The following is a 91,961-nucleotide window of genomic DNA, read 5'->3' as shown; positions in this document are numbered from 1 at the left end:
CACAAAGGTAAAACTACAAAACAAAATTACCCACACCAAACGTTATAGAGCCTTAAATATGTGCGATTTACAATCTATCCCCAAAATTTATTCAACAAAGATGGGGTAAAATCACCAAGTGGTAGTTATATTTGCACCCGCAATACAATCCAATGATTATATGGAAAACAATACCATTCTGGACTTACTGAAAGAAGCCGTAGAGAAATACGGCGATCGTTCCTATCTGCACGAAGCAAGAAAAGGCACACAATACGCTTCTTTAACGTATAAGCAGGTACAAGAACAATCTTTGCAGTTCGCAGCAGGGCTTATTGCATTGGGAATTGAGGCAGGTGACCGTATAGCACTTATTTCCGAAGGAAAAAACAACTGGGTGATCGGTGAATTGGGTATTCTCCACGCCGGGGCAGCCAGTGTGCCTTTGTCTGTGAAGCTCCAGACCGAACAGGATCTGAGTTTCCGGATCAATCACTCCGGGTGTGTAGCTGTACTTGCCTCAGATCAGCAGATTGCAAAACTGCGTCCGATGAAGGGACTGTTCTCCACTGTGAGGCATTACATATTACTGGATCCGGAAGATCAGCCCGAAAATGACGAACAGTCGTTCGAATCGGTGACAGAAGCTGGAAAAAGACTCCTCGAAACCAATCCGTCAGTTTTGAAAGAGAGGATGGAGACAGTGAAACCCGATTCTTTGGCAAACATATCCTATACATCAGGCACCACTGCCAATCCGAAAGGAATCATGCTTACCCACGGCAATTATGTATGCAATGCAGGACAAGCTGTGGATATCCTCAACGGGATCCCTCCACATTACTGTACCCTGCTGATATTACCCTGGGATCATTCCTTTGGCCATACAGCCGGGATCTATACCTTCATGAAATGCGGGGCTTCCATTGCTTCCGTGGCAATGGGAAAGACACCCATGGAGGTTTTGCGGAATGTCCCCAAAAGCCTGAAAGCCATTAATCCTCATATACTGATGAGCGTGCCTGCTCTCGCCTCTAATTTCCGGAAGAATATTGAAGCGGGAATAGAGAAAAAAGGAAAACTCACCGCATTATTGTTCAAAAAAGCGCTTAAAACCGCCTATGCCTATAACAAAGAAGGATATAACAAGGGAGGAAGAGGGCGTTTGATGCTTGCTATTTACGACAAACTGATCTTCTCTAAGGTACGGCAATCATTTGCCAGCAATATGGAATTCTTCATTGGTGGCGGAGCGCTCCTCGATATTGAATTACAGCGGTTCTTTTACGCTATCGGCATCCCCATGTATCAGGGCTACGGTTTATCGGAGGCGACACCTATCATTTCGGCGAACAGTCCGCATGCACACAAGCTGGGGTCTTCCGGAAAACCTGTTCCCCGTATGGATATCAAGATTGTGGATGACAACCTCAAGGAAGTGCCTATAGGTGAAAAAGGCGAGATCATCATTCGCGGGGGAAATGTAATGAAAGGATATTGGAAAAATCCCCAGGCAACGGCAGAAACCATTGTGGACGGTTGGCTCAGGACAGGCGATATGGGATATATCGATAAGGACGGCTATCTCTATGTGTTGGGACGCACTAAATCGCTGCTGATAAGTGATGACGGCGAGAAATTCTCTCCCGAAGGGATCGAAGAGTCGATTGTCTCCACATCACCCTTTATCGACCAGTGTGTACTCTACAACAATCAAAGTCCTTATACAACAGCGCTTATTGTGCCAAATGCGGCAGAGTTGCAAAAAGTAAAGGCCGATCCCGAACAAGCCGCGCTTCTGATAGAAAAAGCGATCAACGCGTACAGGAGCGGTGGCAAGCACGATGGACTGTTCCCCCATCGCTGGATACCTTCGGCTTTTGCCGTTATAGAAGAACCCTTCTCCGAAAAGAATGGACTAGTGAACTCCACCATGAAGATCGTGAAGCACAAGGTTTATGAAACGTATGCTTCGAAAATAGCATCGCTTTATACCCCCGAAGGTAAACCGGCTACGTCTGCGGAGAACCTGGAAGCGTTGGAGAAGATATTGTAAATTTCGTAAAGAAAAACGGGATGTTTTAATATGTATATAATAACAATTGGAGCCATCCTTCTAAATTGATGTATACTTTTCGGGATTCCTTTACCCGGAGAGGCTTCAGATTAAATACAAAAGTCCGGGATATCACTGCCAGACAATCTTCGTTGTTCACAAATTCTATTTTAGCATATCGCTGTGGGGGATTGGAATAGGCCTGTTTACCGGAATCTATCAATGTGGCTTCCCATCTTGAACCGTTGCATCCACTTGCCGTAATGGTTACATGCAGTTCATCCCCTGTAATTCGAACTTGGGTCAAAGGAGTATTATTGTCCAATTGACCATAGCGTTCCGCATGGATTATTGTCGGCATATCTACATTCGAAGCATCGGTTTCATTCTTTTCGCAACCTGTGCAAATACAGAACATGGATAAGACCAAGACTGTAATCAAAGAAAATCTGTTCATTTTTATTTACTTTATGAAATGGTTTCTATATCATTTTTAGGCTATCCACTATATAGACGAAACAGGATACCAAAACATTGCATGAAAAGTCTACTATTTCGTTAAGCAAGAGATTATTTACTGTAATTTACACTTACTTAATGGATTTCCGTGCCGCAAGCGGTCGGGGTATCTTAAAGGAATTAAACCCTAAGAGATAGAAAAAGCGGAAGAAACTCAATTCCCCCGCTTTATAATATCTGAAAAAAGTTGATCCCTACTCGCCGATAACCGGTTTATAATAACCTAGATCTTCAATACGTGATTTGGTGACGAAGTTGTAATTTTTCATCACCTCTATCTCTCCGTAATGGATATAGACTTCCGCACTGCGACGGAACATTTCCGGTTCTTTATTGGCATCCTGCAAAAGAAGGTGCCCCATAATTATATGTGCAGCACTTTCCACGAGACGACGTGCATGGAAATCGAGATAATCCTCATCCTTGGGAGAGATAACTGCCTCCACCATTTTTTCATAGGTCTCTGCCATGTTAGCCAAATCACGCTTCAACGCTTCCAGTTCAGGCACGACCGGCATAGCTGCATACTCTTTGATCTGCTGCAGATAGGTTCCAGTCGTGACGTGACGGATTGCAGCCACCACCTGTAACTGGGTAGTACCTTCGTAAATATTGGTGATACGTGCATCACGGTAGAGACGCTCGCACTTGTAATCTTTCATATAACCCGATCCTCCATGTATCTGGATGGAGTCGTAAGCATTCTGGTTAGCATATTCACTACTCATTCCCTTTCCAAGAGGAGTGAAAGCATCTGCCAAACGGGAAAAGTGCTTCATCTCATTCCGTTCCTCAGGAGTCAGTTTCCGTTCCCGGCTGATATCTTCCAGCGTTTTATACATATCCACAAAACGGCAGGTCTCATACAGTAATGCACGCGACGCATCGGTCCTGGCTCGCATATTGGCCAGCATCTCATACACCGGAGGGAACTCAATAATGGCTTTTCCGAACTGACGACGCTCAAGAGCATAGTTGTATGCCTCACGGGTAGCTGCTTCCGATATACCTACCGACTGGGCCATAATTCCAAGACGGGCACCGTTCATCAGCGACATCACATATTTGATCAGTCCCATCCGGCGCGATCCAACCAATTCAGCTTTGGCATTTTTATATACCAATTCGCAGGTGGGTGCCCCCTTGATTCCCATCTTATTTTCGATACGGCGTACATCCACTCCTCCATTTCTCTTGTCATAGACAAACATCGACAAGCCGCGGGCATCTTTGGTACCCTCTTCCGAGCGGGCAAGTACCAAATGGATATCGGCATCGCCGTTGGTGATAAAACGCTTCACACCGTTCAGGTACCACTGATCTTCCTTTTCGTTATAGGTTGCCTTCAACATAACCGCCTGAAGATCCGATCCGGCATCGGGTTCGGTAAGATCCATCGACATGGTCTCCCCTTTTACGATACGGGGCAGGTATTTTTCCCTCTGCTTTTCATCGGCAAATTCATAGATTGTCTCACCGCAGTCCTGCAACATCCAGATATTCTGGAAGCTGGCATCGGCACGGCTGACAATATCGGCGCTCATCATATAGGGCACCATCGGAAAATTGAGACCACCATACTTACGGGCAAGCCCCATCCCCATCAGTTCCGCCTTATTGAGGGCATCCAGGTTTTCCTGTGTAGGTGCAGCATAAGTCACTCGCCCCTCATTTACCGTAGGTCCGCTATGATCTACTTTTTCAGCATTCGGTTCAATGATATCGCCACAGATCTCGCCTACCACTTCCAGCACCTTGTCGTAACTGTCCATCGCGTCCTCAAAATCCATCGGAGCGTAATCATATGTTTCACGATCTGCATAATTTCTCTCTTTCAATTCCACAATTCGTTTCATCAGCGGGTGCTGAAGATAATGACGGAATTGCGGTGTATCTGTATAAAAGTTTGCCATTTCGTTCTTCTGAATATTATTTATTGTTATTGGTTTCGGAAAAGCCGGAATTTACTTTCCCTCCTCTCCACACACTCTCTCTGTCCCCTTATTTTGAATTCTTCTTATAATACTTGATCATCTTCGGAATTACCTTCTCTATTTCACCGGTGATCACATAATCGGCGATTGAGTTGATAGGCGCGTTGGGGTCGTTATTGATAGAAATAATGATAGAACTGTCCTGCATACCGGCGATGTGTTGTATCTGCCCCGATATACCACAAGCAATATAAACCTTGGGGCGGACGGTGATCCCTGTCTGTCCCACTTGGCGTTCATGTTCTGTGAAGCCGGCATCCACTGCGGCACGAGAAGCCCCTACTTCGGCTCCCAGCACGTCGGCCAGTTGATAAAGCAGTTGGAAGTTCTCTTTTGAACCCACTCCATATCCTCCGGAGACGATAATGGGTGAATTCTTGATGTTTACTTTCGATTTCTCGATATGGCGGTCGATAATAGAAACTACAAAATCTTCCTCTTTCACATAGTCAGCCACATTGTGCTCCACGGTCTCACCTTTATAATAAGGGTCGAAAATTTCTTTCTTCATCACCCCTTCACGTACGGTAGCCATCTGCGGGCGGCAATCGGGATTGATGATCCATGCCACGATATTACCTCCAAAGGCAGGGCGTATCTGGTAAAGCAGATTTTTGTAGGTCTTTCCTGCTTTCCGGTCCTCATGGTCACCTATCTCAAGTGAAGTACAGTCGGCTGTAAGACCGCTACCCAGAAGGGATGAAACACGTGGACCCAGATCCCGACCAATAATGGTAGCACCCATAAGACAAATCTGCGGTTGTTCTTTTTTAAAAAGTTCCGTCAGTATAGAAGTATGCGGAAGCGTGGTATATGGCGACAGGCGATCATCTTTGAAAAGATGGAGCACATCCACACCATATGGGAATACCTGCCCTTCTATTTTTTCGAGGTCGGCAACAGATCCGGCAGCAATGGCTTCGAGTTTACAATCCAACTGTCCGGCAAGTGAGCGCCCTTTGGTCAGTAGTTCCTGGCTCACATCGGCTACTACTCCATCCTCGATTTCCAAATATACAAATAAGTTATTCATGTTTAATCTGTTCCTTCATTAAAATTAGACTATTTCTCGCTATGGCAGAATATAAACAGGTTTATCTTCTGCTCATTTAGCTTAACGAAATAGTTGTGTTATCCAATCGTGTGACTATCTATCAGTTCTTTCATCAACTCTTCAATATCGACATCGTCGTCGGTAAGATGCCTGCTCTCTTTAGCCTGAAACACCACATTCTCTATCTTTTTCACTTTTGTAGGAGAGCCGGAGAGACCGCACTGTACCTTGTCGGCTTCCACATCATCCACACTCCATTCGGTCAGGTTCAGATAGGGGCGGCTGCTATAGATATCTATATAGTCGATATTCTCAGCCTGCCGTTCGGTAACGGTTTTGGCATGTTTGTATTTCAATAATAATTTTGCATTACGGGGACGGCAAGCACGGGCTGAACCGTTCACAGTGACAACCACAGGAAGAGGACATTCTACCACTTCCACTCCATTTTCCAAACGGCGCTTGACGGTTATTTTACCATTCCCGATCTTTTCAATATTCTCAGCATAGGTGATTTGCGGAACTCCCAACTTTTCGGCCACCTGCGGGCCAACCTGTGCTGTATCACCGTCAATGGCCTGACGTCCCGAAATAATAATATCGAACTTTCCGATTTTACGGATCGCCATCGACAATGCGTATGAAGTAGCCAGCGTGTCTGCACCGGCAAAAGCCCTGTCGGTTAACAACACTCCATCGTCTGCTCCACGAAACAACCCTTCACGTAAAATTTCGGCAGCACGTCCAGGTCCCATAGTCAGCACCGTAATGGTTGAACCGGGAAACCGGTCCTTGATGTCTAACGCCTGCTCCATCGCATTCAAATCCTCAGGATTAAAGATGGCGGGCAGTGCCGCCCTGTTTACAGTCCCGTCGGCTTTCATCGCATCTTTCCCCACATTCCGTGTATCGGGAACCTGCTTAGCCAACACAATAATGTTAAAAGCCATATTCATTAGATTAGTTTATCTCTTATAGATGTATTAAATGTTTTAAGAACGCAAATATAATAAAATTTGCCATGCCTAGCGCTACATTATCAATTTTCTAAAAAATGAAATGAGGCATTAAACCAAACATGGAGAAACTTATCTCTATAATAGTATAATTCCACTGAATGCCTTAAAGGCAATCACACGACTCAGGAAACATGAATAAGTAATACAAAAGGCTTCAGCAGAAAATATTTATTTTTCTGTAAATATGAATGAAATATGATAACTTTGCAGTAAATTTTAATCGTATGCAAAAGACAACATCCTCTTTGATAATTCTTTTTTTGGCTCTGATGATGAGCAGTTGTGCCGGAATTAAATACCTGACAGTGGAAACGCGTGAGCCGGCACAGGTGAATCTCCCTTCAAATGTACTTTCGATAGCGATTGTCAATAATGTGCTACAACAACCCGATGAAGTAGGACACGACAGCATCCCGATAGGACATACGCAAGCTGAAAGGGTAAAAGCACCGGCCGACAGTGCCGCTATTTTTTACACCGAAGCTCTGGCCCAGTTTCTGGATGAAGAGGATTATTTTCACAGGGTAATACATTATAATGAACCGTTGAGGAAGGACAATGACTTCTTCAGGGAGAGACCGCTCGAACCCGAAACAATGAACAGAATAAGAAAGGAAACAGGTGCTGATGCAATTATCTCTCTCGACAAGCTGATCATTGAAACCAAAAAGAGAGATCATTTCAAGCAACAGGGGTATATCTATGCTGATATGACCGGAAAAATACATTCCATCCTCCGTGTATATATGCCTACCATGGAAGGAAAAATTCCTGCGGTGCAATACACCGACAGCATCCATTGGGAAGGGTTTGACATCCAGGATGGAAAGGCCTATGCCGATATTATGCTCCCCTCCCGTGAGGAAGCGGTAAAACTTTTGTCAGTAAGGGCTGCGGAGAAGATGACTTACGTATTTGCCCCGCATTGGGAGATGCAGGACAGATGGTATTACACGTTGCCCAACTCACTGATGCGTGAAGGAGAAGCCTACGCTAAAGGGTCGCAATGGGAGGAAGCAATTGAAAAATGGGAAGCTTTCTATAATAACAGTTCTAAAAAAACTGACAAAGCCAAAGCCGCAAGTAACATCGCGCTGGCTTATGAGATGTTAGACGATATGGAACAAGCATTGGAATGGGCAACCCTCTCAAATAACCTGTTCATTGAATCTACAGCACCCAACTCTCTGGAGAGAAGGAGATCACTCCTTTACAAAAACGAAATTGAAAGGCGGAACAATAATTCCAACAGATTAAATATGGATGACCTGTAATGAGATTCTATCCATGGATGACCCGAAAAAAGCGATTTGATCTCCTTTTTTCGGGTTTATTTTATCTCAACCTAAAAAAACTCCAAACTTAATTTCCAGTTTTCAAAAAAAGGATTACCTTTGCCATCAAATCTTATAACAGTAATTTTACTCATAACTACTGTTCAATAACATTAGACTTTTTCTTATTAGACTTTTTCTGTGCTCGACATAGTTCTAGTAAACTTAGTTATTTTCAATTTTTATTGTGCTATTTCAAGTGCTTTAGACTATTTCAGCGTTCGGCAAAGCAAATAAATTTACTCTGCTCTCACTTGATAAAATAGTCCTACACTTAACAAAGTCAAAGCAGGTTTTGCTGCTGTATTTATTTATCGAAATAGTTCCTTTCATGGCAAAGTTCAACAGATGCCAAATTAAGATCAGAACATCAATAACAATATTTATTCAAAAACCATAACGAATTTCATACACCTACATGGCTTATAACATTATTGAGCTTAATGAAAAGCTCACAACAGAATTGCGAGTTCTCGCCAAAGAGATGGGAATAAGACGTCCCGATGCATACAAAAAGGAAGAGCTCATTTATAAAATCCTTGATGAACAGGCAATTGCCGAAACAAAAAAATTGAGCGCAGACGGTGGAACCCAACAGGGTTACACACCGAGAAGAGATTCCGACAGCAAAACGAACACCCAAAGAAATAAAACTTCTAACAGGAAAGAGGAACCCAAAGAAAAGGAGACCGATAAAAAAGAAGACAAGACAAAGACCCAAAGCCAATCACAGCCTGTGCAGGCTGTAGAAAAGCCTAAATTAGTGAGGAAAGAGTCCGCTGTTACCGAAGAGAAAGTTCCGGCAACACAAAAAGTGTCCCTGAGCAGTCAGCCGGAAACTAAGCCGGCAACTACCAAAACAGTTCCGGAAAAAAGTATTGAAACAACCGGAACAAAAATCGAAACCCCGGAGAAAAAAGCTGAAGAAACGGCTACACCAAAGGCACCCGGAAAACCGATACAGCTGGTTTTTCGTTCCTCAAAACATCGTATTGAGGAAAAGAGCACACCTGCTCCTGTCACATTACCACCGGTAGTGGCAGAGGAGGCACCGGAAGAAAAAACAGACACACCCGTGAAAGAGGCTCCTGTCCCCGGTGGTAAACTATCCATGATGGATCTCATATCGCCTTCGCCTTTGCAACCTAAACAGGCGGCTGCACAACAGAATAAACAACCTCAGGCACATCAGGGCCAGGTACAACCTCAAGTTCAGGTACAGGCTCCGCAACCCAAGGAAAAAGATCCCGCTTATGATTTTGACGGCATACTGAATGCATCCGGCGTATTGGAGATCATGCCTGACGGTTATGGCTTCCTGCGCTCCTCCGATTACAACTATATGTCCTCGCCCGATGACATTTATGTATCACAATCACAAATCCGGCTCTTCGGACTGAAGACAGGTGATGTGGTGGAAGGCCCTATCCGTCCGCCCAAAGAAGGAGAAAAATTTTTCCCATTGGTAAAAGTGGACAATATCAACGGACGCAATCCTGATGATGTACGCGACCGTGTACCTTTCGATCACCTGAAACCTCTTTTCCCTAACGAAAAATTCAACCTCACCAAAGGACATAACGACAATCTTTCCTGTCGTGTGGTTGACCTCTTCTCTCCTATCGGAAAAGGACAGCGCGGTCTGATCGTAGCACAACCCAAAACAGGGAAGACAATGCTGTTGAAGGATATTGCCAACGCTATTGCCGACAATCATCCGGAAGTATATATGATCATACTGCTGATTGACGAACGCCCTGAAGAGGTGACTGACATGGAAAGGAGCGTAAATGCAGAAGTAATCGCTTCTACTTTCGATGAACCGGCAGACCGTCACGTGAAGATTGCCGAAATTGTACTGAACAAGGCCCGCAGGCTGGTGGAATGCGGACACGATGTAGTGATACTGCTCGACTCCATTACCCGCTTGGCTCGTGCATATAATACGGTACAACCTGCTTCGGGAAAGGTGCTTTCGGGAGGTGTGGACGCCAATGCGTTGCATAAACCAAAACGGTTCTTTGGTGCAGCCCGTAACATCGAACATGGCGGTTCACTTACCATTATCGCAACAGCGCTCACCGAAACCGGCTCCAAAATGGACGACGTGATCTTCGAAGAGTTCAAGGGTACCGGCAACATGGAATTGCAACTCGACCGCAAACTCTCCAACAAACGGATATTCCCCTCTGTGGATATTATTGCATCGAGCACGCGTCGTGACGACCTGCTCCTGTCGCAGGAAACGCTTAGCCGCATGTGGGTACTCCGCAACTTCCTTTCGGATATGAATTCGGTGGAAGCGATGGAATTCCTGTTGACCCGTCTGAGACGTACTTCAAGCAATGAAGAATTCCTTATTTCAATGAATGATTGATCTTCCGGGAAAATAGCTTTCTCCTAAAGGAAAAGCAGACAACAAAAAAACGCAGCGGACTTCATGGTTCGCTGCGTTTTTTGTTGCTCCTATCTAAAAGCCCGGCTTGAGTTTGGATATTTTAGCTTTCCTCTTGTTAAACCGGTACAACCGGGGAGCCCTGTAAGGTACATTCTTTTGAACTTCATCCAACTGTTCGAGGCCATCGATCTGTAACATTTTCTTTTGAAAATTACGCACATCGGATTTTGTTTCAAGTATAAGGTCGTATAAATTACGGAGTTGAGTCATTGTAAACTTATGCGGTAGTAATTCGAAAAGCATATAAGGCTGGAGCATCACCTGATGGCGTATATGCTTCAACGCTTCCTCCGCAATCTGATTATGGTCAAAAGCAAGCTTCATGTTGCTAAGCGATTTGATATCATACCATCTCGCAGTAGTATTTTCGGATTCAAAAATAATTTTCCGGCTGATCTTGATCAATGCAAGGTAGCCTACAGTTACAATACGTCCGATTTTAGTATTGGTCGTTTTCTCCAACCAATTCTTATCCCGGGGGTTACTGGTTCTTTTGGGATCGCCAAAACTATGAAACTGATGCAGGAAAATATTTTTCAGACCCGTAAGTTCATTCAGAACACGCGTTGCCGCGGTATCCAGATCTTCATCCTGATATATAATGCTTCCCGGCAATTTTTTATCACTATAATTTCCATCCCCTTCCCTGATCGTACGTTCAATTAAGAGTATTTTTAATTTTTCCCCATCAAAACCGAATACTACACAGTCAATAGAGACATGAGGATTATATGCTATTGGCTGGGATGTCTCCTGTGACACTTTATTGTCTATCATAAATTATTGTACTCAATAGAAAATTGTGCTCCAAAATAAAATCTCAAATATATGAACTATTTTATTAATTTTTCTTCTTATTGTAGTTATTATTCAAAAAAAATGAATAAGTTTGCAGATCAATATACGTACTTTATACAATAAGGATATTGGTCTGTATCATCGAATTAATCAGTGGGTAATCATGCCTTACTTACTCCGTATACACAAATAAAAGTGAGTGGAATAACAGAAACAATTACAGATTATGTATGTATTAGGATATGACATAGGCAGCTCTTCGGTAAAAGCTGCTTTGGTGGAAATTGAGACCGGAAAAACAATAGCTTCCGACTTCTACCCAAAGAAGGAGATGACAATGTATGCTGTACAGCCGGGATGGGCCGAACAGGATCCCGGGATGTGGTGGGCAAACTTAAAACTGGCCAACGCTTCGATACTCCGGCAATCGCAAGTAGACCCGCAAGATATCAAAGCCATCGGTATCTCATGGCAAATGCACGGACTGGTAATGGTGGATAAAAACAGGGAAATATTACGCCCCTCGATTATTTGGTGCGACAGTCGTGCGGTATCTTTTGGCGAGAGGGCCTTTCATGCAATAGGCGAAGAGAAGGTGTTGTCCCGGCTATTGAACTCACCCGGCAATTTCACGGCTGCCAAACTGGCATGGGTAAAGGAGAATGAACCTGGGATATATGACCGTATCGACAAAATTATGCTTCCCGGCGATTATATCGCCATGAAATTAACGGACGAGATATCGGTTACCATGGAAGGACTGTCGGAAGGGATCTTCTGGGATTTCAAAGAGAACAGGATATCACAGGAAATCATGGATTATTTCGGATTTAAGAAAGAGTTAATCCCTGAAATAACACCGGTATTCGGTATACAAGGAGAGTTATCAGGCTCCACAGCAAGAGAACTCGGTCTCTACCCCGGAACACCGGTCAGTTACCGTGCAGGGGATCAACCCAACAACGCGGCATCCCTGAATGTGTTCAATCCGGGAGAGATTGCATCTACCGCCGGCACATCGGGGGTGGTATACGGGGTATTGGATGAAGTGAAATATGATCCCCTCTCAAGGGTGAATATCTTTGCACATGTCAATCATAAACCGGAATTGACAAGATTGGGTGTTTTACTCTGCATCAACGGTACAGGCATCCTCAATTCGTGGATAAAGAAAAATATAGTGCCGGAAGAATTAAGCTATAACGGGATGAATGCACTTGCGGCACACTCGCCCATCGGTGCAAGAGGCATTTCAGTGATTCCTTTTGGAAATGGGGCGGAGCGGGTACTGCAAAACCGAAATAGAGACAGCTCGTTCCATGGCATCAATTTCAATATTCATTCCCTTTCCGATCTGCTACGCGGAGTACAGGAAGGAATTGTCTTCTCCTTTCAATATGGCATGGAAATCATGGAGGAGATCGGGATGGATATCCGGGTTATTCGTGCGGGAAACGCCAATATGTTCCTCAGCCCGCTATTCAGGGAGACACTGGCTTCAATCAGCGGGGCCGTTATCGAACTTTTCGATACCGACGGAGCTGCAGGTGCGGCAAAAGCCGCCGGTGTCGGTGCCGGAATTTATGCATCACCTGCTGAGGCTTTTTCCTCTTTGAAGAAGATTATGACTGTGGAACCGGACAATAGGAACAAAGCACAATATCAGGAAGCATATCAACGATGGAAATCCCTGATATAATGAAAAAGATGCAACTACTTTTTTAATAAATATTTTATGAAACGAGCATGAGTGTCATTCTGCCCAAGAACATGATTAAATTGTCTTGTATCTTGAGTCTTGATTCTTGGCTCTAAAAATTTAAATTATGGAAACTGAAAGAACAACAGGGGAATTTTTCCCGGGTATAGGGAAGATCAAATTCGAGGGAAAGGAAAGTCGTAATCCGTTGGCATTCCGGTATTATAATGCCGAAAAAGTGGTTTACGGACGCAAGATGAAAGATTGGTTCAAATTTTCAATGGCTTATTGGCATACCCTCTGTGCTGAGGGTGGCGATCCGTTCGGACCGGGAACAAAAACATTTCCCTGGGCACAAGGCAGTTCAGCTCTGGATATTGCCAAACAGCGATTAGACGCCGGTTTTGAATTTATGCAGAAAATAGGTATCGAGTATTACTGTTTCCACGATGTGGATCTGATTGCCGAAGGCGATTCGATTGAAGAATATGAAGCTAATCTCAAGGCGATCGTTGCTTATGCCAAGCAAAAACAGGCTGAAACCGGTATAAAACTGTTATGGGGAACTGCCAATGTCTTTGGTCACAAGCGCTATATGAACGGGGCAGCCACCAACCCCAACTTCGACAGTGTGGCATATGCCGCTACGCAAATCAAAAATGCACTGGATGCCACGATCGAACTTGGTGGAGAGAACTATGTATTCTGGGGCGGACGCGAAGGATATATGAGTTTACTCAATACCGATATGAAACGGGAAAAAGAGCATCTGGCCATGATGTTGACCAAAGCACGTGATTATGCCAGGGCAAAAGGTTTTAAGGGTACTTTCTTTATCGAGCCCAAACCAATGGAACCGACAAAACATCAGTATGATTATGATGCTGAAACAGTGATCGGGTTCCTGCGCGCCCATAACCTGGATAAAGATTTTAAACTGAATATTGAAGTGAACCATGCCACCCTGGCCGGCCATACATTTGAACATGACCTGCAATGTGCGGCAGATGCCGGCATGCTTGGATCCATCGACGCCAACAGGGGGGATTATCAGAACGGATGGGATACCGACCAGTTTCCTATTGATGTATACGAGCTGACACAAGCCATGCTCGTCATCCTGGAAAGTGGAGGTTTGCAAGGTGGCGGAACAAATTTCGACGCCAAAACCCGCCGGAATTCCACTGACCTGGAGGATATTTTCATCGCTCATATTGCCGGTATGGATGCTTTCGCGCATGCGTTGGAGGCTGCTGCTGCAATCCTTGAAGAATCGCCCTATTCCAAAATGCGGAAAGAGAGATACGCCTCTTTCGACAATGGCAAAGGAAAAGAATTCGAGGAGGGAAAACTCTCCCTGGAAGAACTGCGTGAATATGCACTATCGTTAGGCAGAGAACCTGAACAAATCAGTGGTAAGCAGGAGTTATACGAAGCTATTTTAAATATGTATATCTAAAACAGGATATGCAATGACAAGAGTTTGTATTGTTCAATTTCCCATCATATGATAAAACAGTATAATAAACCTTACCTGTTCGGTATCACATTGGTCGCTACCCTGGGAGGATTGCTTTTCGGATACGATACAGCGGTAATTTCAGGAGCTGAGAAATCTATTGAAGCCTATCTTATCAGGCCGTTGGGGTTGAATTCCCTGATACACGGAGCCACGGTCTCAAGCGCATTGATCGGTTGTATAATAGGAGGAGTACTGTCAGGATTCTTTTCAAATCGTCTGGGACGTAAGAAAACACTATTATTTGCTTCAGTATTGTTCTTTCTTTCTGCCCTGGGATCGGGCTATCCGGAAACGCTATTCTTTACCAGGGGAGAGCCTTCAATAGGATTACTGCTGGTGTTCAACTTATATCGTATCATCGGTGGTATTGGGGTAGGACTTGCCTCTGCGGTGTCACCCATGTATATCAGCGAGATAGCCCCTGCAGATATTCGTGGCCGGCTGGTCTCATTCAACCAGTTTGCCATTATCCTTGGAATGTTGGTGGTCTACTTTGTAAATTGGGCTATTGCCAACGGACAGAGTATAGAATGGATAAATGCTATAGGATGGAGGTATATGTTTGCATCGGAAGCTATTCCTGCTGCATTGTTCGGAATTTTATTACTTCTGGTTCCCGAAACACCGAGATTCCTGGTGCTGTCAGACCGGAATGAACAAGCGATGTCGGTTTTGAACAAAATTTATAGCGACAAGCTGAAAACGCAAACGATTTTCTCGGAGATTAAGCAGTCTGTAGGACAGACTACTGAACGTGCAAAGCTATTCTCATATGGAAAGATAGTGATAATCATAGGTATTCTATTATCGGTCTTCCAGCAATTTGTAGGAATAAATGTGGCTCTTTATTACGCTCCCCGCATTTTTGAAAGTATGGGTGCGGCTAAAGATGCTTCGATGTTACAAACTATTGTAATGGGTTTTGTAAATGTTGTCTTTACGGTTGTGGCAATTCTAACAGTTGATAAATGGGGCCGAAAACCACTTCTCATTACAGGATCGATAGGGATGGCCGTAGGTATGTTTGCCATATCGGCACTGGCATTTAACAACATTATAGGGATCGGTACATTGATATTTATTATTATATACACTGCTTCTTTCATGATGTCGTGGGGGCCGATTTGCTGGGTGCTCATATCAGAGATCTTCCCCAACAGGATTCGTGGCCAGGCTGTGGCAGTAGCAGTTGCTTTCCAATGGTTTGCCAACTATCTGATTTCATCCACTTACCCAGCGATGATGGAATTCAGCAGTGGAATGACTTACGGTTTTTACGGATTGATGGCTGTCATTTCAGCATTGTTTGTCTGGAAGATGGTACCTGAAACGAAAGGCAAATCACTTGAAGAGATGGAGAAATTGTGGAAAAAACGTTGAAGATAAAATATCCGGTGATAAGATAATATTTATTCTCCTATCACCGGATAAATTTTGACATACTTGTCTTTGCGGTAATCCGGTAACAGATCCATTTCAGAAGTTCCAAAGCATATACACTATAAATTCCTTATCCAGATATTCCGGAAAGATACTGCCGTTCCATGATCCTGAAGCATCAGGGGAAGTCTTCCATGGGCACTGTACTCCGGCAATCCGATATAAGGAGTATGTCCTTTCAGTATATAATTGTTTTGTATAAGGATACCGTTCAATACCACTGTTATCATTGCAGGAGACTCCAGCTCGCCACCAGTACCAAATCGGGGTGCTTTCCAGTAAATATCATACACCTGCCATTCCCCGTTTTTTGTATATGCATTGGCCAGTGGGGCTGCCTGTTTATATATACTGCCCACCATCCCGTTCACATAAGTATCGTTATTATCACCATCCAGTACCTGAACTTCATACCGGCTCATTAGAAAGACACCGCTATTCCCGCGGTTTTGACCGTTATGGTTTTCCGGATCCGGAGACCTGAACTCTATATGTAACTGACAATCGCCAAAATGTTCCTTGGTCATAATTGCTCCCGTGCCTGGCCTGACTGATAAGACCCCATTCTCTACATTCCACCGCGGTTTTTCACCCTTTTCATTCACCCATTCAGAAAGATCACCCCCATCGAAGAGTATAATGGCATCAGAAGGTGCGGTACCGGCTGTTTTACCCGGGATGACTTTCTCTGGTACGGGATAATACCATTCGGTCTGTGCAGGTGTCCACTGCGTAAATGCACTGAGAGAATAAATGACACAAATAGTTAAAAAAATACTCTTTTTCATCATGTTATCTTTTACTTTCTATTAATATATTTTTGGTCTATACAGACTATTCCGTATGGAATAACAGGTTACCACCTCTTGTCACAACCAGATATCATCAGGATAGATCACCTTTTCCAGAAAAAGGGCATGTCCCGGTGCAGAGTCACCTGCCACATCTCGGTTTCCGGCTTCAATAATACGTCGAAACCCCTGTTCATCAAGTCGTCCCCTACCCGCTTGTAACAATGTTCCTACAATAGCACGCACCATATTCCTAAGAAAACGGTCGGCTCGGATGGTAAATTCGTACAACTCTTCTTTTTTCTCCCACCGGGCATATTCAATACGGCAATTGTTGGTCTTCACATCGGTATGCAGCTTACTGAAACTGGTGAAGTCTTTATATTCTTTCAATACTTCACAGAGGGTATTCATCGCCTCAATATCGGGTTGAAAAAACACCCGGTAAGAGTATTCATAGAGAAACGGATCTTTCACCGTCGTCACATAATATTTATAAGTACGCGAAACCGCACTGAAGCGTGCATGCACATCCGGGTGCACCTGTCGTATAGTGGAAAGGGAAATATCTTTGGGTAGAAAATTATTGAGTTTGTACACCAGATCATCGGGAGAAAAAGTGTTCCCTTCCCAGTCGAAATGGGCAATCATCTCACGGGCATGCACGCCTGCATCAGTCCTGCCGGCACCTACCACCATCACGTCCTTCCTTAAAATCACAGAGAGTGCATCCTGAAGCGCCTGCTGCACACTCATTCCGTTAGGCTGGATCTGCCAGCCCACATAATTTTTTCCGTTATAGGAAAGTGTGATAAAAAAACGGGACATCCGAAGTTTATAAATTAAGAAACAATTAATTTAGTACGCGGGTGTATAGGGTTCTTCTACCGGCATATGCGGTGCTAGCAGGATCAACCCTCCTACAGCGGCTGCTCCTGCCACAATCCAACCGGCAGCAACGGCATTCCGGTTGACAATCTCTATATAAAATATGTCACCCCGTTGTTGAATATCACGGGATAAGAGGTCATTTTTACTACCTGTTTTTATTATCTCCGAAATAAAAAACACATCTTCAAAAACAGTCTGACTTTTATCCCTGTCATTGACAATGGTTAAATAGCTTCGAAATTTTAAAGGTGTGTCTTCTTCAGTAAAATTGATAAAACGAACAGATGACAGACCTATGTCCCGCTTCTGATAAAGATATGCGGGAATATCCAGATTCAAAACGCGCGACAACGCCATAGGTGAATGAACAACTTTAGAATGAGGAGGAACAAACAAATCACTCTGGGGTAACACAACCCGCCCGGAAATACTTCCCGAAGAAGCACTGTAATTGGTATTTGAGAAATGATAGGTCGTGGTACTTACATCGCCGTGAAAGCGTGCGGTATTATCTCTCAGCTGCACAGCATAGTCCTCAGCAATAATCACCGAACGCGACCAATCTACAAAAACCGGATCATCCGACTCATTATGGATTTCATACACTACTTTCCCGCCCAAATCCTTGAATGAATAGTTCACAGATAAATCGTTACGAGAAGTACGAAATGAACCATCCTGGTTCCGCCGTAACTCTTTTTCATACGACTGAACGGTGGAATAATAATAGGTCGTACAACCGGACGTGAATAATCCCAAGCCTACAATTAAAAATAAAACGGTATTCTTTAAGATCATGAGGAAGATATCTTAATGTGCCAACAGCACGTTTAACTATTCATCTCACGAAGCCTGATTTTAGTAAGCACCTGTTTGGTATTGAGCGGGAAATCACCATCCATCATCCAGGCATAATAACTCGGTTCATTTTTAAGGACTTCTGACACCGGCCTCCCTTTATGTTTCCCAAAATTGAAAACTTCTACCCCTTTCTCATCATAGACAAACCGTCCGGCAAAATCCACATTATTATTGAAACTCGAATACTCTTTTGATAGCACCTCGATATCATTCTCCAGATCAGGATAACGGTCGAGTTGAGATTTCAACACTTCATAAGTAGCGATGGTATCCGCTTCGGCAGAATGTGCATTCTCCAGTTTTTTATTGCAATAAAAGGCATATGCCGCTTCGAGTGTACGCTGTTCCTTTTTATGGAAGATGATCTGCACATCCACAAATTTACGTTTACTCATATCAAAATCCACACCGGCTCGGAGGAACTCTTCCGCCAGCATCGGCACATCAAACCGGCTCGAGTTGAAGCCGGCCAGGTCACACCCTTCCAGTTGGTCGGCCAGTGACCGCGCCACCTGTTTAAAGGTAGGGCAATCTTTCACGTCATCATCAGTGATACCGTGAATCGCTGTAGCCTGGGGAGGAATAGGTATCTCGGGATTGATACGCCGCGATCTTACTTCCTCCTTTCCGTTAGGATGGACTTTTAAAAATGATATCTCTACAATACGGTCGCGAGTGATGTTGATCCCGGTCGTCTCCAAATCGAAGAAGACCAACGGATTCCTAAGATTTAACTTCATCTGGTTATTGTTAGTCATTCAACATCATCGGCATCAGCAACGTCAGCATATCTTCGTTTTCCTCCTTATCTACAGGAAGGATCAATCCCGCACGTGACGGGTCAGAAAGCTCTATCCGCACATCAGAAGAGGGTATATTGTCAAGTATATCAATCAGGAAAGAGGCTTTAAAGCCAATATTCATCACATTCCCTTCGTAAGTGCAAGGAATAGTTTCTTCTGCTGTAGTCAGGAAATCGATATCCTGGGCAGTCACCACTATCTTATCTTCTGAAAGTTGGAATTTAACCAGGTTGCTGGCCGGATTGGAGAATACAGCCACACGTTTGAGTGCGTTCAACAGTGTCAGGCGGTCCAGCACAAAAGTGTTGGGATTATTCTGCGGAATTACTGAATTATAATTGGGATAGCGCCCTTCCACAAACCGGCATACCATCTTGTAAGACGACATGGCAATGTATGCGTTATTTTCATCGAACTTAATCTCTACCGCACCTGACTCTTTCGGTAAGAGCGATTTGAGCAGGGTTGCCGGTTTTTTAGGCAGGATAAATGATGAACGCCCTTCTCCTTTGGTCTCGGTAGTAGTCACACGTACCAGTTTGTGTCCGTCAGAAGCCACGAAAGTAAGATCGTCGGTAGTAATATCAAAATAGATACCGTTCATCACCGGACGCAATTCATCGTCTGCGGTAGCAAAGACAGTCCGGTTGATACCCGAGAAAAGTGTATCGGCCTCCACCGTCAATGTCATAAATGAATCTTTGAGCGGCTTTGGTTCCGGGTATTCATCTCCTTTCAGACCAACAAAATTGTACTTCCCATTATGATAATAGAGAAATATTTCCAACGTTTCGTCATTGATATCGAATGTAAGCGGCTGGTCAGGCAATTCACGCAGCGGATCGAGCAGGTTCCGGGCATTGATGGCCAGGCTTCCTTCACCTTCCGCGCTATTCACCTCCACCGTTGTTTCCAGCCGAGTCTCATTATCAGCTGCGGTTAGTGATAGTGTGCTGCCCTTTAAATCGAGCAAAAAGCAGTCGAGAATAGGCAATGTGTTTTTGGAATTGATAACTCTGCTTATGGCCTGCAAGTGACTCAATAGTGCGGCGCTTGATACTACAAACTTCATACGATAATATTTATTTTTTTATTTATCTTTATCTTCAGCAAATATATAAAATTATCCCGGTGCTTCGATCCTTTTTCCGATAAATTTTCAATGCCTGTTTAAAATTCACATCAACTTCTCGGATGATGTTCTATGATTTCCTGTCGCAGAAAATTGCGGTCGATATGCGTATAAATCTCGGTAGTGGTAATTTTCTCATGTCCCAGCATCTCCTGGATCACCCTTATATTGGCACCCCTTTCGAGCAGATGAGTTGCAAACGAATGACGAAAAACGTGCGGGCTGATTTTCTTTTGCAAACCTACTTCTTCGGCATAACGCTTGATATAATAAAACACCGTGACACGGGAGATCGCTTTGCCACGCGAGCTGACAAAGAGAATGTCTTCATTTCCCTTCCGGATGGGAATTTGATTACGGTAATAAAGCCAATCCTGAATCTTCCGTATCGCCACATCGGAAATAGGTACCAGCCGTTGTTTGCTTCCCTTCCCTTCCACACGTATAAATCCCTCCTTGAAAAAGAGATTCGAGAAACGGAGATTGGTCAATTCGGAAATGCGAAGTCCACAACTGTATAATGTTTCAATAATAGCGTAGTTGCGGGTGCCTTCAGCCGTCGAGACATCAATGACAGCCAGTAGAGAATCGATCTCCTCCACCGATAAAACAACCGGAAGTTTCAGTCCGATCTTGGGAGCCTCCACCAATTCAGCTGGGTCATCCGGACGAATTTTGTCCAGCATCAGAAACCGAAAAAAAGATTTCAGGCCTGATATAATACGGGCAATGGAACGTGGTGAAATATCCTTATCATGCAATTCCGAGAGAAACTCTTCGAGATGGACGGTCTGAACAGATTTCATATCAATCCCTTTGTTTTCCATGAAATCAAGCAATTTCTGCAGATCGGTCATATAGGCGTCAATGCTATTCGCCGATAATCCCCTCTCTAACAGAAGATAACGTTTGTATTTTTCAACCTTTGGATCCCGATCCATCTCAATTTTCATCGAACTCTTTTCTGAGGGTTTCTACCTCTTCAAGATATTCCTGGATTTTATCCAGCACAAAAGCCTTCTCTTTATCCGGTAAAGTCTCTCCTTTTTCCAGTTTTTCCATAAGTCCTATTAACGACTTATTTCCCATTGACCGGAATAACGGTAATATCTTGTGAGTAATTGCCTGAACCATTTTTTCCTCTTTTTTCTGAAAAGCCTCCTGCAACTGGATACGGCACTCTGCCAGTTCATTGATAAACGATTGTAAAATGGCTACAGAAGCCCGTTTGTCATCACTCACAAATTCTATTAACGCTCTGGCTCCCTTCTCATCGAAAGATTGATTTTCTTCCTCAACGAAAGCTTTCTGGCCTGGACTTTCACCTCGCACATGGTGCCAGATTATACTGTATAATCTATCAGAAGTGAACGGTTTAATAAGGAAACCGGTAAATCCTGCGGCCTTCATCTTTTCTCCCGACATATCCGATCTGGCTGACAAGCCTATCACGGGCATATTCTTTATTCGCTCACTTCCTAACCGGCGAATTTTTTCAACCAGTGTCAGGCCGTCGGTACCCGGCATCTGAATATCCATGAACAGGATATCGAATGACATCGACTCAAGGAGCGGCAACACTCTATCAGGATTCATCTCTGTCACACTCGTGACCTTCTTTCTGGAAAGCATTTCAGCAGTCATTGTCAACTGAACGGGGTCGTCATCCACAAGAAGTACGGAGATGCCTTCAAGGTCCTGTGGTACAGTTTCAGAGTTATCCCTGCCCTTACTCTTTGGTTCATTCTCATTTGCATCTTTCAGGGGGATTTCCACAATGAATTCAGAGCCTTCCCCTTTCCGGGAATTGAGACGGATGGTTCCCTTTAATGCCTCTATAAATCCCTTGGTAATGGCCAGTCCCAGACCACTTCCTTCCTCCCCGAGAGGATTATCCAGTTGCCTGAATTCCTGGAAAACGATCTGTTGGTCGGCTTCATCAATTCCCTCCCCGGTATCGTTGACTGAAAACACGAGGCGTTTCGATGAATCTTCGTCTTCTAGCCAAGCGTTTACATGGACACTTCCTTCCGATGTATATTTTACTGCATTGGAGATAATATTGTTCATGATCTGTCGTATCATATAGAGATCCCCATAAACAGCCAAATGTTTCGGCAGTTCATTCTTAACACTGTATTCCAGTCCTTTTCTTGCAGCCAGCGGCTTAAATCCTGAAGTCGTATTCCCAACAAGATCGTACAGGTTAAAGTTCGACTCCTTTAATTGCCAGCTACCCTCCTCTAATTTATGATAATCGAGTAATGCTGAGGCAAGCTCCAGGATATGCTCTCCTGAATTCTTCATATTGTTCAGGTAAGTCTCGTTTTTCGGATTGCCATGGTAATCCATTAATTCAATAAATCCAAGTATTGAACTCATGGGAGCCTTGATGTCATGCGATATGGTAAGCATCAGTTTCTCGCGCGAATCCAGCAAATCGGAAATACGCTTATTGGATGCCTCCAATTGTCTCCTGTAACGTTGACTCTTATTGATATCTATCAGGAAGAGTATGGCAAAAACAAAGGCTATGAGCAATGCCACACAAAAAGCGATAAACATGGTATGTTGCGAATTTGCAAGCATCTCCTCTTTTTCCTTCAGGAGTCTCAACGACTTCTCCAACTCTTCATGTTCAATCCCTTTCAACAGTTCGTCTATCTGCAAAGTAAGCATCCGGTTGGTCTCGGTCATCGTTTCCTGGCGCTTGAGGTAAGCTAACTGGAATTGCCTTTGCCGTTCCAAATCGAGCCTCTCCGAATAACGGACTTTGTTGATAATGGTATCTACGATCAGTTTAAGGTCATTGTCCGATACTATCGACTTTTTTTCTATCACAACGGTTGAGTCGGAACGGGCCACGAATACATCACGTACCCGATCAAGAAAACCTCTCCTGGAGCCGACGACTACACTCGTATCATTCTGATTGACATCAGCGTTATTCAGGTTTTTGCTCTCCAAATAATCGGATATTTCCTTGTTCAGCTTCAGAGGCACATAACTGCTCTCGGTCTGCGCCACTACCCTTGGAGCACGACGGATAGAATCGAGCAATGCGGCAACGTCCTGCAGATTTTCCCTTTTCTTGTCGACCAGCAGTTGAATGGTATCCAATTTCTCTATCCGCGAGGAATCGACAGCAACCTCTTTCAATTCAACCAGATTGGCTTTGATTTTCGGCGCTATGGAATCGTACTTAAGAAAATATTGTTCTGCATTTTCCGCATTAATAAGATTCTGCTCACTCTCAATCTCATAAAGCATGGACAATGTGTTTCCCACAATCAATAATTCTGACATGTCCTCACTGCTTATCCTTTTGTTTGAGTAGTCAACCAAATTATGATAAAGAGCAACAAGCCCAAGTGCCATCACTACCACTACAAGCAAGTATCCTATAATGACTGTAAATTTAATCTTCAATGAGCCTTGTTTTTTATTTTCAGGTAATGATCGCATATCATTTTCAATTGTTTGGAAGAACGTTGTAAAGCTTTATTTTATTGTAGAGTGTTTTCCTGTCGATATTCAAAATAGACGCTGCCATTGTTTTATTACCCTTGGCCAGTTCCAATGCTTCTATAATCTTTTCTTTTTCATAATATTCCTTGCGAAGCCCCTGGATCGGATTTAATAATAGCGTACGGTTTTCGTTCTTTGTTTTGTCCCCAAATAACTCCGGAACAATGGAAGCAGGAATGATTTCATCCTCTGTAAGCAAAGCAGCTTTTATGATGCAGTTCTTCAATTCCTGTATATTTCCCGGCCAGGCATATCCGGTGAGGCGCACCAATACGGCAGGATCAATGGCTTCTATCTTTTTATCAAGTGTGGTATTGGCAAATTGAAGAAAATGATTGGCAAGGAAGCTAATTGCCTCTTTCTTACCTTTCAGGGTAGGTAATATAATACAATCCTGTATTATCAGGTTGTAAAGTTTGGGTATAAGACGTCTTTGCAATTCATCCTTGCTTATTTCGGTACTCATGATCACTTGCGTAAAATCATCGTCCTTTTTTTGTCTGGTAAGGATGTCCAACAACTCATTCTGCTGGTTAATATCGAGATAAGCAGTTTGCCGTATATATAATAATCCACCTTTTGCTTCCTGGAATTTCTGCATAAGTGGCGACCTATCATCACTTCCGTTGGACGATGTACGATAGGAGTTTGCACTATCGGCCGACTTATCATTATCAAGAATTACAAATGGCTTCGATAAATGGATTCCCTTTTCGTAGATATATTTCACTACTGAGAGTTTTCCTGTTCCCGGATCCCCAATAATCAACCGATGTTGGTTATTTTCCGCAGTATGTTCGAGCTCCTTGTAAAGTTTGCTGTATTCTTCACTAGGGAATTTGATAAAATCATCTGAGAACCGGGTCTGTCTCAATACCCGTTCCTGAAGGGTAAAGGCTTCATCTATTTTCTTAAAGAGTTGCTCCGGTTCAATGGGCTTGGAGATATAATCTACTGCGCCCGATTTCATCGACTCGACCGCCGACTCAATGTCTGCATAGCCGGTCATCATGATTACAAGGATATCCGAATCATATTTCTTAACCCAGGAAAGAAAATCGAAACCGTCTGCATCCGGCATCCTTATATCACACAGAATTAAATCAAACGGTTGTTCCTTGACCTTCTGCTTTGCCTCTTTTACACTGGAGGCCGTTTCCACACCGAAGTCTTTTTTTACCAGCCAGGATTTCAGCATCAGACAGACAGTCAGATTGTCGTCAATAACAAGTATATTCCTGTTTATATTATCCATAATAGAATATTGGTTACAACATTCCGGAAGCCTATAGTTTATTTTTCTCTTTTTCCAACTCTCGGGGTATCATCACAGAGGCATAGAGTAAAAATATTGCTCCGACGATCATTGCCAATACCCACTCATTACGTTCCCTGAACATCAGATAGGTCGCTACAATCATCGATATGCATGAAAACAGCTGAAAATTAAACAACCTCTTACCACGTATACTTTTTCCCGGATACGGGTTTGTAAAAGTGATGGCAGAGAAAACTGCCACGGACAAAGCCATTATCCAAGGTGCCACAGCAGGTATGAAAAGATACAATACCGCTGATAATAAAATCAAGATACCGGAAATCCGAAATAGAACATCTTTTACGCGATGCATTGTATATGTGCTAATTATTTGTAAAATATCAACCAGAACCCGATTATGGTCTTACAAATATATTACTTTTTTTTCATTATTTCACCTTAATTCCTTCTCACTTCTTTTCTTTAATGATAAAAATCTCTTCATTTTCCTTTTTCATGAGATAATTTTCTCGTGCAAATTTCTCAAGATCTTCTTTATTGGATTGAAGTTCATTCAGCTTTTCCGTATCTATCTCTGTCTGCTGCCGGTAAAATTCGATCTGGGATTCAAGGTCTTTTATTTGAGCCTCATATTTCATTCTTTTGGTAACACTACTGTCACTGAAGAAAAAGAGCATCGCGATCAGCATAAGAAGAATGATAATCTGATAGACAGTAAGTCCCAGAACTCTTCCTGATCCGAATTTCTTTGTATATTTATTCATTGTTGCACAACTTTTAAGCACTACAAAAATAGCTTCTTTTTTCCAATTGTGCGAACCATTGCAGGGAAATAAATATAAAATATCCATTCTACCTTTTGGGGAAATTGAACAAAATAAAGTACCTTTACGCTCAAGTTAAGAAATTAAAAAAAGGTATGAAACGCGCAAAAGAATTGTTCATACACCATAACATGATTATTGCGAGTTCCATATGATACCTTTAAATTATTCGTGTTAAGCTAAATGGGCAGAGTCAAGCTTGCTTGAGCTATGCCATAGCAGGCGAATATCTAACTTTAGTGAAATTAATAGTTTTAATCATATGAAAAAAGTTATTGCCGCAATTGCGTTGTTATTCGTAACCCTTGCATCCTTTCCCTGTACAAATTTACTGGTAGGGAAGAAAGCTTCCACAGACGGATCTACACTGATCTCCTATGCTGCTGATTCCTATGCACTGTATGGAGAACTGTATCACTGGCCCGCAAGACAATATAGTCCGGGAGAAATGCTCAAAGTATATGAGTGGGATACAGGAAAGTATCTGGGCGAAATACCTCAGGCATTACAGACCTACAATGTGATTGGTAATATGAACGAACACCAGTTGGCCATTGCCGAAACAACTTTCGGCGGACGAAGCGAACTATCCGATTCTACAGGCATTATGGATTACGGAAGCCTTATTTATATTACGCTACAGCGTGCCAAAAACGCCCGGGAAGCCATTAGCGTGATGACCGGACTGGTAAAGGAACATGGCTATTACAGTTCAGGCGAATCGTTTTCAATAGCAGACCCTGAAGAGGTGTGGGTTATGGAGATGATCGGTAAAGGCCCCGGCAATAAAGGGGCTGTCTGGGTGGCTGTGCGTATCCCTGACGATTGTGTATCAGCTCATGCCAACCAGGCACGTATCCAACAATTCCCTTTAAACGATCCCGACAATTGTATCTACTCTCCGGATGTGATCTCGTTCGCCCGTGAGAAAGGATATTTTGAAGGTAACGATACCGATTTCAGTTTTGCCAAAGCATATGCTCCTCTTGATTTCGGTGCACTCCGCTACTGTGAAGCGCGGGTATGGTCGTTTTTCAACAAAGTGAACAAGGATATGGCCCAGTACGTCACCTATGCACAGGGAAAAACTACAGATCCCATGCCGCTTTATATCAAACCCGACAGAAAGTTGAGCGCACAGGATATTCAGGAGATGATGCGCGACCACTATGAAGGAACCGAACTCGATTGGCGCTTCGATGTAGGTGCAGGTCCCTTCAACTCGCCTTACCGTTGGAGCCCGCTCTCTTTTGAGGTTGATTCCGTGGAATATTGTAACGAACGCCCTATCGCTACACAGCAAACAGCCTTTTCATTCGTGGCACAGATGCGTTCCTGGCTGCCTGATGAAATAGGTGGGATCCTCTGGTTTGGTATCGATGATGCGGCACAAACGGTGTACTATCCGTTCTATTGCGGCCACACCGAAACACCTCACGAAATGACTGCCGGAAATGGCGACCTGCTCACTTTTTCATGGACATCCGCTTTCTGGATTCACAATTGGGTCTCCAATATGGTGTACACCCGTTACAGCGATATGAGCGTAGACATGAAAAAAGTGCAATCAAAACTCGAAAACCAATTCCGAACCGCACAACCCGAAGTGGAACAGGAAGCGGCACGGCTCCGTGAACAATCTCCCTCACAAGCTGTTCAGTATCTTACACAATACACTAACAGCCTTGTAAAAGAAGGGGTAGCAGAATGGAAAAAACTGGGTGAATATCTTATGGTGAAATATGTAGACGGTGTAATCAAAAGAGAGGAGAACGGACAATTTAAGCGCAACCCATACGGGGAACCGGCTTCTCCTTTACGCCCGGGATATTCGAACGAATATTACAGAAAGATAGTCGACCAGACTGGCGAAAAATACAAAGTACATCCTATTGAATAAACAAAAAATAAGACTGTTTTAACATGGAAGAAGAAACATTATTAGCCCAGGTCACCGATAAGGCTATATCCTGGATTAAAGGAAATTACGATGCTGAGACGAAAGAAGAGGTACAACAAATGCTCGACAGCGACGATAAAACAAAACTGATCGATGCATTCTATAAAGATCTTGAATTCGGCACCGGCGGTCTGCGCGGCATCATGGGTGCCGGCAGTAACCGAATGAACATCTATACGGTAGGTTCTGCCACACAAGGGCTTTCAAATTACCTCAAAAAAGAATTTGCCGACCTGGATGAGATCAAGGTAGTGATCGGGCATGACTGCCGTAATAACAGCCGTAAATTTGCTGAAATCTCGGCTGATATCTTCAGTGCAAACGGTATCAAAGTATATCTTTTTGAGAATCTGCGTCCTACCCCTGAAGTATCTTTCGCTATCAGAAGGCTGGGATGCCAGAGCGGAATTATGATCACCGCTTCACACAATCCCAAAGAATACAACGGTTATAAAGCTTATTGGAACGATGGTGCGCAGGTACTTGCCCCGCACGATAAAAATATCATCGCCGAGGTGAACCGTATTAAATCGGTAGATGATATCCGTTTTGAGGGAAACAAAGACCTGATCGAGATTATTGGAAAGGATATGGACAAAGCGTTTATCGAAGAGGTAAAAAAACTGGTGCTCTCTCCGGAGGCCATTACCCGCCATAACGACCTGAAGATTGTCTATACTCCGATTCATGGAGCCGGAAGCACGCTCGTGCCTGATGCTTTGAGAGCTGTAGGCTTCACCAATATCATCTCCGTACCTGAACAGGATGTGATAAGCGGAGATTTCCCGACTGTGGTATCCCCCAACCCGGAAGAATCGGCAGCACTCGATCTGGCTATCAAAAAGGCCACTGAAACCGGTGCCGATCTGGTGATGGCGACCGATCCCGACGCAGACCGTATCGGTACGGCTATCCGCGACAATAAAGGGAATTTCATCTTAGTCAACGGTAACCAGACGATGCTGATCTGCCTCTATTACCTGATGACCCGTCGCGATGAACTGCAACTACTTACGGGTAAGGAATATGTAGTAAAGACAATTGTCACCACCGAACTGGTAAAAGAAATTGCCGATAAGAGAGGAATTGAGCTCTTCGACTGCTATACCGGTTTCAAATGGATCGCAGAGATCATCCGCCAGAACGAGGGAATAAAAAAATATATCGGAGGAGGAGAAGAGAGTTACGGCTTTCTGGCCGGCGACTTCGTACGCGACAAAGACTCTGTATCGGCCTGCACCCTGTTCGCAGAGATAGCAGCCTGGGCACGTGACAACGGGAAGAGTATGTACGAATTATTGCAGGATATCTATCTGGAATACGGCTATTCCAAAGAAGTAGGTATCTCCCTCGTACGCAAAGGCAAGGAAGGTGCCGATGAGATAGAAGCTATGATGAAGAATTTCCGGGTGAACCCCCTGACTTCTTTGGGCGGCTCTCCGGTTACCCTCGTGAAGGATTTTGCAAAACTGGAGGCTGTGGATCATCTTCACAGCGAACATATCTCCCTTGAAATGCCAACCACCTCCAACGTGCTGCAATTCTTCACGGAAGAAGGTACAAAACTCTCTATCCGTCCTTCAGGCACAGAGCCAAAGATCAAATTCTATATTGAAGTGAAGGGTGGACCGGCAAAAACGAGAGAGGCTCTGGAAGAAGCGGAAGAGGCAGCAAACAGGAAGATCAGTGCTATTCGCGAGGAATTGGGGATATAATTGATGTGATGATTTACAGATTTGATGATGTGATGATTAGAAATTCAATTAGCACATTATTTTAGTCTTGGTTCTTGATTCTAAAAGTCTTTTAAATATGAAACGAAAACTAACAATAGCTTTGGTGGCGCATGACCACCGCAAAGCCGATATGGTGGAATGGGTGGTTTTTAATGCCGACTTTTTGTCGAAGCATCACCTCGTTTGCACCGGCACCACCGGAACACTGGTACGTGATGCTTTGTACGAAAAAGGAGTCTATCCTGAATTCACCATCATGAATTCAGGGCCGATGGGCGGCGATGCAGAGATTGCCGCTATGGTGGTTCGTAAGGAGATAGATCTGGCCGTTTTTCTGATAGACGACCTCAATCCGCAACCTCACGAAGCAGATATCATGATGTTGCTTCGCCAGTGCCGGGTGCATAATGTACCCATAGCCTGTAACCGGTACAGCGCCGACCTCATGATCACCAGTAATCTATGGGATGATGATGACTATACTCCATCCCCACCCCGGTATGAGAAATTTGACAGGGAATCGTTGAATCTCTGAAACAACGATTAACTAAAGATTTGATCCCTCATCAGCCGACAATAGCCAATGAGGGATTTTTTAATAGATGGTTATCCTTCATAATGCGGACAAAAGCAAAACTAAAAGTCACAGCCTACCACAAGGAATTGGAAAACAACCTGTGAACTTTTAAATATAGCGCAACAAATAACTAAAGATGAGTAAGAATTGTATCACAAAATCCGCGATAATTCAAATTATCGCGGATTTACGCGATACTCCATATTATTGTTTAAGTATGCAATAATTTAAAATATTGCGCTAATATGCAATATTATATTTAACTTTGTGATTCAATTATAACAACCATAACATGATAGCAGTTATAAAAGGGGATATCATCGCATCAAGGAAGCTGACAGATCAGGAGAAATGGCTGTCACCATTAAAGAACCTGTTGTCCACATGGGGAAAGACTCCCGAGCAATGGGAGTTGGTGTGGGGTGATTTTTTTCAGATAGAGATTGATCACCCGGAAGAAGCACTCCAAAAAGCCTTTATCATAAAGACGCTGATAAAAAAAACAGAACCACTGGATGAGCAAAAAAAGATCAGTCCCATAGATGTGAGAATAAGCATAGGGATAGGAGAAAAGACCTATACGGGTGTAAAAATATCAGAAAGTAACGGATCAGCATTCATCTACGCCGGTGAAAAATTTGATGCCCTTAGAAAGGAAAAGATCACTATGGGGATAAAAAGCCCCTGGTCGCCTTTTGATGAGGAAATCAATTTATATCTGAAATTAGCCGGCACTTTTATGAATAAATGGACTATATCTTCGGCAGAGTTGATGCACGCAGTACTTCAAAACAATACATATACACAGCAAGAGATTGGGAAATTGTTGGGAATAAAACAAAGCGGCGTCAGTGGAAGATGGAATCGGGCCAATGTAGAAGAAGCATTGGATGTGGAAAAGATGTATCGAAAAAAGATTAAAACTCTACTATCATGATATTGCTCATCAAACTCATATTGGCTCACTTTATCGGGGATTTTTTATTGCAACCCAAATCGTGGGTTAAAGAGAAAGAGACTAAAAAACTCAAATATCCTCAATTCTATCTGCATATTTTACTGCACGGCATATTATACCTATTGATACTTTGGGATTGGAACTATTGGCTTTTGGCATTGGTACTGATGTTTGCACACGGGATAATTGATATAGTAAAACTATATGCCCAAAAAGAAGACAACAAACCCAAGTGGTTTTTGATAGACCAGGGGCTGCATATCATCACCATCGTCGTATTATGGTATATTTGGAGCGGATTAAGTTTCAATTTTCATGAATGGTTCGATAATGTAAATGTATGGATTTACATCACAGCGATACTTTTTTTAACGGTAGTAAGCAGTATAATCATACAGGTTCTCATGTCCAACTGGTCAAAATCGTTGAACGACAATAACGATGCATCCCTGGCCAGTGCAGGCAAGTATATCGGTATATTAGAGCGATTATTTATCTTTACATTTATATTAACCGGTAATTGGGGAGCTATCGGATTTTTACTGGCTGCAAAATCGGTTTTCCGTTTTGGGGATTTAAGGGAATCAAAAGACAGAAAATTAACAGAATATATTTTAATCGGGACCTTACTCAGTTTTGGTATAGCCGTAGCTACAGCAATGCTTGTACTGGAATTACAATGAGATTATATCAATAACTCTTCCTCGCAGAGGCTAACGGACATTTATATAAAAGGGATGAAACATTCAATCCCTTTTTTTGTTTTAATAAAAGATGATTGTAACAGGGCACCGATATGAAGACTCATACGACAAATTATTTCAATACATTGATTGAAGTGGCGGAAGATACAAAAGTAAACTGTGGAACAATACCGCCTGCAAAAGATAAAAAGACCGTCGCACAAATGCAATACGAACTGCTGGATGGTAATCCATACAACTACAGTTCCGATGATGTACTGTTTCTGGTATATGCAGAAAGGAATAATATCCCCCAAGATGAATATCCCCGGGCAAGGGAACAGTTCTTCTCGAAAGGACAACCCTGCATGCGCACTTCACCATTGACAAAAAATTACGGCTTTGGGATTCATAGTAACAGTGAAGGGAAAATTGCCTTCTATGGCATGGAGACGGAAGAGTATAAACAGCTTTTAGCTGACTCATCCGTAAAAAAGATAAAAGCGATGAAACGGGGATGATAACGAACAAACAAATTTTATAAAAGTATGAATAAACTAATTGCAATAGTATCACTAATGGTCATAGTACAATTAAGTCCGGCCCAGTCTTTGAAAACGGTCTCCTATATGGACGGGACACAGGAATTGAATGGGTTAGTCACTGCCAATGCAGGGCGACAATTACCCGGCGTATTAATCCTGCCAGCATGGAAAGGTGTTGACAATGAAGCCAGAACGGCTGCTTTAGAATTGGAAAAAGAGGGTTACATTGCCTTTATTGCTGATATTTACGGCAAAGGGAATATCCCGGAGGACAATGCATCCGCCGCAAAATTATCCGGGTCCTACAAAAGCGACTATAAAGCGTATCAGCACCGGATCGCTTTGGCGTTAGAGCAACTGGAAGAGCAAGGTGCTTTGCCTGACAAGATAGCAGTCATCGGTTATTGTTTCGGTGGGACAGGAGCCCTGGAAGCGGCACGTGCAGGATTTGACGTACAGGGAGTAGTCTCTATACACGGAGGATTGGGTAAAGACAAAAGCAGACCGAATACACCCATAAAAACAAAAGTATTGGTGGAACATCCGGCAGAAGACAAGAGTGTATCCCAGGAAGATTATGACAGTCTGGTGAAGGAACTGCGGGATGGCAATGCCGACTGGCAGATCATTATATACGCTAATAGCGGACACACCTTCACCAATCCCGAGTCGCACGAATACAACGAAGTTATGGCCCAAAGAGCCTGGAAACATACATTGATGTTTCTCGAAGAGATATTAAAATAACAAACATTTTTGCGAATTTCTAAACACAAAATAAAAGTATCCTGACAAAAAACGAATTGGCGGGGTATATCTCTATATCCCGTTGAAAACGGAAAAGTAAAATTATGAGCAAAGTAAAGATCAACAATACAGATTTGAAGATAACCCGCATCAATCTGGGTGGAAATGTATTCGGATGGACACTGGATGAAACCAGGTCCTTTGAAATTCTGGACAAATTCATTGAAAAGGGTGGAAATTTCATCGATACCGCTGATACTTATCCCTGGTGGGTAAACGGCACAGGGGGATTATCGGAAACCATTATCGGAAAATGGATAAAATCAAGAGGGAATCGGCAGGATTTGGTCGTAGCTACCAAAGTCGGTTCTGAAACCAATGAGCACACTTCTGATATCAGCAGGAAGCATATCCTGCAATCTGTAGATGAGTCATTGCAACGGCTTCAGACCGATCATATCGATCTCTATTATACCCACTTCGATGATGAAAAGACGCCTGTCGAAGAAACATTGTCTGCTTACGACGAAATCATAAAGGCCGGAAAAGTTCGCTACATAGCCGCGTCCAATGTTTCACCCGAAAGATTGACAGCTTCTTTTGAAGCGGCGGAAAAAAACAACTTTCCCAAATATGTCGCTCTTCAACCGCATTACAATCTAATAGAAAGAGCAAAATATGAGAATGACTATTTACCTCTGGTGGAAAAATATAATTTAAGCGTATTCCCTTACTGGTCTTTGGCAGCGGGTTTCCTTACGGGAAAATACCGCTCCGAAGCCGATTTCAAAAAGAGTGTAAGAGGGGCGGGAGCAAAAAAATACCTGAATGAGAAAGGTTTTGCCGTTTTAGATACTTTGGATAAAGTTTCTGCCAAACACGGCACATCACAGGCGGCAGTCGCGTTGGCATGGCTCCTGGCACAACCGCATATAGGTGCGCCCATTGCAAGCGCGACAAACCAAAACCAACTGGAAACTCTATTTGTGGCAACCAAACTGGATCTGGATAAAGAAGACCTGGATTTACTTGATAAAGCGAGTAAATAAAACAGCTCAGTATTTCGCCTTATTACAAAGAGCTGAAAGAATAATCTGCAAATAAGATACGCACATATAATATTGGAAAAGAGGGATATATCAACATGATTTAACCCTCTTTTTGCTTGAATAATCTATTTGAAACAAACCCAAATATTCAATTCCCACAGTCTGAAAGATCTTTCTGAGACTATAAAGATCAATTTTCAGGATGGAATTTATCGGGAACGACTCTTAGCATCTCTACAAAACAGTCTGATAATTGTTCGGGTAGAAGTAGGGTAACTACATCATCCAGCTTCAAACCATATTTGTGTGAGAATTCTCTTATTTGCCGCTTTCGGAATATTTCCTTCAAGGCGGTACGTACCGATAAATCAGGATATCTTAATATGAAGCAAAGGAAATCAAAATATTTCTCTTTCATTTCAATATTTATCCTTGGGGATTGTTTTTTACTTATCTTCACCAGTGCCGACTGAACTGTTGGAGGCGGCATAAAACTAGCCGGAGGAACAGTATAGATTAATTCTAAATCATAAAACGTATGGTAAAACAGCACGTAGGGATTGAAAACTCTTCTCCGGAAGAGCTTTTGAGCCGCCTCTAACTGTATTACCAGACTCCCTTTTTCAAAAAATTCCGTATTATTATACATCAACGATCTAAGTATGTAAGAGGTAATACCATAAGGTATATTAGAAACTGCCTTGAATTGTTTCTGAGGTATCCGGAATTTCCTGAAATCTGAATTAACGACAGTAATATTTTTGTTGAAAGCAAATCTCGTTCTTAATTCAGCAACGAGACCAGGATCACTTTCAATAGCTATTACATTTCCTGAATATCTGACCAGATGGCCTGTAAGGAATCCCCGGCCTGCACCAATATCCAGGACCAGATCATTTTTTTGTATTTCAGCTAAGCGGATGGAATCTTCTATTAATTGTGTATCTATTATAAAGTGTTGTCCTGTAAATCTTACAGGAACTCTATTTTTGTTCATTGTACATTTCTTTTGGATGAATACTGCACTGAAGAGAGATCACAGAAAAGTGACAGACAGTATTATCCTGCAGAAATAACAAGACTGCATTGCCTTAGCTCAAAAAAGAAAACAATGCAAAACAAATAGTATTCTTCTTTTAAAAAAGGAGAAAACAAATAAAATAATCAAAGGACCGTCTATCACTTAGATAGCAGTCCACGGTCTGCTGAAATACATAATGTGTATATTTATTGTTACAAAAGTACACGATTTTTCTTTAAAAACTGATACCTTTGATGGTAGATAACGACTTTACTACATGAAATTGATAAAACGAATAATGATAATCCTTGTAAGCATTGTATTGCTGTTGAGCATTACGATATTTTTCTATATCCGGCAACCGAAGTTCGGCAGAGCTCCAAGCGGGGAACGACTCGAGCAACTACAACAATCCCCGAATTACAAAGATGGACAATTCCGGAATATCCGTCATACACCCAATTTCAGCGGAGATCAATCGCCTGCAAAAATCTTTTTCAATTTCCTTTTTAAGAAAGTTCCACGTACAAGACCCGTTGACGAGATCCCGTCTCTGAAGACAGATTTGAAAAATCTGCCCATCCATGAAAATGTGCTGGTATGGTTCGGCCATTCCTCTTATTTTATCCAACTCAACGGAAAGCGGTTTCTGGTCGATCCGGTTTTTAGTGGCAACGCTTCGCCGGTACCTAATTCCAATAAATCATTCAATGGGACAGATGTATATTCGGCCGATGATATGCCTGAAATTGATTATCTGCTTATCACTCATGATCATTACGATCACCTTGATTATCCGACAATAATGAAATTGAAACCAAAGATCGGGCACATTGTCTGCGGTCTGGGTGTAGGAGCACATTTAGAGTACTGGAAATTCGACCCTGGAAAAATTACCGAGAAAGATTGGAACGAAAGTATGTTTATTTCCAATAATATCACCCTGTATACTGCACCGGCACGCCATTTTTCAGGCAGGAGTTTTTCAAGGAACAACACTCTTTGGCTGGCATTTATTCTACAAACCAAAGAGTTAAAATTATATCTCGGGGGCGACGGTGGATATGACACCCATTTTGCTGAAATCGGAGAAAAATTCGGTGGATTTGATCTGGCGATTCTGGAGAACGGCCAGTATAATCAGGCGTGGCGAGCCATCCATCTACTGCCCGAGGAGGGATTACAGGCAGCAAAAGACCTAAAAGCAAAACGCTTGTTTCCCGTCCATTCTTCTAAATTCAAATTAGCTCACCATCCCTGGGATGAGCCGTTAAAAACCATAACCGAAATGAATGAGCAAGGAGATCAGATACCACTGGTAACTCCCAGGATCGGCGAAGTTGTCTATCTGAACGACACTACACAGGTTTTCAGTAAATGGTGGGAGGGGATTAATTGAAATCTGAATAATATTAACTACTTTTGTCGCCGAAGACAATCAGCTCCATTTGATGCCAAACCCATCAGTTGAAATGTTGCCTTCTTTTCAAGTTGATCATCGATGCAGAAATGGAAAGAAACGAAACAAGTCAATACACTTTTACCATTATTGTCCCGATTTACAATGAAGCAGAGAACATCAATCGGTTAGAAGAAAAACTACAAAACTTCTTACCTCAGTCGCTATATCCTGCTTGTGTACTGTTTGTCAACGACGGTTCGACCGACGGCAGCCGGGAAAAAATACATAGTATCTGCGAACGGAACCCCCATTTTTTCTATCTTGACATGAAAAAGAATGGTGGACTGAGTGCTGCTTTAAAAGCCGGATTCGATTACTGTTTTTCGGAATTCGTGGGCTATATGGATGCCGACATGCAGACTGATGCCGATGATTTCAACCTGCTACTCCCTCATCTGGCCGAATATGAATTGGTAACAGGTATACGTGCTAACCGCAAAGACTCGTTCTTCAAGAACCTGCAATCAAAAATAGCCAACGGATACCGGCGGATGATGACCGGTGACGGCGTATCTGATACCGGCTGTCCTCTAAAAGTGTTGCATACCGGGTACGCCAAACGTGTACCAATGTTCAACGGAATGCACCGGTTCCTTCCGGCACTCATTCTGTTGCAAAACGGCAGGATACAACAAATCCCGGTACGTCACTATCCCCGTATAGCAGGAAAATCGAAATATCATCTGTGGAACCGGCTTACCGGCCCTTTTATCGACTGTTTTGCTTACCGGTGGATGAAAAAACGCTATATCAATTACCAGATCAGTGGAACCAATTTAGATTGATCTATGCAGGGAACAACCATCTGGATTTACGGAATTGGCTTTTTAGCCCAGATCTTCTTCTCGGCACGAATACTTTACCAGTGGATTGTAACCGAGAAAGCAAAGAAAATAATCTCGCCCCCTATATTCTGGATCCTGAGCATTTTCGGTTCCTACCTGCTTTTTATTTACGGGGTACTCAGAAACGATTTTGCCATTATATTCGGGCAATTCATTGCATATTATATCTATCTCTGGAACCTCAATATGCAGGGAATCTGGAAACAAATACATGTCGGACTGAAAGCCATTCTCCTATTAACACCGGTGATAGCGGTTGCATTACTGATGCGCGACATGAATGCTTTTACCACCCTCTTTTTCCGGCAGAAGGATATACCTGTCTGGTTACTGATCTTCGGTTCAGCCGGTCAGGTGCTCTTTACATTCCGTTTCATCTATCAATGGATCTATTCTGCCCATCTTCATCGGTCGGTACTGCCAATCGGTTTCTGGATTATCAGCCTACTGGGATCAGGTATCATCGTCGCTTACGGGATCATTCGCCACGACCCCGTCCTCATACTGGGACAATCGGTAGGTTTTGTGGCTTATGTACGTAACATCATGATTGGCTTACAGGCTAAAACAAATGTGCCAATATGAATAATCCCGACAAGTCGGGATGTGTAGTGCCAAGGTGAATAATGATGTTAGAAGAAAAGAAGTCGGAAGTGTAGTTAAAGTGTCCTCGGCAATATGTGCTTCGCACGATAATTGGTAATTGGTAATTAGTAATTAGTAATTGGAAATTAGTAACTCGGATGAAAACTAAGTATCTCTATCTCTTTTGGTTTATAGCGCTGCTCCCGGTTATGGTTTTACGGGACTATACCCCCAACAATGAGTTACGTTACCTGAGCATTATTGATGAAGCTTTGCGTAACGGCAACTTTTTTACTTTCACGCTGGATGGTGAGATCTATGCAGATAAGCCACCTCTCAGCTTCTGGCTGATGATGGCAGGGAAAACATTGCTCGGCAGCCACCAAATGTGGTTTCTGTCGCTCTTATCGTTTTTGCCCGCATTGGTAGTGTTGATGGTGATGGAGAAATGGATGAGAAAAGAAAAATCTTTTGCCTACCAACCCGATGGTTTGCTGATGCTGATGACCGGCGGTTTCTTTCTGGCGCTCACCATTACTATTCGGATGGATATGCTGATGGTGATGTTTATCACCCTTTCACTCTACACTTTTTTTAAGATATACCAGGGGGAAGGAAAAAAACGGGATGCTTACCTGTTTCCGCTCTATGTCTTTCTGGCTCTTTTCTCAAAAGGCCCCGTCGGCATATTGGTTCCGTTGCTCTCCACCCTGATATTTCTTCTCTGCCGGGGTAAAATCCGTACATGGCAACAATATTGGAGTTGGAAAAGCTGGCTGGTTCTACTGCTGGGATGTGGTATCTGGTTTACCGGTGTTTATATGGAAGGAGGAGATGCCTATCTCAATAACCTGTTAGTACATCAAACAGTGGGAAGAGGAGTGAATGCTTTTCACCATAAATCTCCGTTCTATTACTATGCTATTGCTATCTGGTACTTGCTGGCCCCCTGGATGTTTTTATGCGTGGGACTAATCATTGCCGGAGTGGTTCGCAAAAAAATCCAAACCGAGACCGAAAAGTTTTTTCTTACTATTATCCTGACGACTTTCGTCATGCTATCCCTGATCAGTTCCAAGTTGGCAGTCTACCTGCTTCCCGCTATACCGTTTCTGATCTATCTCCCGGCCATGCTACTCGATAAATTCGATGAGAAAAACATCTGGTTACGGCTTTCGGTAGCAGTGCCTGCCGTCGTTTTCGCAGTAGTGCTGCCGGCTGTTTTTTATATAAAGGGAGTCGACGAAATCTCTTATATCGCCGTACCGCTGGTGTATGCGGCGGCAACTGTCATCTCCCTCGGCGGACTCACGGTTTTATATCTGCTTTTCCGGAAAAAAGCGCTCCGTAAATCTATCCGCGTGATGACTTTCACCCTTTTATTGACTATCTTTATCGCCGGATTAGCCTTGCCTCAGTTGAATCCTTATATGGGATGGAACACATTATGCAACGAAGCGATTCGTATTGCGGAAGAGAAAGGCACTTCCGAATATTATGTGTATAAGATTTCACGGCCCGGAAGTATGGATGTTTTTCTTGGAAAAGAAGCCATAGTTGCTTCCGAAGAAGATATACTGAACAATACATTATCCGGCCAACTGCTACTGTTACCCGAGAAAGCAGTATTGAATAACAGTCAGATTCAATCTGTTATATCAGGCAAAGAGCAACACAAAACCGGCCCTTACCTCATTATTGTTTTATAATCTGATGAAGATGAAGATATTGGTTACCGGCACCGCCGGATTTATTGGTTTTCACGTCGTACGCGAATTAGTCCGGCAGGGATATGATGTGGCCGGTCTCGACAACATCAACGCTTATTATGATATACAACTAAAATATGCCCGTCTGGCCGAAACAGGCATACCACAGGAGAAAATAAAAGAGGGCGAATGGGTACAGAGCGATAAATACCCGACCTACCGTTTTATCCGGCTTGACCTGACTGATGCCAAAGGACTTCTCACTCTCTTTCGTGAAGAACAATTCACACATGTCCTCCATTTTGCTGCACAGGCCGGGGTCAGGTACTCCCTTAAAAATCCTCTTTCATACATCAATTCCAATATAGTGGGTTTTACCCACCTGCTGGAGGCATGCCGTTCCTATCCTGTCCGGCATTTCCTTTATGCCAGTTCCAGCAGCGTCTACGGAGACGACACTCCCTCTCCTTACAAGGAATCGGCCCAAACCGATCATCCCGTAAGTCTTTATGCGGCTACTAAAAAAGCAAACGAGTTGTTGGCCTATTCCTACAGCAAACTTTATGGAATAGCTGCAACCGGTATCCGTTTTTTTACGGTCTATGGCCCCTGGGGACGTCCCGACATGGCTCCATGGTTGTTTATATCGGCCATTACGGCAGGAAGGCCTATCAAGGTTTTCAACAACGGGGAAATGCAGCGTGATTTCACCTATATCGACGACATTGTGGAAGGAGTACTCAAAATTATGCCTGCTCCTCCGCAAGCCGAGGTTCCCAATGTAGTATATAACATGGGCTGTGCTTCGCCCGTACAACTGATGGATTTCATCCGTATTATCGAAAAAACCACCGGAAAGAAAGCTGTCAAGGAGATGGCAGATATGCAACCCGGAGATGTAGTATCTACTTATGCCGATACATCATTACTCGAACAGAAGTTTGGATACAAACCCCGTACATCGGTTGAGACCGGTATCAGGAATTTCTACGACTGGTTTAAGGAGTATCGTCACGGGTAAATATCTGTTCAAGGAATACAATCCCGGAGAAAACAAGCTGTACAAGAAATATTTCTCCAAAGTGACAGGTCTTTGGCCCTGCCCGATTTTCGGATAGTGCCAATTTTCAGTTTTTTGTCCCAAATAATTTTATCAAACCGAAAAAATATGCTATTTTTGTAAGCCTGTTAAAAAGATGGTTTTTAGGGACGTTCTTCATCAGGTTGAACAGGCTGAAGAAAGGTATAACAGCCGGTATGAGGCCAAAAGAGATAACAATAACAACGATTAATAAGAACTCTTTTAACAAATAAAATTCAATAAAGTTATGATTAAAGTAGGTATTAACGGATTTGGCCGCATCGGACGCTTGGTATTCCGTGCTGCACAAAACAGAAATGATATCCAGATCGTGGGTATCAACGACTTGCTCGATGTTGACTACATCGCTTATATGTTAAAATATGACACGATCCATGGTCAGTTCACCGGATCGATCGATGTGAAAGACGGTAATCTGGTAGTAAACGGAAACACCATCCGTGTATCTGCTGAAAGAAACCCGGCCGACCTGAAATGGGATGCCGTAGGTGCAGAATATGTAGTTGAATCTACCGGTTTGTTCCTTTCTAAGGATAAAGCCCAGGGCCACATTGACGCTGGTGCAAAATATGTAGTGATGTCTGCTCCTTCTAAAGATGATACCCGTATGTATGTTGTCGGAGTAAACGAAAATACCTACACCAAAGGCGAACAATTCGTTTCTAACGCTTCTTGTACTACCAACTGTCTTGCACCCGTAACAAAGGTGTTGAATGACAAATTCGGCGTACTTGAAGGATTGATGACTACCGTACACTCCACCACTGCGACACAGAAGACTGTGGACGGTCCTTCTGCAAAAGACTGGAGAGGTGGACGCGCCGCATCTGCCAACATCATCCCTTCTTCTACAGGAGCTGCCAAAGCAGTAGGTAAAGTAATTCCCGAACTGAACGGTAAATTAACCGGTATGTCAATGCGCGTTCCCACTCTGAACGTTTCTGTAGTCGACCTGACTGTACGTCTGGCAAAAGAAACCACTTACGCAGAGATCTGCGCTGCTATGAAAGAAGCTTCTGAAGGCGAACTGAAAGGTATTCTCGGATATACCAACGAAGATGTGGTATCGAGCGACTTCATCGGTGATGCACGCACTTCTATCTTCGATGAAAAAGCAGGTATCCAGTTAAGCCCGACTTTCGTAAAGGTAATCAGCTGGTATGACAACGAATGGGGTTATTCCAACAAAGTACTCGACCTGGTTGCCCACATGGCAAAAGTAAACGGATAATACACCGTTATAACAATTATAGAAAACGCCTCCAAACGGGGGCGTTTTTTTGTGGTTGTTTTGCTCTTCCCGGCACCCCATGCTTCAAGGCACAAAAAAAGCCGGACAGCAACTGTTCGACTCTTTTTGTTCAATTACATTGGACTATCTCTCGCCATGACATAGCCCAAGCAAGCTTGACCCTGTCCATTTAGCTTAACGAAATAGTTCAAATATTCCGGTGTTATATTTTATTCCGGATGAATTGATTCTGTAGGACATACTTCGGCACAAGAACCGCAGTCAGTACATACATCCGGGTCAATCACATAAATATCGCCTTCCGATATAGCCTCAACAGGGCACTCGTCGATGCATGTTCCACAGGCAATGCAACTATCGTCAATTACGTAAGCCATAATAATAGTAAAAAATTAGTTATTGTAATTAGTTTATATTGATGCAAAGATAATCAGTTTTTTTCTAATACAAAAGAGGTGTAAAATATTGCCCGTTATTTAGAATCTGTATAAATTTCCCGTATCATCTTATTCCTTATATTTTGATAAAATAGCCGTTATAACCTATTCGAAACACAATAACCGACGAAGAATAACGTTTAAGATAACATATGATCAAAAAGGCAACATACTTTCTTCTATTGATCCTGATTTCAGGAAATCTCCATGGTCAACAGCGTAAGTTGCAGCATCGTCCTTATGCCGATCAGCGGCTGTTTCATCTGGGATTTACACTCGGATTACATACGCAGGATCTGATACTCACCCAATCGGGATTTATCAATGAAAACGGAGAGGTTTGGTTTTCTGAAATCCCTGCTTATTCGCCAGGATTTGCGATCGGCATCATCGGGGATATGTACGTCAACAGGTTTATGAATCTCCGGGTGACACCCTCGCTTTATCTGGGCGATAAAAAATTTGTATTCAGGGAACAATCATCAGGGGAAGAATTCGCTACACATATCCGTAACAACTATATCACCCTGCCGTTACATCTGAAAATCTCTGCCGACAGGATCAATAATTTCCGTACGTATGCCCTGGTGGGAGGGTATGGCAGTCTGGAACTGGCTTCTATTAAAAACCGTGCTGTACTGTTAAAACCATATGATGCAGGAATTGAGTTTGGTGTAGGATGTGATTTTTATCTGCCGCTTTTTAAACTGGCTCCGGAGTTGAAATTCAGTTTCGGCCTTGTGGACATACTGGAAAAGGAAAGGAATGACCTGAAAGATGATGATCTCCGGAAATATGCCAATTCACTGTCGAAAGCTGTTCAACGAATGATCACACTCAGTTTTCACTTCGAGTAATATTATTTTCGAGGGCGGCTCGATATAAAAATTTCTCTAATTACGGCTGGCTGTATAGTCTATTTTTCCTTTTTCGAAAAGGGATGCATAACTCCTTTTCCCCCTGAAATAGAAATCGATTAAGATGCTCTTCCGGTATTGTGTAGGGATAAGTTCCATAGTTGCTTTTCGCAGGTTCTCTCTCCGTACAGGCTTATAGTACGGCCTCATCTTCAGGAAATCTCTATAAGCATCGATCACCGCCTGTGCACTTTGGATGTTTCCTCTTAGCAAAAGACGCAAACCAGCCAGGATATCGAAGAAAATTCGTATGGTAAAGGTGGAATAGTATATTCGTTGCGGTATATTTTTATAGAGCATCAGCAGGTTATTGCGGAAATTCAGATACATCTTTTTCGGATTATCCTGGTTCAGTGATGCCCCGCCTACATGATACACTACAGATGCAGGTACACACATCACCCTCCTGCCCCGCGCATTCAACCGCCAGCAGAGGTCTATTTCTTCCATATGCGCAAAGAAACGTCCATCTAAACCTCCGGCTTCCGTGTACTCTTTCCTCCTGATACAAAGGCATGCTCCCGTCGCCCAAAAGACCGGCATCTCGTCATCATACTGCCCCCTGTCTTCTTCCACCACATGCAGTATTCTTCCTCTGCAAAAGGGATAACCATAACGATCGATAAATCCTCCTGATGCTCCGGCATATTCAAACCGGTTTTTATCTTTGTAAGCACGTATTTTCGGCTGTACCGCCGCCACTTCGGGATGAGCATCCATATAGGATATCAGAGGCTGCACCCAATCCGGCGTAGTTTCTACATCAGAATTAAGCAATACTACATATTCCGAATCTACTTGCTGCAACGCCTTATTATACCCCTCGGCAAATCCCCAATTCTTATCCAGCACAATCACCGGCAGGTCTGGATAATGTGTCCGGAGAAATTCCAGCGAATCGTCACTTGAATTGTTATCAGCCACAATCACATTGCACTCTTCGCTCAATGAATGTTGCAGCACTGAAGGAAGAAAACGCTCCAGCAATTTTCTCCCGTTCCAGTTCAATATGACGACAGAAGTTTTCACTAATTAAAATTACCAATGACTAATTACCAATTACAGTAAAACTAAAAACTAAAAGTGAATCTCACCTGGGTACCCCACCTTCCCACTTTTCCACCTTTCCACCTTAATCAGGTTTCTTAAATTTCCAGCGGTCATGCGACCATAAATAATAGGCCGGCTCCCTCATGGTTGTCTCCTCCAGCTTCCTCATGTACCGCTCCATAATACTGTTTTCAGTCTCTTCACTTGCGTCAGGCGTAATCACAAAAAATTTACCTGTATAATGTCCTCTTTTCACTTTTTCTATGTCCAAGTAAACAATAGAGTTTCCCAGACGCCGGGCTATTTTTTCCATGCCGGTTTGCACAGGAGTCTGCTGATTCATAAAAGTAGTCCAGTATTTATCTTGACGTGGTGATGGCCTCTGGTCATTAAGGAAACCGATTACCATTATTTTTCCCTGATTCTGAGTGCGGATCATCTGCCGGATGACACTTTGCATCTCGATGGGTGCGGCATGGAAGTGGCTTCTCGTCTTTAGAAAAAGATAGTTAAATGCATTGGAATGGAGTTTTTTATAGACAAATCCCAATACGATATCTGAAGCCAAATGCAACCCCACAGAAGTAACCCATTCCCAGTTACCATAATGGCCAAGAGCCACTATACAGGATTTTCCATTAGAAGTCAGCCGGTCAATTATCTCCGGATTTTCAAACTTCATCCGTTTCCGCACGTCCTTATCGCTAATATGAAGCGTTTTAATGGTTTCTACAAAGTAATCACACAGGTGACGATAGAATTTTCTCTCAATCTTCCCGATGCCCTTTACTGACTTCTCAGGAAAAGCATTCTTCAAATTTTTCCTTACAATTTTTCTCCTGTACCTTACCACGTAATAGGCTAACAGGTAGAGGATATCGGAGAGAATATAGAGCACTCTAAACGGTAACAATGCATGCAGATATGCTACTGTATATAACAGTGAACCTCCGACCCCCTTTTTACTTCCTTCGTCATCCATTAAAAATCGCTTTCATTGCCATTTCTTCCTCGTCATACGCACCCACTTCCACTTCTGTAACCCTGTTCACAAGCGATGCATCGTAATCGGCATACAATTTTACATAATTTTCGGTAAATCCATGCATTTTCTTACCCCGTTTTGTATGTTCAAACAATACCTTTTTCCGGCTTCCCTGCTGCGACAGGTAAAAATCCTTCAAGCGTTCGTCAGAAAGATCCAACAAGGTCTTGCTACGCATATGTTTTGTTTTCGGATCTACTGCATAGTCGATATTTAGCGCTGCCGTACCGGGACGTTCGGAATAGGTAAACACATGCAGTTGCGAGAAATCGATGGAGCGGATAAATGCTTCCCCCTCTACAAAATAATCATCGGTCTCGCCCCTTACACCCACAATCACATCCACTCCGATAAAAGCGTGAGGAAGGATCTGTTTGATCTTTTCCACCTTGTGGCGGAACAATGCAGTATCATACCGCCGTTTCATCAGGCTCAGTACAGCATCACTACCCGATTGCAGCGGCATATGGAAGTGGGGAGCAAAACGATGTGATCCGGCCACAAAATCTATAATCTCATCCGACAATAAATTCGGCTCAATAGACGAGATGCGGTAACGCTCCACACCTTCCACCTTATCGAGTTCTTTGAGAAGATCCAGGAAGGATTCTTTGGTGGTATGTCCAAAATCGCCGATATTTACCCCTGTCAGGACAATCTCTTTACCCCCTTCCTGCACAACCTGTTCAGCCTGCCTTACCAGATCGGCAATCGACCCGTTACGGCTTCTGCCTCTCGCAAAAGGAATAGTACAAAAGGAACAGAAATAGTCACATCCGTCCTGTACCTTTAAAAAATAACGGGTACGATCGTCCGCAGAAACGGAAGGGACGAACGAGCGGATGCGGTGTGTCTTTGATGTGACAACCTCTCCTTTCTCTTTTTTCTTCAGATCATCGAGATATTTTACTACATCGAGCTTTTGCTCTGCACCCAATACTAAGTCGACACCTTCAATGCCGGCCACCTCTTCGGGTTTCAACTGGGCGTAACACCCCGTAACAACCACAAATGCCGAAGGGTTCTCCTGAATCACCTTCCTGATAGCCTGACGTCCTTTCTTATCGGCCAACTCAGTGACGGAACAGGTGTTGATCACACAAATGTCGGCTTCCTGCCCCTTCCGGGCACGACGCACACCGGAATTTAATAACTGCCTCCCTATAGCAGATGTCTCAGCAAAATTTAATTTGCAGCCCAGGGTATAATAGGCGGCTGTTTTATTTTGAAAAATAGTTCTGTCAATCATATCTGATTTGTCATATTCATATCGTTTCTCCTCGAAAACAGACCCATGGGAGAAACAATTCGCACGACAATAAATTAACTGTGAATAAATGAAGGGACAAAATTACAATTTTACTCCTAATTTACAGCCCTTTTTTCTTTGATAATACATTTTTAGCTATTACTTTTGCTCATATTTAGCAATAATGTGCAATCATGATTGAACAAAACTTCATCAAAATATACGAAGAGAGTTTCAAAAAGAACTGGGATCTGCCTGCACTGACTGATTATAAAGGCGGCAATTCATATACCTATGGTCAACTAGCCCATGAAATAGCCAAACTTCACCTTCTGTTTTCGGAATTACAGATTGAAAAGGGTGACAAGATCTCGCTGGTCGGTAAAAACCACTCCTCCTGGTCTATTGTTTTTATGGCTACCATCACTTACGGCGCAGTGATTGTCCCTATTTTACATGAATTCAATCCGGAGAGCATAGAATATATTATCGATCATTCCGATTCAAAACTGGTTTTTGTCAGTGAGGCTATCTGGAAATCCATCAACAAGGATAATCTGAAGATGCCGGTATTTGAATTATCCTCTTTATACTCTCTTCTGAAAAGTAATGATGAAAGTACAAGCGAAAAGGCAGCCAAACTCGAAGAACTATTTTATCGCACCTATGCGGGCGGTTTCTCGCGCGACGATATCCGGTATGCAGACGTAAGCAATGAAGAAGTAGCTTGCCTTAATTACACATCAGGAACAACCGGATTCAGTAAAGGGGTGATGATTACGGCAAATAATTTTGCAGGGAACGTCACTTACGCCGGAAAATTAAATCTGCTTTTTGCCGGTGACCGCAATCTGGCATTTTTACCGATGGCGCATGTATATGGTTGTGCATTCGACTTTCTCTATGCACTTTCTGCGGGTGTCCACACCACATTGCTGGGCATCTCCCCTACTCCCCAGAACCTTATTGTTGCACTGAACGAGGTGAAGCCACACCTTATCATCACGGTACCTCTTGTCTTTGAAAAGATATATAAGAAGCGGATCCTGCCGGTAATAGAAAAACCGGCTGTCAAAATGCTTTTGAAAGTACCCGGGATCAATAAACTCATACTTAATAAAATAAAGAGTTCGCTGACAAAGACATTGGGAGGAAACTTCAGGGAGGTAATCATCGGTGGTGCAGCACTCAATGCTGAAGTAGAAGCTTTCTTCTACAAGATAAAATTCCCTTTCACTGTTGGTTATGGCATGACGGAATGCGCCCCGCTTATTTCTTACGATCACCATTACGATTTTGTACCTACATCCTGCGGTTCGGTATTGGACAAGATCATGGAAGCACGTATCGATTCGCCTGATCCTGAAAATATTCCGGGTGAAATCCAGGTTAGGGGTGAAAATGTGATGAAAGGCTATTACAAAAATCCCGAAGCGACAGCAGCAGCTTTTACAGCCGACGGCTGGCTTAAAACCGGCGACCAGGGTATCATGAAGGGAAGGCGCCTGTTCATTAAAGGAAGGATAAAAAGCATGCTCCTTTCGGCAAACGGACAGAATATTTATCCCGAAGAGATTGAATCGCAGTTGAATAACCTCCCGTATATTGCTGAAAGCTTAGTGATAATGCGTGACACAAAGCTTATCGCGATGGTCTGGCCCGATATTCCCGCCATGAAGGAGGACAATATACCGGAAGAAAAGCTTAAAGAGATCATGGATGAGAATAAGGGAATACTCAATCAATCGGTCGCTCAATACGAGAGGATCGCCGCTATAGAAATAATGGAAAAGGAGTTTGAGAAAACACCCAAGAAAACCATTAAACGCTTCCTCTACGAGTGATATACGGTCCGGAATCCGGCTTCTCTTTTTCAGATCATCAAGATTGACAAATACTTAATATTATTTAACTATAATTTTTTAGTAAAACATGTTCTATAACATGTTTTTGATGTAATTTTGCTTCGTTTTTGATAAAGCATTAATATTTATCGTTTAAAACTACTAAAAAATGAAAAAAGTAATTTTATTAGTTGCTACTATTGCAACTTTGGGTTTCATTTCTTGCAACAATGCTCAAAAAAATGCTGAAAAGGCAACGCAAGACAGTATCGCTGAAGCAGCCAGATTAGACAGCATTGCCAAAGTTCAGGCTGACAGTATCCGGGCAGCTATCGAAGCTGCTGAAGCAGCAGCCGCCGATACTCTGGAACAAGTGATTGAAGAAGCTACTCCTGGTGTGAACTAATCAGAGAGTAAAGTTGACATTGAAGTGCGGCCACCCCAAAAGGGTGGCTTTTTGTTTGATATTCTACCAAAAATAGTAACTTTGTTTATCTATTCCCTGTAATATGGGAACAGACCCAAAGGATAACCAAACAGACTTATCTTTAAAATAGAATTTTATCAACAGCAAATGAGAAAGATCTTTTTTACCACTTTGTTGGTGTCTCTCGCATCACTCTCAGGGTGTAACCAGAGAGCCAACACCTATTTCGAGAAGAGACTGGCTTTCCCTGATTTGCTCACTTCCGACCAGAAAGTCAAACTCTCGGCATATGTTGTTCCCACACAAAACCAGTATGAATGGCAGCGGATGGAGTTAGCCGCCTTCATTCATTTTGGGATGAACACCTTTACCGGGAAAGAACGGGGAGATGGCACAGAGGACCCGGCACTATTCAATCCCACTGATTTCGACGCCGACCAGTGGGTCAGCACATTACAGAAAGCAGGTTTTAAAATGGTCATTCTCACGGTAAAGCATCACGACGGTTTTTGCCTTTGGCCTACCAGAACTACCAGTCACTCGGTAGCGTCCTCACCCTGGAGAAATGGTTTTGGGGATGTAGTAAAAGAGGTGAAGGAAGCATGTGACCGTCACAACATGAGATTCGGTGTTTACCTATCACCGTGGGATAGAAATGCCGAAAGTTATGGCGACTCACCACGGTACAACGCTATGTTCGCACAACAGTTGGGAGAACTGCTTACAAACTACGGGGAGATCCACGAAGTATGGTTCGACGGTACTCACGGTGACGAACATGACAGTAAAGTGCAAAGATACGACTGGACACATTTCTATCAGGTGGTCGACAGTCTTCAACCCAAGGCTGTAAAAGCAATTATGGGTAACGATGTGCGTTGGGTTGGCAATGAAGAGGGATTGGGCAGAGAGACTGAATGGAGCGTCACTCCTCTGCAGCCGGATATCAATGATGCCATCATTAATGAAAATATACGGTTGGGTATCTCTCCTACTGCGGAAGATTTGGGTAGCAGCCGGCTTATCGCCGAAGCAAAAACAGTTTATTGGTATCCTTCCGAAGTAGATGTATCCATTCGGCCGGGTTGGTTCTATCATCCGGAAGAGGATCAGGCGGTAAAAACATTGCCCCAGTTGGTGGATATCTATTTCCAGTCGGTCGGGATGAACTCGGTACTCCTGTTGAATATTCCACCGGATAAACGAGGCAGATTACATGAGACAGATACCGAGCGACTCAAGCAATTCGGCAACTATATCACTCAGACTTTTGAAAACGAAAAACTCACAAATGGAAATATAGAATGGAAAGCCCGCACGGGAGCAAGTCGGGAATACAATGTGATACCGGGTGAAACAATCAATACGGTGATGCTGCAGGAAGATATCCGTAAGGGCCAGCGTGTTGAAGAATTTGTTGTGGAAGGGTGGATAAACGACGAATGGGTGGAATTGGTAAAGGGCACTACCATCGGCTATAAACGATTGCTCAGGTTCGATGATGTCTCTGTTCCTAAATTACGGGTAACCATTTCAGAGACACGTGATATCGCCAACATTTTCAAGGTGGGTGCTTATCATGCTCCGCATTTAAGCGAGGGAACCGATACTTATCATTCTGCAAAATAAAAATCAAATTAAAATATTTATAATAATAATGATCATGCGAAATTTTATATGGATATTTTTCCTTTCTGTTTCTTTAGTGGCAGAGGGACAAAATATAGGAGACCTGTTCAAATCAATGCCGTCGGAACTCCTTCCGGGAGTATCGGAAGGCAATAAGACCATGCTGTTGGTCGATTCAGGCAAAACAACCGTTCCTTACGCACTGGGTGAAATAAAAAAACTGGAGCAAAGCAGCGATTATCTGAAGATAAAAACATCAGATGCAGGTACCACCCAATTAAAAATGCTACCGGTTGCGAAGGATTCTTCGATTGTATGTATAATCAAGACCGTTTGTGCAGAAGCATGTGATAGTCATATCTCTTTCTATACAACGGAATGGAAAAAAATAGAGAACAATAGTTTCCTACCGGAACTCACCAAAGAAATTTTCTTCGATTCTTCCAAAAAAGAGATGAAAAATTATAAATATGCAGTATCTTTGCACCACATTTACCTGATCTCGGCAGAGTTCAATGAAAGCGGTAGTGATTTAATGCTGACATTCAACTACAAAGCACTTTTGACAGACGGCCAGATCGCAGAGATAAAGCCTTTTCTGAAAAGTGACACCGTTACATTTAAATGGGAAAACGCTGTATTCAGGCAATAATAAGGCAATCCTGCACCCGTAGTTCAATGGATAGAATATCGGATTCCGGTTCCGACGATGTGGGTTCGATTCCCGCCGGGTGTACCCAGCGGGACAAGTCAAAAAAAGAGAGACTTGTCCCGCTTTTTTGTTCCTGTAACTTATTGTTAGATTGATAGATAAGAGCAATCGCAGAATTTAGTCTCGGGGTTCGATGTTTTATTCCGTCAAACTCCAAAAAATCAGGGAACATCGAACCCAATATAATCCTTTTTTCTTCTATATCCCCGTTCTCATACCGTCTATCAATGTTTGCGACTTTTTTTAAGGCACTCGCTACCAAATCCTTAATCTCCGTCCCTACTGTTGCCAAGTCGTTTAATCTTCGTTCTAGAACCTCTATTTTCCCTTTGGTTAATTTCTTTACTTCCTTAAAATCATCATCTGCCATTTCTCCATCGGCATTCTTTAAAAGTGCATTTTGATAGCGTTTGTTCAATGCATCAATTTCACCTATTATATTTGCCCTTTCTACGTTTTGTGTTTTGGTTTTGTTGTTGAAGTCTTTTATGAATGCTTCGATAAAAACGTCAACCATACCAGGCTTTGGCGACATATACCGTAGTTGTTTTATAAAAGCCTCATTAACTGTTTCGGCTTTGAACCTTACTCCACATGATGTACTACAATGATAATAATTGTAGTAAACTCCCAACTTACCCCTTGAGGAACTCCCTGTCAGCATCCTATTACATTTAGGACATTTGAGAAAACCTCTAAGCGGGAGATCATCGTTAGACACTATCTTGGGTTTTATCTTCTTTTTTCTTCCATCGAGAACATCCTGAACTTCCCAAAATAGTTTCTCACTAATTAATGGTTCATGCTGTCCCTTTACAAAATATCCTTTTTCTTCCTTATAGGGAGGAACAAAGATCTTGCCACAATACAATGGGTTTCGTATAGCTCTCCAAAAACTATTTCTGCTAAATCGACCTATGCCATTGGCTTTTTTCTTTGCCTGCTTCCATATCTGTTCCGTATTGAAATTACTTGTAGCGATTTGTTCAAATGCCCATTTCAATATGGGGGCTTCAATTTCATGCAGAGCAATATATTTCTTTTTGTCCTCTGTCATCTTGTTTACATATCCCAACGGAGCAGTAGCCATATATCGCCCCTCTTTTCTTGCCCTGCGCATTCCGTGAAAAACATTCAATGCCCGTCTGTCATTTTCAACTTCCGGCGCAGCAAGATAGAATGCAAGCATGATTTTATTTTCGGGAATAGTCAGGTCTAAGGGCTGTTCTATTGCTTCGGGAGCAACACCTAATATCCGTAACTGGTTAATCATTTGATAGGCGTCACCTGCATTCCTACTGAACCTGTCCCATTTTGTAAAAAGCAACAAACTCCCGACCTTGCTATTTTTTGATTTACGTAGTTTGGATAAATATTTCTGCCATTCGGGGCGTTTGAAAGATTTAGCCGAATGGTCTTCTACATAGATATCCCTTATTGGAATGCCTTTGAGTTCACAATATTTTCTTAAACGGTCTTCTTGGTCACGGGTTGAATATCCCTTGTCTGCCTGTTCATCGGTCGATACACGTATATATAAATCAGCTTTTCTCATTACAACATTTCTCTTTTGATACAACTAAAGGTTTCCCCTTAGATATTGATTTACTGCAATACTGGCAATTTTCTTGACAAATGCCAAGATTGTTTTCGCTCCCTCTATATCGACCTCCGTTCCTTTCTTTTTTAAGATTTGAACTACTCTTTCAGGAGTTAAATCGTTCGTTTTATCATCTTCCATATTCAACTCTTTTTGCTTGTTACAAATGGGGAAAACTCCGCATCGACAAACTTAAAGAGTTGATAAACTGTGTGTTTTAGAGTGGCTTTTCAGCATAATTGTTTGGCTTTGTTTGCCAGTTTAGAACCATTTTACCAATGCCATCCTCATAGCTTCCACGATTGATTTTATGCAAACAGCCTGTATGTTTTATGTCCGCTTCTTTGGAGCAAAGGTATGAACGTGTTCTTAACACCGACAAAAGGTCAAGCAAGTTTGATAAAAAAATCTCCACCGTTGGTAGTATTTTTTTTCAAAACCTTGTGTCGCCTAAACACTAACCTATTATGCTCCCGAAACGAAACATAACATACTCCGGCTCTTTACACGAATAAAAAAAATGTCAGGCATGAGGATTAAAAGCATTGGAAAAATGGTATTGAAACAAAACAACACCTCCTCTCATTGCCGAATAAATCACAAGAAATCAATCAACAATTAAACAGTAAAGAAATGGCACATCAAATCAACACATTGGAAGCGAGTATATATGTCGGCACATACGGAAAATATAATGCAGGTTCACTTTTTGGCAAGTGGTTAAACCTCTCCAACTATTCAGACAAGGACGAATTTTACACCGCTTGCAGGGAGCTGCACAAAGACGAGAGAGATCCCGAGTTTATGTTTCAGGACTTCGAGAATATCCCTGAAGATTTAATTTCCGAAAGTTGGATAAGCGATAAAATATTTGACGTTTTGGAGGCTTTGGATGATATGGAAGAAAGCCAGCAGGAGCCATTTATGATATGGTGTAATAATCGTAGTCACAGTTTTTCGGATGAAGATATATATGACCTGATAAGAGGCTTTGAAAACGAATATGTGGGCGAATATGAGGACGAAGAAGATTACGCTTATAATTATGTCGAACAATGCTACGATTTGCCGGAGTTCGTTTTATCCTACTTTGACTATGAGAAGTTTGCCCATGACTTATTTATGGGCGACTACTGGTTTGAAGATGGTTATGTATTCTGCAATTCATAAACACTATTTTGGGCTAAACATTACGGGAGCGGTACGCCGTTCCCGTAGCTTTACCCGAAAAATCGGACGGGCAAAAAGACAGACCCTCCCGATGGTCGGGACAGTTTTTTTGCTGGAAAAAGCGGTACAACCTCTTTGAAAAACACATTCATCCCTATGTCTGTATTTTTCAAACAGGTTGCCAATAGTTTTATAGGATATTCAATATCCTAATTTATTGTTTCCGGATTTAGGTTACTTTCTTTCGTGAGTTGAAACGGGAAAAGAAAGTAACAAAGAAACCTAAGATTGCGACTGATTTTTAAAATATTCCGTTACTATCCCGCTGATCCCCACGCTGAAATATTTCCGGTTTCCATTCAATACGTCAATGGCTGTTAACATTTCATCGGGATCGGCATATTTCAATATATATCCCGATACACCTATTTTCAGCATATCCGTTACGCTTTCTTCATCATCTTCCGTACTGGAGATTAAAACTTTTAAATCGGGATGCTTTTCAAGTAGAAGTTTAGCCGTAGAAAAGTCTTCCTCTATGATACAGACATCCGGTAACCGGTCATTATCACTGATTTTTTGCAAGGCATCCTCTCCATTATCTGTTTGGAACAATACTGTATAACCCGTATTTTCGAGTTGTTTTACAGACATATCCCTAAACTCTTTAAAGCTATCTATGATTGCTACCCTTACTTTGTTCGTGTTGTCTTTTCCTGTGTCCATAATATTCGTTTTAAAACAGCTAAGCCCGCAAAAAAAGGCGCAGGCAACCCAACTTACCGATACTGAGGCACTGGTATGCCTGACAACGAATAAGCGAGCACCCACGCCTATGGCGCGAGTATTCTTACTTATCGTCCCGTTGTCTTAAAAATTACCAGTTTTCAGTACCGAGACTTAAAGCAAAAACACTTTAAGTATATTATTTTTCAATAGCAAAGATAACGGATTTTCTTACGCAACATTATTTTGGCACTCAATTTTATTAAGCATAGTTGGAACTTGATATAAAAAAACGGTACAGACCGCTTAAATCTGTACCGTACCATAATATCGTTTTGTTATTATTGTGGGCTTTGTATCTCCGTGTCAGGCAATACTTTTTCGCTTGCTTTTTTCTCCCTTGAATAACTCCAAAGGAATAGCAGACCGAATATAATCAATGCAAGGGCTACCAATTTGCCGATACGTTCAACAATCCGGATAAACACCGACTTTTCATAGGAAGAAAAGCCCTCCGCTCCGGTAGGGCTTCGCCTGTAAAACTTCCGACGGTTAATCCAGTAACGCAGCCCCAATCCCAAGACCAAAGCAATTATGCCTATAACCAATGTTCCATCCATAACTACAAGTATTATATTCCGCTCTTAAAGATACAAAAAAATGTTCCGATCACACGAAAACACGAAATATGAATAAGTTAAAATGAAAAAATCCCACCACACGGGCAGGATTTTTCCGTCTTTAATCACGGCTGTTAAACTGAAAGTTCAATTGCTTTTCGTTACCGAAGTTGTCCGATATCCAAATATCAAACGATTGTGATACGGTGGATTGCGAGGTGTAATACAGCCTGAACTGCGTCTGTGGCAAGAGATACAGGTCATTGGGCATGTATGGCGGTTCGTCGTAATACCGCAATGTACCCTGCCCGTCAAACTGGAAATACCTTATAAAGTATTCCGCATCCTGGAAATTGTCCGACTGTTCAATGGTAAACCTTATTTCAACGGTTTGCCCATTGGCGACCTCTTTGGGTACGGGCATCACCTGTACCTCAAAAGGGTAATTTTGCTGTATTTCAAGTTCATTCTTTTCGCAGGAGGTCAGCACCACCGAGCAAATCAACGTTGCCATTAGCATAATAAATACCAGGGAATTTAGCCTATATTTTCTGATTAATACTGTCATAGCAAATCAAGTTAAAAGTTAAACCTTAGTCCGATCCCTGCCGATGGACGGAACTGTTTCAAATCCGTACCCCATAGCACTTTGGTACGGCCTTGCAGGAGCAATACAAAGCGGTCGGACAGGTATGTTTCCAACGAAAGCCGACCGCCTGTACCGTAAACAAAATTGTCACTATCGAGGATTGTCGAGCCGTCAGGCAACACCGTTTCGCTCCGGTTAATGGTCTCGTAACCAGCCACGGCTGTAAGCCCCGCATTCAGTGCGATATTCTTTCTTATATCGCCCAATAGCTGGAGACTGTAGCCCACCTCACCCGTATAGGTTTCGAGCGGTATCCGCACATCCCTGTAAGCGGAAAGCTGATGGGTATATTCCGCACCGTATATCCAATAATTGCCGCTCTTTCCGTTCACGGTCAATGTCAAATTCAGGTAGTAATTTTCGTTTATCTCTTTGGATAACATTCCTGCATTTATTTCCACACCCTTTTGTTTGGGGAGCATACGCTGTGCATGTACTACCGTAATGCATAGCATGGCAAGTACCACGGTAAAAATGTATTTTATCATATTCTTTTCTGTTTGAATTAATTAATTTTCAGGTGCATATCGTTTATCAACCTGGCGTGTACGAGGTCGGTGTTTTCCACCTGCAATACCTGCTGCCTGCCACCGTTTTTTTCAAAAACCTCAATCACCAGCACCTTGTCGTCCGTAATGGTAAACTGGTCGAGCAGGAAGACGTTTTGATCGGTAGTATTGCCCTTGATTTCACCGGGCGGTTTGTACATCCGCAACGGGATCATTGGCTTTTCCTGTACCACGGTACGTTTGGCTACTTTTTTATCCACCACTTTAAAATTCACAAAGTCAATATTAAACGGTACATTACTTCTATTGCGCAGTTCAGTATGGAAATAGAATTTTCCGTTATGGACGTAGATGCCTTGCAGCAGGAATTGTATGCCATAACTTTTCGAGCCGATATGCTTTACAATCCTTTTGTTCTCCTTATAAATCGTCTCCATGAGCAATCCGGCCAGCGACGGCGAATTGCCTCCCAATTCCTCAAACAGCACGTCATTGACATTTTCCCTGTGCGTTGCTTTTTGCATGGTGAGCAGATCGTAATTCAGCGTTGAGGGACGGGGATGGTAACGGACATTGAAATTATAAAACCGGCCATCGTCCGTAATAACCGAAAAATTGGTTTCCTCTTTAAAATCCCTTACGCTTGCTTTTATACGAAGTACGTTTTCCGCATCTTCGGCTTTACCCGCGATAAGGTATTCACTACCCAAGTCCACGTAGCGTATTGCGGACGGAAAGATCAGGTGTGAAGTCTTGTTATACGTCACCACCATTTCGTAAGGTTCGACCTTACCCATGCTCAATTTTGTCGTATTGGATGCAACCTGTTGTGCATCCGCACCGGTAATAAAGGCCATTAAACAGAGCGTTGCCAATAGGTTTTTAAATATTGCTTTCATTTTCATTCTGATTTTTTAGTGTTGGACATTTAATTTTTTGAAACGAGAAAAAGTTGATGACCGGTTTTGACGGTTACTTTGGGTGTCCTTACTTTTTTGGAGAAGTACCCCGATACGCCCTGCACCACCCCACGGGAAAGGTCAGAGGCTACTTGTTGCCCCGCCGAACGGGTCATCATAAAGGATGTTCCGGAGGTCTGGCTCATATTGGATGCGATTTCGGTTAACGCATTCATTTCGGGGGAATAGGGTACGTATAATCCTTGCTGTCCGTCCACATCATACACGGTTATATCGACCGGGATAATGTTACCCTCAAATTCAATGGATGTTACCTTTAGTTGCAACCTGCCTCCCTGAAACTTGGCGTTTGCCGTTAATACTGTTCCTGCCGGAATGGAACGGATCGGGGTTTGTGCCGTTTCCAATAATCGTACCCGCACACCGCTTTCATCGGTTACAACCTGTGTTTCCTGCACTACCGCCCTGATGCTGTTTTTTGGCTGTATGACCTGTTGCGAAACACCTGCCGTATAAAAGCCACGGTTTCGGGGTTCAGTCAAATTTGCAAAAAAAGCACTGTCGGCAGGTTCACGGTACAATGCGGACACCGTATTTTTCCTTTCAGGAGTGAATGAAACGAAGTGTTCCTTTTCCGAGGCACTCCTTGCCGTAGCAGCCGTATCTGCATTATTGGGATGTGCCATATTTGACGGCAGGTAACGTGATGCCATTTCGTATGACTTTTCCATCAAAGCCAGTTGGTCTTCCAAAGTTGTTGCCGGTGGTACTTCCTTTTCAGCCAACTGTTCTTTCAATTCGTCAATCTGCCTGCGAAGTTCTTCTGTTTCATCATCGTAGTTGTCATAGAACGAGTTCAACGTGCCCTGTACATCCCGATAACTTTCCACGGCAGGATTGTTGTTCCGGCGTGTTGCACGCCTGAAAGCATTACTGTTTTCGTAGTCGTAACCCGGCAGTTCATCTTCCATATCGGAATTACTATCCCCACTCCAGTAGTCGGATAACGACAGAAGCGCATTGCGGTTTTCCTCCATTCTTTGTTCAAATATTTCCTGTTCATAAGCCTTCTGCTTGTCGGATTGAAGCCCTGCATCGGTAGCCTGTGGCACGACATCGTTCAAACCGATATCCTCTACCTTATTCTTATTGGAGGATGGTTTGAAGATTAAATACATACAGCCGACAAATACCACACCCATAAGTGCAAAAATGATGGGTTTTGTCAGCTTGTCGGATTTGTCCGGCGCACCGTCTTGGGGTGCATCCGTTCCGATATTTTGGTTTTTGTCTTCTACCAAAATAGTCACTTTCTTATTTTCATTGTCTTCCATATTTTTTATTTTCTAAAGTTGTTGTAATACTGTCCTGCGGGGAAACCGGGGGTTTGTCCTGCCTGATGACCGGATTTTCGATATGCTCTATCCTGATGGTGTTACCGGGCTTTGCCACATCGTAGCACACATTAACCAGTACGATAATGGATAATAGGGCATACACCGAAAAGAGTAGCAGGGTACAGCGGTGCTGTTTTTTTACAGGCATCGCCCGCCATTGCCCGTTGAGCTTATCAAACCAATTATTGACAGATGTCCTTAAATTCTTCATACCTTGACTGTTTCCCGTTCTTAGCGCCTGAAACGCCTGTTGGGGCAAACTGTCTTTTGCTTGGGAGCATCATTCACCATAGCGATTGCCTCCCTTGCTTTGGGTACGGTCATCACGGACAGGTTTGCCAATTCCGATTTTTTCAGTAGTTGCCCGTAATTGTCTTTCCTTGAAATTTCCATTTTTTCGAGAGAAAATTTTCCGTTCTTGTGGCTCACATACATATTACATACCACATACGGGTCGTCCTCACCCGACCATTGCAGGTAGCTTGTCAACAACAGTTCCGGCTTGGGTGTCCCCTCCGAGCCATTCCGACAGTTTTCGAGATATTTGCTTATGCTCTCTTTCAACTTTCCGGCATATGCACCCTCCGTGTGAAAATAGCCATCATATCCTTTCTCCGTAAGGATTTTGGCAAACGTGTTCAAATCTGATTTTACTTCCATAATTTTTATTTTTAGCGATTGATAACTTCCATGTCCCTGTTTTCCAATACGGAAAACCTTTCAATATTGAAACCCTGCGGGTTGTTGTCCGAGCGGACGGAGTTCACGAGATAGCAGGAGGTCACAAGGTTTCGCCTTGTAACGTTGCTCGACCGGATGATAAATTGCCTGGCATACGTCCTGACGGAATAGGGATAGGTGTCGAAGTTACAGACCACGCTGTCCACTTCGATACGCTGTTGCACATTGCCCGCAATGATACGGTTGTAATATCCCTTTTCCGAAAGGTCTTTGTAATAATCAAAAGCCGATTTATCGGCAAGATTGAAAGCCCTTTTCATATTGCTTTCGATAGCATTCTTATCCGGTGCGAGCGTAAAGAACAGTTCATGGAAACGCCGGACGTGTTCCCTTGCCTCGACGGGTCTGTTGATGCTTGCATCCTGTGACAATGCCAACATCAATGATTTGCCATTATCCAACACATAAATCTTTTCCCGTTGCAACTCCGCAAACCGGTAGGATTGCCAAACGGCATATCCTGCCACGCAAATACAGATCACCGCAAATACGATGGCGTACAGGCGTATTTGCCTAAAGCTGTTTTCTATATTCCTTAGTGTTTTAAATTCCATCTTTACCAATATTTTTTATTTGTTCATTAACCTGCCACCGATGTTGCCCGCAACTGCCCCCGCTCCCGCTCCGGCGATGTTTCCGGTTTTCGATGCAGTCTGGTTGACGTTGCGCATATAGTTTCCTGCACCTCCGGCCTGGATGACCCAGCCCGCCACCGTTGGAATGGTGAAGTAACCCAGTATTCCGATTATCATAAAGACGATATACACCGTGTTGGACGTGTCGGGTATAAATGTTGGATCGTTAAGCTTGTCGATATCCCGTTCAAGTATCAGGGATTGTATCTTGGCAAGCATGGCGCTGAATATATCGGCGATAGGCAACCACAAGTACACACTAATGTATCGGGTCAGCCATTGCGTAAGTGTGGATTGAAAACCATCCCATACACTTATCGCAAAGGCTATCGGCCCGAGGATACTCAACACGATCAGGAAGAACGTCCGTATAGTATCTATGACCAGTGCCGCTGCTTGGAATAGTATTTCCAGCAATTCACGAAACCAGTTACGGATGCCTTTCTTCAAATCGTACATTTCACGTTCCATACGCATCCCCGCATTCGCCATAAGGTCGGGTAGCGACCATCCCAATTCATCCAATCTCTTGTCAAATTCCTCGTCGCTTACGAGGTAGGCTGTTTCAGGGTTGCGGAGCATCGCCTCCCTTTCCAGCAGGTCTTTTTGTCCCTGCAACTTGTTCAGGTCGAGCACCTGATTTTCGAGCATGGCGTTTGTACCTTTCACCACCGGACTTGCCACCGCATTGATACTTCCCAATACGATGGTCGGGAAGAACATAATGCAAATCCCCACGCCGAACGGTCGGAGCAGAGGAAAAATGTCTATCTGCTCCGCACGGCTCAACGCCTGCCATACTTTCAATGCCACGTAGAACAATGCACCCAGTCCGGCGATGCCCTTTGCCACTGCCGCCATATTAGCGGATAGCGGGAGCATGTCATCATACAGCGAGCGCAGGATTTCATGAAGATTATTCCATTCCATAGCTTACCAGTATTTTTGTTCGGGAGTACCGTACAATTCCAGCACCCGTTGGGTGTCATTCTGCTTTTTAGCCCTCAAAATGCTCACGGAGATATTCTTGTTGGTATAGTACCGGACAAGGCTGTGGTAGTCCTTGACCTCCTTGTAAACCCTGTCGATGACATCCATACGTTCCTTGTCGGTCATGGAAAGTGAGGATGCGGTGACAATCTGTTTCAACTCTTTCAACAGTTCGGTGCTCTCGTTCAGTAATGAGGAATATCCGTAGGCGATTGCCGTCAGTTCCTGCGAGCTGAAATTGGGGTCGTTCATCATCTTTCCAAAATTTTGCACATACATTTCGGACACATCACCCACGAGCAAAACCGTCTGTTGCACCTTACGGGCATCTTTCACAAGGTTGTTTACCGCTTTCAACTTGTCGTAATACTCTTTGCCCTGCTCGTACACTTTCCTTACCTCATTGAAATTTTTTACCACGTTTGAAACGGTGGATGAAGTCTGCACAATTTCATTGGCAGAATTAAGGATGCCCGATGCGAGGTTTGACGGGTCAACAACAACCCATTGTGCTTTTGCGGACGGTGCAACGGCAAGCATTATTGCCGTACACACCAGTAACATTACTTTTTTCATTGTTCCTGTTTTTTTAAATGATTAATAACTGTTTTCGTTTTCACGTCTTTCCCGGGCAATGCGCTTGATAGCCTGTTCCACATTGCCGTCCAGTTCGGATGCCAGTTGCATGACTTCCATCTTTTCGGTTTCTTCGGTAGTGTAGGCAAGGTATTCTTCGAGCGACACCTCCGTGGCATACACTGCAGAGTGCGTTCCACCTAGCCCGATCCACACTTCCTTGTAAAGCCTGCTTGGGTCATTGTTTAAATTGATGGAAAGGATCTGGGATTTTTCCTTTTCCGTCAGTCCGAGCATCGTCTGGATGTCGTCAAACTTGTTCATGTACTTGCGTTGATCCAGGAGGATTTTACAGTCGCTGTTGTTGATGATACTCTCTTTGACAATCGGTGATTGGATGATGTCGTCCACTTCCTGCGTTACCACGATAGCCTCACCAAAATATTTACGGACAGTCTTAAAGAGGTATTTGATATACTCTGCCATACCCTCTTTTGCGATGGCTTTCCACGCTTCCTCAATCAGTATCAGTTTACGCACACCTTTAAGCCTGCGCATCTTGTTGATGAATACCTCCATAAGTATGATGGTTACCACGGGAAAGAGGATTTTATGGTCTTTTATCGCATCAATTTCAAAGACTATGAAGCGTTTGGAAAGCAGGTCGGGTTGCTTATCGGAGTTCAGCAGGTAGTCGTACTCTCCTCCCCTGTAATAAGGTTCGAGTACATTCAGAAAATTAGCAAGGTCAAAATCTTTTTCCCTTACCTTTTTGTCCTCCAATACATTGCGGTAATCGCCCTGCACATACTCATAAAAGCCATTGAAAGACGGGTAGCCATCGTTTTGCCTGATGCGCTCGATGTAACCGCTCACGGCGTTGGATAACGCCACTTCTTCCGAACGGCTCGGCGGTTCGTCGTCACGTTTCCAAAGTGTAAGGATGAGCGTTTTGATACTTTCCCTTTTCTCAATATCAAACACACCGTCCTCGGTGAAAAAGGGGTTAAAGGCGATGGGGTTATCTTCGCTGTAGGTAAAGTAAACACCATCCTCACCTTTGGTCTTGCCTTTAATCAATTCACACAACCCCTGATAGCTGTTTCCGGTATCCACGATCAACACATGCGCACCCTGTTCAAAATATTGCCTCACCATGTGATTGGTGAAAAATGATTTTCCCGAACCTGATGGCCCCAAAACAAATTTGTTGCGGTTCGTGATGATACCTTTTTTCATCGGCAGGTCGGAAATATCCAGATGGATGGGTTTTCCCGTGATCCTGTCTGCCATCTTGATACCGAACGGCGATGGCGAACTTTGGTAGTTGGTTTCCTGGGTGAAGAAACACAATGCAGGTTCGATGAACGTATAAAAACTTTCCTCGGCAGGAAAGTCACCCGCATTCCCTGGCATTGCAGACCAGTACAACGTGGCAACATCCGTGGTGTTGTGGCGTGGCTTGCATTCCATTAAGGCCAACGCACTACCGGTATCGTTCTTTATCTGTTTGAGTTCATTCAGGTCATCCGACCATGCCATCACATTGAAATGTGCACGGATAGAGTAAAGCCCGAAACTGTGGGCTTCGTTCAGATACCTTTCGAGCCATTCTTTGTTAATCTGGTTGGCACGGCTGTATCTTCCCATCGAGTGCATATTCCTTGCGGTTTTCTCAAACTTGCGCAGGTTCTCATTGCTGTTATCCAAAAACAAATATTGGTTGTAGATGTGGTTACAGCTTAGGAGCAGCCCCACCGGAGAGGCAAAGGACAACAGGCAATCGCTTCTGTCCGTGGACAGTTTTTCATACCTCGTACTCGCCGATACCGTATTGGGCAAATCATCCGTGTCCGAAAGCGTGTGCAGGCACAGCCTGTTGTTACCGATACGCACATCCTCACTTCCCAAAACGATATCCTGCATGGGTGTTCCAGTTTCCCTTGACAGGGTGAGGTACTGTTCGAGCAATCCCTGTTTGTCCCGTGTACCGATGATGTCATCATCGGTCAAACGTTCCAGTCTGACAAAACCACTATCGTTTACTATACGCTCAAATTGTGCCACCGCTTCCATGAACCTGCGGACGGTTTCTTTATCCCTTATCTCTTTTGGGATGAGGACACCTTTGCAAAGTGAACTGAAGTTACTTTGCATCCGCATCCGCTCTTTGGTCGTCCTGGTCAGGAACAGGTAACAGTAATGGTTTAAAAAAGGACGTTCGTTAAAATGCTGTTGATAGGACTTGGCAAGAAAACTCAAACCGTCCTGTGCAATATCCGGCGCATAGTTCTCCTTTATGTACCAATCCTGTTTGTGGACGATGGAGTAGTCCGGCAAGGTCTTGATAGCCTTGTGCCATGCCGAATGGATGGCATCGTACTCCACAGATGCTACCGTGAACAATTCCGGCAGGTGTACACGAAAGCAAGCCGTGATGTCCGCATCCTTTGAAACGATGCAGTTGTGTTCCACCGCCAGTAATGGGAACTTGCTTTCCAACGTTGTGGTTTTTGCTGTATTTCTCATAGGGCAGTGGGTTTACGGTTATACTTCAAATAGCGGTGTACCGCTTTGCGGCAGATGATGTATTTCGGGTGCTTTTTCTTTGCCCCTGCTTTCATCAATCCGTGTTCTCCATATTTACGGTTCATTGCAAATGCCTGCCATACGACAAGCGATCCGCCGACTGCCCCGATAAACAGGCACACAAACGAATTTGCCCCTGCCATATACATAATCATAACGAGGATAAGCACAGCGAGCAAACCTCCGGCGAACATGAAAAGGTACTGTGCTTTCAATCCTTTGAACTCGACCGTCCTGCCGATACCTTTATTGATATTGTAATTGCCCATAATCTAATTGCTTTTTTAATTCATAATTTGCGGTAAGCACTTCAATCTTTCTTTTCCTCGGCTTTCCCCTGTTGATATCCACAATTACCTCCCGATGAAGTTTGATATTGTACCAATTGTGCTTTTTCGTAAACTCTGCCAGTTCAGTACTTGGATAACTGCTCAAAAGGAACTTTCCTTTTACTTCGGAAAGGCATTTGAGAAGTGCCAAAAAATCTTCACGGGAATATCCGTCGTAATGTCCGCAGTCTGTATTGATATAGGGAGGGTCGCAGTAATGAAATGCCTGTTCGTAATCGCGCGAGTTGATAATCCGTAGTGCATCGGTATTTTCAATTTGCACATTCTGCAATCGAATGGCGTATTCTTCTGTAAATGATTGCCGTTTGTTGAATAATTTCAAAGTACTTGTAGATCCTGTTTTATCATATCCCCAACTACCATTTATCTTTGAACTGAACGACTGGTTGCACAGCACCCAAACTGCCCAGGCTCTTTGAAGGTTGGAGAACAGGTGCGGATTGTTATAAATAGCTTGTGCGTCATTGTGTAGTGAACGGCTATGCAAACTGATCCTTATCAGCTTTTCCAATTCCACAAAATTGTTCTTGCAGACCTCATAGAAATTGATAAGTTCCCGGTTGTAGTCATTTACCACCTCGACTTTCGAGGGTGGCTTTGCCCAAAATATAGCTCCGCCACCTACAAAGGGTTCAACATAGGTTTGATGCCTTGGAATAAGTGGCAGTATGATATGTACCAGACCTTGTTTCCCCCCATAGTAGGTTAATGGCGTTTTCATTCTTTCGTTTCTCGACATAACTTGTTCGTTTTTTTACAGGAAAAATGAACGAAGAATGGTTGCCGCTACGATCAGGAAGATGCAAGCCCCGAACCAGCTGGCAGCCACTTTACTGGTATCGGGATCACCCGATGAGAATTTTTGATACACCTTTACACCCCCGATCAAACCTGTCACCGCACCCACCGCATAGATCAGTTTGGTCGCCGGGTCAAAGTAACTTGTAACCATCTGTGTGGCTTCATTGATACCGGCAGAGCCGCTTCCCTGTGCGAACACTCCGAATGCCGACAGGAGCACAACGCCGGTCAGCAACGCTTTTTTACTAAGTCTTTCCATGTTAAACTGAATTTATTTTGTTACTACTTCCCCGCCTGTTGCGGGCTTCGGAACAAAAGTCTAATGGAAATCGAAGCATTATTTGATAGTTGTCGCCAGTGGAATTTTTTGGCAGGGTATGGTATTGTGTTAAGTAAAAGGCATAAAAAAACGCCAAACTTTCCGAAGCCTGACGTTTCCTTAACCGGCGGTATATTTTTCAATTATTTTAGTGGACTACTTTTCAATTATTATTTACAATTCGGGTTAACCCCTTACATTCTTCGTCCTTTGCTTTTTCGTGGTTTGGGTATTTCCACCTTATTTTTACTTTGCTCCTGACGGATTTTAACCGCCCAATCAATGTAGGCTTTTGCGTCGTCCATATTGTGGGGTAAGGATTTTCTGTTTCCTGATAGTTTGCTGTCATCAAGTCCTACAATATACCCGTAGTTCGGGAACTCGTCTGAACGGAAAACAATAATAAGATTGTTTATGTCCTTTTCGACAACATTTTTTTTATGACTTACTATAGTATATCCTTTGTATTCCTCGAATATATAATCTGTATCGTTTTTTGAATTTATCATACCTGTTCTGTTTTGTGGTGATTAATAATATATGGTATATCACATTCCATACTTTAAAAAAACAAAGGGAAGCCGTCCATTCAGACGAACTCCCCGATGTCGAAATTTTCCAAATCATTTTTCCGCAAAACGGGAGAACTGAAATCCGTTCCGGTGGAGAGGCTCTTATCCAGCAACTTTGCAATTTTCCGGGAAGCCCCCTCCATTGAGTTTTCGAGCAGACTGAACAATTCAGTTCCTTGTAAACGCTGAACTATATCCACCGCTTTTTGTTGCAGGGCTGGCTCAAGCACTTCTTGCTCCAACAATGCCCCCACGGTAGTCAGTTCTTCAAAGGTAACCCCTGTGGCAAACTCATTGTCCCTGTCCTGAAACCCATCATCATCCCATTCGTCTTCCCCATTTTCAAAATCGGATTTAATTCCGGAATCTTCATCCGGCTCTCCCTGATCTTGCGGATTTTTCCAATCATTATTTTCCCCGTAGGTTTCTGTTGCAAAATTATCAGCCATCTTTCGACTTTCTTCTGTTTGGCTTTTAGTGGCACTCATAAGCACCCCATTTCTCTCTGCGGATTTGGGACGCCCCATAATATCCGGCAGGTCGGGTCTTTCGTTTTCCTGTTTTTCCTCCCTGCGGACGACCCTATGGATAACCACCTTGTCTTTCAGTAAAAGTATGATGACGATAATAAGGCATATTACAATCACTGTTTCCATAACTATATGATTGGTTCTTGCTTGTCAACGGAAATTATCTTTATTTCATCGCTGAAATTCTCAAAGTGGTGTTTCAACACATTATGCAGATAATCGGAAAGTGTGATTTTTCCGTCTCCGAGTATGAAGACGATACGGGATATTCTCTTGTGGAAATCGGGGCTTATGTATATCGATTTCCCCTGCCTTGCGACTAATCCGGTCGGTTTTAAGAATGTTGATTTGTATTGCTCAACCTGCAATACCTGTTCCCGTTGTAATCTTATTTTTATTTTCATTCTGTTTATCATAATCAATTACTTTAAAAAATGGGTTTAAACTTCTCGTTAAAATCATCGGTAATAGCTTTCTCGAACTGCTCGAAATGATGTTCGAGAATATTATCCAGATAAGCGTACAGGGGTATCTTGTCCTCACCGATAACCTGTACGATACGTGAAAGCCGTTCGTGGTATTCCTGCCGTATGTATATACTCTTATCGCCCCGGCGGGTCATCGTATGGCTATTCAGAAAACGTTCGCCATAGCTTGTGCCGAATACCTTCTTTTGTCGGGTGCGCTCTTTGGTTACCGGTTTATCCATTATCCTTTCCTTTTCAGGCTCTGCTGTCGGCTCTTGGGGTGTTGCCGCCTGTTCAGGCTTTGTTGTTTCACCTGCCATGATAGACATTAGGTACGCTTCGTCAATCGGGGCATTTTGCTTTTTCCTGTTTCCGTTCTCCATAGGATCACAATTTGACGGTTCTTAAAAATTCACTGATAAACAAGTCCAATCCGCAGGATTTCATCAATCTTGTATCGGGAGGCAATAACGTGGAGCGGAAGATGGTTTTTGCCGTCACCTCACTTTCCTTGCGGAAGCGTTTGCTGTCGGCAATGCGGGTTTCCATCGCTTGCAGTCCAACCTCTTTGATGACATTGCCGTAGGTTTCATACAGGTGCGATTTCTCCCTGCCATCAACTTGGTTCCAGAACAGCCGTATCGTTTCGATGGAGGTCTTTCCCTGTTTCATGAGGACGTTCGTTAATACATCGGTAAAACTCAATGTGCTTTCCATCACCACACGGTCTGCCGTGATGGGAGAAAAGATATGGTGTATCCCTGCCAGTGTATTCAGAAGTCCCGGAGTATTCACAGTCCCCGGCAAATCGAAGAAAACCATATCTACCGGAACAGCCGAAGATTGCAAATATGCTTCTGCATCCTTTAATGTATTGTCAGCCCTGCTTTGCAGTACCGGATAGGCTTTTTTGTTGATGGTGGAGAATTGGCGGTGCGCCAACTTTTTCAACACCTCGTTTTGCATGACCGTTTTCAAATCCCGTTCCCGCATCTGGCAAAGGCTGTACTGCGGGTAATCACAATCGAAGACCGCCACATTATACCCCATCCGGTAATGGAGTATGCTCGCAATGATTGTTGTAAAGGTGCTTTTTCCCACGCCACCCTTTTGGCTTGAAAAAGCAATGAACCGTGTTTTGTTTTTTGTTTCCATTTCCATTCTATTTTTAAAGTTTCACATCCTATGTACTGCCTGCCGTCTGTCTTACGTGGAGGATTGCCGCCATCCCTGCATGCTGTCCGGCAATCCTGATATAATTCCGGCTATCATCCGTGCTATCTGTCGTTCCGGCATTCCGGCTTTCACGCAAGCAATCCCGATGGCTTGCCTGCCTGTTGTCCTGCACGATTGGATGGTAACGGGACAGTTCCCATGCCGTCCTGCCGTCAGGTATTCCTGCCTGCCCTATGGAACGCCGTCAGGTGTGCTGGCTTTCCTGCAATCCGGCATTCTCTCTTTCTGAAATGCCGTCGGGATTGAATGCCAGCAAACAGGCTTGCATGACTGCCACCACAAAGAAGCGGGATATTCCACTCCATTTATTTAATGTGGCAGTCAAGGGCATTTCTTGGAAATGTTTGGTTGAGCGGAACATGGCAATGCTTTGGAAAAGCTATCCTTACTTTGTAATAGTTTAAAAACATGGGGTGAATGGGAAAACCCAATCCGACCCGCAGGGCGGATTTTCTGTTCACCGGAACAGAGCAAGTTGTGTTTTTAGGCACTCGAAACGAGTTTCGTGCCTAAAAACCACTTGCCCTTGCAGGGGGCTGGGAAACACCCTCCGAAGTCGGGGTTTCGTTGAACATTAAAATGGATCTTGTGATGGATAGGAAAGAGAGAAAGAACAAAGGTGGACGCAAGCCTAAAGCAAACCCAAGCATCCACCGTTACGTATTCCGTCTTACGGACGAGGAAAATGCCAAATTCCTTTCGCTTTTTGAAGCATCGGGAGCGGATAACAAAGCACGGTTTGTTACTTCCGTGCTCTTTGAAAAACCGATTAAAAGCGTAAAAGTGGATATGGCTGTCATGGATTATTACACACGGTTAACTACTTTCTTCGGCCAGTTCAGGGCAATCGGGGTCAATTATAACCAGGTTGTAAAGATATTGTACCGCAATTTTTCAGAAAAGAAAGCATCAGCTTACCTATTTAAATTGGAAAAACAAACGGCTGAACTGGCAAATTTATGCCGTGAAATTATGGAACTCACAAAGGAGTTTGAAGCCAGACACCTGAATAAAAGCGATGAAATATGATAGCGAAAATAGGTCGTGGGGCAAACATGATGGGAGCACTTTCCTACAATCAACATAAAGTTGACAAGGAAAACGGACAGGTTTTAGACACCCAAAGGATCATGGAAACACCGGACGGACGTTATACGGTGGCACAATTATACCGCTCTTTCGAGCCTTACTTCATGGCAAACAAGAGAACGGAAAAGCCTGTCCTCCATATATCGCTCAACCCTGATCCTGCGGACAGGGTCAGCGATGCGCAGTTTATAAAAATGGCACGGGAGTACATGGAACACATGGGTTACGGCGAACAACCCTATATCGTTTTTAAACATACCGACATCGGCCGTACACATATACATATTGTATCCACCTGCGTTGACCGCTACGGGAAAAAGATACCCGACAAGTATGAGAAATTGCGATCAATGGAGGTTTGCCGGGCATTGGAACAAGAATATAATCTGATACCCGCAATAGAAAAACAGCAAACAGGAAACAAACAGGTATTCCGTCCCGTGGACTACAAAACCGGAGACGTTAAGAGCCAAGTCGCATCGGTAGTGCGACACCTGCCGAAATATTACGGGTACGCAAGCCTCGGGGCATACAACGCCTTACTGTCACTTTTCAATATCACGGCAGAAGAAGTCAAGGGAGAATTACACGGACAACCTAAAAACGGTCTTGTATATTTTGCCTTGAACGAACAGGGTAAAAAAGCGGGCAATCCGTTCAAGGCATCCCTTTTCGGCAAACAGGCAGGACTGGACGGACTGCAAAACCATTTTGTGCAGGTTAAGGAAAAAATGAAAACCGATCCCGCAAGAACTGTCCTCAAAAACACCATTGACGTGGCGATGCATACCACCACCAATGAAGCCGATTTTAAAAAGCAACTATTGGAACAGGGCATCAATACCGTGGTACGGCGCAATAATGAGGGGCGTATCTATGGCATGACTTTTATAGACCACGAAAGCCGTACCGTCTGGAACGGATCAGCTTTGGGCAAAAACCTGTCGGCAAATATCTTTAATGATTTGTGGAATAGACAGGCAGTTGAACAACATCAAGTAGCTGAAAAGACAAATGCACAAAACACGCCACCCACCGCAGGCAACAGCACCACGGCAGGAAAAGAGGAAACCCATGCACTTTTTGATTTCCTAAATAGAGAACAGCCTGCCGATGATTTCGGATTGATAGAGGGTATTGGCGGCTTATTGCCGGAAGTACAGGGCGAAGACTACGAGGAACTGGCATTTGCCAACCGCATGAAGAAAAAGAAGAAATACAGAAAGCGGGGAAGACAACAATAATTTTGTTAACTATCAACGACCAGGATTAGCATCTTGGTCTTTGTGGTTTTAAGCCAATGTCAAACAAAGCCACCAAAAGCCATTCACCGCCCCTTTGGATAAATGGTTTTAAATAGCCTCTAAATTTCCTGCATCACTAAAATTTTTTGTTATGCAAGGAGAAGACGATTTGAGAGGATTAGCCAAAATCATGGCTTTTATGCGTGCTGTAAGTATTCTTCTGGTACTGATGCACTTTTACTGGTTCTGTTACGGTTTTTTTGCCGAACGTGGATGGACACCGGAGATTATCGGCAAGATACTTGCCAATTTCAACCGCACGGCAGGACTTTTTGAACATACGCTTTACACTAAAATTTTCGCACTGCTCTTATTGGCATTAAGTTGTTTGGGTACTAAAGGCGTAAAGGATGAAAAGATAACATGGGGAAAGATTTACATAGCCTTAACCATCGGCTTTGTGCTGTTCTTTCTGAACACATCATTGTTAAAGTTACCGGCAGGGATTGCCACATCGCTTTATATACTTACAACAAGTATGGGATATATAGTCCTGCTCATGGCAGGAGTATGGATGAGCCGACTGCTCCGGAATAACCTGATGGAGGATGCTTTCAATAACGAGAACGAGAGCTTCCAACAGGAAACCCGTCTAATAGAAAATGAACACTCCGTCAACCTGCCCACCAAATTTTATTATAAAGGCAAATGGAATGATGGCTATATTAACGTAGTAAATCCCTATCGTGCAACAGCCTGTTGCGGACTGCCGGGAGCAGGGAAATCGTGGGCAGTCATTAATAATTACATCAAGCAACACATCGAAAAAGGCTTTGCGATGTATATATATGATTTCAAGTTCGATGACCTTTCAACCATTGCCTATAATCATCTGCTCAAACATGCTAATAAATATAAGGTAAAACCCAAATTTTACGTCATCAACTTTGATGATCCACATAGAAGCCACCGGTGTAACCCGATCAATCCCGCCTTTATGACGGATATATCCGATGCTTACGAAGCCGCTTATACCATCATGCTGAACTTGAACAGGACGTGGATAAGCAAGCAGGGGGATTTTTTTGTGGAAAGTCCAATCGTGCTGCTCACCGCAATCATCTGGTATCTGAAAATCTATAAAAATGGGATGTATTGTACCTTTCCGCACACGATAGAACTACTGAATAAAAAGTATGAAGACCTATTTACCATCCTTACCTCATATCCTGAATTGGAAAACTACCTGTCAGCTTTTATGGATGCATGGCAAGGGGGAGCCGCAGAACAGTTGCAGGGGCAGATCGCATCGGCAAAAATTCCTCTATCGAGGGTGATTTCACCCCAATTGTACTGGACAATGTCGGGTGATGATTTTTCGTTAGACATCAACAACCCTGAAGAACCCAAAGTTTTGTGTGTAGGCAACAATCCCGACAGGCAAAATATTTATTCCGCCGCTTTGGGTTTGTACAACTCCCGGATTGTAAAACTTATCAATAAAAAATATCAGTTAAAATGCTCTGTTATTGTCGATGAACTTTCATCCATATTCTGGATGGGACTTTCCAATCTGATCGCAACTGCGAGATCCAATTTGATTTCCGTATGCCTGGGTTTCCAGGATTTTAGTCAATTAAGTAGAGATTATGGGGATAAAGAAGCACGAGTTGTACAGAATATTGTTGGAAATATTTTCAGCGGGCAAGTAGTGGGTGAAACGGCGAAAAATTTAAGTGAGCGTTTTGGTAAGGTATTGCAAAAACGGCAAAGTATAAGTATTAACCGCAATGATAAATCCACATCCATATCCACCCAAATGGATAGCCTGATACCTGCATCCAAAATATCCACACTTTCTCAGGGGCACTTTGTCGGAGCTGTAACGGATAATTTCGATGAGCGTATCGAGCAGAAAATATTTCACGCTGAAATCGTGGTGGACAATGATAAGGTAATTTCCGAAATGAAAGCCTACAAAAAAATACCGCAGATACGATCCTTTACCGATGAATACGGAAACGACAATATGAAACAAGTAATTGAAGCCAATTACAGGCAGATTAAAGTGGATGTTGTACAGATTGTAGAAAGCGAACTGGAACGAATAAAGAATGATCCTAATTTACAGCATTTGATACAGCAACGACAATAGTTAGGTGAATATGAAAAGAGGTTGTTTTAAAAACAGCTCTTAATTTAATGACCTATATTTAAGTAGGTATTTTGAAAGCCATTGTAGAGTAGTGTCCCTTTTTGATATGTTGGAAACATTCTTTAAAGAGAATTTTTAGTGAATCTATAGACTATAGAGAAAATAATTATAATGAGGTAGTCTGAAAAGGACTGCCTCATTTTTATGGAAAACTATCTGGCTTAATATTAATAAGCAAACCGGGATGATTTTTTCTCAATTTCATTTATCGAAAAGCATAAAAAATTTAAGTATAAACCATGTAATTAAGGGATATTGTGCTAAATGTAATAAAATTGCTACTAAGTTGCAAAATATTTATTATATCTTTGCAGCACAAAAATTATAGTGAAACGAGTAATTTCCATATCATTCATTGTTATATCAACACTTCTTTTGTTGGTTTATACAATCATACCTCACCATCACCACGAGATATCTCCATGTTTTGTGATAGAGTTTTGTGAGGAAGATAATACTATTAATGATGAACACACATATCATCATATTCCTGATGGAAATACCGAATCTTGTACAGCAGACTTTGAATATATCGTACGACCATTTAGCGATACAATAAAATCAAATGTTTCGTATTTCGAAGATTACGGTCACACCTTTTTATTTCCTATTCATTTTCTTATCGCAGATTTTCTGCATCACGAAATAGAAGACTCCTTTTCCAAAACAGAATATGGAGAATATGGAGAATACATAAATTTCTATAAATCCGCAGAAGCTAACCAATTTCATGGTTTGCGTGCTCCGCCTTATTTTCTCTCTTAACCTTACTACTCTTTTTAGGTAAGTGATTTATACGTTGAATACAGATTATTCAACCATATCACTCATACCACTATCAATGGATTTGTAAAATCCGCACTTTTCCTTTTACAAAATATTCTCTATTTACAATAGATTAGAGGTTTATTATATTACGAATATAATAGATCGTATTTATCCATTTCAATAAAAACAAAAATGAAGTATTATATATTAGGTTTATTTTTAGTAGCGGCTACGCTCTTATTCGCCTGCAATTCAAACAATAAAAATCAGAAATCAAATCCAAAAGATACTCACGAACACGTGGAGGGCGATGGACATGACCATTCGGAAGACGATGGGCACGTTCATTCACCCGGTGACGGGCATAATCATTCGGAAGACGACGGACACAACCATTCGGAGGGAGATGGACATGACCATTCAAAAGACGACGGACATAATCATGGTACAGAAACGGCTGAACATACAGATGAGATACTGTTTACCAAAGAACAGGCAAAATCGGTAGGATTAACTACTGAAACCGTATCGCCCGGAACATTTTTACACGTAATAAAAACAAGTGGACAAGTACAGGCTACCCAAGGAGATGAAGCCACTATTGTCGCCACTTCAAACGGAATTGTTTCATTTATAAATTCGTCAATATCCGACGGTACAGCTATCAGTTCCGGCCAGGCTATCGTCACAATCTCTGCAAGGAATCTTCTGGATGGCGATCCCACAGCAAAGGCAAAGATCGCCTTTGAGACTGCGCAGGCAGAATTTAAACGCGCCGAAGGGCTTATTAAGGATAATATTATTTCGACAAAAGAATATGAACAGGTAAAACTTCGTTATGAAACGGCAAAAACCGTGTATGAAGCACAAGCAGCCAATACGACCGCAGGTGGAGTAAGAGTTACGTCGCCTATCAGTGGCTATCTTAAAAACAGGCTGGTCAGCCAGGGAGAATATGTATCTGTCGGACAGCCTATCGCTACTGTTTCGCAGAATAAACGGGTGCAATTGAAAGCGGAAGTCTCCGAGAACTATTTCAATAGCCTCAGGAACATAAGCAGCGCCAATTTTAGAATGGCCTACGACAAGACGGTTTACAAACTGTCGGATATGAACGGCCGCCTGTTGTCATTCGGCAGAGCGGCGGACAGGCAATCGTTTTATATTCCTGTTACTTTCGAGTTCGATAACGTAGGAGATATTATCCCTGGCTCGTTTGCAGAAGTTTATTTGCTGTCATCTCCACAGGAGAATATAATTTCTGTTCCCGTATCAGCATTGACTGAGGAGCAAGGATTATACTTTGTTTATTTACAATTAGACGAAGAAGGCTATAAGAAACAGGAAGTAATAATCGGCCAGAATAACGGAGAACGGGTTGAAATCCTTGCAGGTTTGTCTTCGGGAGATAAAGTTGTTACCAAAGGTGTATATCAGGTGAAATTGGCAGCTATTTCGTCCATTATGCCGGATGGACACACACACTAACCTTTAAAATCTTATGTTATGCTGAATAAAATAATAAGATTTTCACTTAATAACCGGATGGTTGTTCTGGTCGCTTCCGTATTGTTAATGCTGGCGGGAACATATACCGCCACAAATATGGAGGTGGATGTGTTTCCTGATTTGAATGCTCCAACTGTGGTTGTAATGACGGAAGCGACAGGAATGGCTCCCGAAGAGGTAGAGCGGCTGGTGACTTTTCCTATTGAGACTGCCGTGAATGGTGCTACTGATGTACGCCGTGTCCGTTCGTCTTCAACAACAGGTTTTTCAGTTGTATGGGTCGAGTTTGATTGGGGAACGGATATTTACATAGCACGTCAAATCGTATCAGAAAAGCTGGCGGTTGTCAGGGACGCTCTTCCATCCAATGTCGGAAATCCGACATTAGGGCCGCAATCGTCCATCTTAGGAGAAGTGGTCATTATTGGTTTGACTTCTGACTCAACCTCATTACAAGATTTGCGTACACTCGCCGACTGGACAATACGCCCACGACTATTATCAACAGGAGGTGTTGCGCAAGTTACCGTGATTGGTGGCGAAATCAAAGAGTATCAGATATTGCTGAATCCGGAAAAAATGAAACACTATGGTGTAGGATTGGACGAAGTAATCAGTGTAGTACAAAATATGAATCAGAATGCTTCCGGAGGTGTGCTGTACGAATACGGCAACGAGTATATCATCCGTGGTATTCTTTCTACAAATCAGGTAGCCGCACTGGGCAAATCCGTTGTAAAAAGTGTGAACGATGCCCCTATTTTACTTGAAAATATAGCTGATGTCAAAATTGGCGACAAGGCGCCCAAATTAGGGATTGCTTCTGAAAAAGGAAAACCGGCTGTTCTTATGACAATAACTAAGCAACCGGCAACCAGTACGCTTGAACTGACAGACAAGATAGACCAGTCGCTGGTGGAACTTCAACAATCGCTCCCTGCCGATGTGAAAATATCAACCGATATTTTCCGTCAGGAACGTTTCATAAATAATTCAATCAACAACATTCAAAAAGCTCTACTTGAAGGGGGAATTTTTGTCGTGATTATCTTATTCATCTTCTTAATGAATGTAAGGACGACTGTTATTTCGCTTGTGGCTATTCCTCTTTCACTGGTATCGGCTATTTTGGCCTTGAAGTTTATGGGATTAACTATTAACACCATGAGTTTGGGTGGGATGGCGATTGCCATCGGTTCGTTAGCCGATGATGCGATTGTAGATGTGGAGAATATTTTTAAACGACTGCGGGAAAACCGGCAAAAGCCGAAAGAAGAGCAAAGAAGTGTAATATCGGTTGTATATGATGCATCGAAAGAGGTACGTATGCCCATTCTCTATTCTACTTTTATCATCATTGCCAGTTTTGTTCCATTATTCTTCCTTTCAGGTATGGAAGGACGTATGCTGGCTCCACTTGGAATTGCATTCATCGTGGCTCTCTTTGCATCCACGGTTGTTGCACTGACATTAACACCTGTATTATGCAGCTATTTGCTGGGGAAATCCAGAAAAGGAGGTGATACACCAGAAAAAGAAGCCTACGTTGCAAAAAAACTGAAAGGAATTTACGAGCGTGCATTAAAATGGTCTCTCAATCATAGAAAATGGGCACTTGGAGGAACCGGCGTTGTTGTGTTATTGGCTATTATCTTCTTCTTTACACTTGGACGCAGCTTTCTTCCGCCATTTAACGAAGGTTCGTTCACTGTCAGCATCAGCACTATGCCCGGCATATCATTGGAAGAATCGGGGAAGATGGGTAGAATAGCAGAAGAACTATTACTCTCTGTGCCGGAAATACAAACAGTAGGGCGTAAGACAGGACGTGCTGAATTAGACGAACATGCGTTAGGCGTTAACGTTTCTGAAATAGAAGCACCTTTCATTCTCGACAAGCGTTCTAAGGATGAAGTGCTGGAAGAAGTAAGGGAGAAACTGAAATTGCTGCCGGGCGTAAATATCGAAATAGGGCAACCTATATCTCATCGAATAGATGCTATGCTGTCAGGTACAAGAGCAAATATTGCTATTAAACTGTTTGGGACGGATCTGAATAAAATGTACAGCCTGGGTAATCAGATCAAAGCAGCTATTGAAGATGTCGAAGGAATTGCCGACCTGAATGTGGAACAACAAATTGAACGTCCACAGTTGAAAATAGAACCCAAACGGGAATTGTTAGCGAAATATGGAATTTCATTACCTGAATTTGCAGAAATCGTTAATGTACTTTTGGCAGGAGAAGTCGTCTCACAAGTTTACGAAGGCAACAAATCATTCGACCTCACATTGAAAGTGAACAATGAAAGTCGTTCAACCGCCGATAAAATCAGGAAGTTGATAGTGGATGTCAACGGTAGAAAAATACCGTTAGAGAATATTGCCGAAATTACCTCTTCCACCGGCCCCAATACGATTAACCGTGAGAATGTGGCACGTAAACTGGTTATTTCTGCGAACGTGGCAGGACGAGATTTGCGTGGAGTTGTAACCGACATACAGGAAAAAGTCAATGATGGAATTGAATTGCCCGAAGGTTATCATATCGAGTATGGAGGACAATTCGAGAGCGAGCAGGCAGCATCCCGTATGTTGCTTATTACATCCATATTCTCTATTATGGTCATATTTCTTTTACTCTTTGCTCAATTCAAGAGTGTGAGGCAATCAGCGGTTATATTACTGAACCTTCCGTTAGCATTGATAGGGGGCGTATTTGTCATATTTTTCACTAATGGGGTAATCAGTATTCCCGCCATTATCGGTTTTATCTCGCTCTTAGGTATTGCTACTCGCAACGGAATGTTACTTATCACGCGTTATAACGATTTACAGGATGAAGGCTATTCAAAATTCGAGAGTGTAATGCACGGCTCGTTAGACCGGTTAAACCCTATACTGATGACTGCGTTAACAACAGCTTTAGCCCTGATACCGCTTGTTTTTGGCGGAGATTTGCCGGGTAACGAGATACAAAGTCCTATGGCTAAAGTTATAATGGGCGGATTGCTGACTTCTACCTTTTTGAATGGGTTCATTATTCCTATAATGTACCTGATAACCGAAAGGAAAGTAGTTCAAGCAGAGATTATAAAAGATGATGAGAATGAAGATGGAGAAAATAACAAATAAAATTCAAATGAAGGCAATCATAACAAACCTATTGGTATTGTGTATGGGCATTACCTTGAATGCACAGACAAATATCAATTCCGTATTGGCTTCGATAGAAGAAAACAATACGACTTTGAAGTCGCTTCGTGAAAGCGCAGAAGCGCAAAAATTAGGAAATAAAACAGGTATATACCTTGAAAATCCGAAGGCCGGGTTCAATTACCTGCGGGGAAATCCCTCGGATATTGGCAATCGCACCGATTTCAACATAATGCAAACATTTGATATACCAACTATTACCGGCATAAAAAACAGGGTAGCCGGAGAAAAGAATAATCTGGTTGAATGGCAATACAGGGCAGACCGGATGAATATTCTTCTGGAAGCAAAGCAGTATTGTATCGAGTTGATATATTACAATGCACTGAAAAAAGAATTGGATTTGCGTCTGCAACATGCCGAAACAATTGCGGCAGGCTATCAGGAACGTCTGGATAAGGGAGATGTCAGTATTTTGGAGTACAACAAGGTAAGATTGAACCTGTCAAGCGTCCAAGGTGAGATATCGAGAGTAGATGTTGAGCGTAATGCACTTATTGAGCACCTGAAACGATTGAACGGAGGAAACGATATCTCTCTGGATGATTACCTGTTTCCTGAGATTGAATTTCCGCTAAGTTTCGAGGGATGGTATGTAGGGGCTGAACAGAAAAACCCTGTTTTAGCCTATGTAAAACAGGAAATAGAAGTAAGCAAGAAGCAGGTATCGTTAAGCAAGGCAATGGGGTTACCCACTTTTTCCGCAGGATATATGAGCGAAAAAGTGGTAGGACAACGCTATCAGGGAGTTTCGGTCGGAGTTTCCATTCCGTTGTGGGAGAATAAAAACCGTGTGAAACAGGCACAAGCGGCCGTAAGGGCGGCAGAGTCGAGAGAAACCGATAGCAAACGTCAGTTTTACGGGCAACTCCAAATACTCTACAATCGCACTTTGGGATTAAAAGCCACGGCTGATACCTATCGCTATTCCTTGGAGACGGCCAACAGTTCAGAACTATTGAAAAAAGCCCTGGATGCGGGAGAAATATCCCTGTTGGATTATATCGTTGAAATCGGTTTGTATTATAACACCGTCAATCAGGCGTTAGAGGCCGAAAGGGATTACCAAATGGCATTTGCAGAATTATCGGCAGTAGAACTGTAAAACAGAATGCCATGAAAAGGCAAATAAACAAAAAGAAAAAAAAGAAAAAGATAAGCCCGAAAACAAGAAAATGGATTTTTGGAATAAGTATTACCGTTGGAGTAATTTCGGGCTTATTGTTCTGGTTCTTTTTTACAAGATGTCATGACGACAAGTGTTTCTATCATTATTGTCCATTGATGGAAGTAATAGCGTGCACTTTTTTCTTTGGAATGATGCCTTTCGCATTTCTCCCTGAAGATCATTCTGGCAAAAAAGTTATAAATAAAAAACAAAAGAAGAAATTATGAGTAATAGCAGTGAGTTAATCAAAGGAAACGAAGAAAATATCTCACAGAAAAGGGCTTCTTTTAGAGCCGGTATTTCATTCGTATTGTTAATAACGGGTTACATTCTTGTTGCAGATGCACCAAAAGAAGATGCAGGCTATGCATGGCAAACAATATCAGGAATATAAACAAAAAACTAAAAGAGTATTGTAATGAAACACAAACATCAATACGATGCACAAGGCAGACAGCTTTGTTGCACACCACAGGAAGAAAAAATTTACACGGATGCAAACGCTAAAAAGTTATTGGAACAAAAGCATCCCAAAACAGCACACAATCACGACCACAGTGATGATGATGACGGACACGACCATTCTCATTCGGGCGGTAACGATAGTATTTTCAAAATGTTTCTACCTGCCATTATCTCCCTTGTACTATTGCTCGCAGGTATCGCAATGGATAATTGGTTTCTGCAAACATGGTTTACGGATTGGGTAAGGGTTGTTTGGTATGTGGTTGCCTATATTCCAGTCGGATTACCTGTACTCAAAGAAGCCGTAGAAAGCATAGGTAAAGGCGAAATCTTTTCGGAGTTCTTTCTTATGGGGATTGCCACTATCGGAGCATTTACCATTGGAGAGTACCCGGAGGGTGTCGCCGTAATGTTGTTCTACGCCGTTGGAGAAGTGTTCCAGACATTGGCTGTTTCCAGAGCCAAAGCCAATATCAAATCATTGCTCGACCAAAGACCCGATGAAGTAACGGTTTTACGAAACAATGAACCACAAACCGTAAAGGCAGAAACAGTGGACATCGGCGAAATCATACAACTGAAGCCGGGAGAAAAATTAGGTTTGGACGGAGAATTGTTATCCGAAACATCGTCATTCAATACGGCAACTTTAACAGGCGAAAGCAAACCCGATACAAAGAACAAAGGCGAAACGGTTTTGGCTGGAATGATAAACCTGAACACCGTATCGCAGGTAAAGGTTACGACCGCATACACTGACAGTAAATTGAGTAAGATTTTGGAATTGGTACAAAACGCCACTTCGCAGAAAGCACCAACGGAGTTGTTTATCCGCAAGTTTGCCAAAATCTATACACCTATTGTAGTGGTTTTAGCCGTAGCCATTTGTTTAGTACCCTACGTTTTCGTGGACGATTATCAGTTTAAAGATTGGTTGTATAGGGCTTTGGTATTTCTGGTTATTTCTTGTCCGTGTGCTTTGGTTATTTCTATTCCGTTAGGTTATTTCGGTGGAATTGGAGCTGCTTCAAGAAATGGAATACTGTTCAAAGGAAGCAACTTTTTAGATGCCCTTTCCAATATCCAAAACGTAGTTATGGATAAGACTGGAACGATGACAGAGGGTGTTTTTAAGGTTCAGGAAGTTGTTTTTGCCCCTGAATTTAATGAAACCGAAATCCTGCAAATGGTCAATGTATTGGAAAGCCACAGTACACACCCCGTAGCAACCGCTATTCACGAATACGTTGGAAAGCCAAGTAATGAAGTTAAATTGGAAAATATGCAGGAAATTGCAGGACACGGACTGAAGTCAACCATCAATGGTAAGGATTTATTGGTTGGCAATTTCAAACTGATGAATAAGTTCGGGATACAATATGATTTAGACCCGGACACTATTGTTTATACTACGATTGCGGTTGCTTACGATAATAAATTTGTTGGTTACATCACGATTGCCGACAGCATAAAGGAAGACTCGCAGGAAACCATCAATCTACTGCACAGACTAAATGTTAAAGCTACAATGCTTAGTGGCGATAAAAGTACCGTTGTAAAGTATGTTGCGGAGCAGTTGGGCATAGACAATGCTTTTGGCGATTTACTACCGGAAGATAAAGTAAACAAGGTAAAGGAAATCAAAACCAAAAATGAAACAGTTGCTTTTGTTGGGGATGGTGTAAACGATGCCCCTGTTGTGGCATTAAGCGACGTAGGTATTGCAATGGGCGGTTTAGGGAGTGATGCCACGATTGAAACGGCAGATGTGGTAATACAAGATGATAAGCCCAGCAAAATACCTATGGCAATCAACATCGGTAAACAGACAAAGAAAATAGTTTGGCAAAATATCACACTGGCATTTGCGGTAAAAGGGATTGTATTGGTATTGGGTGCAGGCGGTCTTGCCACAATGTGGGAAGCCGTTTTTGCTGATGTAGGCGTGGCGTTATTGGCAATACTAAATGCAGTAAGGATACAACGGATGAAATTTTAGAATTAGGTCATTATGTCCTGTTAGTAATGGGTAAAATAGGCTATGGGTAAGAAAGGTAAAAGTTATACAAAAGTGCCTCCCTACAAAAAATACGGAGCTTCCAAACCTTCAAATGTCAATTTGTCGAAGAAGAAACCTTCATTCTTTTTAATAGCTTTTGGGATATTCTTAACCCTATGCCTATCACCGTCACCGTCATCGTCGTCATCGCAATCATCCAAGGTAGAAATTGTTAGTCCGGTGACGAGCAAAAAAGAGTTATGTCAAACAAAAATCAAATAAAATTAACGGTTCTGTTTACGGGAACAAATCACAGTTCCCCAAGAGAAGTCCGAAAATGTAAATTCCTTTTTAAATATGACAGTATTTGGGCTTCTCTGTTAATAGTAAAATAATGACGAATGGATAAATTTTATAAGGAGACGTTACATAAACTGGAAACAGCAATCAACGAATTAGAGATAGAATCCGATTGCTCTTTACAACGAATAGAGGCTGTTATACACTTAATTGTGAAGTGCCTCTCTGAAGTAAAGGAATACGTTTCGGAACGAGGGTTCAAAAACATTGATGAAGAAATCCGTTTTTTCAAATATCAGAAACCAGCCATTCTTTCCAAACTCATTTACTACAATGCCATTTATAGAATCGAGACTAAGAAACCTTACGGAACAGAACCCATACGGAAGTACCTCAATAGGGAATTGAAAAAACTCAAACGGTACTTTGACAATAACCTCGACTTCTATAAATACTATCGTACCAACAATTCCTATTTGGACGAGAAACTGTTTGTCAGGAAGTGTTACGATATTAAGTTATGCTTGGATACCTATTACTTTCAGTCTGACCATAACTTTTCCACCTCACATGATTACAAGGCTGCAAAAATTATTGCCAACGATTTGATACAGGTCTATATAGAAGACCAGTTATACGACAAAGACCTGAAAGACAAATCAACAGCACCAAAGAAGCTAAACTGGACAGGTAGCAAAGTAGCGTTAATAGAACTCATTTATGCATTACATAATCAAGGTGTATTTAACGATGGCAACGCCGATATAAGGTTAATCGCCAAGTATTTTGAAAATACGTTTGATGTCAATCTGGGTAATTTTTACCAAACCTATTTGGAATTGAGAAACCGAAAAATAAACCCAACAAAATTCCTTGATACACTTCGGGAAGGGCTTATAAGGAAAATGAACGAGCAGGATGAAAAGTGAAAAAACTGAAAAACTCTTACCCCACCCACCCAATAGCGGTATATTTTAATAATTCCCATTCGCAGGCGAATAGAAAACATTAAAATATCCGGCACACGAAAAAGTTGATCCATTCCGTTCCGTTAAACCACCCGCAAGCTGGGCGGAACACTTCACTTCATTGGATCAACACTTTCGTTTTTGTGCCTCATTGTCTGACCCCCATTTATAGGAGGACTAATATTGTTTGGGCTTACCTGCTATGTACCATTATGATAATACTAATCATTTCCTTTTTGGTTTCCTGTTTTCAAATTCAAAGGTTGTTTCGCCTTTATCATCCATGATAATATAGGCATTGAATTTTCTACCCGATTTGCTTTTCATACCTTTGACAAGGTTGGTTTTTCCGTTTCTTACAAGATTTTCTATATCGGAAAGGCTTAACTGCACTCCACATACATTACGGAATTGAATCCAACCACAAGCCTCGTCGGGGCATTTCACAACCTTGTTCCAAACCAAAAGTCGGTGGCTTTTGCATTTGGGACAGGCCAATTCGGGTTGATTTTCTTTGACGATATTCATATCCAGAAGTTCCCGTGTAACGGATATGGCATAGGCTTCCATATCTTTGAGAAAAACCGTGGCATCCGCTTCGTTGTTTTCGATTTTCTGCAATACCATTTCCCATTCAGCAGTCATGCCAACATCGGAAATCCGTTTGTCCTTTACAGCCCCATAAACCTGCAATCCCTTATCGGTAGGGACAAGTGATTTCTTTTCACGCCGAATGTAATCCCTTTTGAAAAGCGTTTCTATAATGGATGCTCTTGTGGCAGGCATACCAATGCCGATGTCTTTCAGGGTTTTCCGTCCGTCCTCGTTATCAACTTCCTTTCCGGCGTTTTCCATTGCGGACAATAAACTTGCTTCGGTGTAAAGACCAGGCGGCTTGGTTTTCTTTTCCAGCACGGATACCTCTTTTATTTTCAGTTCATCGCCGACCTCCAATTCCGGCAATTCCTGAACAGGCTCGCTGTCATCATCCGTAAAATTCTTTCTGATACCACGCCAACCCGCTTCGAGAATCTTACATCCTTTCAATGTGAAATCATAATGAGAAGCCTGTAACCCGATGTCGGTTATCTCTTTTGAACAGGCAGGCGAAAGGGCTTCCAATAAGCGGTGCGCAATCATGTCATATATGACGTTTTCATTTGTGGACAATCCGGACGGGATCTTTTCGGTAATCAACAGACCGTGGTGGTCTGTTACCTTTACATCGTTCACAATACGCTTATTGAAACGAATCCATTTCACTTTTTCAACAGCCTCCTTACAGGAAATCCTTGTCTCCAATGCTCTTACCAGTACAGGTATTTCAGCCCACATATCTTCGGGGATATATTTGCTACCGGTACGGGGATAGGTGATAAATTTCTTTTCGTACAGGCTTTGGGCAATATTCAATGTTTCCTCGGCAGTATAGAATGCCCTTTTGTTGGCTTCTTTCTGCAATCCCGTGAGGTCGAACAGCAGAGGCGGTTGCTCCGAAACCGTTTTATTTGCAACTGCCGTAACGGTAGCTATTCCCGCACGTTGTACCGATTTCAGTGTATCGTCAGCGAGTTTTTTGTCATCCCATTTGGTCTTGGAAAGGCTTTTGAAGTCCACAAAATCTTTGCGGTGTTCCAATTGTACCTGGAAGTACTTTTTGACGGTGAAATCCTTGTTTTCCACATATCGCTTGCAGATAAGGGCAAGCGTAGGCGTTTGTACACGTCCCAGCGAGTACACGCCACGACCTGCCGAAATACTCAATGCCTGCGAGGCATTGATCCCCACGAGCCAGTCGGCTCTGCTCCGCCCTTGTCCGGCACGGTAAAGCCCGTCAAAATCGCTTCCGGCTTTCAGGTTGTCAAGACCCTGCTTGATCGCTTTTTCCGTCAGTGAACTTATCCATAAACGTTCAAAAGGTTTCCGGCAGTTCAGGTATTCATAGATGTACCTAAAGATAAGTTCACCCTCTCGACCGGCATCGGTGGCCACGATAATACTATCGCAGCGACCGATGACCTGTTCAATAATTTTCAACTGTTTCAATGCACCGCTATCGGGGACATGGCTTTTATCCTTTTTAATCTTCCGTACCGTAAGTAAAAAAGGATCGGGTAAAATGGGCAGGGCTTCCCTTTGGAAGCCCTGTACCCCGTAATCTTCGGGCATTGCCAATGTGACAAGATGCCCCAATGCCCACGTAACCTCATAACCGTTCCCTGTCAGGTAACCATCCTGCTTTTCGGTTGCTCCCAACAGGCTGGCTATTTCCCTCGCTACACTCGGTTTTTCCGCAATAATTGCTTTCATAACGTTTTCTCGATTTTAGTGATTTAAACTCTCACCCCTTTGGATTTAGCTCGACCGTTAGGAGCATTCTGCCGTTGCTGTTGCGCACTGTTTCTCGGTCTCTGTTGCTCCGGCTTCAAAGGTTCTTTGATGTGTTTGGTCGCCTCGTTGGTTTTCCCGTTTGAATTGACGGCTACCTGTGTCCTGTGTGCTTCGGCGGGCTGCACTTTTTCTTTCAATGTATTGGGATTTTTAAAGCTGAAATCATAACCTCCCGTTTCTTTGTCCAACGTAACATATCCTTTATACGGTTGTCCTTTTCCATCTTTGAAATCCGAAACATAAAGTGTCTTGCCTGCCATAAGTTCTTTATGTTCTTCATCGGAGAATTCTTTGCCACGGAAGACTTTTGGGTTATTCTCCTGTCTTTGCCTGGGTGCCCTATCCCCGAAAAGAAACTCCGGCCGCCTCTTATCTGCGTTGTATTGGACATACGCATTTTTATTTTCAGTGTTTTTAAATTCCAGACCCTCTAAAAGAACTGGTTTTCCATCCCTTAAATCCAGTTTCTGTTCTTCATTTAACTTTACACCTTTGATAATATCGGGTACTTTTATCCAGTTCTGCCGGAATGCGATAACCTCATTGGTCAGGTGGTCGATACTGATAATGGACGGTATCTTTTCTCCTGTCCTGCGGTTGGTCAAGTCCACCACACGCCCCATGTTTCCACTTTTGAGCAGGTTTTCCTTGTCCTCTTTGGTAAAAGTATGACCGAAGAACTCGTCTTTGAGGTTAGGTGCATGGCGTACGCCGTACATGACAAAGACGGTCTTTCCGTTTGCCCCCTGTTGAAGGCCCAACCTTGCTTCCGAACGGAGAATGGCGGTATCCAAGTTGACACTTATAGGCATCACGAAATTGGTTTTGTAACCTTTTAATAAAGGTTCCATGGCATCCATTTTTTCGAGCGTTTCGCGTTTCACCCCAAGTTGTTCCAACGTTTTCCAGTCGATGTCCTCTGCCTTGTACCGGTATTCCTTTGTTTCCTTTGTTTCCGATGTTTCAGGTGTTTGTGGTGCCTGTGGTGTTTGTGGTGTCTGTGGTGTCTGGGTTGTCTGGGTTGTCCCCGGCGGTTGAGAGGCAGCCTGCGATGTTGCTTGCGAAGTGTCCTGTGTAATTGCCATATCCTTTTTGTTCTCCTGCTGTTCCTTTGGTTTATCAACTACTTGTTGTTGCCCCTCTGGTTCCTGAACTTGCTGTTGTTGCCCCTTTGGTTCTTCGACCCGGTGCTTTGCCAGGATCGCCTCGCCCTCCGTAGTAGGAGTATTGACTTGCTTCTGTATTGCTTTGGCGGTAGCGACCGCCTCCGAAGCAGGAACTTTGAAAAAAGAAAAATGGGTCGGGTCTTTCAGTTGTCTCCAGAAGTTGGAGAAAAAATTGGTGAACAGATCTCCCGCCCTGTCAACCCGCATGAATTGGCTTTGATTTTTCTTGGCCGGATTAACGGTTTTCAGATTACCGTTTTCGTCAATGCCCGTGACGGCTTGGATTTTCTTTTTCTCCTTGTCCATGACCAGCAGCACATCCGAAAGTTGTTCGGGATATTGCTGTGGATTTTCATTTGTTGTTTCGCTCATAACTGTTGATTATTAAAATTAGTGTTACCCGAAAATAGGCGAAGCAGATACGGCTATGCCGTATCTGTCCTTAAGCGGTAGTGTTTGTCACTTGTTTCCTTTGGTTCGCCGTAAGGGTGAGTTGAAACTATCCCTGATGAACTGGTGTACATCCGATAGCTTGTAGTACAACTTCCCGCTGATGGTGTAATACGGTAGCTTACCGGTCGAGCGGTATCGTTGCAGGGAGCGGTGGCTGATTTTCAGCATTTGGAGCACATCCTGATTATCCAGTAACTGTTCACCGTCAATACTGTGTCGTTGTTTTTGGATGTTGAGGACGTATTCTTTCAAAATGTCGAAGCGCTCCATGATACGTTCCATCCATGCGATAAATTCCATTCTGTCGATGTTCATAGCAATCTTTTTTTAATGATTTGTACACCGCAAAATTGGAGTTATTGGCGCAGGCTGTCTTCCGATACGTGTCTATCAAAAAGGCACTTTTTTCATTTTTATCTCAATCAGGTTAAAGCATTGTTTTTATGCGTTTTCTGTAGTTATTGGTTAACAGGTCGGCATGCAATCCAATCAATTTGCCGATACATATACATCGGCAGACGGGTAAAAAAAGCGCAAGCCCGGTTGATGCGTTAATGCAGCAACAGGTATCGACAAACATACATGTGGAAAAAGTACAACCCCGGCCAATACTGTACTTACGGCTTATGCCGGAAAGAGAGGTGAGAATTATAGATTATTTTCCCTTGTCGAAAGGCTTAATTTTTGATTTTGTGAGAGATAAAATCGTTTCCAAAAAAGAATAAAAAGGCCGCAAAGGTAAGGCGGACATCCGCTGTACCCCACCAAAAGACTACGGCATAATGGCAGGGTAACATAAGGAATCTTTACCGTGTTTACAGTGTTACCCTGCCACCCTGAAGGGACTTATTCCGTTTCCTTTTGGTTCCGCAGATGTCCGCCTTGATGGAAAAGCTTTCTTTTTTTTCTGTTTTTTTCTTTTGTTCTTTTGAAAACAATTTTAGTAGGTAGAAGCGCACCTGTTAATGAGCCGTTTGTGTATTCATCGTTACAGGTTTCCCCAATCAATTTACCGGTACACGTTTGCCGGCAAAGGGGCAAAAAAGTGCAGCACCGATTGATACAGACCAACAAACATGCCTCCTCAAAAAACAGTGTAAAAAAAGTGCAGCATCAATAGAAAAACTTCGAGGTCACGATGCACTCATTGCGGCAAAAATCTTTTACCCGCAACCCACTGGATTGGTAGCGGGCATAAACCTCTTCAAATTGCTTCTGGTTCCACATAGGTTTTTTGCCGACAAAAGTAGGACAATCTAAACTGGAATGAAACACGGGATAGACCGAATGCTTACAATATATACTGCACTTTTGTCAAAAAGCGGCATAAGAATTACAGGGTATCATCCCTGTCCATATACTCCTCCAAACTGAATTTCAGTTGATCCAAAAATGATGTCCGTGAACCTGCACGGGTCTTCATCCGGTGGAAACTGTTATGGATGTCGTTCAGTGAAACACGAAAAAGGACCTGGAATATCGAGCTGATTTTACGGATACCTATTTTCCCGTGGGAAATAGCTTCACTCGCATAGAGCGCATAGATCAGTTCGATAAGGGCATTTTTTGATTGCGTCCAGTAGAAGTTTTTGGTTTCCTCACTTTGCAACAGCACATCGGGATTTTGTTCAGGATTTAGTTTTGACGTCAGGTAATTATAGGTTAGTTCGTTGGCTATGATCTTTGCCACCTTGTAGTCAAAGTAGGTAGAAAATTTCGGATCGATCTCAAACACGTAGCTGTTCAATCCATCATAATAATTAATGTTTCCCAGCGTAAAATACTCCCCGTCACGGTCAGTCCTGCCCGAACGATAGTACCGGTAGAAAGTTGAATAACATATATGCACCCTATATTCCTGTGTCAATGCTTTGAGTTGTAAAGCATAATAACTTTGGTTAAGATCACCGCTATCCACGGGGCAAGCCGTCTCAATCCGGTACACTTTATTATAGTGAATAAGTTTACCGAGGATGTTCGGCTTGATCACCTTAAAAAAATAGATTTCCTCATCTATGCCGGAGAACCCCTCCCTCATTACATCATCTTTAACGGTACGTAATAATTCTTGGAGGTAAATAGTCATTTTACACGCTTCGTCAATAAAACTCGATGTTTCGGCTGACAGTTTTCTTTCCAGTTTTTGGATTTCAGCCATGATGTTGTTCAGTTTCATAGCTAATACTTTTTAATTGTGTGAAAACTATTCTAAGCACAAATATTAATATTAACTACGAATTAATTCCATGATATATACCGAAGTCATGGAAGATTTTTATGAAAAATACCCCCCTTCTATTGACTTTGAACGATGGTCAGATTGCAAAATCAAATTTTTCTTATGAAAGACACTATCGAAAGAAATAAACTGCTTTATTAGATCAAACTGAATTGTAGAAAGATTAGAGTACTGTTATATATGGCTTTACATTTGAAATCTTTTAGTACATTTGTGGTTTATAGAGAAGTGTACATTTGAGAATATTCACATATCAAGAAATTTTAAAAAATAAGCGGAATTAATGGCAAATAAATCTCACCTGAAATTTTTAAACGAGCAGCAATTGTCTGAAATTAAAAATTTTAAATATAATTACGGTTTTGAGAAGGATAAAGATGATAGAGATAACTCCCCTAAAAATTATGTTAGGTTAGCAACCTCGTTTAAATCAGATTTAGAAAAATTGGATAATGACTTAGAAGCAAAATACAATGCGAAAGACCGCACTTTGGAGATACCTTATGATATAGATTATGTACAAATCACTTTTCAAGACCAATTTGTAATAAACAAGTATTTTCAAGATTATTACAACGATTTTGGTTTAGAGGCAACTGCCTTTTATGATTTCGCTAAAAGAGGACTATTTGCTGTTTTTGACCGTGATAAGTTTCAAACATTTATTACCAATGTACATAACTTTATTGATTGTGAATTAGATAGAAACCAAAACGCAAAGTATTCCAACTATATTAAGTATATATCCAGTTTCAAACTGTTAAGAGCAAGAGACATTTTAAAATTTACATTGGAAAACATTGGTGATATTATATATCTATCCTTAATGAACTTGCCCTTGGACGATACTATTAAACAGCAAATTGTCCGATCATTGATAGTTTATTTTGAAACGAATGGAATTGCTTATAAACATGACACTGAAAATGACAGAATAGAATTACAAAAACCAACACCCGAGCAAATTCAAAAAATCGTCCAAAACTTTGACATAATCGAGAGTGCTACCTGCTCTGCATTTACGACCGTTCGACCAAGTGAGTTTAATACAGTAGAACGTCAATTTGGCTTTACAATTCAAAATGCAGATGAAGATTTACCGATTGTTGGTATTATTGATACAGGCATTAGCAATCAAACAGCATTAGCTCCTTTAATAATTAATGATGCTACATTCACTCTTGCAGGCAATCCACTTATTGACCAGGCAGGGCGTAGAAGTGGATTATATTATTTAGGACACGGAACGGCTGTAGCAGGTTTAGTAGCACTGGGTAAAGAAAATCATAGAAACAATTTTAATGGCAATGTTTTAGCCGATGCAAAATTACTCTCGATAAAAATCAGTGAAAATGGCAACGGTTATATTTCAGAAGTAGATTTATTGAAAATGCTATATGATGTTAAGGCTAAATATCCTGACATAAGGTTATTTACATTGACTACTTGTTATAGCCGCTATATGAACAAGAATGAGGCTTTCTCCGACTATACGTACTCTTTGGACAAATTTGCCTATGAAACAAATAGTCTCATCTTTATTTGTACAGGAAATAATGAGAATTGCATCAACGAAAATACAGGTTATGATTTATCCTATTTTCATGGAGACCACACCAATTTATCAACACCAGCTGATAGTCTAAATAATCTTACTGTTGGAGCAGCAGCCGATAATTTAAAAGATGGTATCTTTTTAGGTATTGCCGACGGCAAGGAATTTCCAGCACTATACACGAGAAAGGGACATATTGATTTATCTGCAATCTACAGTGATGCCAAGAAAACAAATAAAAACTATCACTACTGACCGGATAAAATTTCAGAAAAAAATGGGGCTACCGCCTCAAGG

Annotated in this window: 85 protein-coding genes, 1 tRNA gene and 1 pseudogene; 40 read left to right on the top strand and 47 right to left on the bottom strand. The window is 42.7% G+C overall.

Annotation, left to right across the window (positions count from 1 at the left end):
• The first annotated feature begins 160 nt into the window (after nt 1-160).
• Entirely contained in the window at nt 161-2,035 is a 1,875-nt protein-coding gene (locus U2P89_RS09135) for an AMP-dependent synthetase/ligase (protein WP_322191215.1), read from the top strand.
• 25 nt (nt 2,036-2,060) lie between these two features.
• Here U2P89_RS09135 and U2P89_RS09130 read toward each other — a convergent pair whose 3' ends face one another.
• The 4 genes from U2P89_RS09130 to U2P89_RS09115 form a co-directional block, all read right to left on the bottom strand.
• The gene (locus U2P89_RS09130; protein WP_322191214.1) at nt 2,061-2,492 is read right to left on the bottom strand and encodes a hypothetical protein; all 432 of its coding nucleotides are present in this window, start codon (nt 2,490-2,492) and stop codon (nt 2,061-2,063) included.
• A gap of 256 nt (nt 2,493-2,748) precedes the next feature.
• Nucleotides 2,749-4,467 (bottom strand): acyl-CoA dehydrogenase family protein, encoded by a 1,719-nt coding sequence (locus U2P89_RS09125; RefSeq protein ID WP_076930396.1) that lies wholly within the window; start codon nt 4,465-4,467, stop codon nt 2,749-2,751.
• A gap of 88 nt (nt 4,468-4,555) precedes the next feature.
• The gene (locus U2P89_RS09120) at nt 4,556-5,581 is read right to left on the bottom strand and encodes an electron transfer flavoprotein subunit alpha/FixB family protein (RefSeq protein ID WP_076930394.1); all 1,026 of its coding nucleotides are present in this window, start codon (nt 5,579-5,581) and stop codon (nt 4,556-4,558) included.
• Nucleotides 5,582-5,679: 98 nt separating this feature from the next.
• Nucleotides 5,680-6,552 carry an electron transfer flavoprotein subunit beta/FixA family protein gene (locus U2P89_RS09115; protein WP_076932126.1) on the bottom strand — a complete coding sequence of 291 codons (873 nt, stop codon included), beginning with the start codon at nt 6,550-6,552 and terminating at the stop codon, nt 5,680-5,682.
• A gap of 293 nt (nt 6,553-6,845) precedes the next feature.
• Between U2P89_RS09115 and U2P89_RS09110 the strand changes: the two genes are divergently transcribed.
• Nucleotides 6,846-7,895, top strand: a complete 1,050-nt coding sequence (locus tag U2P89_RS09110) for a DUF6340 family protein (protein WP_139233443.1) — start codon at nt 6,846-6,848, stop codon at nt 7,893-7,895.
• A 478-nt stretch (nt 7,896-8,373) separates the two neighbouring features.
• Nucleotides 8,374-10,332, top strand: coding sequence for a transcription termination factor Rho (gene rho, locus U2P89_RS09105; RefSeq protein ID WP_091906433.1), 1,959 nt, complete (start codon nt 8,374-8,376; stop codon nt 10,330-10,332).
• 93 nt (nt 10,333-10,425) lie between these two features.
• On the opposite strand, the gene U2P89_RS09100 is transcribed toward rho, so the two are convergent.
• Nucleotides 10,426-11,190: an NUDIX hydrolase gene (locus U2P89_RS09100; protein ID WP_091906435.1), complete on the bottom strand. Its 765-nt coding sequence runs from the start codon at nt 11,188-11,190 to the stop codon at nt 10,426-10,428.
• 247 nt (nt 11,191-11,437) lie between these two features.
• Here U2P89_RS09100 and U2P89_RS09095 point away from each other — a divergent pair, with 247 nt between their 5' ends.
• The 3 genes from U2P89_RS09095 (at nt 11,438) to xylE (ending at nt 15,812) form a co-directional block, all read left to right on the top strand.
• Complete coding sequence (locus U2P89_RS09095; protein WP_091906436.1) at nt 11,438-12,910, top strand: xylulokinase; 1,473 nt, start codon at nt 11,438-11,440, stop codon at nt 12,908-12,910.
• Between the two features lie 127 nt (nt 12,911-13,037).
• The gene (gene xylA, locus U2P89_RS09090; protein WP_091906438.1) at nt 13,038-14,369 is read left to right on the top strand and encodes a xylose isomerase; all 1,332 of its coding nucleotides are present in this window, start codon (nt 13,038-13,040) and stop codon (nt 14,367-14,369) included.
• A gap of 48 nt (nt 14,370-14,417) precedes the next feature.
• Entirely contained in the window at nt 14,418-15,812 is a 1,395-nt protein-coding gene (gene xylE / locus U2P89_RS09085; RefSeq protein ID WP_076930383.1) for a D-xylose transporter XylE, read from the top strand.
• A gap of 119 nt (nt 15,813-15,931) precedes the next feature.
• On the opposite strand, the gene U2P89_RS09080 is transcribed toward xylE, so the two are convergent.
• The 10 genes from U2P89_RS09080 to U2P89_RS09035 all read right to left on the bottom strand — a co-directional run bounded on the left by U2P89_RS09080 (nt 15,932) and on the right by U2P89_RS09035 (nt 25,921).
• A complete protein-coding gene (locus tag U2P89_RS09080; protein WP_091906561.1) occupies nt 15,932-16,660 on the bottom strand; it encodes a 3-keto-disaccharide hydrolase in 729 nt (242 codons plus the stop codon).
• 81 nt (nt 16,661-16,741) lie between these two features.
• The gene (gene truA / locus U2P89_RS09075) at nt 16,742-17,491 is read right to left on the bottom strand and encodes a tRNA pseudouridine(38-40) synthase TruA (protein ID WP_091906440.1); all 750 of its coding nucleotides are present in this window, start codon (nt 17,489-17,491) and stop codon (nt 16,742-16,744) included.
• A gap of 30 nt (nt 17,492-17,521) precedes the next feature.
• Complete coding sequence (locus tag U2P89_RS09070) at nt 17,522-18,352, bottom strand: hypothetical protein (RefSeq protein ID WP_322191213.1); 831 nt, start codon at nt 18,350-18,352, stop codon at nt 17,522-17,524.
• 32 nt (nt 18,353-18,384) lie between these two features.
• Entirely contained in the window at nt 18,385-19,155 is a 771-nt protein-coding gene (locus U2P89_RS09065; RefSeq protein WP_076932124.1) for a 3'-5' exonuclease, read from the bottom strand.
• Between the two features lie 10 nt (nt 19,156-19,165).
• Complete coding sequence (gene dnaN / locus U2P89_RS09060; protein WP_091906442.1) at nt 19,166-20,290, bottom strand: DNA polymerase III subunit beta; 1,125 nt, start codon at nt 20,288-20,290, stop codon at nt 19,166-19,168.
• Between the two features lie 110 nt (nt 20,291-20,400).
• On the bottom strand, nt 20,401-21,303 hold the full coding sequence (gene xerD, locus U2P89_RS09055; protein ID WP_313380427.1) for a site-specific tyrosine recombinase XerD: 903 nt from the start codon (nt 21,301-21,303) through the stop codon (nt 20,401-20,403).
• Nucleotides 21,293-23,779 (bottom strand): hybrid sensor histidine kinase/response regulator, encoded by a 2,487-nt coding sequence (locus tag U2P89_RS09050; protein ID WP_175456732.1) that lies wholly within the window; start codon nt 23,777-23,779, stop codon nt 21,293-21,295. Before U2P89_RS09050 ends, xerD begins: the two co-directional genes overlap by 11 nt.
• Nucleotides 23,780-23,822: 43 nt before the next feature.
• The gene (locus U2P89_RS09045) at nt 23,823-25,133 is read right to left on the bottom strand and encodes a sigma-54-dependent transcriptional regulator (RefSeq protein WP_091906446.1); all 1,311 of its coding nucleotides are present in this window, start codon (nt 25,131-25,133) and stop codon (nt 23,823-23,825) included.
• 31 nt (nt 25,134-25,164) lie between these two features.
• Nucleotides 25,165-25,425: a hypothetical protein gene (locus tag U2P89_RS09040; RefSeq protein ID WP_313380430.1), complete on the bottom strand. Its 261-nt coding sequence runs from the start codon at nt 25,423-25,425 to the stop codon at nt 25,165-25,167.
• A 181-nt stretch (nt 25,426-25,606) separates the two neighbouring features.
• The gene (locus U2P89_RS09035; protein ID WP_026327490.1) at nt 25,607-25,921 is read right to left on the bottom strand and encodes an FtsB family cell division protein; all 315 of its coding nucleotides are present in this window, start codon (nt 25,919-25,921) and stop codon (nt 25,607-25,609) included.
• Nucleotides 25,922-26,243: 322 nt separating this feature from the next.
• On the opposite strand from U2P89_RS09035, the gene U2P89_RS09030 reads away from it, so the two are divergent.
• The 8 genes from U2P89_RS09030 (at nt 26,244) to U2P89_RS08995 (ending at nt 34,236) form a co-directional block, all read left to right on the top strand.
• Nucleotides 26,244-27,881 carry a C69 family dipeptidase gene (locus tag U2P89_RS09030; RefSeq protein ID WP_019540457.1) on the top strand — a complete coding sequence of 546 codons (1,638 nt, stop codon included), beginning with the start codon at nt 26,244-26,246 and terminating at the stop codon, nt 27,879-27,881.
• A gap of 23 nt (nt 27,882-27,904) precedes the next feature.
• The gene (locus tag U2P89_RS09025) at nt 27,905-29,656 is read left to right on the top strand and encodes a phospho-sugar mutase (protein WP_092025360.1); all 1,752 of its coding nucleotides are present in this window, start codon (nt 27,905-27,907) and stop codon (nt 29,654-29,656) included.
• A gap of 97 nt (nt 29,657-29,753) precedes the next feature.
• Entirely contained in the window at nt 29,754-30,212 is a 459-nt protein-coding gene (locus tag U2P89_RS09020; RefSeq protein WP_092025363.1) for a methylglyoxal synthase, read from the top strand.
• Between the two features lie 334 nt (nt 30,213-30,546).
• Nucleotides 30,547-31,191, top strand: a complete 645-nt coding sequence (locus U2P89_RS09015) for a hypothetical protein (protein WP_076930362.1) — start codon at nt 30,547-30,549, stop codon at nt 31,189-31,191.
• The gene (locus tag U2P89_RS09010) at nt 31,188-31,895 is read left to right on the top strand and encodes a DUF3307 domain-containing protein (protein ID WP_076930360.1); all 708 of its coding nucleotides are present in this window, start codon (nt 31,188-31,190) and stop codon (nt 31,893-31,895) included. Before U2P89_RS09015 ends, U2P89_RS09010 begins: the two co-directional genes overlap by 4 nt.
• Nucleotides 31,896-32,008: 113 nt before the next feature.
• Complete coding sequence (locus tag U2P89_RS09005; protein ID WP_091906455.1) at nt 32,009-32,416, top strand: DUF6157 family protein; 408 nt, start codon at nt 32,009-32,011, stop codon at nt 32,414-32,416.
• Nucleotides 32,417-32,443: 27 nt separating this feature from the next.
• Entirely contained in the window at nt 32,444-33,187 is a 744-nt protein-coding gene (locus tag U2P89_RS09000) for a dienelactone hydrolase family protein (protein ID WP_322191212.1), read from the top strand.
• Between the two features lie 104 nt (nt 33,188-33,291).
• Complete coding sequence (locus U2P89_RS08995; protein ID WP_322191211.1) at nt 33,292-34,236, top strand: aldo/keto reductase; 945 nt, start codon at nt 33,292-33,294, stop codon at nt 34,234-34,236.
• Nucleotides 34,237-34,426: 190 nt separating this feature from the next.
• Here the strand turns inward: U2P89_RS08995 and erm are convergent, their stop codons facing one another.
• Entirely contained in the window at nt 34,427-35,233 is an 807-nt protein-coding gene (erm, locus tag U2P89_RS08990) for a 23S ribosomal RNA methyltransferase Erm (RefSeq protein ID WP_313380438.1), read from the bottom strand.
• Between the two features lie 322 nt (nt 35,234-35,555).
• Between erm and U2P89_RS08985 the strand changes: the two genes are divergently transcribed.
• The 6 genes from U2P89_RS08985 to gap all read left to right on the top strand — a co-directional run bounded on the left by U2P89_RS08985 (nt 35,556) and on the right by gap (nt 42,191).
• Entirely contained in the window at nt 35,556-36,656 is a 1,101-nt protein-coding gene (locus U2P89_RS08985; RefSeq protein ID WP_322191210.1) for an MBL fold metallo-hydrolase, read from the top strand.
• Between the two features lie 110 nt (nt 36,657-36,766).
• Nucleotides 36,767-37,504, top strand: coding sequence for a glycosyltransferase (locus U2P89_RS08980; protein ID WP_322191209.1), 738 nt, complete (start codon nt 36,767-36,769; stop codon nt 37,502-37,504).
• A gap of 3 nt (nt 37,505-37,507) precedes the next feature.
• On the top strand, nt 37,508-38,149 hold the full coding sequence (locus U2P89_RS08975) for a lipid-A-disaccharide synthase N-terminal domain-containing protein (protein ID WP_313380441.1): 642 nt from the start codon (nt 37,508-37,510) through the stop codon (nt 38,147-38,149).
• Between the two features lie 158 nt (nt 38,150-38,307).
• A complete protein-coding gene (locus U2P89_RS08970; protein WP_322191208.1) occupies nt 38,308-39,858 on the top strand; it encodes a dolichyl-phosphate-mannose--protein mannosyltransferase in 1,551 nt (516 codons plus the stop codon).
• A gap of 10 nt (nt 39,859-39,868) precedes the next feature.
• The gene (locus tag U2P89_RS08965; protein ID WP_322191216.1) at nt 39,869-40,879 is read left to right on the top strand and encodes an NAD-dependent epimerase/dehydratase family protein; all 1,011 of its coding nucleotides are present in this window, start codon (nt 39,869-39,871) and stop codon (nt 40,877-40,879) included.
• A gap of 307 nt (nt 40,880-41,186) precedes the next feature.
• Nucleotides 41,187-42,191 carry a type I glyceraldehyde-3-phosphate dehydrogenase gene (gene gap / locus U2P89_RS08960; protein WP_092025378.1) on the top strand — a complete coding sequence of 335 codons (1,005 nt, stop codon included), beginning with the start codon at nt 41,187-41,189 and terminating at the stop codon, nt 42,189-42,191.
• Between the two features lie 230 nt (nt 42,192-42,421).
• On the opposite strand, the gene U2P89_RS08955 is transcribed toward gap, so the two are convergent.
• Nucleotides 42,422-42,589, bottom strand: a complete 168-nt coding sequence (locus tag U2P89_RS08955) for a DUF362 domain-containing protein (protein WP_076930343.1) — start codon at nt 42,587-42,589, stop codon at nt 42,422-42,424.
• Between the two features lie 212 nt (nt 42,590-42,801).
• Here U2P89_RS08955 and U2P89_RS08950 point away from each other — a divergent pair, with 212 nt between their 5' ends.
• A complete protein-coding gene (locus U2P89_RS08950; protein ID WP_091906464.1) occupies nt 42,802-43,506 on the top strand; it encodes a porin family protein in 705 nt (234 codons plus the stop codon).
• Nucleotides 43,507-43,542: 36 nt separating this feature from the next.
• On the opposite strand, the gene U2P89_RS08945 is transcribed toward U2P89_RS08950, so the two are convergent.
• From U2P89_RS08945 to mtaB, 3 genes are all read right to left on the bottom strand, one after another.
• Nucleotides 43,543-44,595, bottom strand: coding sequence for a glycosyltransferase family 2 protein (locus tag U2P89_RS08945; RefSeq protein ID WP_091906466.1), 1,053 nt, complete (start codon nt 44,593-44,595; stop codon nt 43,543-43,545).
• Nucleotides 44,596-44,698: 103 nt separating this feature from the next.
• Nucleotides 44,699-45,598: a lysophospholipid acyltransferase family protein gene (locus U2P89_RS08940; protein WP_091906468.1), complete on the bottom strand. Its 900-nt coding sequence runs from the start codon at nt 45,596-45,598 to the stop codon at nt 44,699-44,701.
• Entirely contained in the window at nt 45,591-46,910 is a 1,320-nt protein-coding gene (gene mtaB / locus U2P89_RS08935; protein ID WP_091906470.1) for a tRNA (N(6)-L-threonylcarbamoyladenosine(37)-C(2))-methylthiotransferase MtaB, read from the bottom strand. The genes U2P89_RS08940 and mtaB overlap by 8 nt, the downstream gene beginning before the upstream one ends.
• A 194-nt stretch (nt 46,911-47,104) precedes the next feature.
• Between mtaB and U2P89_RS08930 the strand changes: the two genes are divergently transcribed.
• The 5 genes from U2P89_RS08930 (at nt 47,105) to U2P89_RS08910 (ending at nt 51,546) form a co-directional block, all read left to right on the top strand.
• A complete protein-coding gene (locus U2P89_RS08930) occupies nt 47,105-48,754 on the top strand; it encodes an AMP-binding protein (RefSeq protein WP_322191207.1) in 1,650 nt (549 codons plus the stop codon).
• 169 nt (nt 48,755-48,923) lie between these two features.
• Nucleotides 48,924-49,160 carry a hypothetical protein gene (locus U2P89_RS08925; protein WP_019540435.1) on the top strand — a complete coding sequence of 79 codons (237 nt, stop codon included), beginning with the start codon at nt 48,924-48,926 and terminating at the stop codon, nt 49,158-49,160.
• 168 nt (nt 49,161-49,328) lie between these two features.
• Nucleotides 49,329-50,810 carry an alpha-L-fucosidase gene (locus tag U2P89_RS08920; protein WP_091906475.1) on the top strand — a complete coding sequence of 494 codons (1,482 nt, stop codon included), beginning with the start codon at nt 49,329-49,331 and terminating at the stop codon, nt 50,808-50,810.
• A 34-nt stretch (nt 50,811-50,844) separates the two neighbouring features.
• Nucleotides 50,845-51,462, top strand: coding sequence for a DUF3256 family protein (locus tag U2P89_RS08915; RefSeq protein WP_175456733.1), 618 nt, complete (start codon nt 50,845-50,847; stop codon nt 51,460-51,462).
• Between the two features lie 12 nt (nt 51,463-51,474).
• Nucleotides 51,475-51,546 (top strand) — tRNA-Arg (locus U2P89_RS08910).
• Nucleotides 51,547-52,072: 526 nt separating this feature from the next.
• On the opposite strand, the pseudogene U2P89_RS15250 reads toward U2P89_RS08910, so the two are convergent.
• Together U2P89_RS15250 and U2P89_RS08900 are read right to left on the bottom strand one after the other, a co-directional pair.
• Nucleotides 52,073-53,077 (bottom strand): annotated as a pseudogene (locus U2P89_RS15250) (recombinase family protein); the annotation flags it as partial.
• A gap of 24 nt (nt 53,078-53,101) precedes the next feature.
• Complete coding sequence (locus U2P89_RS08900) at nt 53,102-53,263, bottom strand: hypothetical protein (RefSeq protein WP_175456734.1); 162 nt, start codon at nt 53,261-53,263, stop codon at nt 53,102-53,104.
• Nucleotides 53,264-53,755: 492 nt separating this feature from the next.
• On the opposite strand from U2P89_RS08900, the gene U2P89_RS08895 reads away from it, so the two are divergent.
• Nucleotides 53,756-54,292 (top strand): antirestriction protein ArdA, encoded by a 537-nt coding sequence (locus U2P89_RS08895; RefSeq protein ID WP_091906566.1) that lies wholly within the window; start codon nt 53,756-53,758, stop codon nt 54,290-54,292.
• A 282-nt stretch (nt 54,293-54,574) separates the two neighbouring features.
• Here the strand turns inward: U2P89_RS08895 and U2P89_RS08890 are convergent, their stop codons facing one another.
• The 20 genes from U2P89_RS08890 to U2P89_RS08795 all read right to left on the bottom strand — a co-directional run bounded on the left by U2P89_RS08890 (nt 54,575) and on the right by U2P89_RS08795 (nt 68,838).
• A complete protein-coding gene (locus U2P89_RS08890) occupies nt 54,575-55,018 on the bottom strand; it encodes a response regulator (protein ID WP_091906480.1) in 444 nt (147 codons plus the stop codon).
• A gap of 341 nt (nt 55,019-55,359) precedes the next feature.
• Nucleotides 55,360-55,638 carry a molybdenum ABC transporter permease gene (locus U2P89_RS08885; protein ID WP_091906482.1) on the bottom strand — a complete coding sequence of 93 codons (279 nt, stop codon included), beginning with the start codon at nt 55,636-55,638 and terminating at the stop codon, nt 55,360-55,362.
• Between the two features lie 121 nt (nt 55,639-55,759).
• Complete coding sequence (locus U2P89_RS08880; RefSeq protein ID WP_322191206.1) at nt 55,760-56,152, bottom strand: DUF3872 domain-containing protein; 393 nt, start codon at nt 56,150-56,152, stop codon at nt 55,760-55,762.
• A gap of 65 nt (nt 56,153-56,217) precedes the next feature.
• Nucleotides 56,218-56,775, bottom strand: a complete 558-nt coding sequence (locus tag U2P89_RS08875) for a conjugal transfer protein TraO (protein WP_091906486.1) — start codon at nt 56,773-56,775, stop codon at nt 56,218-56,220.
• A gap of 17 nt (nt 56,776-56,792) precedes the next feature.
• Nucleotides 56,793-57,695 carry a conjugative transposon protein TraN gene (gene traN / locus U2P89_RS08870; protein WP_091906568.1) on the bottom strand — a complete coding sequence of 301 codons (903 nt, stop codon included), beginning with the start codon at nt 57,693-57,695 and terminating at the stop codon, nt 56,793-56,795.
• Between the two features lie 29 nt (nt 57,696-57,724).
• Nucleotides 57,725-59,050: a conjugative transposon protein TraM gene (gene traM / locus U2P89_RS08865; RefSeq protein WP_091906488.1), complete on the bottom strand. Its 1,326-nt coding sequence runs from the start codon at nt 59,048-59,050 to the stop codon at nt 57,725-57,727.
• The gene (locus U2P89_RS08860; RefSeq protein ID WP_091906490.1) at nt 59,037-59,324 is read right to left on the bottom strand and encodes a nitrogen regulatory IIA protein; all 288 of its coding nucleotides are present in this window, start codon (nt 59,322-59,324) and stop codon (nt 59,037-59,039) included. The genes traM and U2P89_RS08860 overlap by 14 nt, the downstream gene beginning before the upstream one ends.
• Nucleotides 59,325-59,344: 20 nt before the next feature.
• Nucleotides 59,345-59,773 (bottom strand): hypothetical protein, encoded by a 429-nt coding sequence (locus U2P89_RS08855; RefSeq protein WP_091906491.1) that lies wholly within the window; start codon nt 59,771-59,773, stop codon nt 59,345-59,347.
• An 11-nt stretch (nt 59,774-59,784) separates the two neighbouring features.
• Nucleotides 59,785-60,408: a conjugative transposon protein TraK gene (gene traK / locus U2P89_RS08850; RefSeq protein ID WP_091906493.1), complete on the bottom strand. Its 624-nt coding sequence runs from the start codon at nt 60,406-60,408 to the stop codon at nt 59,785-59,787.
• A gap of 15 nt (nt 60,409-60,423) precedes the next feature.
• Nucleotides 60,424-61,419, bottom strand: coding sequence for a conjugative transposon protein TraJ (gene traJ, locus U2P89_RS08845; protein ID WP_091906495.1), 996 nt, complete (start codon nt 61,417-61,419; stop codon nt 60,424-60,426).
• A gap of 3 nt (nt 61,420-61,422) precedes the next feature.
• Entirely contained in the window at nt 61,423-62,055 is a 633-nt protein-coding gene (locus U2P89_RS08840) for a DUF4141 domain-containing protein (RefSeq protein WP_091906497.1), read from the bottom strand.
• Between the two features lie 21 nt (nt 62,056-62,076).
• Nucleotides 62,077-64,584: a TraG family conjugative transposon ATPase gene (locus U2P89_RS08835; RefSeq protein WP_091906499.1), complete on the bottom strand. Its 2,508-nt coding sequence runs from the start codon at nt 64,582-64,584 to the stop codon at nt 62,077-62,079.
• Nucleotides 64,581-64,913, bottom strand: a complete 333-nt coding sequence (locus tag U2P89_RS08830) for a DUF4133 domain-containing protein (protein WP_091906501.1) — start codon at nt 64,911-64,913, stop codon at nt 64,581-64,583. The genes U2P89_RS08835 and U2P89_RS08830 overlap by 4 nt, the downstream gene beginning before the upstream one ends.
• Nucleotides 64,891-65,733: a DNA adenine methylase gene (locus tag U2P89_RS08825; RefSeq protein ID WP_322191205.1), complete on the bottom strand. Its 843-nt coding sequence runs from the start codon at nt 65,731-65,733 to the stop codon at nt 64,891-64,893. The genes U2P89_RS08830 and U2P89_RS08825 overlap by 23 nt, the downstream gene beginning before the upstream one ends.
• A gap of 15 nt (nt 65,734-65,748) precedes the next feature.
• Nucleotides 65,749-66,054: a DUF4134 domain-containing protein gene (locus U2P89_RS08820; protein ID WP_091906503.1), complete on the bottom strand. Its 306-nt coding sequence runs from the start codon at nt 66,052-66,054 to the stop codon at nt 65,749-65,751.
• A 254-nt stretch (nt 66,055-66,308) separates the two neighbouring features.
• A complete protein-coding gene (locus U2P89_RS08815) occupies nt 66,309-66,623 on the bottom strand; it encodes a hypothetical protein (RefSeq protein ID WP_091906505.1) in 315 nt (104 codons plus the stop codon).
• 80 nt (nt 66,624-66,703) lie between these two features.
• Entirely contained in the window at nt 66,704-67,342 is a 639-nt protein-coding gene (locus U2P89_RS08810; RefSeq protein WP_091906507.1) for a conjugal transfer protein TraD, read from the bottom strand.
• A 2-nt stretch (nt 67,343-67,344) separates the two neighbouring features.
• Nucleotides 67,345-67,620 (bottom strand): DUF3408 domain-containing protein, encoded by a 276-nt coding sequence (locus U2P89_RS08805; RefSeq protein ID WP_091906509.1) that lies wholly within the window; start codon nt 67,618-67,620, stop codon nt 67,345-67,347.
• A 23-nt stretch (nt 67,621-67,643) separates the two neighbouring features.
• On the bottom strand, nt 67,644-68,066 hold the full coding sequence (locus U2P89_RS08800) for a DUF3408 domain-containing protein (protein ID WP_091906511.1): 423 nt from the start codon (nt 68,064-68,066) through the stop codon (nt 67,644-67,646).
• 4 nt (nt 68,067-68,070) lie between these two features.
• On the bottom strand, nt 68,071-68,838 hold the full coding sequence (locus U2P89_RS08795; RefSeq protein ID WP_091906571.1) for a ParA family protein: 768 nt from the start codon (nt 68,836-68,838) through the stop codon (nt 68,071-68,073).
• Here U2P89_RS08795 and U2P89_RS08790 point away from each other — a divergent pair.
• The gene (locus tag U2P89_RS08790) at nt 68,810-69,148 is read left to right on the top strand and encodes a hypothetical protein (protein ID WP_139298034.1); all 339 of its coding nucleotides are present in this window, start codon (nt 68,810-68,812) and stop codon (nt 69,146-69,148) included. The genes U2P89_RS08795 and U2P89_RS08790 overlap by 29 nt on opposite strands.
• Here the strand turns inward: U2P89_RS08790 and U2P89_RS08785 are convergent.
• A complete protein-coding gene (locus U2P89_RS08785) occupies nt 69,104-69,250 on the bottom strand; it encodes a hypothetical protein (protein ID WP_322191204.1) in 147 nt (48 codons plus the stop codon). The two genes, U2P89_RS08790 and U2P89_RS08785, sit on opposite strands and share 45 nt — an antisense overlap.
• A 260-nt stretch (nt 69,251-69,510) precedes the next feature.
• Here U2P89_RS08785 and mobA point away from each other — a divergent pair, with 260 nt between their 5' ends.
• The 11 genes from mobA to U2P89_RS08730 all read left to right on the top strand — a co-directional run bounded on the left by mobA (nt 69,511) and on the right by U2P89_RS08730 (nt 83,821).
• A complete protein-coding gene (gene mobA, locus U2P89_RS08780; RefSeq protein ID WP_091906573.1) occupies nt 69,511-69,948 on the top strand; it encodes a conjugal transfer protein MobA in 438 nt (145 codons plus the stop codon).
• Nucleotides 69,945-71,252 carry a conjugal transfer protein MobB gene (gene mobB / locus U2P89_RS08775; RefSeq protein WP_091906513.1) on the top strand — a complete coding sequence of 436 codons (1,308 nt, stop codon included), beginning with the start codon at nt 69,945-69,947 and terminating at the stop codon, nt 71,250-71,252. Before mobA ends, mobB begins: the two co-directional genes overlap by 4 nt.
• Before the next feature lie 151 nt (nt 71,253-71,403).
• Nucleotides 71,404-73,407 (top strand): conjugal transfer protein MobC, encoded by a 2,004-nt coding sequence (gene mobC / locus U2P89_RS08770; protein ID WP_091906515.1) that lies wholly within the window; start codon nt 71,404-71,406, stop codon nt 73,405-73,407.
• 387 nt (nt 73,408-73,794) lie between these two features.
• A complete protein-coding gene (locus tag U2P89_RS08765; protein ID WP_139298035.1) occupies nt 73,795-74,232 on the top strand; it encodes a DUF6769 family protein in 438 nt (145 codons plus the stop codon).
• A 195-nt stretch (nt 74,233-74,427) separates the two neighbouring features.
• Nucleotides 74,428-75,723, top strand: coding sequence for an efflux RND transporter periplasmic adaptor subunit (locus U2P89_RS08760; protein WP_091906519.1), 1,296 nt, complete (start codon nt 74,428-74,430; stop codon nt 75,721-75,723).
• Between the two features lie 18 nt (nt 75,724-75,741).
• Nucleotides 75,742-78,879, top strand: a complete 3,138-nt coding sequence (locus U2P89_RS08755) for an efflux RND transporter permease subunit (protein WP_322191203.1) — start codon at nt 75,742-75,744, stop codon at nt 78,877-78,879.
• Nucleotides 78,880-78,886: 7 nt separating this feature from the next.
• Nucleotides 78,887-80,065, top strand: coding sequence for a TolC family protein (locus U2P89_RS08750; protein ID WP_091906575.1), 1,179 nt, complete (start codon nt 78,887-78,889; stop codon nt 80,063-80,065).
• A gap of 11 nt (nt 80,066-80,076) precedes the next feature.
• Entirely contained in the window at nt 80,077-80,355 is a 279-nt protein-coding gene (locus U2P89_RS08745) for a hypothetical protein (protein WP_091906522.1), read from the top strand.
• Nucleotides 80,352-80,522 carry a hypothetical protein gene (locus U2P89_RS08740; RefSeq protein WP_175456735.1) on the top strand — a complete coding sequence of 57 codons (171 nt, stop codon included), beginning with the start codon at nt 80,352-80,354 and terminating at the stop codon, nt 80,520-80,522. Before U2P89_RS08745 ends, U2P89_RS08740 begins: the two co-directional genes overlap by 4 nt.
• Nucleotides 80,523-80,546: 24 nt before the next feature.
• Complete coding sequence (locus U2P89_RS08735) at nt 80,547-82,592, top strand: heavy metal translocating P-type ATPase (protein WP_091906524.1); 2,046 nt, start codon at nt 80,547-80,549, stop codon at nt 82,590-82,592.
• A gap of 401 nt (nt 82,593-82,993) precedes the next feature.
• Nucleotides 82,994-83,821, top strand: coding sequence for an RteC domain-containing protein (locus U2P89_RS08730; RefSeq protein WP_091906526.1), 828 nt, complete (start codon nt 82,994-82,996; stop codon nt 83,819-83,821).
• A 264-nt stretch (nt 83,822-84,085) separates the two neighbouring features.
• On the opposite strand, the gene U2P89_RS08725 is transcribed toward U2P89_RS08730, so the two are convergent.
• The 4 genes from U2P89_RS08725 to U2P89_RS08710 form a co-directional block, all read right to left on the bottom strand.
• Nucleotides 84,086-86,170 carry a type IA DNA topoisomerase gene (locus U2P89_RS08725; protein WP_091906528.1) on the bottom strand — a complete coding sequence of 695 codons (2,085 nt, stop codon included), beginning with the start codon at nt 86,168-86,170 and terminating at the stop codon, nt 84,086-84,088.
• 23 nt (nt 86,171-86,193) lie between these two features.
• Nucleotides 86,194-87,789, bottom strand: coding sequence for a DUF4099 domain-containing protein (locus U2P89_RS08720; protein ID WP_091906530.1), 1,596 nt, complete (start codon nt 87,787-87,789; stop codon nt 86,194-86,196).
• An 87-nt stretch (nt 87,790-87,876) separates the two neighbouring features.
• Entirely contained in the window at nt 87,877-88,185 is a 309-nt protein-coding gene (locus U2P89_RS08715; RefSeq protein ID WP_091906532.1) for a helix-turn-helix domain-containing protein, read from the bottom strand.
• Between the two features lie 1,018 nt (nt 88,186-89,203).
• Nucleotides 89,204-90,046 carry an RteC domain-containing protein gene (locus tag U2P89_RS08710; RefSeq protein WP_091906536.1) on the bottom strand — a complete coding sequence of 281 codons (843 nt, stop codon included), beginning with the start codon at nt 90,044-90,046 and terminating at the stop codon, nt 89,204-89,206.
• 346 nt (nt 90,047-90,392) lie between these two features.
• On the opposite strand from U2P89_RS08710, the gene U2P89_RS08705 reads away from it, so the two are divergent.
• Nucleotides 90,393-91,919: a S8 family serine peptidase gene (locus tag U2P89_RS08705; protein WP_322191202.1), complete on the top strand. Its 1,527-nt coding sequence runs from the start codon at nt 90,393-90,395 to the stop codon at nt 91,917-91,919.
• The last annotated feature ends 42 nt before the right edge of the window (nt 91,920-91,961 follow it).

This window comes from Proteiniphilum sp. (assembly GCF_034331125.1).
In the GTDB taxonomy this organism is placed as follows: domain Bacteria; phylum Bacteroidota; class Bacteroidia; order Bacteroidales; family Dysgonomonadaceae; genus Proteiniphilum; species Proteiniphilum saccharofermentans.
This window is presented reverse-complemented; position numbering and strand designations above follow the sequence as displayed.

Excerpts from the sequence above, each read along its gene's own strand:
- U2P89_RS09135 (WP_322191215.1), top strand. The coding sequence starts at position 161 with ATGGAAAACAATACCATTCTGGACTTACTGAAAGAAGCCGTAGAGAAA.
- U2P89_RS09130 (WP_322191214.1), bottom strand. The coding sequence starts at position 2,492 with ATGAACAGATTTTCTTTGATTACAGTCTTGGTCTTATCCATGTTCTGT.
- U2P89_RS09125 (WP_076930396.1), bottom strand. The coding sequence starts at position 4,467 with ATGGCAAACTTTTATACAGATACACCGCAATTCCGTCATTATCTTCAG.
- U2P89_RS09120 (WP_076930394.1), bottom strand. The coding sequence starts at position 5,581 with ATGAATAACTTATTTGTATATTTGGAAATCGAGGATGGAGTAGTAGCC.
- U2P89_RS09115 (WP_076932126.1), bottom strand. The coding sequence starts at position 6,552 with ATGGCTTTTAACATTATTGTGTTGGCTAAGCAGGTTCCCGATACACGG.
- U2P89_RS09110 (WP_139233443.1), top strand. The coding sequence starts at position 6,846 with ATGCAAAAGACAACATCCTCTTTGATAATTCTTTTTTTGGCTCTGATG.
- rho (WP_091906433.1), top strand. The coding sequence starts at position 8,374 with ATGGCTTATAACATTATTGAGCTTAATGAAAAGCTCACAACAGAATTG.
- U2P89_RS09100 (WP_091906435.1), bottom strand. The coding sequence starts at position 11,190 with ATGATAGACAATAAAGTGTCACAGGAGACATCCCAGCCAATAGCATAT.
- U2P89_RS09095 (WP_091906436.1), top strand. The coding sequence starts at position 11,438 with ATGTATGTATTAGGATATGACATAGGCAGCTCTTCGGTAAAAGCTGCT.
- xylA (WP_091906438.1), top strand. The coding sequence starts at position 13,038 with ATGGAAACTGAAAGAACAACAGGGGAATTTTTCCCGGGTATAGGGAAG.
- xylE (WP_076930383.1), top strand. The coding sequence starts at position 14,418 with ATGATAAAACAGTATAATAAACCTTACCTGTTCGGTATCACATTGGTC.
- U2P89_RS09080 (WP_091906561.1), bottom strand. The coding sequence starts at position 16,660 with ATGAAAAAGAGTATTTTTTTAACTATTTGTGTCATTTATTCTCTCAGT.
- truA (WP_091906440.1), bottom strand. The coding sequence starts at position 17,491 with ATGTCCCGTTTTTTTATCACACTTTCCTATAACGGAAAAAATTATGTG.
- U2P89_RS09070 (WP_322191213.1), bottom strand. The coding sequence starts at position 18,352 with ATGATCTTAAAGAATACCGTTTTATTTTTAATTGTAGGCTTGGGATTA.
- U2P89_RS09065 (WP_076932124.1), bottom strand. The coding sequence starts at position 19,155 with ATGAAGTTAAATCTTAGGAATCCGTTGGTCTTCTTCGATTTGGAGACG.
- dnaN (WP_091906442.1), bottom strand. The coding sequence starts at position 20,290 with ATGAAGTTTGTAGTATCAAGCGCCGCACTATTGAGTCACTTGCAGGCC.
- xerD (WP_313380427.1), bottom strand. The coding sequence starts at position 21,303 with ATGAAAATTGAGATGGATCGGGATCCAAAGGTTGAAAAATACAAACGT.
- U2P89_RS09045 (WP_091906446.1), bottom strand. The coding sequence starts at position 25,133 with ATGGATAATATAAACAGGAATATACTTGTTATTGACGACAATCTGACT.
- U2P89_RS09035 (WP_026327490.1), bottom strand. The coding sequence starts at position 25,921 with ATGAATAAATATACAAAGAAATTCGGATCAGGAAGAGTTCTGGGACTT.
- U2P89_RS09030 (WP_019540457.1), top strand. The coding sequence starts at position 26,244 with ATGAAAAAAGTTATTGCCGCAATTGCGTTGTTATTCGTAACCCTTGCA.
- U2P89_RS09025 (WP_092025360.1), top strand. The coding sequence starts at position 27,905 with ATGGAAGAAGAAACATTATTAGCCCAGGTCACCGATAAGGCTATATCC.
- U2P89_RS09020 (WP_092025363.1), top strand. The coding sequence starts at position 29,754 with ATGAAACGAAAACTAACAATAGCTTTGGTGGCGCATGACCACCGCAAA.
- U2P89_RS09015 (WP_076930362.1), top strand. The coding sequence starts at position 30,547 with ATGATAGCAGTTATAAAAGGGGATATCATCGCATCAAGGAAGCTGACA.
- U2P89_RS09010 (WP_076930360.1), top strand. The coding sequence starts at position 31,188 with ATGATATTGCTCATCAAACTCATATTGGCTCACTTTATCGGGGATTTT.
- U2P89_RS09005 (WP_091906455.1), top strand. The coding sequence starts at position 32,009 with ATGAAGACTCATACGACAAATTATTTCAATACATTGATTGAAGTGGCG.
- U2P89_RS09000 (WP_322191212.1), top strand. The coding sequence starts at position 32,444 with ATGAATAAACTAATTGCAATAGTATCACTAATGGTCATAGTACAATTA.
- U2P89_RS08995 (WP_322191211.1), top strand. The coding sequence starts at position 33,292 with ATGAGCAAAGTAAAGATCAACAATACAGATTTGAAGATAACCCGCATC.
- erm (WP_313380438.1), bottom strand. The coding sequence starts at position 35,233 with ATGAACAAAAATAGAGTTCCTGTAAGATTTACAGGACAACACTTTATA.
- U2P89_RS08985 (WP_322191210.1), top strand. The coding sequence starts at position 35,556 with ATGATAATCCTTGTAAGCATTGTATTGCTGTTGAGCATTACGATATTT.
- U2P89_RS08980 (WP_322191209.1), top strand. The coding sequence starts at position 36,767 with ATGGAAAGAAACGAAACAAGTCAATACACTTTTACCATTATTGTCCCG.
- U2P89_RS08975 (WP_313380441.1), top strand. The coding sequence starts at position 37,508 with ATGCAGGGAACAACCATCTGGATTTACGGAATTGGCTTTTTAGCCCAG.
- U2P89_RS08970 (WP_322191208.1), top strand. The coding sequence starts at position 38,308 with ATGAAAACTAAGTATCTCTATCTCTTTTGGTTTATAGCGCTGCTCCCG.
- U2P89_RS08965 (WP_322191216.1), top strand. The coding sequence starts at position 39,869 with ATGAAGATATTGGTTACCGGCACCGCCGGATTTATTGGTTTTCACGTC.
- gap (WP_092025378.1), top strand. The coding sequence starts at position 41,187 with ATGATTAAAGTAGGTATTAACGGATTTGGCCGCATCGGACGCTTGGTA.
- U2P89_RS08955 (WP_076930343.1), bottom strand. The coding sequence starts at position 42,589 with ATGGCTTACGTAATTGACGATAGTTGCATTGCCTGTGGAACATGCATC.
- U2P89_RS08950 (WP_091906464.1), top strand. The coding sequence starts at position 42,802 with ATGATCAAAAAGGCAACATACTTTCTTCTATTGATCCTGATTTCAGGA.
- U2P89_RS08940 (WP_091906468.1), bottom strand. The coding sequence starts at position 45,598 with ATGGATGACGAAGGAAGTAAAAAGGGGGTCGGAGGTTCACTGTTATAT.
- mtaB (WP_091906470.1), bottom strand. The coding sequence starts at position 46,910 with ATGATTGACAGAACTATTTTTCAAAATAAAACAGCCGCCTATTATACC.
- U2P89_RS08930 (WP_322191207.1), top strand. The coding sequence starts at position 47,105 with ATGATTGAACAAAACTTCATCAAAATATACGAAGAGAGTTTCAAAAAG.
- U2P89_RS08925 (WP_019540435.1), top strand. The coding sequence starts at position 48,924 with ATGAAAAAAGTAATTTTATTAGTTGCTACTATTGCAACTTTGGGTTTC.
- U2P89_RS08920 (WP_091906475.1), top strand. The coding sequence starts at position 49,329 with ATGAGAAAGATCTTTTTTACCACTTTGTTGGTGTCTCTCGCATCACTC.
- U2P89_RS08915 (WP_175456733.1), top strand. The coding sequence starts at position 50,845 with ATGCGAAATTTTATATGGATATTTTTCCTTTCTGTTTCTTTAGTGGCA.
- U2P89_RS08900 (WP_175456734.1), bottom strand. The coding sequence starts at position 53,263 with ATGGAAGATGATAAAACGAACGATTTAACTCCTGAAAGAGTAGTTCAA.
- U2P89_RS08895 (WP_091906566.1), top strand. The coding sequence starts at position 53,756 with ATGGCACATCAAATCAACACATTGGAAGCGAGTATATATGTCGGCACA.
- U2P89_RS08890 (WP_091906480.1), bottom strand. The coding sequence starts at position 55,018 with ATGGACACAGGAAAAGACAACACGAACAAAGTAAGGGTAGCAATCATA.
- U2P89_RS08885 (WP_091906482.1), bottom strand. The coding sequence starts at position 55,638 with ATGGATGGAACATTGGTTATAGGCATAATTGCTTTGGTCTTGGGATTG.
- U2P89_RS08880 (WP_322191206.1), bottom strand. The coding sequence starts at position 56,152 with ATGGCAACGTTGATTTGCTCGGTGGTGCTGACCTCCTGCGAAAAGAAT.
- U2P89_RS08875 (WP_091906486.1), bottom strand. The coding sequence starts at position 56,775 with ATGATAAAATACATTTTTACCGTGGTACTTGCCATGCTATGCATTACG.
- traN (WP_091906568.1), bottom strand. The coding sequence starts at position 57,695 with ATGAAAGCAATATTTAAAAACCTATTGGCAACGCTCTGTTTAATGGCC.
- traM (WP_091906488.1), bottom strand. The coding sequence starts at position 59,050 with ATGGAAGACAATGAAAATAAGAAAGTGACTATTTTGGTAGAAGACAAA.
- U2P89_RS08860 (WP_091906490.1), bottom strand. The coding sequence starts at position 59,324 with ATGAAGAATTTAAGGACATCTGTCAATAATTGGTTTGATAAGCTCAAC.
- U2P89_RS08855 (WP_091906491.1), bottom strand. The coding sequence starts at position 59,773 with ATGGAAGTAAAATCAGATTTGAACACGTTTGCCAAAATCCTTACGGAG.
- traK (WP_091906493.1), bottom strand. The coding sequence starts at position 60,408 with ATGGAATTTAAAACACTAAGGAATATAGAAAACAGCTTTAGGCAAATA.
- traJ (WP_091906495.1), bottom strand. The coding sequence starts at position 61,419 with ATGGAATGGAATAATCTTCATGAAATCCTGCGCTCGCTGTATGATGAC.
- U2P89_RS08840 (WP_091906497.1), bottom strand. The coding sequence starts at position 62,055 with ATGAAAAAAGTAATGTTACTGGTGTGTACGGCAATAATGCTTGCCGTT.
- U2P89_RS08835 (WP_091906499.1), bottom strand. The coding sequence starts at position 64,584 with ATGAGAAATACAGCAAAAACCACAACGTTGGAAAGCAAGTTCCCATTA.
- U2P89_RS08830 (WP_091906501.1), bottom strand. The coding sequence starts at position 64,913 with ATGGGCAATTACAATATCAATAAAGGTATCGGCAGGACGGTCGAGTTC.
- U2P89_RS08825 (WP_322191205.1), bottom strand. The coding sequence starts at position 65,733 with ATGTCGAGAAACGAAAGAATGAAAACGCCATTAACCTACTATGGGGGG.
- U2P89_RS08820 (WP_091906503.1), bottom strand. The coding sequence starts at position 66,054 with ATGGAAAGACTTAGTAAAAAAGCGTTGCTGACCGGCGTTGTGCTCCTG.
- U2P89_RS08815 (WP_091906505.1), bottom strand. The coding sequence starts at position 66,623 with ATGATAAATTCAAAAAACGATACAGATTATATATTCGAGGAATACAAA.
- U2P89_RS08810 (WP_091906507.1), bottom strand. The coding sequence starts at position 67,342 with ATGGAAACAGTGATTGTAATATGCCTTATTATCGTCATCATACTTTTA.
- U2P89_RS08805 (WP_091906509.1), bottom strand. The coding sequence starts at position 67,620 with ATGAAAATAAAAATAAGATTACAACGGGAACAGGTATTGCAGGTTGAG.
- U2P89_RS08800 (WP_091906511.1), bottom strand. The coding sequence starts at position 68,066 with ATGGAGAACGGAAACAGGAAAAAGCAAAATGCCCCGATTGACGAAGCG.
- U2P89_RS08790 (WP_139298034.1), top strand. The coding sequence starts at position 68,810 with ATGAACCGTGTTTTGTTTTTTGTTTCCATTTCCATTCTATTTTTAAAG.
- U2P89_RS08795 (WP_091906571.1), bottom strand. The coding sequence starts at position 68,838 with ATGGAAACAAAAAACAAAACACGGTTCATTGCTTTTTCAAGCCAAAAG.
- U2P89_RS08785 (WP_322191204.1), bottom strand. The coding sequence starts at position 69,250 with ATGCCCTTGACTGCCACATTAAATAAATGGAGTGGAATATCCCGCTTC.
- mobA (WP_091906573.1), top strand. The coding sequence starts at position 69,511 with ATGGATAGGAAAGAGAGAAAGAACAAAGGTGGACGCAAGCCTAAAGCA.
- mobB (WP_091906513.1), top strand. The coding sequence starts at position 69,945 with ATGATAGCGAAAATAGGTCGTGGGGCAAACATGATGGGAGCACTTTCC.
- mobC (WP_091906515.1), top strand. The coding sequence starts at position 71,404 with ATGCAAGGAGAAGACGATTTGAGAGGATTAGCCAAAATCATGGCTTTT.
- U2P89_RS08760 (WP_091906519.1), top strand. The coding sequence starts at position 74,428 with ATGAAGTATTATATATTAGGTTTATTTTTAGTAGCGGCTACGCTCTTA.
- U2P89_RS08755 (WP_322191203.1), top strand. The coding sequence starts at position 75,742 with ATGCTGAATAAAATAATAAGATTTTCACTTAATAACCGGATGGTTGTT.
- U2P89_RS08750 (WP_091906575.1), top strand. The coding sequence starts at position 78,887 with ATGAAGGCAATCATAACAAACCTATTGGTATTGTGTATGGGCATTACC.
- U2P89_RS08745 (WP_091906522.1), top strand. The coding sequence starts at position 80,077 with ATGAAAAGGCAAATAAACAAAAAGAAAAAAAAGAAAAAGATAAGCCCG.
- U2P89_RS08740 (WP_175456735.1), top strand. The coding sequence starts at position 80,352 with ATGAGTAATAGCAGTGAGTTAATCAAAGGAAACGAAGAAAATATCTCA.
- U2P89_RS08735 (WP_091906524.1), top strand. The coding sequence starts at position 80,547 with ATGAAACACAAACATCAATACGATGCACAAGGCAGACAGCTTTGTTGC.
- U2P89_RS08730 (WP_091906526.1), top strand. The coding sequence starts at position 82,994 with ATGGATAAATTTTATAAGGAGACGTTACATAAACTGGAAACAGCAATC.
- U2P89_RS08725 (WP_091906528.1), bottom strand. The coding sequence starts at position 86,170 with ATGAAAGCAATTATTGCGGAAAAACCGAGTGTAGCGAGGGAAATAGCC.
- U2P89_RS08720 (WP_091906530.1), bottom strand. The coding sequence starts at position 87,789 with ATGAGCGAAACAACAAATGAAAATCCACAGCAATATCCCGAACAACTT.
- U2P89_RS08715 (WP_091906532.1), bottom strand. The coding sequence starts at position 88,185 with ATGAACATCGACAGAATGGAATTTATCGCATGGATGGAACGTATCATG.
- U2P89_RS08710 (WP_091906536.1), bottom strand. The coding sequence starts at position 90,046 with ATGAAACTGAACAACATCATGGCTGAAATCCAAAAACTGGAAAGAAAA.
- U2P89_RS08705 (WP_322191202.1), top strand. The coding sequence starts at position 90,393 with ATGGCAAATAAATCTCACCTGAAATTTTTAAACGAGCAGCAATTGTCT.